72 protein-coding genes are annotated in these 84,152 nt (G+C 39.2%); 37 read left to right on the top strand and 35 right to left on the bottom strand.

The window, feature by feature from the left end:
* Positions 1 to 352: 352 nt before the first annotated feature.
* Positions 353 to 2,455, bottom strand: coding sequence for a PAS domain-containing hybrid sensor histidine kinase/response regulator (locus C9J41_RS17275; RefSeq protein WP_107294841.1), 2,103 nt, complete (start codon positions 2,453 to 2,455; stop codon positions 353 to 355).
* A 12-nt stretch (positions 2,456 to 2,467) separates the two neighbouring features.
* Complete coding sequence (locus C9J41_RS17280; RefSeq protein ID WP_107208161.1) at positions 2,468 to 3,631, bottom strand: FIST signal transduction protein; 1,164 nt, start codon at positions 3,629 to 3,631, stop codon at positions 2,468 to 2,470.
* Positions 3,632 to 3,776: 145 nt separating this feature from the next.
* Here C9J41_RS17280 and C9J41_RS17285 point away from each other — a divergent pair, with 145 nt between their 5' ends.
* Entirely contained in the window at positions 3,777 to 4,508 is a 732-nt protein-coding gene (locus C9J41_RS17285) for an SDR family oxidoreductase (RefSeq protein WP_107208162.1), read from the top strand.
* A gap of 46 nt (positions 4,509 to 4,554) precedes the next feature.
* On the opposite strand, the gene C9J41_RS17290 is transcribed toward C9J41_RS17285, so the two are convergent.
* A complete protein-coding gene (locus tag C9J41_RS17290) occupies positions 4,555 to 5,010 on the bottom strand; it encodes a hypothetical protein (protein WP_107294842.1) in 456 nt (151 codons plus the stop codon).
* Positions 5,011 to 5,479: 469 nt separating this feature from the next.
* Between C9J41_RS17290 and C9J41_RS17300 the strand changes: the two genes are divergently transcribed.
* The 5 genes from C9J41_RS17300 to uspE all read left to right on the top strand — a co-directional run bounded on the left by C9J41_RS17300 (position 5,480) and on the right by uspE (position 10,826).
* Positions 5,480 to 7,876 (top strand): heavy metal translocating P-type ATPase, encoded by a 2,397-nt coding sequence (locus C9J41_RS17300; RefSeq protein WP_107294843.1) that lies wholly within the window; start codon positions 5,480 to 5,482, stop codon positions 7,874 to 7,876.
* Positions 7,877 to 8,098 (top strand): cbb3-type cytochrome oxidase assembly protein CcoS, encoded by a 222-nt coding sequence (gene ccoS, locus C9J41_RS17305; RefSeq protein ID WP_107294844.1) that lies wholly within the window; start codon positions 7,877 to 7,879, stop codon positions 8,096 to 8,098.
* A complete protein-coding gene (locus C9J41_RS17310) occupies positions 8,091 to 8,774 on the top strand; it encodes a sulfite exporter TauE/SafE family protein (protein ID WP_107294845.1) in 684 nt (227 codons plus the stop codon). Before ccoS ends, C9J41_RS17310 begins: the two co-directional genes overlap by 8 nt.
* 74 nt (positions 8,775 to 8,848) lie before the next feature.
* Positions 8,849 to 9,613 (top strand): FNR family transcription factor, encoded by a 765-nt coding sequence (locus tag C9J41_RS17315; protein ID WP_105060229.1) that lies wholly within the window; start codon positions 8,849 to 8,851, stop codon positions 9,611 to 9,613.
* 271 nt (positions 9,614 to 9,884) lie between these two features.
* Entirely contained in the window at positions 9,885 to 10,826 is a 942-nt protein-coding gene (uspE, locus tag C9J41_RS17320; protein WP_107246646.1) for a universal stress protein UspE, read from the top strand.
* Between the two features lie 44 nt (positions 10,827 to 10,870).
* Here uspE and C9J41_RS17325 read toward each other — a convergent pair whose 3' ends face one another.
* Complete coding sequence (locus tag C9J41_RS17325) at positions 10,871 to 11,170, bottom strand: hypothetical protein (protein ID WP_107208220.1); 300 nt, start codon at positions 11,168 to 11,170, stop codon at positions 10,871 to 10,873.
* A gap of 166 nt (positions 11,171 to 11,336) precedes the next feature.
* On the opposite strand from C9J41_RS17325, the gene C9J41_RS17330 reads away from it, so the two are divergent.
* Positions 11,337 to 13,067 carry a trypsin-like serine protease gene (locus C9J41_RS17330; protein WP_107208219.1) on the top strand — a complete coding sequence of 577 codons (1,731 nt, stop codon included), beginning with the start codon at positions 11,337 to 11,339 and terminating at the stop codon, positions 13,065 to 13,067.
* 3 nt (positions 13,068 to 13,070) lie between these two features.
* A complete protein-coding gene (locus C9J41_RS17335; RefSeq protein ID WP_107292322.1) occupies positions 13,071 to 13,829 on the top strand; it encodes a hypothetical protein in 759 nt (252 codons plus the stop codon).
* Positions 13,830 to 13,892: 63 nt separating this feature from the next.
* Here the strand turns inward: C9J41_RS17335 and ttcA are convergent, their stop codons facing one another.
* Positions 13,893 to 14,786, bottom strand: coding sequence for a tRNA 2-thiocytidine(32) synthetase TtcA (ttcA, locus tag C9J41_RS17340; RefSeq protein ID WP_107208217.1), 894 nt, complete (start codon positions 14,784 to 14,786; stop codon positions 13,893 to 13,895).
* A gap of 198 nt (positions 14,787 to 14,984) precedes the next feature.
* Positions 14,985 to 16,160, bottom strand: coding sequence for a D-alanyl-D-alanine carboxypeptidase family protein (locus tag C9J41_RS17345; RefSeq protein ID WP_107294846.1), 1,176 nt, complete (start codon positions 16,158 to 16,160; stop codon positions 14,985 to 14,987).
* A 357-nt stretch (positions 16,161 to 16,517) separates the two neighbouring features.
* Here C9J41_RS17345 and C9J41_RS17350 point away from each other — a divergent pair, with 357 nt between their 5' ends.
* Together C9J41_RS17350 and C9J41_RS17355 are read left to right on the top strand one after the other, a co-directional pair.
* Entirely contained in the window at positions 16,518 to 18,002 is a 1,485-nt protein-coding gene (locus tag C9J41_RS17350; RefSeq protein WP_107294847.1) for a carboxypeptidase M32, read from the top strand.
* Positions 18,003 to 18,166: 164 nt separating this feature from the next.
* Complete coding sequence (locus tag C9J41_RS17355; protein WP_107208214.1) at positions 18,167 to 18,838, top strand: flavin reductase family protein; 672 nt, start codon at positions 18,167 to 18,169, stop codon at positions 18,836 to 18,838.
* A 65-nt stretch (positions 18,839 to 18,903) separates the two neighbouring features.
* Here the strand turns inward: C9J41_RS17355 and C9J41_RS17360 are convergent, their stop codons facing one another.
* Together C9J41_RS17360 and C9J41_RS17365 are read right to left on the bottom strand one after the other, a co-directional pair.
* Complete coding sequence (locus C9J41_RS17360; protein ID WP_107208213.1) at positions 18,904 to 19,698, bottom strand: Cof-type HAD-IIB family hydrolase; 795 nt, start codon at positions 19,696 to 19,698, stop codon at positions 18,904 to 18,906.
* Between the two features lie 75 nt (positions 19,699 to 19,773).
* Entirely contained in the window at positions 19,774 to 20,373 is a 600-nt protein-coding gene (locus C9J41_RS17365) for a sugar O-acetyltransferase (RefSeq protein ID WP_107208212.1), read from the bottom strand.
* Between the two features lie 251 nt (positions 20,374 to 20,624).
* Between C9J41_RS17365 and C9J41_RS17370 the strand changes: the two genes are divergently transcribed.
* On the top strand, positions 20,625 to 20,870 hold the full coding sequence (locus C9J41_RS17370; RefSeq protein WP_107208211.1) for a hypothetical protein: 246 nt from the start codon (positions 20,625 to 20,627) through the stop codon (positions 20,868 to 20,870).
* 65 nt (positions 20,871 to 20,935) lie between these two features.
* On the opposite strand, the gene pepT is transcribed toward C9J41_RS17370, so the two are convergent.
* Together pepT and C9J41_RS17380 are read right to left on the bottom strand one after the other, a co-directional pair.
* A complete protein-coding gene (gene pepT / locus C9J41_RS17375) occupies positions 20,936 to 22,165 on the bottom strand; it encodes a peptidase T (RefSeq protein WP_107208210.1) in 1,230 nt (409 codons plus the stop codon).
* Positions 22,166 to 22,430: 265 nt separating this feature from the next.
* Entirely contained in the window at positions 22,431 to 23,261 is an 831-nt protein-coding gene (locus tag C9J41_RS17380) for a hypothetical protein (RefSeq protein ID WP_107208209.1), read from the bottom strand.
* 444 nt (positions 23,262 to 23,705) lie between these two features.
* On the opposite strand from C9J41_RS17380, the gene potA reads away from it, so the two are divergent.
* From potA to C9J41_RS17410, 6 genes are all read left to right on the top strand, one after another.
* On the top strand, positions 23,706 to 24,824 hold the full coding sequence (potA, locus tag C9J41_RS17385; RefSeq protein ID WP_045129697.1) for a spermidine/putrescine ABC transporter ATP-binding protein PotA: 1,119 nt from the start codon (positions 23,706 to 23,708) through the stop codon (positions 24,822 to 24,824).
* Positions 24,808 to 25,665: a spermidine/putrescine ABC transporter permease PotB gene (gene potB / locus C9J41_RS17390; RefSeq protein WP_045128969.1), complete on the top strand. Its 858-nt coding sequence runs from the start codon at positions 24,808 to 24,810 to the stop codon at positions 25,663 to 25,665. Before potA ends, potB begins: the two co-directional genes overlap by 17 nt.
* On the top strand, positions 25,665 to 26,435 hold the full coding sequence (gene potC / locus C9J41_RS17395) for a spermidine/putrescine ABC transporter permease PotC (protein WP_107294848.1): 771 nt from the start codon (positions 25,665 to 25,667) through the stop codon (positions 26,433 to 26,435). The genes potB and potC overlap by 1 nt, the downstream gene beginning before the upstream one ends.
* Positions 26,436 to 26,619: 184 nt before the next feature.
* On the top strand, positions 26,620 to 27,657 hold the full coding sequence (locus tag C9J41_RS17400; RefSeq protein ID WP_107208208.1) for an extracellular solute-binding protein: 1,038 nt from the start codon (positions 26,620 to 26,622) through the stop codon (positions 27,655 to 27,657).
* A 304-nt stretch (positions 27,658 to 27,961) separates the two neighbouring features.
* Positions 27,962 to 29,017 carry a spermidine/putrescine ABC transporter substrate-binding protein PotD gene (potD, locus tag C9J41_RS17405; RefSeq protein ID WP_107208207.1) on the top strand — a complete coding sequence of 352 codons (1,056 nt, stop codon included), beginning with the start codon at positions 27,962 to 27,964 and terminating at the stop codon, positions 29,015 to 29,017.
* A gap of 191 nt (positions 29,018 to 29,208) precedes the next feature.
* Positions 29,209 to 29,655: a glycine zipper family protein gene (locus C9J41_RS17410; RefSeq protein WP_107208206.1), complete on the top strand. Its 447-nt coding sequence runs from the start codon at positions 29,209 to 29,211 to the stop codon at positions 29,653 to 29,655.
* A gap of 66 nt (positions 29,656 to 29,721) precedes the next feature.
* Here C9J41_RS17410 and cobB read toward each other — a convergent pair whose 3' ends face one another.
* The 10 genes from cobB to C9J41_RS17460 form a co-directional block, all read right to left on the bottom strand.
* The gene (gene cobB, locus C9J41_RS17415) at positions 29,722 to 30,435 is read right to left on the bottom strand and encodes a Sir2 family NAD+-dependent deacetylase (RefSeq protein WP_107208205.1); all 714 of its coding nucleotides are present in this window, start codon (positions 30,433 to 30,435) and stop codon (positions 29,722 to 29,724) included.
* 143 nt (positions 30,436 to 30,578) lie between these two features.
* Positions 30,579 to 31,085 (bottom strand): prepilin-type N-terminal cleavage/methylation domain-containing protein, encoded by a 507-nt coding sequence (locus C9J41_RS17420; protein ID WP_107208204.1) that lies wholly within the window; start codon positions 31,083 to 31,085, stop codon positions 30,579 to 30,581.
* Between the two features lie 177 nt (positions 31,086 to 31,262).
* Positions 31,263 to 32,333: a formate dehydrogenase subunit gamma gene (locus tag C9J41_RS17425; protein WP_107294849.1), complete on the bottom strand. Its 1,071-nt coding sequence runs from the start codon at positions 32,331 to 32,333 to the stop codon at positions 31,263 to 31,265.
* A gap of 93 nt (positions 32,334 to 32,426) precedes the next feature.
* Positions 32,427 to 33,044 carry a formate dehydrogenase FDH3 subunit beta gene (fdh3B, locus tag C9J41_RS17430; RefSeq protein ID WP_005367779.1) on the bottom strand — a complete coding sequence of 206 codons (618 nt, stop codon included), beginning with the start codon at positions 33,042 to 33,044 and terminating at the stop codon, positions 32,427 to 32,429.
* Positions 33,045 to 33,055: 11 nt separating this feature from the next.
* Positions 33,056 to 35,914 carry a formate dehydrogenase subunit alpha gene (locus C9J41_RS17435; RefSeq protein WP_107294850.1) on the bottom strand — a complete coding sequence of 953 codons (2,859 nt, stop codon included), beginning with the start codon at positions 35,912 to 35,914 and terminating at the stop codon, positions 33,056 to 33,058.
* Between the two features lie 13 nt (positions 35,915 to 35,927).
* The gene (locus C9J41_RS17440; RefSeq protein ID WP_107208201.1) at positions 35,928 to 36,122 is read right to left on the bottom strand and encodes a twin-arginine translocation signal domain-containing protein; all 195 of its coding nucleotides are present in this window, start codon (positions 36,120 to 36,122) and stop codon (positions 35,928 to 35,930) included.
* A 97-nt stretch (positions 36,123 to 36,219) separates the two neighbouring features.
* A complete protein-coding gene (locus tag C9J41_RS17445) occupies positions 36,220 to 36,837 on the bottom strand; it encodes a molecular chaperone (protein ID WP_005367775.1) in 618 nt (205 codons plus the stop codon).
* Between the two features lie 9 nt (positions 36,838 to 36,846).
* Positions 36,847 to 38,502, bottom strand: a complete 1,656-nt coding sequence (locus tag C9J41_RS17450) for a 4Fe-4S binding protein (protein ID WP_107294851.1) — start codon at positions 38,500 to 38,502, stop codon at positions 36,847 to 36,849.
* 300 nt (positions 38,503 to 38,802) lie between these two features.
* Complete coding sequence (locus C9J41_RS17455; protein WP_107208199.1) at positions 38,803 to 39,498, bottom strand: DUF3306 domain-containing protein; 696 nt, start codon at positions 39,496 to 39,498, stop codon at positions 38,803 to 38,805.
* Positions 39,488 to 39,982 carry a DUF3305 domain-containing protein gene (locus C9J41_RS17460; RefSeq protein WP_107208198.1) on the bottom strand — a complete coding sequence of 165 codons (495 nt, stop codon included), beginning with the start codon at positions 39,980 to 39,982 and terminating at the stop codon, positions 39,488 to 39,490. Before C9J41_RS17460 ends, C9J41_RS17455 begins: the two co-directional genes overlap by 11 nt.
* 311 nt (positions 39,983 to 40,293) lie before the next feature.
* Here C9J41_RS17460 and fdhD point away from each other — a divergent pair, with 311 nt between their 5' ends.
* Together fdhD and C9J41_RS17470 are read left to right on the top strand one after the other, a co-directional pair.
* A complete protein-coding gene (gene fdhD, locus C9J41_RS17465) occupies positions 40,294 to 41,175 on the top strand; it encodes a formate dehydrogenase accessory sulfurtransferase FdhD (protein ID WP_107294852.1) in 882 nt (293 codons plus the stop codon).
* Positions 41,175 to 42,086, top strand: a complete 912-nt coding sequence (locus C9J41_RS17470; RefSeq protein WP_107290804.1) for a helix-turn-helix transcriptional regulator — start codon at positions 41,175 to 41,177, stop codon at positions 42,084 to 42,086. Before fdhD ends, C9J41_RS17470 begins: the two co-directional genes overlap by 1 nt.
* 124 nt (positions 42,087 to 42,210) lie before the next feature.
* Here the strand turns inward: C9J41_RS17470 and C9J41_RS17475 are convergent, their stop codons facing one another.
* Complete coding sequence (locus tag C9J41_RS17475; RefSeq protein WP_107290805.1) at positions 42,211 to 42,669, bottom strand: hypothetical protein; 459 nt, start codon at positions 42,667 to 42,669, stop codon at positions 42,211 to 42,213.
* Between the two features lie 608 nt (positions 42,670 to 43,277).
* Between C9J41_RS17475 and pbpG the strand changes: the two genes are divergently transcribed.
* Positions 43,278 to 44,174, top strand: coding sequence for a D-alanyl-D-alanine endopeptidase (gene pbpG, locus C9J41_RS17480; protein WP_107246631.1), 897 nt, complete (start codon positions 43,278 to 43,280; stop codon positions 44,172 to 44,174).
* Between the two features lie 418 nt (positions 44,175 to 44,592).
* Here pbpG and C9J41_RS17485 read toward each other — a convergent pair whose 3' ends face one another.
* Both C9J41_RS17485 and C9J41_RS17490 read right to left on the bottom strand, forming a co-directional pair.
* Positions 44,593 to 46,587 (bottom strand): cache domain-containing protein, encoded by a 1,995-nt coding sequence (locus C9J41_RS17485; RefSeq protein WP_107294853.1) that lies wholly within the window; start codon positions 46,585 to 46,587, stop codon positions 44,593 to 44,595.
* Positions 46,588 to 46,646: 59 nt separating this feature from the next.
* The gene (locus C9J41_RS17490; RefSeq protein ID WP_107208192.1) at positions 46,647 to 48,098 is read right to left on the bottom strand and encodes a sigma-54 dependent transcriptional regulator; all 1,452 of its coding nucleotides are present in this window, start codon (positions 48,096 to 48,098) and stop codon (positions 46,647 to 46,649) included.
* Positions 48,099 to 48,371: 273 nt separating this feature from the next.
* Between C9J41_RS17490 and C9J41_RS17495 the strand changes: the two genes are divergently transcribed.
* The 6 genes from C9J41_RS17495 to C9J41_RS17520 all read left to right on the top strand — a co-directional run bounded on the left by C9J41_RS17495 (position 48,372) and on the right by C9J41_RS17520 (position 54,320).
* On the top strand, positions 48,372 to 49,196 hold the full coding sequence (locus C9J41_RS17495; protein WP_107208191.1) for a substrate-binding domain-containing protein: 825 nt from the start codon (positions 48,372 to 48,374) through the stop codon (positions 49,194 to 49,196).
* A gap of 128 nt (positions 49,197 to 49,324) precedes the next feature.
* Positions 49,325 to 50,026, top strand: a complete 702-nt coding sequence (locus tag C9J41_RS17500) for an ABC transporter permease (RefSeq protein WP_107208190.1) — start codon at positions 49,325 to 49,327, stop codon at positions 50,024 to 50,026.
* 15 nt (positions 50,027 to 50,041) lie between these two features.
* Positions 50,042 to 50,743: an energy-coupling factor ABC transporter ATP-binding protein gene (locus C9J41_RS17505; RefSeq protein WP_107246625.1), complete on the top strand. Its 702-nt coding sequence runs from the start codon at positions 50,042 to 50,044 to the stop codon at positions 50,741 to 50,743.
* The gene (mobA, locus tag C9J41_RS17510; RefSeq protein WP_107246623.1) at positions 50,730 to 51,323 is read left to right on the top strand and encodes a molybdenum cofactor guanylyltransferase MobA; all 594 of its coding nucleotides are present in this window, start codon (positions 50,730 to 50,732) and stop codon (positions 51,321 to 51,323) included. Before C9J41_RS17505 ends, mobA begins: the two co-directional genes overlap by 14 nt.
* The gene (locus tag C9J41_RS17515; RefSeq protein WP_107294854.1) at positions 51,310 to 53,088 is read left to right on the top strand and encodes a bifunctional molybdopterin-guanine dinucleotide biosynthesis adaptor protein MobB/molybdopterin molybdotransferase MoeA; all 1,779 of its coding nucleotides are present in this window, start codon (positions 51,310 to 51,312) and stop codon (positions 53,086 to 53,088) included. The genes mobA and C9J41_RS17515 overlap by 14 nt, the downstream gene beginning before the upstream one ends.
* Positions 53,089 to 53,594: 506 nt before the next feature.
* Positions 53,595 to 54,320 carry a DUF3581 domain-containing protein gene (locus C9J41_RS17520; RefSeq protein WP_107208186.1) on the top strand — a complete coding sequence of 242 codons (726 nt, stop codon included), beginning with the start codon at positions 53,595 to 53,597 and terminating at the stop codon, positions 54,318 to 54,320.
* 54 nt (positions 54,321 to 54,374) lie between these two features.
* On the opposite strand, the gene C9J41_RS17525 is transcribed toward C9J41_RS17520, so the two are convergent.
* The 3 genes from C9J41_RS17525 to nagE all read right to left on the bottom strand — a co-directional run bounded on the left by C9J41_RS17525 (position 54,375) and on the right by nagE (position 57,930).
* Complete coding sequence (locus C9J41_RS17525; RefSeq protein WP_107294855.1) at positions 54,375 to 55,703, bottom strand: HAMP domain-containing sensor histidine kinase; 1,329 nt, start codon at positions 55,701 to 55,703, stop codon at positions 54,375 to 54,377.
* Positions 55,684 to 56,361 carry a response regulator transcription factor gene (locus C9J41_RS17530; RefSeq protein WP_107208184.1) on the bottom strand — a complete coding sequence of 226 codons (678 nt, stop codon included), beginning with the start codon at positions 56,359 to 56,361 and terminating at the stop codon, positions 55,684 to 55,686. Before C9J41_RS17530 ends, C9J41_RS17525 begins: the two co-directional genes overlap by 20 nt.
* A gap of 183 nt (positions 56,362 to 56,544) precedes the next feature.
* Positions 56,545 to 57,930, bottom strand: coding sequence for an N-acetylglucosamine-specific PTS transporter subunit IIBC (nagE, locus tag C9J41_RS17535; protein ID WP_107294856.1), 1,386 nt, complete (start codon positions 57,928 to 57,930; stop codon positions 56,545 to 56,547).
* Positions 57,931 to 58,293: 363 nt separating this feature from the next.
* Between nagE and C9J41_RS17540 the strand changes: the two genes are divergently transcribed.
* Positions 58,294 to 59,007, top strand: coding sequence for a phosphatase PAP2 family protein (locus C9J41_RS17540; RefSeq protein ID WP_107260295.1), 714 nt, complete (start codon positions 58,294 to 58,296; stop codon positions 59,005 to 59,007).
* A 47-nt stretch (positions 59,008 to 59,054) separates the two neighbouring features.
* Here the strand turns inward: C9J41_RS17540 and C9J41_RS17545 are convergent, their stop codons facing one another.
* Complete coding sequence (locus tag C9J41_RS17545) at positions 59,055 to 59,414, bottom strand: helix-turn-helix transcriptional regulator (protein ID WP_105060270.1); 360 nt, start codon at positions 59,412 to 59,414, stop codon at positions 59,055 to 59,057.
* 221 nt (positions 59,415 to 59,635) lie between these two features.
* On the opposite strand from C9J41_RS17545, the gene C9J41_RS17550 reads away from it, so the two are divergent.
* The gene (locus tag C9J41_RS17550; protein ID WP_107294857.1) at positions 59,636 to 60,073 is read left to right on the top strand and encodes a hypothetical protein; all 438 of its coding nucleotides are present in this window, start codon (positions 59,636 to 59,638) and stop codon (positions 60,071 to 60,073) included.
* A gap of 81 nt (positions 60,074 to 60,154) precedes the next feature.
* Entirely contained in the window at positions 60,155 to 60,601 is a 447-nt protein-coding gene (locus tag C9J41_RS17555; RefSeq protein ID WP_107208180.1) for a DUF411 domain-containing protein, read from the top strand.
* A gap of 120 nt (positions 60,602 to 60,721) precedes the next feature.
* Here C9J41_RS17555 and C9J41_RS17560 read toward each other — a convergent pair whose 3' ends face one another.
* On the bottom strand, positions 60,722 to 61,036 hold the full coding sequence (locus tag C9J41_RS17560) for a heavy metal-binding domain-containing protein (RefSeq protein WP_107290808.1): 315 nt from the start codon (positions 61,034 to 61,036) through the stop codon (positions 60,722 to 60,724).
* Positions 61,037 to 61,214: 178 nt separating this feature from the next.
* Here C9J41_RS17560 and C9J41_RS17565 point away from each other — a divergent pair, with 178 nt between their 5' ends.
* The 3 genes from C9J41_RS17565 to C9J41_RS17575 all read left to right on the top strand — a co-directional run bounded on the left by C9J41_RS17565 (position 61,215) and on the right by C9J41_RS17575 (position 63,428).
* Entirely contained in the window at positions 61,215 to 61,487 is a 273-nt protein-coding gene (locus C9J41_RS17565) for a DUF3081 domain-containing protein (protein WP_107208178.1), read from the top strand.
* Positions 61,488 to 61,567: 80 nt separating this feature from the next.
* The gene (locus C9J41_RS17570; RefSeq protein WP_107294862.1) at positions 61,568 to 62,056 is read left to right on the top strand and encodes a CIA30 family protein; all 489 of its coding nucleotides are present in this window, start codon (positions 61,568 to 61,570) and stop codon (positions 62,054 to 62,056) included.
* A gap of 286 nt (positions 62,057 to 62,342) precedes the next feature.
* Positions 62,343 to 63,428 (top strand): methyl-accepting chemotaxis protein, encoded by a 1,086-nt coding sequence (locus tag C9J41_RS17575; RefSeq protein ID WP_107294858.1) that lies wholly within the window; start codon positions 62,343 to 62,345, stop codon positions 63,426 to 63,428.
* A gap of 173 nt (positions 63,429 to 63,601) precedes the next feature.
* Here the strand turns inward: C9J41_RS17575 and C9J41_RS17580 are convergent, their stop codons facing one another.
* Positions 63,602 to 64,567, bottom strand: coding sequence for a hypothetical protein (locus C9J41_RS17580; RefSeq protein WP_107294859.1), 966 nt, complete (start codon positions 64,565 to 64,567; stop codon positions 63,602 to 63,604).
* Positions 64,568 to 64,774: 207 nt separating this feature from the next.
* Between C9J41_RS17580 and C9J41_RS17585 the strand changes: the two genes are divergently transcribed.
* The 4 genes from C9J41_RS17585 to C9J41_RS17600 all read left to right on the top strand — a co-directional run bounded on the left by C9J41_RS17585 (position 64,775) and on the right by C9J41_RS17600 (position 70,002).
* On the top strand, positions 64,775 to 66,019 hold the full coding sequence (locus C9J41_RS17585; RefSeq protein ID WP_107260286.1) for an NADH:ubiquinone reductase (Na(+)-transporting) subunit B: 1,245 nt from the start codon (positions 64,775 to 64,777) through the stop codon (positions 66,017 to 66,019).
* A 228-nt stretch (positions 66,020 to 66,247) separates the two neighbouring features.
* Complete coding sequence (locus tag C9J41_RS17590; RefSeq protein ID WP_107208174.1) at positions 66,248 to 66,946, top strand: DUF2786 domain-containing protein; 699 nt, start codon at positions 66,248 to 66,250, stop codon at positions 66,944 to 66,946.
* A 297-nt stretch (positions 66,947 to 67,243) separates the two neighbouring features.
* The gene (locus C9J41_RS17595) at positions 67,244 to 68,548 is read left to right on the top strand and encodes an inosine/guanosine kinase (RefSeq protein WP_107208173.1); all 1,305 of its coding nucleotides are present in this window, start codon (positions 67,244 to 67,246) and stop codon (positions 68,546 to 68,548) included.
* A gap of 182 nt (positions 68,549 to 68,730) precedes the next feature.
* Positions 68,731 to 70,002 (top strand): GlyGly-CTERM sorting domain-containing protein, encoded by a 1,272-nt coding sequence (locus tag C9J41_RS17600; RefSeq protein ID WP_233220418.1) that lies wholly within the window; start codon positions 68,731 to 68,733, stop codon positions 70,000 to 70,002.
* Positions 70,003 to 70,033: 31 nt separating this feature from the next.
* Here the strand turns inward: C9J41_RS17600 and C9J41_RS17605 are convergent, their stop codons facing one another.
* Positions 70,034 to 70,207, bottom strand: a complete 174-nt coding sequence (locus tag C9J41_RS17605; RefSeq protein WP_233218521.1) for a hypothetical protein — start codon at positions 70,205 to 70,207, stop codon at positions 70,034 to 70,036.
* A 1,275-nt stretch (positions 70,208 to 71,482) separates the two neighbouring features.
* On the opposite strand from C9J41_RS17605, the gene C9J41_RS17610 reads away from it, so the two are divergent.
* Complete coding sequence (locus C9J41_RS17610) at positions 71,483 to 73,672, top strand: LruC domain-containing protein (RefSeq protein ID WP_107208172.1); 2,190 nt, start codon at positions 71,483 to 71,485, stop codon at positions 73,670 to 73,672.
* A gap of 91 nt (positions 73,673 to 73,763) precedes the next feature.
* Here C9J41_RS17610 and C9J41_RS17615 read toward each other — a convergent pair whose 3' ends face one another.
* The 5 genes from C9J41_RS17615 to C9J41_RS17635 form a co-directional block, all read right to left on the bottom strand.
* Positions 73,764 to 74,372, bottom strand: a complete 609-nt coding sequence (locus tag C9J41_RS17615; RefSeq protein ID WP_107208171.1) for an OmpA family protein — start codon at positions 74,370 to 74,372, stop codon at positions 73,764 to 73,766.
* Positions 74,372 to 75,742, bottom strand: coding sequence for a TolC family outer membrane protein (locus tag C9J41_RS17620; protein WP_107208170.1), 1,371 nt, complete (start codon positions 75,740 to 75,742; stop codon positions 74,372 to 74,374). Before C9J41_RS17620 ends, C9J41_RS17615 begins: the two co-directional genes overlap by 1 nt.
* 30 nt (positions 75,743 to 75,772) lie before the next feature.
* Positions 75,773 to 77,155 carry an HlyD family type I secretion periplasmic adaptor subunit gene (locus C9J41_RS17625; protein WP_107294860.1) on the bottom strand — a complete coding sequence of 461 codons (1,383 nt, stop codon included), beginning with the start codon at positions 77,153 to 77,155 and terminating at the stop codon, positions 75,773 to 75,775.
* Entirely contained in the window at positions 77,148 to 79,322 is a 2,175-nt protein-coding gene (locus C9J41_RS17630) for a type I secretion system permease/ATPase (protein ID WP_107294861.1), read from the bottom strand. The genes C9J41_RS17625 and C9J41_RS17630 overlap by 8 nt, the downstream gene beginning before the upstream one ends.
* 64 nt (positions 79,323 to 79,386) lie before the next feature.
* Positions 79,387 to 84,152, bottom strand: a 4,766-nt coding sequence (locus tag C9J41_RS17635) for a tandem-95 repeat protein (protein ID WP_146151679.1), incomplete at its 5' end; no start/stop codon positions are given.

The following is an 84,152-nucleotide window of genomic DNA, read 5'->3' on the forward strand; positions in this document are numbered from 1 at the left end:
CGAGGTGCGCCTGAATTTGATGATGGTATGGACGAGCTACTTGAAGCACTTAAAACTCAGTAACCAACAAAGCTACCAAGCTAAATCTCCATCATTTCAACATCATACTTAAGTGCGCATTATGTATATTATGTTAAATAAGGTATCGAGGTAACTATATATGATCTTGTTTTTCCTACTTTGTATCTAACATCTCTACTCTGCTTGTGGGTTGATTATTGTATTTAACAGTATTGGCTATTTACCATAAAATAGGTAATTAACATCAATTTTAAATACTGCTGCAAATGTTCAGTTTGCCTTGTACTTAAAGCTTGCTGTTAATTACTAGAGATTCGATTAATACGAATCTCTAAATCGTACTTTCTGATTGCTGGTTTTCTTTAAGTTCTTGGTATTTTTCCAGCAACGCATCTAGCTCGTTTGAACAGATTGGTTTTGCTAAAAAGCCATCCATACCAATATCATGATAAATTTTCTGGTCACTTTGCATCGCGTTCGCGGTTAATGCGACGATTGGAATACTAATTTTTCTCTGTCTAAGTTGTTTTGTTGCTTCTAAGCCATCTAAGATAGGCATAGAAATATCCATTAGCACTAAATCAAACTTATTGTGACCCTGTAACAGTACATTTATCGCTTCCTTTCCGTTGTTAGTTATCGCAACTTTATGTCCTCGCCGCTCTAACATCAACTTAGCAACCAACTGATTGGTGTTACTATCTTCTGCTAATAAAATATTTAAAGAGCAATCCGATTTATTTTTAAATTTAGTGTCAGCTTCACAACTCTTCAATGATGGATAAATAATAGGAATAGAAATTTTAAAACAACTTCCCGTTCCTAATTCACTTTCAAGTGATATTGTTCCGTTCATCTTTTCGATCAAATGCTGGCTAATCGCCAAGCCCAAACCTGTGCCGCCATAACGACGTGTGATACTTCCATCCGCTTGATGAAATGGATTAAAGATATTTGCTTGTGCATCTTTAGCAATACCAATGCCGGTATCGATGACTGCTATTTCAATGTTATCGTCAACTTTACGAGCAACAACGCGAACCGAACCAATACTCGTAAATTTAACGGCATTGCCGATTAAATTAAATAACACTTGAGCAATTCGATTTTTGTCACCGTAGATTTGTTTAGGGATCGCATCGTCAATTTCACATTGAAATTGAACATTATTTTTAGTTGCTTGTGGTGCCAATTGATCAGAGACAAGCCTTATACTTTCCACAACATTAATATCACTATTGAAAAGCCTAAAACTCCCCGATTCTATTCTTGATAAGTCTAAGATGTCATTGATAATCGTCAGCAATAAATGTGCTGATTGGTCCATCTGTGATAACCAAAGATTTTGCTTATTATTCAAGCCAGATAAAGATAGCGATTCCATTAAACCTAATACTGCATTAAGTGGTGTTCGTATCTCATGACTCATCATTGCGATAAATTGAGATTTAGCTTTGTTGGCTGTTTCTGCTTGCTTTTGCGCTTCCTGTAAGTCAAATAAACGTTTTTTTCTGCTCGTTATGTTTTTAGCTGTTCCGCGAAATCCTTGTAGTTTTCCATACTTATCAAAATAAGGGGTGCCACTAAAGCTGTACCACTGCTCAGTATTATCAACGCTAAGATTCCATTCTACGTCTTCAAAGACAACTTGCTGCGAGAGCTTATTCGTCATTTTTTGTTGGAACAGTGGGTAGTTATTAAAGAATTCTATAAAGTTATCACAGGCAATTTGTGTATTAGCGACTTGAGGTTCTGAAATATAGGTAAAGTTATAATCAACATCAATTTCCCAAAACCAATCACCTGCTGTTTTGGCAAAATCTTTAAATCGTTGCTGACTAAATGTCAGTTGTTGAGTTCGGGCTGCCACTAAAGATTGCAGCCGTTCTCGATAATCTATATCGATGATCGCACGTGCAAGTAATGGTCTAAATCTATTAAGCACTCGCCTGCATCTTGGTGTGAACTGACTTTTATCGTGGCTCATTAAAATCATAACAGCATCACTTGAGCTTACTTTAACCCCCGTTAATAATGCCGAACTGTAGTCATTTAATGCTTCAATCGATTGCGTACTAAATTCAACAATATCTTTAGGAGAATATAGTGCAATACATTCACCATTGATCGCTCGTCTAAATGTACTTTCCATAAGCCAAGAGTTTGTACTAAAACGATTATCAGTACTGACCAGTACATCGAGCATTTCTTGTTCGTCTTCTCGAGTAAGAACTAGCGCTTGATCAAAACCAATAAACTTGCGTAGGACTTCTAATAAGCTATTGAATACTTGACGTTTATCATTCGCACCCGCCATTGCCGAGATGCCTTCTAAGATGGCTTCATTCTCATCTTGTAATTGGCTTTCTCGTTCTTGACTGCGTAATAAATCAATGACTGTTTCTTGTAGCTTTTCAGATTCAGAACTTATCATAGTATTAACAACCTACCCTTTATGAAAAATAGCTGCTGAAATCATTAAGTTACCGTGCGCATTTTCACCACTGATGAATTGCCCCTGCTCACCAAAGGTAAATGGAGAAACATAAGGCTTATTTAACATTGCAATATTTACACCGCTAGCAACATCATCCATACGATTTTTTATTTTTAACATGCATCCGGCACAAAAAATCGTAATGCCACCTATTGGATTAAGCTTATTACCATTTGATGCTTTAACTACCCGACTTGCTCTAGAAATCAGTCGTTCATCAGTGCCGTTCATAAAGTACAAGCGATCCCCTTGCTTTACTTCAGCAAACATTTCGATGCCCTTGCGTTGTGTAATATGTGCAGGATGAGCTAATTTAAAATAAGGTAAATCAAAATATTCTCCAGCAAAACGCCCTAAAGGATTTAAACTGCTTTCACTTATTATGTTGCTGTTGGTATCAAATGGAATCTTCATCCATTGTTGATAGACATCCGCTGCGGGTTTATTATCGAGCTCTATAACTTCTCTATGTTCAACTTTAGTTGCTATTGCTGATAAGCCTGTACTAGCATAACCTGAATGAAATGAAAGGCTTACTTCGCAGGTCGGATAAAAAACAGCGATACCAATCCCCTGACCTGTTTGTTGTTCAACATTAAATATTTGCCATTTCTCTGCAATGAAATCGTCAGCAGCTGAGCCGCCAATAATAGGAACGGTACAGCCCAACTCTTTTTCTATTCCTTGAATAATTTGTTCTTCGTAACCCGGTGTTGCATGTAATAAAATGAGTGATGGCAACTCGCCAACTCGACCGCTATTATGAATCGCTTTTAATGTTGCTTGCCTTGCCATTTCATAAGGCGTCTCAAAATTCGAAATAATGGCCGTGCCATATGCTCCGTGATAATCATTAATTGCCCATAATGCTAAACCTGTTCCACTAAAATAGCCTTCATTTGTCATAAAGCCCTGACATGACGTACAACCTAAAATAGCGGTATGGGGAAATGACTTTTTGAGTTCGGCTTGGAAAATATTGATGTCATAATTTTCAGAATAATAGATAAGCAGCAAAGAAGGCGTTGCAATTTTTAGATTTAGCTTATCAATAGCCTCATTAATAGCTTCGAAAGATGAAGATTGTATTGAGTAACTTGTTGTTATATCCATATCAATAGACTCATCCTTGAATTAACTCATGATTAATATTATCAGTTATTTGCACATTTTAAGTCAGAATTTTACCTACCTCTTATTAGATTAGCTTATCTTATCGTATCATGATGCAAATATTTGTAAGCTAAGGATTATTAAAGTGGATTTAAGCTTAAATAAAATCGTTATTGTCACCGGTGGTGCTAATGGTATCGGCAAAGGGATTTGTAAATATTTGGCACAAAAAAACGTTATCGTTATCGCATTAGATATCAATGAGCAAGCCGGATATGATTTAGTCAATGAAGAACCACGTATTCGGTTTCGTTTAACGGACGTTACTCAAATATCGGATATTAAAAACACGTTAGATTGGGTGAAATGTCAATTTGGAAGACTAGATGGTCTCATCAATAATGCTGCTATTTCCAACCCTTACAATACTCCCTTACACCAATTACCGTTAGATGAATGGCACCATATTTTAAATGTTAACTTAACATCCCCTTTAGCCATGAGTCAGCAGTGCCTACCTTTACTTACTGAAAGTAAAGGACATATTATTAATATGAGCTCAACAAGATATCTACAGTCTGAACCAAACACTGAAGCTTACGCTGCAAGTAAAGGTGGATTGGTATCATTAACTCATGCACTCGCTGTGAGTTTATCTCCCAATATAAAAGTAAACTGTATTTCACCGGGTTGGATTCATACAGATACGAGTCAATTACGAGGTATCGATCATCAGCAGCACTTGTCTGGACGAGTTGGAAATGTCAATGATATTGCTGAAATGGTTGATTTTTTACTTTGTAGCCAAGGTTTCATAACGGGGCAAAATTTTGTTGTGGATGGCGGGATGACAAAGAAAATGATTTATTGCGAGTAAATAGCACTTCAGTAAATGTTCATATTAAGAAGTGCTATTTCTAATATTATTTAGTAACGGTAAATTGGGAAATCATTGTCGTGTTTTTAGCCGTTATATCTATTTCCCAAACCATTGAGTTATGTGTACATGCTGGAACGGTAAACTCTCCCACCCAAGTGTTCTTATTATGCTGCGTAAACATAATGGGTACCGTTCCCATATTCATTGAAACACCTGAAGCAGTAGCTGACGGTTTAACATCCATGTTGGTTATTTGTAATAGAATTGGTACTTGTGCAGATATTTTTTTTGTTAAAAGCTGTACATCAACGTTCTTATCATCTAACAAATACTGACAATTTGTTGTGTCTAATTGACATATTTTCACTCCATCTTTAAGACTATCTTCACCTTTGGGAGATGTATATGTCACTGTTCTCCAAAAAAAAGCTGAAATCAATATAGTCATTAACACTATTATTTGGATTAAACGACCACGGGTTAGTTTTTCTGCTGCCATATTTTACAAATATTCCTGTGTTACAGAGCTCAAAATTCTCACATACTGTTACTTAAGCGTAAATGTAATGTGGTCACCCCACTCTGAAAAATGTGTTAGCTCAAGTATTATGAGAAATGAAAATGCCACTTCTACAAAAAAATAGCAATTTGAATCTTGTTTTGATGAGTAATCAGAGGAGCAAGGTCGAATGTCACCATTTTTGGGGATATGGATTACTATTATTAATGTAGTTCGTTCTCGTTTTCGGGAGGTTGATACTTTAAATATTAATGCGAATATACGAATTATTCCGGATAAAGATATTAGCCAAATGATCATGACCTACGTAAAAGGTACTTATCACACCGGAATCTTTAATTGGCCCATGGTTAGTTGATATTGAACCTTTTAAAAGTGATTGGAGTTTACAAGGACGTGTAGACGTACCATCACCTTCTCCGACTTCGTTGTACGGGCAGAGTAAGGAATGACAATAGAAAAACATGTTCATGATGAGTGCTACCACTGCGGTGATCCTGTTCCTAGTGGTTGCCAATTTGAAGTCGAAATATTAGGCCAACTTCGATCTATGTGTTGTCCTGGCTGTGAAGCCGTTGCAACAACGATTGTTAAAAGTGGCCTTACTTCGTATTACGAGTACCGAACTGAGCCTGCCGAAAAAGCCGATTTAGTCCCCGAACAGTTTAAGTCTCTCTCCCTTTATGATCATGCAGATATTCAGCAAGATTTCGTACGAACGACAGATCAAAATTTCAGTGAGGTGTCCCTTTCTGTTGAAGGTGTCTCTTGTGCTGCTTGCGCATGGTTAATTGAAAAGCAATTAGTACGCGAAGATGGTGTTATTTCCATTCGTGTAAATACTACGACCAATCGTGCATTGCTCGTTTGGGATACTGAAAAAGTACAACTCAGCCATTTATTAACGGTTATCCATAATATTGGCTATCAAGCATCACCCTTTGAAGCTGATGCTCAAGAGCTACAATACCACAACATAATGAAGCAATATTTGTATAAGCTAGGTATTGCGGGCATTGCTACCATGCAGGTGATGATGCTTGCATTTGCGCTCTATTTTGAAGTCTTTGGCGATCTAGATACTGAATTTAAAAACTACCTCCGTTGGGTAAGCCTAATTTTTGCCACCCCCGTTTTACTCTACTCAGCACTCCCTTTTTATATTAATGCATGGAGAAGCCTAAAAGCCTTCACATTAGGGATGGATGTGCCTGTTTCAATCGCTTTATTGTTTGCTTACGGTGCAAGTTTATACGCAACTGTTATGGAAAAAGGCGAAGTATTCTTTGAATCCATTTCAATGTTTACGTTCTTTTTACTATTGGGTCGATTCTTAGAAATGCGTGCCCGTCGACAAGCAGCGGCCGCCAGTGCAAATTTGTTAAAACTCATACCAAATATGGCTACGCTTGCTAATGGTGAACAAGTTGCAGCAAAAACGCTTAAAATAGGTGACGTTGTCACTATATTACCAGGGGAGCATTTCCCTGCAGATGGTGAAATAAATAAAGGATTAACAACCGTTAATGAATCCATGTTAACGGGAGAGTCAGTGCCTGTCACTCGCGCGATTGGAGATAAGGTGTATGCAGGGACGATTAACGGTGATGCCAATGTCACAATGACAGTTACAGTCAATAGAAATGACTCACTTATTTCTAATATCGTACGCTTGCAAGATGAAGCTCAACTCTCAAAACCTAAAGTGGCAGAGTTAGCCGATAATGTAGCTCGCTATTTTGTTGCTGCAATACTGATTATCGCAGCTAGCACTTGGTATTATTGGCATCAAAATCAACCTGATGATGCATTATGGATCACATTAGCTGTCTTAGTTGCCACCTGTCCGTGTGCCCTATCATTAGCCACACCAACGGCTATTACCTGTTCAACGTCTACACTTAGTAAATTAGGGATATTGCTTCGTCAAGGGCATGTATTAGAAACGCTATGTAACGTTAATCGACTGGTATTAGACAAAACAGGCACCTTAACTGAAGGTAATATTCGTTTAGTTGAAACGCGTACATTCGGAAACATAGAGCAAGACAAAACGTTGATGATTGCTGCTGAATTAGAGCGTTTCGCCAATCACCCTATTGCTCAAGCTTTTAGCCAATATCGCCTACAAAGCGTACTTTTTGATAAGGTCGAGAATGTGATTGGTTGTGGTTTGAAAGCAACGCTGAATGGTGATGAGTGGCGCATTGGTAAATATAGTTTTGCTCTTGATATTGAAAATAATCAATCGTTTAAAAATAGTAATGAATTCTCGGTATGGTTAACTTGCAATCAGCAACCTATTGCAGCATTTAAATTAGACGACCCAATCCGTCAAGAAAGCGCTCTTTTAGTTAAACAATGTCAGCAACATGGTATTAACGTAACAATGTTAACGGGTGATAATACTGTTCATGCCAATAACGTTGCTAAACAACTGAATATTGATGAGGTTATAGCTAACCAAACACCACAAGGAAAGTTGGCGTATTTGAACGAATTATTAGCAGATGACGTAGTATTAATGATAGGTGATGGTGTCAATGACGCCCCTGTTCTCGCAGGCGCTCACCTTTCTGTTGCTATGGGTGGTGGAACAGATATAGCTAAATCTTCAGCAGATATGGTACTAGTTGGCGATAAATTAGAACGTATCTTAGAAGCCCGTACTTTAGCATTGAAAACTCGAAAAATTATTCGAGAAAATTTATCTTGGGCGCTTGGCTATAACTTGATAATCCTACCTCTGGCTATTTCAGGACTGGTGGCGCCCTATTTTGCCGTTGTCGGTATGTCAGCAAGCTCGATCATTGTTGTATCAAATTCTTTAAGGTTATTAAAATAAATGGAAAGTCTTTACATGTTAATACCTATCGCTATTGTTTTTGTCTGTATTGCTATCGGTATATTTTTATGGGCAGTGAAAAGTGAGCAATTTGATGATTTAGAGCGTCGTGGATATGATATTTTGTTCGACGAAGATGATACTAAACATAAAAACACAGTTTCCAATTCTGAATTAATAGAAAAAAAGCCAAGTAACGATCAAGATAGCAATAATGGTTAATTTAGATTTTTATGCTGCCTTTTTAATCGGCTTAATGGGCGCTGGCCATTGCATTGGTATGTGTGGTGGTGTTGCTGCTGCGATCACAATCGGTATGCCAGAAAGCACAAAAAACAGTAAACGTTGGATTTATCTATTAAATTATAATTTTGGAAGATTAGTCGCTTATACAGTTGCGGGGGCAATTATAGGCGCAATGCTTGCGAGTATTGCTACCATTAATGGATCTAATAGCCCATTGATATTCATGCGCTTTTTAGCAGCAATTATGATGATTATTTTAGCGTTATATATTGGCCAATGGTGGTTTGGGTTAAACAAAATTGAACGTGTTGGGCAAGTGGTATGGCGATATATCTCACCACTAGCCTCATCATTTCTTCCCCTTAAATCACCGATAAAAGCTTTGCCATTTGGTTTTCTCTGGGGCTGGCTACCTTGCGGTTTAGTTTATTCAACTTTAACATGGGCAGCTGTTTCTGGAAGTGCTCTAAATGGTGCAATAGTAATGCTTGCTTTCGGGTTAGGTACATTACCTGCAATGTTAGCGGTTGGCGGTTTTGCGACACAGTTAAAAATATGTCTAAAGAACCTCTATTTTAGGCGTGTTAGTGCATTATTATTAATGGTTTATGGCATTCAAACTGGTTATATAGCAATCAAACAAATATTGTGACCTTTTTATTACTCGTAATAATGCTTCATAATATGTTAAAATATTGACCTACATCAAATTGGTTAGACAGGCATATGATTTCAGACAAGCTTACAACAAAACGTATCCAATCAGGTGGGTGTGCAATTCACTGCCAAGATTGCAGTATTAGTCAGTTATGCATTCCTTTCACGCTGAATGAGTCTGAGCTAGACCAACTGGATCAAATCATAGAACGAAAAAAACCGATCCAAAAAGGTCAGGAGCTATTTAAAGCAGGTGACGAACTAAAATCGTTATATGCTATTCGTTCTGGCACCATTAAGAGCTACACCATTACCGAACAAGGTGACGAGCAAATTACTGCCTTCCATCTTGCAGGTGATTTAGTAGGTTTTGATGCGATCAATGAAATGCAGCATCCAAGTTTTGCTCAATCACTTGAAACATCAATGGTGTGTGAAATCCCATTTGAAATCCTTGATGATCTTTCTGGTAAAATGCCAAAGCTTCGTCAACAAATCATGCGCTTAATGAGCAATGAGATTAAAGGCGATCAGGAAATGATCTTGCTGCTTTCTAAAAAGAATGCTGAAGAACGTCTTGCCGCTTTCTTATATAACTTATCACTACGTTTTTCTCAGCGCGGTTTTTCTCCACGTGAATTCCGTTTAACAATGACACGCGGTGATATTGGTAACTACTTAGGCTTAACGGTTGAGACTATCAGTCGTTTATTAGGGCGTTTCCAGAAATCTGAGATGTTAAGTGTAAAAGGTAAATACATTACAATTATTGATCACGATGAGTTAGCTCGTCTTGCTGGTGTGGCTAAAAGTAACACATTACCTCCACAATAATCGTTTTAGCCCTATCCTTTTTAAATTTTAAAGCATCGTTTATACGGTGCTTTTTTATTTCGCTAATCCGCTATTTCTTATATTTATTTGTCCAGCGTATCAAAGTTTACATAATTTTCTCTATTATCGTTCCCATATCTTTCTATTCTAGGTTACAGTATTTATAAGGATTTATTTAATCTTTTGATATCTAAGTACATAGCCGTTGTTATACCTGTTTTAAATTCAACTTATCAAGAGATTGCCTACACAGTTGTGTAAAGGAGGCATTATGCAAAAGTATAAAAATATATTAGTCGTCGCAGATCCTGAAAAAGAACAACAACCAGCGATCTCGCGCGCTGTTCATCTTGCTAAAATGAGCAAAGATGTAAAAATTATTATTTTCTTAGCTATTTATGATTTCTCTTATGAAATGACGTCAATGTTATCATCAGACGAACGTGATGCTATGCGTCGCGGTGTGGTAATGCAGCGAGAAGAGTGGTTAAAGGAAATCATTCAGCCTTACTTAGAAAAAGACGTTGATATAGAAATTAAAGTGGTTTGGCATAATCGTCCTTATGAGGCCATCATAGCTGATGTATATAGCCAAGACATTGATTTACTTATCAAAGCCACTCATGAACATGATCGTTTAGGCTCTGTGATTTTCACACCAACAGATTGGCATCTGCTTCGTAAATGCCCTATTCCTGTACTTTTAGTTAAAGGTAATAACTGGCCTGAGCACGGCAAAGTATTAGGTTGCGTCAATATCTCTACCGATGATGAAACTCACGAGGAGCTTAACGAAAAAATCGTCAAAGAATCATTTGCGTTTGCTTCTATCGCTAATGCCGAAGTTAATTTAGTTAATGCTTACCCTGCAACACCGGTAAATATTACGATTGAATTACCTGAATTTGATCCTGCTAGTTATACCGATGCTGTACGTGGGTATCACCTAACGACGATGAAAGCACTCCGTCAAAAATATGGAATTAGTGAAGAGCAAACTCATGTGCTTGAAGGTTTACCTGAAGATATTATTCCTCAAGTTGCTGAAGATATAAAAGCAGAACTTGTTATATTAGGAACAACAGGTCGGACTGGATTATCGGCTGTCTTTATAGGAAATACCGCTGAAAATACGATTGATAGTTTAAATTGTGATTTATTAGCTTTAAAACCTGATGGGTACGTTAGTCCATTAGCACCTAATATCGATTAAGTAAGAAAGGCCTCTATTGAGGCCTTTCTCTTATAGAATGCGATTTATTTCTTCTCAGATTCTTGTAGCGTTAGCCATTTGGCAAATTTGGTAAGATACCACTCATTGGCTTTTTCTTTACAATATGCTCGACTTAACTTGCGACGACTCCATTCAGAAGCAATAGCTGATCGAGTCTGATTTGACGTCCGTTCTTTTAAATAAATGCTGCACAATTGAGCATTTGTCATATTTTGCGCATAGCCATTAACTTGCCCACCACCTAGCCCCAATTCTTGTGCTTGATGAGAGCTACAACCCACCATGAATACAAGGCTCGTTGTGATTAAAATACTGCGTAACATGCATGTCTCTATCGTCGAAATATTTCCAATCATGTTATCAGCTTAAAAACACAAAGAATATTGTTAGGTATGTGTTGTGCCACTGACAATGTCTTATTTTTGATAAAAATGACTTCTTATTGATAATCTACTCTTAAAAACACACCGTTTTAGGCTGGTTAACGTCATGAATAGTTATCATTTTTTAAGTCGTTATATATGCTGTCTCACCCTGTTGTTTTCAGCTTCTGCTTTTTCATTAGGCATTAACGATAGTAAATACATTGAATTAGGAGGAAGTTTAGATCCAAGTGTCGTCAATAATGTTAGTAGCGTATTAGAACAAAATGCGAATGTTGAACAATTTCGCTCCGTCGGTTTAGTGATTGGTAGCGGATATTGTTCAGGTACATGGCTTGGGAGTGATGAATCTCATAGCTATGTACTAACGGCTGCACACTGTTTATCAGGCTCTGATTCTTCAGAATATTCAGGTCAATATGTCTCGTTTAAACAACAAGATGGGACGATTATTGCTGCAGGTATTTCTACTAACTATTTTCGTACCTTTACTGGCTGCAGTGATGACATAGCGGTCGCAAAAATCCCGAAAGTCTCCGATCCCCTAGATGCAAATGGTGATGTCATTAAGCAACCGTTTGTCGACAATAATTTAAATACTGATTTGCTACTTAACCCTACTACCTTCACAGGATTTGGTATCTTCGGTTCACGTTCATTAGGTCAACTTGGCTATATTGGTAAGCGACATGGTGAAGGACATATTCGTTATTATTACCAAGACTGTTTAATAAATCAGGCCATTGAGAATACAGACGCATGGGCATTTGCAAGCCCAGGTGATAGTGGCTCTGCGATTTGGCAACAACGGAATGAACACCCTGTTGCTGTCGGTATTTCGTCATGGTGGTATGGCTGGCAATATGGGTATTCAGGTCACGTCCCTATTGCTTTACATATTGATTGGTTAAAAGGTGTCGTTCCTGTATTAAAAACCGTAGATGATATTGAAGATGAGCCGCCAGTTGAGGAACCTGCATGGTTATTAACCCATGAAGCACCGATAGAAACCGATCCTTTAGAGCAAAGTGTACGAGGCTCTGTTTATTATGTTAAGGGCGACAATGTTGTTTCTGGACCTGAACGATTTGTTTGGCGTTATCCACGAAAAATGACCAAATTTTCCGTTGCATTAACCCAAAAAGAAAACAATACAGAACATGAAGTCTGGTTGCGAGGTCAACGTAAAACACATTGTGGCTGGGGACGTATTAATAACAGTGCATGGTGTTACCCTGCGCCAAACTTAGGTCAACTTAAACTAGAATTTATTCAAGCAGATAATCCGACATTGCCTATCGGTACTTACAGTGGTGATTTTAGTTTAATGGTAAAAAGTCTCTATAACCGCTCTTACTCAGATGAAGTAACCGTTGCAACAAATATCGAGATTACTTCTGCACTTCCAAGTGACGGAGTCATTACTGATTCAACACCTTACGTTTCTCCTCGTTATGAAAAAGATGTTTATGGCAGCGTATATTATCTATCTGATAATAAAATGAACCGTAATCGTGTGGTTTGGCGTCGCTATAACCGAGGTTATAGTCGTTTGAAAGTAAATGTAACGAATACAGAAACCGGAGAACAACAAACTATTATGTTGCGCGGAGAACGCTATATGGGTTGTGGGTGGACAATAATGAACAATGCCGCCTATTGTCGTTATATGCGCCCTGTTTATGGTGAGTTACGTGTGAGCTTTATCGCTGATGACAATAAAGATTTACCTATTGGTGAATATTCTGGATCTTTATCCGTTAACGTGAAGGGCTTACATAAGCGTGGGTTCACTAAAGACTTACACCTTGATATTAAATTAAATATTACCGAGTAATGTATGAAAAGAGTGATCCAATATACTGGTTTAGCGCTGATTGTTGGGTTGCTCTGTGTCTTTATTTTTAAACCCGACAAAACAGCTAACGAAATAAAAACACCTGAAATTGTAAGTGATACATCACGTACAATAAATAAGAATCAATTAACAAAAAACCTTTATGAGGTTGCTGAAGCGCCCAAAGATTTTAAAATATTAAGTATGGAAGAAGAAATAATCATTGATGATCCTTCTTATGTCGCTGAAGAAGATCTAGAAGGTAACCCACAACTTCATAGTTATGATCATCAAGTAGCGACAACAATTGATACACCGATTAATCTATTAACAGGCGAAGATCTCTGGCTTTACCGCCCCAATTTACTAGACAAAGTGAAACAAGAACAAGGAATATCAATACTACCGATTGAAAGTATTGTGGAAATAAATGATGAGTTACTCAGTATTTTAACTATTGGTGATAGCTTAGTTTTCACCATGCCAAATGGTGCTGAACAACAAATAATAGTCTCAAAGATAAATACAATAAGTGACAAGGTAACATCATGGGATCTTCAAAACACACAACGCCAAGATATAGGGAAGATTACACAAATAAGTAACTTAACAGAAGGTTCGTTTATTACTGACAATAATGACGAATACCACTTAAGAACCGTGAATAATAAAGGATGGATAACCAGTAAAAGTCAGTTGATGAGTAACAACGATAATGCAGTAAAAAGAAACAGTGAGGCGTTTTCTGAGCTTCTTAAATAAAGGGCTAAATTCTTTGTCGCATTTGGCAAAGTTTATTAGCCCATTATTTTAACAACGTAGTGACTAAACGTTAGTCACATCAATAAACATCGACTCATCAATGTTTGTTGAAGAAACCGTCGCTTCAGTAAAGGCATACTCAGCCTTCTCACCTTCACGATCTAATGGCAAGTTAACAAAATCAAATAGATTTTTATCAGCTAACTGGCTTGGACTGATGTTTTGGATAGATTTAAAGATAGCGTCTACGCGACCTGGTGTTTTCTTGTCCCAATCAATTAACATCGCTTTAATACTTTGACGTTGTAGATTTTCTTGAGAGCCACACAGGTTACAAGGAATAATTGGGAAGGCTTTATGCTCTGCGTACTTAATTAGATCTTTTTCACGACAGTAACTTAATGGACGAATAACAACATTACGACCATCATCAGAACGTAACTTAGGCGGCATTGCCTTTAAACGAGAGCCGTGGAACATGTTTAAGAATAATGTTTCAACGATATCATCTAAGTGGTGTCCTAGTGCGATCTTAGTTGCACCAATTTTCTCAGCAAAAGAGTACAGCGTACCACGGCGCAAACGAGAGCAAAGACCACACGTTGTTTTACCTTCTTCCACTTTCTCTTTCACTACAGAGTAAGTGTCTTTATCTACGATATAGTATGGGATATTTAAGCTAGAAAAGTACTCTGGCAGAATATGCTCAGGGAAACCTGGTTGCTTTTGATCTAAGTTAACCGCAACAACTTCAAAATTGATCGGTGCTGCTTTTTGCAGGTTCAATAAGATATCCAGCATCGCAAATGAGTCCTTGCCGCCACTGATACATGCCATCACAACATCATTTTCTTCAATCATGTTGTAGTCAATAATGGCGTTACCGACATTACGACGTAGACGCTTTTGCAGCTTATTAAATTCAAGTACTTCTTTACGATTATCTGTCTGATTCATTACTACTTCTCTCACCGTCGGTAATCCCGACAGTAGAATTGCTGGATAAGAATTTATAGGGCGTGAATTATACGGATTTTAGACTCAACAGGAAATAGTAAACTACGGAAAACCATCATTGGATAAATCGATACAAAAAAGCTCGGCTAAAACCGAGCTTCTTTGTATACGAATCTTTAACCTTAAAAAGCGATTAAATTAACTAAATAATCCAGCAAAGAACTTTTTAACATGATCAATAAGGCGGCTGAAAATACTGCCTTGTTCAACTGAATCTAATGCAACAAGTGGTTGAGACGCAACTTCTTTACCATCAACAGAGTAAAGTACCTTACCGACGACTTCACCTTTCTCGATCGGTGCATCAAGTTCACCATTAAGCTCAACGCTTGCTGTCAATTTTTTGGTGTCGTTACGTGACAATGTCACATAGCTTGAACTATCAACACCTAACTCAACGTTCTCTTTATTACCAAACCATACGCGTTCAGATAAGATTTTATCGCCAGCTTTATGTGGCACGACTGTTTCAAAAAATCGGAAACCGTAATTTAGTAAGGCTTTACTTTCTCTTTCACGGGTTTTGGTACTTTTTGTTCCCATCACAACCGCAATTAAACGCATGTCACCTTCAGTTGCAGAACTTGTTAAGCTATATCCAGCACCGCTTGTGTAGCCGGTTTTCATACCATCAACATTCATGCTTTTATCATACAGCAGACCATTTCGGTTACGTTGGGTAATGTTGTTATATGTAAATGATTTCTCACTGTATAGCGGATAAATTGATGGTAAGTCGCGAATTAACGCTTGGCCTAATAATGCAATATCATACGGTGTAGTATAAAGATCACTGTGATCTAAACCATGAGGATTCGCAAAATGTGTAGCATTCATTCCTAGCTTTTTAGCCCATGAGTTCATTAAACCCACAAATGCTTGCTCAGAGCCAGCTACGTGTTCAGCAAGTGCAACACTTGCATCGTTACCTGATTGAATAATCAAACCACGGAACAAGTCCATTAGTGGTACTTCACTCCCTACTTCGATAAACATTTTCGAAGAATCAGGGAAATTACGTGCCCATGCGTTACGGCTAATAACAACAATATCATCTTTACTGATATTGCCTTGTTGCATTTCCTGACCAGCAACATAACTAGTCATTAATTTCGTCAAGCTTGCAGGGTTTAATTTTTCGTTAGCATTCTTCTCGACTAATACTTGGCCTGTATTGTAGTCCATCAATACATAACCCTTTGCACTTAATGTCGGTGCATCTGGAATAACAGAAGGTGCTGCTAATGATGAAAACGACACAGTACAAAGCGCAGTTACACCAACGAGAGAAAAAAGCGGTGATGTCTTTTTCATTTGAGGCAAAATCCCTTAAAAATACGATAAACAATCTAATATAACTATTTACAACATCATAAGTTCGTAAAATAGTTCAAATAGGTATATTAGTTGAGGCCCATTATAGCGTTTGCAATATGAAAAACTTCCTTTTGTAACACTGTTTTACGATTTGCACGCCATCTTTACATTTATAGCGTTAATAAAAAAAAATATAAACGTTTAATACTGCCTCTATCGTGTTTTTTTATTATTGCTCACGTTGTTATAAATTTTTCCCTATTTTAATGAACCTTTCGTACTTTTTTACTGACTATTCAATAAGTAATACATAATATAGTGATGTTTTTAACAGCTAAACATTAGGGATGTGAAATGAGCTATTATCTAAAATTAGAACAGCATGCTCGTAAGTTATCGCGTTTAGGTCATCTAAGCGCAATATGTGGTTGGGATCAAGCTGCAATGATGCCAAGTGGTGGTGCTGAAGCTCGCTCGGAAGCAATGGCTGAACTTGCGGTTATTACACATGAATTATCAACCGCTGGTTATCTTGCTGATTGGTTTGAACAAGCAGAAAAAGAGCAATTATCTAATGCTGAACGTATCAGCCTTGCTGCGTTAAAACGTCAATGGATGATGCATAACATTTTACCAGCCGAGCTAGTGGAGCAAAAATCCTTATTAGGCTCACAATGTGAGCATGCTTGGCGTACCCAACGTAAAGAAAATGACTGGGAAGGATTTAAACAAAACCTCGCTCCTGTTGTGAAACTTGCACGTCAAGAAGCGGCTATTCGCTCTAAAGCAACAGGATTAAGTCTATACGATGCCCTGCTCGATCTTTACGAACCAGGAATGACTTCTGAAATTCTTGACGGTATTTTTGCTGATGTAAAATCGTGGTTGCCGCAGCTTATTCAAGATGTGCAAAACAAGCAGAAGAATGACGCCGTATTGCCTTTAACCGGAACATTCCCGATTGCCGAGCAAAACGCACTTAGTCTAGACGTCATGAAACTATTAAACTTCGATTTTAATCATGGGCGGTTAGATATCAGTACTCACCCATTCTGTGGTGGTGTATCAACCGATGTACGTATTACAACGCGTTATGACGAAACTGACTTTACCTCAGCCTTAATGGGCGTTATTCATGAAACTGGTCATGCACGTTATGAGCAAGGTTTACCACATCAATGGAGAGATCTGCCTGTAGGCCAAGCTCGTTCAATGGGGATTCATGAAAGTCAGTCGCTGTTTTTTGAAATGCAGCTTTCACGTAATATTGATTTTGCAAGAAAACTGGCGCCATTAGCACAGAAAACATTTAACCGTGAAACCGATAGTGCGCTGACGGCTGAAAACCTCAACACTATTAATACTCGCGTTAAACCGGGTTTTATCCGTGTTGATGCTGACGAAGTAACTTACCCAGCCCACGTAATTCTGCGTTATGAAATTGAACGTGATCTTATTGAAGGTATAATCGAAGTTGACGATATTCCTGAAATTTGGGATCAAAAAATGCAAGCTTATCTTGGTATTGATACGAAAGGTAACTTCAAAGATGGCTGTATGCAGGATATTCACTGGACAGATGGTAGCTTTGGTTATTTTCCATCTTATACGCTGGGTGCTATGTACGCCGCACAATTCATGGCTGCAATGAAGAAAGTAGTAGATGTTGAAGCTGCAATTACATCAGGTGATTTATCCCCTATTTTTACATGGCTTGAAACGAATATCTGGTCAAAAGGATGTATACTTTCAACGGATGAATTAGTAAAACAAGCGACAGGCGAAACATTAAATCCTCGTTTCTTTAAACAGCATTTAATGGCTCGTTATAACCAGTGATGCATTAAATCAGGTTAAATATTAGCCATAGTGTTTTAAGTAGTTAACCATAACTCACTATGGCTTTATAACTCTTTCATTTCTTTATTATTCATATTATCAAGGTGATCCACACTCAGTCATTAGGCGTAAAAAACTTAACGTTTAGAAACCTGAGGTAATATATGGATAATATTCGATTATCAACACGTGATATTCACACAATGGAAAAACGTCAAAGAGTTCAATTAATAAACTCTTTACCTGGTTTTAAAAGCGCCAACCTTATAGGAACGACAGATAAAGATGGAAATGAAAATGTATCCATTGTCAGTTCTGTTATCCATCTTGGATCATCACCTGCATTATTAGGCTTTATATTACGTCCTAACACCGTCGAACGACACACTTATACAAACATCCAGCAAACCGAACAATACACAATTAACGCTGTATCTGAGGAATTCTACCAACGAGCCCATCAAACATCTGCTCGCTATCCTAAAGATGTGTCAGAATTTAATGAAACGCGTCTCACCCCTTTCTATGACAATCATTTTGATGCGCCATTTGTATTAGAGAGTCCAATAAAAATAGGCTTAAGGTTAGTCGAAATCATACCTATTCCATCTAATGGTACATATATGATTATTGGAGAAATTGAGCGAGTGATTTTACCTAAATACGCACTACGAAAAGATGGCTATATCAATATTGAAAGCCTAGACTTAATGACGCTTTCTGGACTCGATAACTACCACGTAACGCAAAGTGTTGGACGTTTAAGTTACGCAAAACCCGATAAACCTATCGTACCACTCGATATTGATGGTAATGCTTTTTTTATTAAAGAGTAAAAGTAGAGCCTCAATGATTGTTAAAACAATATATTGAGGCTTATAACTTTAGATTAAGATGCTGATTATAATATTGTCTTCTTAATAACCGTCATTACACCCTGTTCGTTATTACTCGGCGCTTCAAATCGAGCTAATTTTTTTATCTCAGGATGGGCATTGTCCATTGCATAGCTATGGTAAGTTTCTTTAAGCATTTCTACATCATTGAAGAAATCACCAAAGCTCATACTCTCCTCGAACGTAAAACCGAATTCTTTTTGTAAGTACTTTATTGCGGCGCCTTTTGACGCTGTTTTATGCATTAAATCAAGCCAAATCTTCGCACTTACGACCACTTGATGTGTGCCACCAAATTGCGGTGATAGCACTGGATAAACATGCTCTTCTGTACCATTGAAATTTAAAACCGCGACTTTAATAAACTCATCATCAACAGCCAGTAAATCATCAACTAACTCAAGATTATGGTAATACTTACGAATTTCATCTAAAGCTTGTTCGCTGGTGGCTTCGGTATAGGCTGCATTCTTACCACATAACACAATGTCACAGTCCTGTACTTGCTTAACAGTTTTAAGAATATCGTGAATTTCATTGGTTGGGATAGTTGAGCTATACAACTCTTTTCCTTGATACATTACTAATGTACCGTTCTCAGCAATAAAGATCATATCATCTTTAATTGGAGCAAATGTATTCACTAGGCTTTGATATTGACGCCCTGATGCCGCAGCAAATAGCACATTCTTTTGCTGTAGTTGGTTGAATACATCATAAAAATCCGATGGTAATTGCTTTTTTTCACAAAGCAGCGTGCCATCCATGTCTGTTGCAATAAATTTAATTGAAGCTGTCATATAACCTTTACCACTGAGTGTTTATCACACTATTTTACCTGTTAGAGAGCAATCATTGTAAATGAATAGAAATAATTACTCATGAATCCGGCGGTTCTTATAGTAATACTCTTTATCGTGCTCAGTAATCGGTCTTAATATTCGGCAAGGGTTACCGACTGCAACCACATTGGCAGGAATATCTTTGGTAACAATACTACCTGCACCAATCACCGTATTCTCACCTATTGTCACACCTGGTAAAACCACCACATGTGCACCTAACCAGACATTATTTCCAATCGTCACTGGAATATTAAATTGGGCCACATCGCGACGAAGATCAGGGTCGATAGGATGACCTGCTGTTGCAATAGTGACATTAGGTCCGATCATGACACTGTCACCAATATAGATATGGGTATCATCAACCAAGGTAAGATTAAAATTAGCGTAAACGTTATTGCCTATATGTGTATTGATTCCCCAATTAGCACGTAGCGGTGGCTCGATGTAGCAATTATCACCCACAGCAGCAAACAAATCTTTCATGATAGCTTGGCGCTTATCATATTCAGAAGGTCGAGTTTGATTAAAGTCATACAGCACTTCCAAACATTGTACTTGTGCATTTGCTAACGCTTCATCGGTACAAAAATAGACTTTTTGACTATGAACTTGTTCGAGGGTGTCCATCGTTGCCCTTATTAAGACATTAATAATAACGCTAGAATAATACTGACAATTTGGGTTGGGAAGACTGCTGTAATGAGATTCAAAAGCTCATCACAAATACAGTTAGTCAGAACGAAACGTGAGAATCTAATCCCATTATTTATATTAATAATTGGTTACATTCACTATAAATATTATACTTAGATCACGGTTTAGTATTCTGATTTTCTATATTGTTCTGACATAACTGACTATAAAAAAAAGGATAAAGTATGGCTTACCAAGCTAAAGATCTTAACTACCGTGGTGAAAATTGTGGTGTACATAATTGGATCACAGATGGCGGTCAATCTTTTTACTGGCATCCAGACTGGCTTCATATCGCTGAAGAAGAAACCGGCTTATACGGTAAAAAGAAAATTGAAGTTGAGCAAGGTGGTGAAGTCACAAAAGGACACGCCGTTCATACTATTTTGAAAAAGCTAAACGAAATACTTAAAGGCACAGATCACGAATAACAAAACCCCCTAACACGTTTATTATGATTTAAAACATGTTAGGGGCTTTAATTAGCTACAACGCATTAGCTATATTTTTCTGTTGTTTTTTCAACCAGTTTTATAATCACATTTACTGCCTTTTCCATCCCTTCGACAGTAATAAACTCATGAATACCATGAAAATTATATCCGCCAGTAAAGATATTCGGGCATGGTAATCCTTTAAATGATAAACGCGCGCCGTCTGTACCACCTCTAATCGGTTTGATCTCTGGCTGTACGTCGCATTCAATCATTGCTGATTTCGCTAATTCAATGATATGTGGATATGGCTCTACCATTTCACGCATATTGAAATATGAATCGGTTAACACTAACTCTACACGCCCTTTTTCAAGTTGTAGATTTAGTTCATCAACTTTCTGCTGCATAAAGGCTTTACGTTGTTCTTGCCCTTCACGGCTAAAATCACGAATGATATAACCTAACTCTGTTTTAGCGACAGATGGTTTCATTGATTTTAAATGGTAGAAACCTTCATACCCTTCTGTCGCTTCTGGCGTTTCATTGCTGGGCATCATTAACTGAAACTGCGCGGCAATGTTCATTGAGTTCACCATCTTACCTTTCGCAGTTCCAGGGTGAACATTGGTTCCATGACAAATCACATCAGCAGAGGTTGCATTAAAGTTTTCAAACTCTAATTCACCTATAGGTCCACCATCTATGGTGTAAGCCCATTGTGCATTGAACTTCTCAACATCAAAGAGATCAGCCCCACGTCCGATTTCCTCATCAGGTGTAAAACCAATACAAATATCACCATGTTTAATTTCAGGGTGTGCCACAAGATACGCAATGGCAGTCATGATTTCAGCAACCCCGGCCTTATTATCCGCACCTAGCAGTGTTGTACCATCGGTAGTGATAATATTGTGACCGTGTAACTTATTTAAGTCGGGATATTGAATGGGAGATAGCACTTCATCACCAATGCCTAATGCAATATCACCACCTTGATAGTTTTCTACAATTTGTGGTTTAACATTTAGACCTGAAGCATCAGGTGCTGTATCCATGTGAGCAATAAAACCAATAGCTGGAATATCAGCAGAAACATTTGAAGGAAGACGTGCCATTAAATAGCAATGTTCATCTAATGAAATATCAGATAAACCCAACTCTTCCATTTCAGATTTTAGTTGTTGTGCAAGGTTAAATTGCCCTGCAGTACTCGGACATGATGCAACATCACCATCAGATTGTGTTTCGATGCGAACATATCGTAAAAAACGTTCAAGTAACTTATCCATCATTAACCTTACATAGCTTATTTATTTGCGTAATAAATTATGACGGATAAGTTAATTACTATTTTTGCGATGTATCAGTTTTAATATGAATAGACGGGTATTTAGGCCAATATGCCCTATTAAAGCTTTTAAAATGATTGAATCATGATTTTTATTAGTTACTGTTCGTTATTTTATCAATCAAATATAAAGTTATAGTGCGTTAGGGTGTTATTCAAATAATAAAAAAGCCCCTAACCTAGGAGCTTTTTTTTAAACTTATGCTTTACGCATTAAAGACATCTTTATCTATCTTATCAACTGGTGGCTCACCGCCATCTTGTGGAGGTTGCTCATCATCACTTTTTGCCACAGAAGTAACTTGTAATGTTACGCCAAACATATTGCGATAAATAATCCCTTTCACGTTAAAGAAGAAAGGTAATGTCCAAATCAATCCGATACCTGCAGTAGCAATCGAGATAAAGAACATTAGCATGATCACAATATAGATAGCCGTCATTGGCAATACTTTACGGATCGTTGCCATGAAAGAGTATTGAATCGCTTTTATTGGTGATACTTTCTTTTCGCACACTAATAAAATAGCCATGCTTAATGCCATTGTTAGGAATAAGCCAATTAATGGGAAAACACTGCTACCTAGTCCTTGAATAGAAGAAAGCAGTAACATGGTAATTAATGAAACAAGGGTAAAAGAAAACCCTTTAACGATCTGGCTTGGCTTGGTTGGTAAACCAACCGCATGGTTTAATGCCATTAGGCTAACCCCTGCATAGAGTGGCGCAATAAGCACATCAGACCAAAAATTAGCCATAAAGCCCGCTTTTAGTATTTCAGCGGTAAATCCCTGCCCTGTAATGAAAGCATCAAAAAATACCGTTGGGCTACCTAATTGAACTTCAAGCCCTAAAAGTAATAATGCAACTTGCGCAAGAAACAAGCAAATTACGGCAGGCAAAAAGCTAAAAATGTTCTTCCCTGTGATTTTCCATGCTTCAACTAAAACAGTGACGGGTTGTAGCTCCACTTCCCCCTTCAATGCTTTTTCAATAGACCCACCAATGTGGAAGCTTCGATTAATTGGCTCTTTCATACTCATGTCAGTTATTGGTGTAATGGCGGCATTGTACTTCAGAGAGGGTAAGACAAAAACATTTCTAAGATAAAAAAACAGTCAAGCTGACTAATTTGTGTGTTTTTCATGCAAAAAAGTCAAAAAAGCTGATAATAAAATCGTCTTTCATTTAAAGATCGATTATTAAGACTAAGCTGTAATAAGGTTTTTTATTATAACGATAGTTTTTTGAATAATCATATTACCGACATGTTAGTAAAAGATTGTTTATAAAATCGATAAAGTGACTGACACCATATAAGGGATTTCACTACTTAACGATGAAAAATATTACATCTTTGCATTAAAATTAGTGAAAAAACGCTTTAATTTGAAAGACTACAGGTCTATCATGCGCCCTTTATTTTAAAGCCAAAATGTTGGGATTTAACCAAATAATCCCAGGGTGGAGATAACGTAGAATTGAACGCTGAAAAAACATCTCAGAAACCTGTCATTCAGCTGAAGGGTCTTAGCAAAAGCTTTGACGGTAAGCAGATCATTTCAGGTTTGGACCTAAACGTAAACAATGGTGAGTTTCTAACCATTCTAGGTCCATCAGGCTGTGGTAAAACCACAGTACTTCGTCTAATTGCTGGATTTGAAACTGCCGATGATGGGCAGATCACCATTGATGGCAAAGATGTTACAGACATTCCTGCTGAACAACGTCTAGTAAACACGGTGTTTCAGAGTTACGCACTGTTCCCACATATGACAGTGTTTGAGAACGTCGCGTTTGGTTTACGCATGCAAAAAGTACCCGCGAGCGATATTGAGCCGCGTGTAATGGAAGCATTGCGTATGGTGCAACTTGAAAAGTTTGCCCCTCGTAAACCTCATCAACTGTCCGGTGGTCAGCAACAACGTGTTGCGATTGCTCGTGCGGTTGTAAACAAACCAAAAGTTCTTTTACTTGATGAATCACTGTCTGCACTTGATTACAAATTACGTAAACAGATGCAGCTTGAGTTGAAACAACTACAGCGTAAGTTAGGCATTACCTTTATTTTCGTAACACACGATCAAGAAGAAGCCTTATCTATGTCTGATCGCATCATTGTTATGCGCGATGGTCACGTTGAGCAAGATGGTTCACCTCGTGAAATTTATGAAGAACCAACGAATTTATTTGTTGCCCACTTTATCGGTGAAATCAACGTATTTGATGCAACAGTTAAAGAGCGTTTAGACGAAAAACGTATCATGGCTGATGTTGAAGGTCGCCACTCATTGATCCACTGTGATTTAGATGTGAATGTTGGTGATAAGGTTAAAGTATTACTTCGACCTGAAGACATTCTTATCGAAGAGATCCATAACGGTGACGAAACTAACGGCATCGTGGGTTATGTTCGTGAACGTACCTATAAAGGTATGACATTGGATTCTGTGGTGCAGTTAGAGTCTGGCAAGTCTGTGATGGTTAGCGAATTCTTCAACGAAGATGACCCTGACGTAGACCACTCTCTTGACCAAAAAGTTGCCATTACTTGGATTGAAAGTTGGGAAGTGGTACTCGCTGATGAGCAAGAAGTTTAATTTACAGAATTTCATTATCGCGTTAGTTGTTAGTTGGTTAGTACTGTTTGTATTTGTACCTAACTTAATGATTATAGGAACGAGTTTCCTAACGCGTGATGATGCAAATCTAATCAAAATGGTCTTCACGTTTGATAACTATGAAAGACTGTTTGATCCACTGTACGCAAAAGTACTTTGGCACTCTTTTTACATGGCAATCACAGCAACCATTCTGTGTTTAGTAATTGGTTACCCTTTTGCTTATGCCATTGCAAAAATGCCAGAGAAATGGCGTCCATTTATGCTGTTTTTGGTTATCGTACCATTTTGGACTAACTCTCTAATTCGTACATATGGCCTTAAACTGATGTTGGGTACGCGTGGTATTTTAAATAACACATTAATGTACCTCGATATTATCGATAAGCCACTGCGTATTATGTACACCGAGTACGCAGTAATGATCGGTTTAGTGTATATCTTGCTACCATTTATGGTGCTACCACTCTACTCCGCTATCGAAAAGCTTGATAATAACTACATTGAAGCAGCTCGCGACTTGGGCGCAAATAAGGTTCAAACCTTTATTAAAGTGATCTTCCCACTAACCATGCCTGGTGTTATTGCAGGTTGTTTATTGGTATTACTGCCTGCTTTGGGTATGTTCTACGTTTCCGACCTTTTAGGCGGCGCGAAGAACTTACTGATTGGTAATGTTATTAAGAGTCAGGTTTTAAACGCGCGAGATTGGCCATTTGGTTCTGCAACAAGTATTGCCCTTACGTTAGCAATGGCAATTATGCTGTATGCCTACTACCGTGCAGGTAAGTTGCTGAACAAAAAAGTGGAGCTTGAATAATGGGACGCTTGTTTAAATTTAGCTTTATGTCGGTGGTATATGCATTTTTATATACCCCTATCATTATCCTGATTGTTAACTCATTCAACGAAAGCAAATTCGGTATGAAATGGGGTGGCTTTACCACTAAATGGTATGAGCAACTGGTTAACAATGACAGTTTAATGCAAGCGGCAGGACACTCGATCACTATCGCTGTGTTCTCTGCAACAGCAGCATCCCTAATTGGTAGTTTAACGGCTGTTGCTTTATTTCGTTATAACTTTAAAGGTAAGAAGTTTGTATCAGGTATGCTATTTCTCGTTATGATGTCTCCAGACATCGTAATGGCAATCTCGCTACTTGCACTGTTCTTACTATTGGGTACGAACTTAGGCTTCTTAACGCTATTGCTTTCTCATATCACATTCTGTTTACCTTTTGTTGTTGTAACAGTTTACAGCCGATTAAAAGGCTTTGATGTGAAAATGCTTGAAGCAGCACGTGACTTGGGCGCTAGTGAGTGGGTTATCTTAAAACAGATTATCCTACCATTGGCAAAACCCGCAGTTGCTGCAGGTTGGTTATTAAGCTTCACCCTATCGCTAGATGATGTAATTGTAAGCTCGTTCGTAACGGGTCCAACTTACGAAATCTTACCATTGAAGATTTACTCAATGGTTAAAGTCGGTATTTCACCTGAGGTGAACGCCCTAGCGACAGTGATGTTGATAGTTTCTCTTGTTCTGGTTATTTGCTCACAATTACTGGCTCGAGACAAAATAAAGTAAGCATCAACAACAGCTAATGCTAAATGGCTAACTGTATTCAGTTAGCCATTTTTTTTACATATTATTCAATGACCTTTAAATATATTCTCCTGTAACATTTTCAAACACTTTTTTGCTATCTAAAAACGGAAACTTGCTCTAAATTTCGGCCACTTTTTATCGCATTCACTACGAAGACACTCGAATGAAAAAATGGTCATCTCTTGTTATTAGTACAGCCCTACTTTCAGCAAGTTTTAATGCTTTTGCTTCAGAAGAAGAGAAAGACAAACAGTTAGTATTTATGAACTGGGGGCCGTATATCTCTACTGAGCTTCGTGAACAATTCACGAAAGAGACAGGTATTAAAGTGATCTACTCGACTTACGAGTCGAATGAAACCATGTATGCAAAACTTCGTGCCCACCCTACAGGTTACGATCTGGTTGTGCCATCAACTTACTTTGTTGCGAAAATGCGCGACGAAGGTATGTTGCAAAAAATTGATAAATCAAAGCTATCGAACTTTACTGAGCTTGATAAGAACTACTTAGATAAACCTTTTGATCCAAATAACGATTACTCAATTCCACACGTAATCGCAATGACAGGTCTTGCGGTTAATACTGATATGTACGACCCAGAAGATTTCGACAGCTGGGCAGACTTATGGAATCCTGACCTTAAAGGTCAATTAATGCTAATGGACGACACCCGTGAAGTCTTCCATATTGCATTACGTAAGCTAGGTTACTCTGGCAACACTACCAACCCAAAAGAAATTGACGAAGCGAAAGCAGAGCTTGAGAAACTCATGCCAAACGTACTGGTATTTAACTCAGATAACCCTGCAGCGCCCTACCTAGCGGGTGATGTGGGTCTAGGTATGTTGTGGAATGGCTCAGCAGCAGCAGCACAAAAAGAAGGTTTACCAATTAAACTTGTTTGGCCAAAAGAAGGCGGTATTTTCTGGGTTGATAGTTTAGCAATAGCTAGAAACGCGAAGAATGTAGAAGCAGCACATAAGATGATCGACTTCCTACTACGCCCAGATATTGCCGCTCAAATTTCAGAGCAAACCGGCTACCTCACGGCAGTAGAAAAATCTAACGCTAAATATAAAGATGACCCAACTCTATTCCCACCACAAGAAGATCTTGATCGTGGTGAGTGGCAAGATTCAGTTGGTGACATGAATATCCGCTACGAAAATTATTTCCTTGAATTAAAAGCGGATCAATAAGTAAAACAAAAGCTGCCAATGGCAGCTTTTTTTATATTTGTTATTTATTAATAAACATGGTTAGTTGTGTTATTTTCTAAGGTTTTACTTATCATGTTTGTTATTTATCAATATGATAGCGGAATTTAACAGACAAATTACTCTTGTTTTGTGATGCGCTCGACGAATAATCTCTGCTATAATAACTCTGTTTTATAATCAACATCTGTTTCTGCATGTATCATGCGTCGACAACCAATTAGGAGAAGCGGTCAATACCGCTAGAGAACACTCTCGATATCCTGTTTAGTTAGGAGCTAACACAATGAAAAAATGGTCTTTATTAATGGCCGGTGCTGCATGTGCAATGTCAATGTTTTCGAACGTTGCGACTGCCGATGATAGCAATAAATCTAATGAGCTGTACTTTTACAACTGGTCTGAATACATCCCATCAGATGTTTTAGAAGAGTTCACAAAAGAAACAGGCATTAAAGTTATTTATTCGACTTACGAGTCGAATGAGACGATGTACGCCAAGCTAAAGACCTACGATAAAGGTTACGACCTTGTTGTTCCTTCTACTTATTATGTAGCTAAAATGCGTAATGAAGGTATGCTTCAAAAAATCGACCATTCTAAAATTCCAAACTTCGCAGGTCTAGATCCTAACTTTTTAAATAAACCTTTTGATCCTAACAACGACTACTCTATTCCGTACATTTGGGGAGCAACGGGTATCGGTGTTAACACAGACATGATCGACAAGTCTAAAATCACTAGCTGGGCAGACCTATGGGATCCTAAATGGCAAGGTCAGCTAATGATGATGGATGATGCACGTGAAGTATTCCACGTAGCGCTACGTAAACTTGGTTACTCTGGTAACACTGAAGATCCTAAGCAAATCAAAGCAGCATATGAAGAGTTGAAGAAACTAATGCCAAACGTATTAGTATTTAACTCAGACTACCCTGCTAACCCATACATGGCTGGTGAAACATCACTCGGTATGCTTTGGAATGGTTCTGCTTACATGGCACGTAAAGATGGCGCTCCAATCGACATCGTATGGCCAAAAGAAGGCGCAATCTTCTGGATGGATAACATCTCTATTCCTAAGAATGCGAAGAACATCGACAATGCATACAAGATGATCAACTTCCTACTTCGTCCAGACATCGCTGCGAAGATCGCACTACAAATTGGTTACCCAACACCAGTTGCTGCCGCTAAGAAACTGCTTCCAGCAGATTTTGTTAACGATCCAAGCATCTACCCACCACAATCTGTAATGGATGCAGGTGAATGGCAGAACAGCGTTGGTCCTATGACTGAAGTTTACGAAGAATACTTCCAAAAACTAAAAGCTGGTGAATAATAGCCACTCATCGTTAAATGCAAAAAAACCGAGCTAAATGCTCGGTTTTTTTATTTGAGTCAGACGGTTATCTATAACCTAATAAAATCATATAACCATTCAATAATTATGACAATTTACTCATACAGTTTTGATTCAGAATTTCTATATAAGCTATAACAACCATTTTAGATGTAAGTTATAAGGTTATAATGTCTACAAAATTTAAAGCGCTAATCCCCGTTTTATTCGTTTCAACCCTTTCGGCTTGTAGCGCCCCGATGACACCAGTCGATAAAGAACTCGTCGTTGACATGAATGGTGTTGATACTGCTCAATATCAAAAAGATTATGATTACTGCAACCATTTTGCTGATAGTGTTTCAACACCTGAAATGACGTCAGCAACAAAAAAGAGAGATGTAGTAATTGGCACTCTAGCAGGTGCTACAGCTTTTGGTGCAGGCGCTTACGATTCGGATAATTACGATACGATAAAACATCCAGGAGTTGTAACTGCATTAGGTGCTGTTGTTGGTGCAGCTGGCGGATACGTAGCAGGCTCTAATGAAGCATCTAAAGATGAAAAACATAAAAAGTCATCCGTTCTTCGCCAATGCTTATTACAAAAAGGTTATCACGTTTACGATATATCTTAATTAATCGAAAAACATGCTCACCTTTTGTTCTTATAATAAAAAAGCCTCAAACTTGAGGCTTTTTTATTAAGCAGATAATATTTCGTCTACATAAGCAGGTACTAATTCAGAAGCTTTACCATAACGTTTTTCTTCAAATTCATTTTCTACGTTACTTGGTTCAAGATTTAATTCAATCGTATGAGCGCCCTGTAAAGCAGCTTCATGTACAAATCCAGCTGCTGGATATACATTGCCAGAAGTACCAATAGAAATGAATAAATCCGCCTTCACAATGGCATCATGAATTCTATCCATTCCAATTGGCATCTCACCGAACCATACAATATCAGGACGCATCGGTGCAGGAATTTGACAACAATGACAATGATCACAGGTCGTTAAGTCACCATGCCATTCAATTGTTTGTCCTGATTCACAGCATCGTGCTTTTAATAACTCTCCATGCATATGAATGACATTTTTACTTCCTGCTCTCTCATGCAAATTATCAATGTTTTGCGTAACAATAGTCACGTTACCATCTAATTCTTGTTCAAGTTTAGCAAGTGCAATATGTGCAGCATTAGGCGCTACAGAGCCATTCTCGATTTGGGCTCGACGCGCATTATAAAAGCGTTGCACAAGCTCAGGGTCACGTAAATAGCCTTCTGGTGTTGCAACATCTTCAACACGATGTTCTTCCCATAAACCATCAGCGGCACGGAAAGTTCGGATGCCCGATTCAGCCGAGATACCTGCACCCGTAAGTACAACGATATTTTTATAGGGAAAAAGCATATGAACATCCTTTATTTCAGTATTTATACTGCCTTTATAGCACTGAAATACAAAGAATTTAACCCTAACAATCTAGGTTCTTAATTATGCGTGATTTCACCCTACAAAACCGTGTAAATAAACTTTTCAGTATCACAGTTAGATCAGCAACCTGAATCAATAATTGTAATAATAGGTTCGCCCCCAGTGTTATTTTCTTTGTAACTTAAATAACAATTGGTCGCTTTGATTTTATTAACATCATCTTTGTCTTTTCTATCCAGTTTTTTGAGAAAAGTCGCAACAAAAACACGCTCACCACCATTATGTGAATTAGAACCCGTCTTATCTTGGTTAAATGCCCAGTTTTTATTAAAATCCACAATCGTTAAACCAATACCGACATATATTGCTTTCGGGTAACCATTCCAGATAGCGATCCCCTCTACCTTTTTACGGCCGGTAATATCATTTTCATCGCCTTGTATTACAGCTTTTCCGTAGATAATCCGAGATATTTCAGTCATAGATCCTTTAAGCTCATGTAGCTTGGCGCGATACGTATCTGAAGAAATATTGAGGAATTTAGGAGCCGCAGTAACAGCAAGGATACCGAGAATGACGATAACAATAACAACTTCAATCAGGGTAAATCCTGCTTTATTCCTCATCAATTAATCCTTTTTAATGTTTTATTATTGATATTATTGGCAGTAGTATTTTACTTTATTGTACAAAAACTTAACAGGATGAATGAATAGCTATAAGTAACAAAAAAAACATTAAGCTCGAATTTTAGGTATAAAAAAACCGACACGAATGTCGGTTTTAAAAATCACTAACTATGATTATGCATTAGACGAAGGTTTACTCTTCGCTTCATGCTGCTGTGATTCACTGTATCCTGGTTGGTTTTCAGGCAGATCTTTTACTTCTTCAAACCATTCGCTGTGGTGTTCACGCGCCCACGTTTCATCCACTTCACCAGTTACCATGCCGTCAAGACCCGCTTCCATACCGAACAAACCAATATAGATGTGGAAAATAAAGCCACAGATCAGAATAAGTGCTGAAATCATGTGTATGAGATTTGATAATTCCATGTGTCGACGCGTTTGGTCGAAAATTGGAAAGTCTAAAACAAAACCACTCACGACAATGAATACACCAAAGAAGGCAAGTAGCCAGAACAGTGCTTTTTCACCACCATTTGAGAAACCAGCTTTAGGGTGTGAGCCTTTATGTTTGCCCACCATACCACCCATTTTTTTAAACCAATCAATATCAACTTTATTGAAGATACTCTTACGCCACCATTTAACGACCACTAAAAGAAGAATGATTGCGAATAATGGCCCCATATAGTTATGGTATTGTTTCGCGGCATAAATGATCCAGCCCCACACTTCTGTTGGGACGATAGGTTTAATAAAATGTTTACCGTAAACAAGAGCTAAACCGCTAAAACCTAACGTTAAAAATGTGAATGCCAAACTCCAGTGTAAAGCACGATCCATCCGGCTCCAACGCTGAATTTTACGACCAGTTTTAGGCTTACTTAATTTAAGAGGGCCTACCACAAAGTAGGCTAGCGTTACCATCACAAGGCTGCCAAAAATAGCCATCGCGCCAAGTGGTGACATCCACTTTTCTTTTAAGATATACCATGTTTGACCAGGCACACTGATCAACACATCATGCTCAGGCCAACCCGATGTGGTATACCCTTTTTCGCCATCCTTGACCGCTCGCCAATAATCAGCACCTGCAAAACCTATGACTTCTTTTTTTACCACAGATTCGCCAAGTTGCTCGCTACTGGTTGATGTAGTGGCTTCGTTTGCCATCACTTGGACAGAAAACGCAACCATTAATGCGGTAACGAATACCGTTAACCAGCGTTGAATTCGCTTAGTCATTAAAGCTCCTGCCTGCTCAATTTGAACAGAAATTTGTTACATCCGAGATCTAATATTTGGGCTCACACCTATGTTAAGCCCAAATAAAGACAATTACGCTTTACGTACTTTTGCTGCGTCGTACGCTAGATCTTCAGTACTTGCCCAACCGGCATCTTTTGCACCACGAGCAACAACACGCTTGCTGAAGATTTCAGAAATCTTCTCAGCATCACCTGCAAGTAGTGATTTAGTCGAACACATAGATGCACACATTGGTAACTTACCTTCTGCAATACGGTTTGCGCCGTAAAGTACACGCTCTTTTTCTGAACCAGGTTCAGTATTTGGACCGCCAGAACAATAAGTACATTTATCCATTTTGCCACGCTCTGCGAACGCTTCCTGTTTAGGGAACTGAGGCGCTCCAAATGGACAAGCAAATAGACAGTAACCACAACCAATACAAAGATCTTTATCGTGCTGAACGATGCCATCTTCTGTTTGACTAAAACAATCTGCCGGACAAACCGCCATACAAGGCGCATCACTACAGTGCATACAAGCAACAGAAATAGAGGTTTCACCTGGTAGACCATCGTTTAGTGTCACAACGCGACGACGTTGAATACCCCAGCCTACTGCTTCTGAGTTAGCATTTTTACAAGCTGTCACACAACCGTTGCATTCAATACAACGCTTAGAGTCACAAAGAAATTTCATACGTGCCATTTGATGACTCCTTACGCTTTAGTGATGTTACAAAGGGTGACTTTTGTTTCTTGCATCTGAGTTACTGGATCGTAACCGTATGTCGTTGCTGTGTTAGCAGCTTCGCCAGAAACATAAGGCGCACATCCTTCTGGATAATGACTACGTAGGCTTTCACCTTCGAATTCGCCACCGAAGTGGAATGGTAAGAATGCTAAGCCTTCACGAACACGTGGGGTTACCATCGCTTTCACTTTAATACGGCCTTTTTCTGCACCTTCAACCCAAACCATCTCGCCATCTTTAATGCCACGATCGTTTGCATCTTTTAGGTTAAGCTCAACGAACATTTCTTTTTGTAGCTCTGCAAGCCATGGGTTTGAACGCGTTTCTTCACCACCACCTTCGTACTCAACCAAACGACCAGATGTGAGAATAATTGGGTATTCTTTTGATACATCTTTGTCTTGAATTGACTTGTACAGTGTTGGTAGACGGAACAAGTGTGCTTTATCATCCCAAGTTTGGTACTCAGGAAGAAGATCACGACGAGGTGTGTACAGTGGCTCACGGTGAATAGGTACTGCATCTGGGAATGTCCAAACCACAGTACGTGCTTTGGCGTTACCGTATGGAATACAACCGTGTTTAATCGCTACACGCTGAATACCACCAGAAAGATCAGTTTTCCAGTTTTTGCCTTCAGCAGCCACTTTCTCTTCTGCTGTTAGATCGTCCCACCAACCAAGTTGCTTTAACATCTTAGCGGTAAACTCTGGGTAACCATCTTCTAGCTCACAACCTAATGAGTAGCTATCGTCAGCCAATAGGCTTACACCATTGTGCTCAACACCAAAACGTGCACGGAAGTTACCGCCACCCTGTGCAACCGTCTTAGATGTATCATAAAGAATGTGTGTACCTGGGTGTTTCATCTCAGGCGTACCCCAACAAGGCCAAGGTAGACCGTAAGTTTCACCGTTCACTGGGCCACCAATCGCTTCAAGAGAAGTACGATTGAATGTATGCCAGTTTTGTTGGTGCTCTTTTAGACGCTCAGGGCTTTGACCTGTGTAACCAATCGTCCACATACCTTTGTTGAATTCACGTGTAATGTCTTCAATGTGTGGGCGGTTATTTTCAACTTTAATGTTTTTAAATAATTGATCTGCAAAACCAAGACGCTTAGAAAGCAAGTACATGATTTCGTGATCAGGTTTCGATTCAAATAGCGGTTCGATAACTTGATCACGCCACTGAATAGAACGGTTAGTTGCTGTTACTGAGCCGTATGTTTCAAACTGCGTAGTCGCTGGGAATAGGTATACATTGTCTGTACGACCATTCATTACAGCGGCAACACCTGGGTATGGGTCAACGATAACCATCATATCCAGTTTTTCCATCGCAGTTTTCATTTCAGGACCACGAGTCTGTGAGTTTACAGCATGGCCCCAGTAGAACATGGCGCGGATGTTATCGCGCTGTTCAATCTTATCTTTGTTTTCTAACACACCGTCGATCCAACGAGAGACAGGAATACCCGCACTGTTCATTGGTTTTTTTCCGTTGTAAGTGTTTTGGTCGAAACGACCTTGTAGCCATGAGTAGTCTACATCCCACACTTGTGCCCAGTGTTTCCAAGCTCCTTCAGATAGGCCGTAGTAACCAGGCAGGTTGTCAGAAAGCACGCCAAAGTCTGTTGCGCCCTGTACGTTATCGTGACCACGGAAGATGTTTGCACCGCCGCCTGATTTACCCATATTGCCAAGTGCAAGTTCAAGGATACAGTAAGCACGTGTGTTGTTGTTACCTGTTGTATGCTGAGTACCACCCATACACCAAACAACACAGCCAGGACGGTTTTCAGACAGCATTTTCGCTGTTTGATAAACTTGATCTTCTGGCACGCCAGATACGCGCTCAACTTCTTTTGGATTCCATTTCGCCACTTCTGCACGAACTTCGTCCATACCGTATACACGTTGACGGATGAATTCTTTATCTTCCCAGCCATTGTTGAAGATGTGGTATAGCACCCCCCATACAAAAGCAACGTCAGTACCTGGACGAAGTGAAACGTAGTGATCTGCTTTTGCCGCAGTTCGTGTACGGCGTGGATCGACAACCACAATCTTACAGCTGTTCGTTTCTTTCGCGATAAGGATGTGCTGCATTGCTACTGGGTGAGCTTCAGCTGGGTTTGAACCAATGAATAACATCGACTTACAGTTATGCATGTCGTTTAACGAGTTAGTCATTGCACCGTAACCCCAAGTGTTCGCTACACCTGCCACTGTTGTTGAGTGACAAATACGCGCTTGGTGGTCAACGTTGTTCGAGCCCCACATAGAAACCATTTTGCGGAACATGTAAGCTTGTTCGTTGTTATGTTTTGCAGAACCTAGGAAGTAAACAGAATCTGGGCCTGATTCTTCACGGATCTTAAGCACTTGTTGGCTAACTTCATCTAACGCCTGTTCCCAGCTCAGTTTCTTCCACTTGCCATTAACAAGTTTCATTGGGTATTTTACGCGACGTGCACCGTGACCATGTTCACGAAGTGCTGCGCCTTTCGCACAGTGTCCACCAGCATTAAAAGGGTGATCAAAAGCGGGTTCCTGGTGAGTCCAGACACCATCTTGCGTCTCTGCGTAAATACCACAACCCACTGAACAGTGTGAGCAAATAGTACGTTTAACCACTTTAGGCGCGTCGTACACATCTTCTGATGCAGCTTCTGCTTTTTTCATCATACCTGGTGCAAACATGCTTGCACCTGCAACGCCACCAGCCGCAGCTAGAGATGTATTACGAATAAAAGAACGACGAGAAATACCCAGTTGGTTTTCTGCTTTGCTCACTTTATCGGAACGTTTAGTAAGTTTCATTTAGAGCTCCGCCTTACAAAGTGTTGTAGTAATCACGAATGTGTTGGGTCTCGTGATAACCTTTAGTTGTTTTTGTTTTTTTCTCTTCTGACTTTTCAACAGCTTGAACTGCTGTTGTCGTTCCAGCAGCAACAGCACCAGCAGCCACTGTTAAGCCAATGTTTTTCAACAATTGACGACGGCTTTCATTGGTTTTTTGCTCACTCATAAAGTTTGCTCCTTTATCGTCACTAAAATAAGTTACGATGGGTTTTTGCCTTAGTTTTATTGCTTTGAATCAAACCGTTGCAAGCAACGTATAGGGATTATTTTGATTCTAAAAAGCGTGTTTTCTCTACAGTTAAAAACTGCAAAGCGAGCTCACCAACAGCAGTATAAAAAACAGCACTGTTAGCAGCTTTAACATCGGTACAGAACTTTTCACACCACTCAGCTAAGTGACGATTAAAGAACGTTTTTTGAAGGTGCTCATCGCCGCCTTCAACTAGCATTGCCATCACTTCAAGCAAAGCCGCAATATGATCTTCCGGTTCTTTCACTGACTCATCACGTTCAAATCCTAATTGCTTAAGATCTCGTCGAAGATAAGCCAGAGGCATTTCCATTAATGAACCTGTTAAATACCATGATCCAAAAGGCACAACTTCACCGCGACCAATACCAATAAAGACATCTTGATATTCTTCTTCAACTGCAAGTGGCATGCTCTTTTGTGCTGCAAGTTTCAGTAAAGGCCAAGCAGCAGACATCGTAGATTGTTGAGGTTTATTAGCCGTATCAACATCTATATCAGCCAAAAAATTCAATACATTTTGATCAGGCGCTTGACGAAATAAATGTGCAAGCATGTTATAAATTTCAATACGAAGTACTGCGTCTTCATTCAATGACGTTTGAGCTGGGCTCATAGCAATTGTTTCCATCTTCGTTCCTTAAACTCGAGCCTGACTTTCTGGATCTTTTTCCATTTGTTCGAAAATATCGCGAACACGACAATCTTCACACATGGATAAACGACGAATAGCATCACCTTGGAAGTGAGAATGTCCTTGAAGTTTTTCAGTTAACATTTTCACCATAGATGCTGGCGCAAATGCATTTCCACAACTGATACAACAAGCCGCAGGCTCTTCATGAACAAGACGCGCTTCTTTACGAGCATGCCAATCCCAATTAAAACGAGGTTCTAATGAAATGACTTTTTCAGGACATGCTTTTTCACACATACCACATTGAACACAGTCCTCTTCAATAAATAGAAGTCCTGGACGATCACCAATGGCATGTAAAGCGCGAGTTGGACAAACTGCCACACAACTCATACATAAAGTACAATCCGTTGTGTCACATGAAACAGAACCATAAGGCGCTTTTTCTACAACGGAAGATTGTTCTGGTTTTGTACTCGCTTCGGTGTAAAGCATTTCAAGTGAAGTAAATAGTTTTTCACGTTTAGAGCCAGTTAAAGCCTCTGTAACAGGAGAAACTAGTGCATCGTCATAAGAAACAAAGTTTTCAACATCACTAAAATCAAACAGACAAATACGATCAGCGTCATAACCCATTTCGGTTAAGAAACGTTGAGCCATTGCAAGCTCATTCGATAAAACACGATCAATCGTGGCAGGAATATATTTTGTGTTAGTCGCAAGAAGAACTTGATGCGCACCATAAACCAATGCACTAAACCATGTATCAACACCAACAGTTGCAAGCTCTTCTAATGCAATCGCAATAACTGAACTTGGAAACGTTGCTAATGCATCAGTCACCGCTTTTTCATCACGATTACCGTACAAAAGTAATGTTGGTTTCTCACCGCCCTCTTGCTTATAACGAGTAAGAACACGATGAACAAAGTTTTGCGTATTTTGAGGATCAGGTAATGCGTATGTGATTGCCTCTGTTGGACAAGCTGTAGCACACGTGCCAACACCCTGACAAAGGTAAGGATCAATCGCAATTTCTACCCCATCACTGCTTAGCGCACCAGCAGGACATGCATCTAAACAACGATCACAACCTGAAACACCACGCGATGAATGCGCACAAAGATCAGGATTTAGGCGAAAGTATTTAGGTTTATCAAAAGTCCCCATCATAGCCGGTAAATCTTCCACCAGCTGAGCCAGTTTATCTTTACGACTACCTACCGCGTAATAACCCGGCGCAGGAATTTCTAACGACATAATGCCGTTTTCTGTCATATCTAAGATCAAATCAAAGCAATCACGACCGATAGCCACTTTTGCTAGATTCGCTTTGGTCAATTGACCTGCAACCTGACAAGTTACTTCAAACGCGCCAAGATAACCTTGTGCTGATACGTCATGGCTAAAGTAAAGATTAGACAAGCTTGATTTTTCGCCTGTTGCATCCGTTGACAGCAAGGTGACGCTATTAAGTTCTGAAAACTGTTCAGCAAGTGCAATGATGTTTTCCTGAGTACCCACGATCAACAAATCCCCACGGCTCTCATAGGTAACCGTAGGTGGAATTAAATTTGTTAGCTCTACTGTGCCATTAATGGCAGCAGCACGCGCTTTACCGTTTGTATCAGAAAATGCTTCTAGTGTACTTTTTAACATTCTTATTCCTGTTTGCCCGTCACCGCTAGTCAGTGCCGATTGAAGAAGTAACGAAGTTATGTCTTAAAGTTTTTCTACAATAAAATCTGACTTTCGTTTTTGGCTTCTTCCACTCTATATAGAGCAATAACCGATCCAACTTTTCACGGAATAAAATGACTTAAAAGGAACTAAAGTCGGAGCTGGATAATTATACCCACCCATGCTGAGACATTTTGTCCTAGCGCAAAAGACCCATCGCGCCAAAATGTCCCAACATTTAATAAGGTTTTAGTTCCCTTTTTGTCTCACTCTATAAATTTAAATCTCTTGTGCTGAATTTTTCTCTGGAGAAACCGTTGTAGGGTTAGTTTCATCCTCAGCACCATTATCCGTAGATGAAGATATTGTTGACTGGAGAGTATCTTGAGAAGTTAAGGATGTTTGCTCTGTTGCTGTTAGCGCTAATTCAGACTGTTCAGCCTTATTGTCTAACTCAGAGTTGTACATCGTTTCACTGCTTAAATCTTCAACCATATCAGTTACTTTCTCTACCGCTTGATTTACCCAACCACGCATTTGAGAAGCGATGGCAGGATCTAACGTTGGGATGTTGCTAAAGTCTTCAGTGCAATCATCCATGTCACTGATATAATTAAATTCTTCTGAATGAAATAACTTACGTAATGCTGCTTTCTTAACTGATTTCTCAACCGACTCTTTCATAAATGATGCAACGCCAGAATCGTAAGTCACGGTTGATACATCATCATGCGTCAGTGCAATATCAGGGGTATCATCAGCGACTAAATCAGTTTTATCTAATTGATTATCTAATGTTTTGTCCGTTTCAATGGATTCAGAAATATCTGTATGAATAGCCGTATTTTCGGTAACAACCACATCTTGTTCAGGGGCCGTTTCAGTACTTTCGAGAGTTAATGTCTCACCTACAGATTTATCTTCTGTTTTGGTTAATTTTCTTTGAGACCAACGTTGAAAAAAATCAGTTGCCACTTGAACGCCCTTTTTGCTTTTTACCTTTACCGCCGCCTCGACGTTTACACTCTTCTAATTCACCGTGTCGTCCAAGATACGCTTCCATCCAGACTTGAATAGGCAATGGGATTTGAATGTGAAGAACAACATAATCTCCATCCATATAACGCGCTGCAACCCCTTGAGCTGCCGTCATTAATACAGGTTTAAGTTGTTCATCTTCTTCAGCACAAACAAAAAATAAATGCGGATCTTGTGCGTTTAAGTTAAAGCGATACTCCATACGTTCATCACGAAATAATTCTAACGGCAGCATGTAATTACCAGCACCGATTTCTACAAGTGCTACGTTTGAGTCTTGTTCACCATTCAAACAAAGATCTTCAATCGTCCATGCGTATGTCGTCCAACGCCCAACTTGTTTCTCTTCTGCTTGAAGTCGAAAATAAATAGGCCAAATACTTTCATCTTTCTTTATTTCTAGCTTTACTTGTTCTGGCACAATGACTCCTTACATCTTGCTTTTTACACATTCGCTTATCGCGGTATGTTGAGAATATTCGTCCGTAATAAGCAAAATTTAGACCAAGTGCGAAATATAAATCAAAATATCGCCAATAATGGCAACCAGTAGCCTCTTTCAATCCGTAAAAGGAATTTATGGAACAATATTTGCTTTAATGCGTTAGAGATAAACTTATTTGCCTTAATACATGCCATTTAATGCTACTTATTGAGCTTAGTATCATTGTGTGTATTTTGACGGACTTATTTGAAATCTCGATACGTTTCTTGTAACCACTGGATATCCTAATGAGCCAACTCCCTAAAATTATAAAAACTAAATCCGCCGTTAAGCAGACAATGTCTGTGGAAATCATGGATGAGTACGGTGATCTTCAAACCAAAGAAATTGCGTGTGAGCATCCCCTAACGGTTTATTTGAATTGGATTGAGATCGTTACCCTGATGACCCTAGGTGAACGACCTTCTGCACTTGTGCTCGGTTATCTAAAGAACCAAGGCTTTATCGAAGATATTGATGCCATTGAATCTGTGATTATTGATTGGGATACCAATTCAGCGGCGGTGATCACCCGTGAAAATACCAATGGCTTAGAAAAGAAATTAGAGAAAAAAACCGTTACCTCTGGCTGTGGTCAAGGCACTATGTTTGGTAACGTCATGAAAAAGCTAGAAAACGTGACACTACCGCAAGTACAAATAAAACAATCTATGTTGTATGGGCTGCTTGAAGCGCTAACTCACCACAATGAAACGTACAAGGCTGCAGGTGCCGTTCATGGTTGTGCCGTTTGCCGTAATACAGAAATCTTATCGTTTGTCGAAGATGTAGGTCGCCATAACGCTGTTGATACCCTAGCCGGTGAAATGTGGCTACAAGGCGAAACGGGCGAAGATAAGATTTTCTACACCACAGGCCGCTTAACCTCCGAGATGGTAATTAAAGTCGCACAGATGGGTATTCCCGTACTTCTATCCCGCTCTGGTGCAACACAAATGGGCTATGAGTTAGCGCAGAAGCTCGGTATTACTATGATAGCCCGCGCGAAAGGTCATCGCTTCCAAGTTTATAATGGCGGTCAGAATCTTATTCTTGATGTGAAAGGTGCTGATACCTCTCAGCAATCGAAGAAAACAGAGCAACCTTCTTCTAATAAAGAGCAAAATTAATGGCTGACTTTCCTGAATTCATGAACGCGAAACTTGTCGCAGAATATTTAGATCTTAATGAGAAGAAAGTCTATGCCCTTGCTAACGATGGCTTACTTCCAGCAACAAAAGTGACAGGGAAATGGTTATTTCCTAAAGCAATGTTGGATAAATGGCTATTAGAGTCTTGCCATAACGGTGTGTTAACCGATCGCTTATTAATTGCCGGCTCAGACGATCCACTATTACAAATGGTGGTAGGTAAGATGGCGAACCAATTAGGCAGTACCGCATTAGTTGGTTATACCTCAACGGGTACACGACAAGGTTTAGCCATGTTAAGTAAAGGCCACGTTGATATGTGCGCCATTCACTGGGGAAATGCAGAAGAAGCTAGCCTGCGTCACCCTGCACTATTACAACAATACCAAGGGCATAAAAACTGGGTATTAGTCCATGCCTTTGAACGTGAACAAGGCTTAGTGGTCAGTAAAGAGTTAGCAGAAGCGGTAAATTCAAAATCTATCCAACTGCCTGAATTACTATCTTCTCGCTGGAGCTGGGCACTACGTCAAGAAGGTGCAGGTAGCATGCGTGCGTTAGATGAATGGTTACACGGTCACGCTTATAATCTTTCTATGCTTAATCAATCAGATGTGTGTAACAGTGAACGTGAACTTGCCTCGTCTGTTGCTCGTGGTAAGGCTGATGTGGGCTGCGCTAGCCAAAGTACGGCGGGTGAATTTGGCTTAGGCTTTATTCCACTATGTACCGAAGCGTTTGAATTGGTGATCCCAAAGAACATTTACTTTAGAACACTACAGCAACAATTGCTGCAAGCGATTTCAGAGGAAGATGTTCAAGCTCACGGTAAAGCACTCGGTGGTTATAACTTTGCACGTACAGGTAAACAGGTATGGAGTGCTAACTAAGTCAGCTAATAGCTAACAACATACCCTGAAAGTCGCTGGATAATAAAAAGCCCTGATAATGCATGATGATTATCAGGGCTTTTTCCATTCAGTTTAAAACCGCATCACTATTAGTTAAAAAGAATTAATAAGAACGAGTAAGCAAACCAATAATAGAAGCGTCTGTTTCACCAAAATACAAGGTCACTGACTTTGTTTCACCTTGTGCAAATTTTCCCTTTTGCTCAATTCGTGTCGGTTCAACATAGGTATTATTGCTGAAATACGCTTTGACCTGCTTAGGTTTAAGTGCAATACCGCCGCCGGAATGGTTTGTGATTACCGCTTGGATCATACGCTTTCCACCTTGACTACTATAAATGTCATAAGAGACGATTTCATAGTAACTATAAGCTGGTTTATCTTCATTATGTTTAGGCATAGGTACAGGGATCGAGCCCGATACAGTCCGAACGTAATGCATTGTATCTTGTGACTTTTCAATACTGTTTTTAATATCATTTAAATCTGAATCGTCAATTGATGCGTTAGATGATAACGACATCAGTGATACAGAAACGATAAGTAAACAACGAGCAAGCATAGTAAGTCCAATGAATAGAATTTAATTGAAAGACCCTAACTAATTGACCGCTATTTCTCACCTTTCGTTTGTTAATTTTATGTCAATAGATATTTATATTCGTAATAGATCACATTATATCGACTCTTTATCTAGTCTAGAAATATCTGTGTTTCTTTAAGTCCTTCACACGATTGTTCAAACTTACACTTCAGACAATCTACTTAATGACTTAATCATAATTATCCTATGTTTCATTCGTATCTACTTTTTAAATAGTCACAAAAATGCAATCAAAACACCATAACCCACGAAATGCGCCCTCGAAAATAAACCATCAAAATGATAAAATTTAATGAGCAGCAACAATAGCATGCAATCATAAATTAAGATTTGCTTACTCAAAACTGATAGCCATTGCCTTGTTTACAACGATCCCCTGTATTACTCAGTCACTTTTTATTTTATTGAATAATGTTTCATTACAAATATTCACTCATTGATAATTTTTGGTGCGAATAAATGGCCTATTTACATAAACATGACTTGCCTAACAGTACAGGTTAAGTCGACAATAGCGACATTAACAATACTGTTATTATTTCCCTTTGCATTTTCAAGGAGCCGTTGTGCGTAACGCTTTTATTCTGTTTTTTACTCTTGCTAGTATAAGCTTCTCTTCCGTGGCTAGCATCAACACCAGTAAGCTGGATCCTAATAAGTTACAAACGGCATCAGTCAGTAATTATGTGATAGACCTCAGTACAGGAAAGACACTGTACAAAAAAAATTCAAATGTAAAAATGCCAATTGCTTCATTAACTAAGTTAATGACAGCGATGGTAACACTGGATGCAAAACTCCCACTTAACGAAAAACTAACGTTTACTCCTACTGATAAAGAACACATGTACAATACATATACACGTATTCGTATGGGCTCTACCCTAAGCCGTGGTGAGACAATTCATATTGCTTTAATGTCATCTGAGAACCTAGCAGCAGCAACACTTGCAGGAAACTACCCTGGCGGCTACAAGGCATTCATTAAAGCGATGAACCGAAAAGCTAAATCTTTGGGGATGACCAATACGCATTTTGTTGATAGCTCAGGCCTTGACCCTCATAACCACTCGACAGCATCAGATGTCGCTAAGATGGTACGAGCTGCTTACAAATACCCTGAAATTCGTAAGTACAGTACAACACCTGTGCATACCGCTTACTTTGGTAAACCTAATTACAAACTTGGCTACACCAATACAAACGCCTTAGCGCGTGGTAAGAAGTGGACGGTTAACTTAACCAAAACAGGTTACCTAGATGAAGCTGGTCGTTGCTTAGGTATGGTAACAACAATTGATGGTAAGAAAATCCTAATGGTTATGTTAGATTCTCAAGGCAAATTAACACCTATTGGTGATGCAGGCCGTATTAAGCAATGGCTACAAACGGGTAAAAGCAAACCAATTAGTGCTGATGCAAAATACTACCAACAACAGAAACTAAAAGAATTAACGAAATAATCATTACTGTTAATTGATATAAGTAAAAGCCAGCATATATTGCTGGCTTTTTGCATTTAAAACTATCATGAACATAGCATTAAAAACCTTCGATGTTTGTGGTGATGCTGCTTAGCCCGTAATAAGAATTTTCCTTACCAATTACCTAGCCTTTTATTTTTTAACAAAAAACGCACGCCTATAACACTCTTCAACTATGCTTAAGTTAGAGTAAATAAAAGGAGTGTCTATGCAGCATCAAGAAATGATTAATCCCACCCATCTTAGTTTAATAACTCGTATCTCTCTTACCTCTCTAGCCATTCTAGTTATTGGCTTATCGTTAATGTAATTTCTAAATAGACATATAACAAAAAGCCCCTTGGTATTTTCTCTCACTTAAATGAAAAAATACCAAGGGGCTTTTGTTGTAATGAAACTAAGACATCATCAATAAATCTAGATCATTATTTGTTGACGCTTTTTGTCTTAAATAGACAGAGAACGTTGTCCCTTTACCCACCTCAGATTCAACCGTTATCTCTCCACCAATATCTTCAATTAAACTTTGGCTAACAGAGAGACCAAGCCCAGTACCTGAACGACGAGTAGTAAAGAATGGATCAAATATTCGCTCTAAATTTTCTTTCGCAATACCACAGCCATGATCAGTTATACGAACAATTGCACCAATAGACTTCCCCTGCTCATCAATCCAATCTTCAGTTCTAATGATTAATCGCCCCTTATCGTCCATGGCATGAATACCATTCATTTGAAGGTTCACTAGCACTTGCAATAATTGGTGGCGATTAACTTCCACGCTGCATTTCGCATTTAGTTCAACAACAAAAGTAACGGATAGTTTTTTTGTGCCTGAACGTACTAAGGTTAAACTCTCTTCAACAATCTGGTTCAGGTGATGCCATGTCACTTCATTTTGTACGCCACCTTGACGACTGTATTGCAACAAACTTCGAGTAATATTACGTATACGGTCAATTTGTGCATGGATTGCATCTAACTCTTCTTGAACTTGAAGCGTATTATCCCCTAACTCAAATTGGATCAATTCCACATTACCCAAGATAACCCCTAATGGATTATTAATTTCATGGGCGATACCAGCAGTCAGTTCACCCAAGGCGGCTAGTTTTTCACTCACCACCAGCTTAGATCTTGCTTGATTCAGCAATTTAATATGTTGCTCTAGTTCTTCAGTTTTATGATGTAAACTATGCGTACGTTGCTCGACCTTTTCTTCTAATTCCACTGCAGCCTGCTTTATCACTTGATTACGCTGTTCAAGCTGATCCAGCATGGTATCAAACTGATTCCCCAAAATTTGCAGTTCGTGATCAGGGTAAACATCTAATTTACCTACTCGACGCTCAAATCCCATCTGTACTAATTTGGCTACCTGATAAATTTTTTCAATCGGTAAAAACAGATCACGAGAGCCCTGATAAACGACAAAACCAGAGATAATCAGCACCAAAATAATACCAATGCCAAGCTCAATAATATTCGTTAAAAAGGTTCTGATCAGTGGCCATTGTAAATAGCCCGCATAAAGCATACCAATCACTTTACCGTTTATATCGCGTAACGGTTCATAAGCAGAAACATACCAACTGTCATAGACATAAGCTCTATCAACCCAGGTTTTTCCAAACGTAATCACTTCACGGCTCACTTCATCTGATACCCGAGTACCAACCGCTCGCCCAACCAGATTTTTACTATCTAATGGTACATTCGTACTAATACGAACATCATTCATAAAAATAGTAACAGTGCCAATACTGCCCGTCGGTAACGTATCAGACGCAAAAACTAAATCACGAATTCGATCAACCAGTTCCGTACTATTATTGAGTAATATACCGCCATCAAGAATCCATTGAAGATGCCCTTTATCATTAAAAATAGGGATCAAACTTCGACTCACTAACCCCTTCTGCTCTATCTTATGTTCTTTGAGCAGTGGCACTTGCGCACGAGCAGGTAAATCACTATTCAATGCTGCTAGTGCTCTACGATCTAGTACCTGAAAAAATGTTTGCACTTTTCCTTCGAGTAAAAAACGGCGCTCTTGCTTAGAGAACTCGCCTAATGCTGATGCAGGATGAAGCACTATAAAATCCAGATTATATTGCTGGTTTTCAGTGCGTACCCAGTGACTTAAAGAGAATTCATCAAAACGTAAACGATATTGGAAATCGTAAGAGTCAGCCATTGACTGCAATTTCATACGCTGCTCTTTTTGTAATAATTCCATACTATGATGAGCAACAGCTAAATCCGCTCTTACGTTCATTAACGCATTTTGCCAAGTGTAAGTGACTGTCCAATAAAAAGTTAAGGCAATTAACGCAATTAATGTGATGATAATAGGTACAGACGTTAGGACTAATAGACGATAACGAACCATGGTTCGAAACCGCCTTAGCCATAACAATATAAAAGCTTTAGGATGCATTAATGCTTTGGTTATTCGCATGATGCCGACTCTTCAGCCCATTCTTTATATTTACGCTCTAACGTTTTACGCGCTACACCAAGCTGACGAGCTGCCGCAGACTTATTACCCTCGTTTGAATCTACTACCTGCATAATATGTGCTTTTTCGACATCTTTTAACGTCCAATCTACTGGGTAACAATATTGCTCTTGTTCACCATCGTGACACTGACATGGTCGCTTCTCATCACTCTTCAATACGATCGACGTTTTCTCGGGCGATGGTATTACAGGTACATCCCCATTTAATTCCTGCCAATATTCAAAAGGTGATTTACCCAATAAAATACAACGTTCCATCATATTACGTAATTCACGAATATTACCCGGCCATTGATAAGCTTGCATTGCTAGAATATCTTCATGTGCCCAATTAATTGGCTTCATTCCTAAATCTTTCGAAAGCTGCTGTGTAAAGTGGTGAGCTAACGCTGGAATATCTTCTATACGTTCACGTAATGCGGGTAATTCAATGGTGAGCACATTTAAGCGATAGTACAAATCTTGACGAAAGCGCCCTTCTTCTACTTCTTTTTTCAAATTCCTATTCGTTGCTGCCACAATACGCACATCAACATTCACTTCTCGCTCAGCACCTACAGGTCGTATTGCTTTTTGCTCAAGCGCGCGTAATAACGAAGATTGCATGGATAACGGCATTTCACCAATTTCATCTAAAAACAGTGTGCCGTTATTTGCTACCCGAAATAGACCATCACGCCCTTTTTTAGCACCTGTGAATGCACCAGAAACATGACCAAACAGTTCACTTTCCAATAAATCAGGTGCAATCGCACCACAGTTAAGAGGTACAAATGGTCCGGTACGTTTACTTAACTGATGAAGGGCACGCGCCACCAGCTCTTTACCGGTTCCAGATTCCCCTTCAACCAATACCGCGGCAATTGATGGTGCTAATTGGGTGATCAGTTTTTTCATTTTTTGCGTGCTTGCTGCATCCCCGATAATATCAACGGGATAACTGCGCTCTACATCGCGTTGGAGTGCAAAGTTTTGACGTTCGACTAATCGACGTTCAATACAACGGCTTACTGACTGCATCATTTGTTCTAAATTGAACGGCTTTAAGATGAAATCTGACGCCCCCGCGCGTAGTGCTTGAATCGCCATGTCTAAATCTGCATAGCCTGTCATAAAGATAACATCGCTACGGCGTGTATTTGGATCAAACGCTTCATGCCATTCAATGCCTGAACGCCCTGGTAGATTTATATCTACTATTAATAAATCAAAGTGGCAGCGTTTTCTTATCTCTTCCGCTTCTTCAATACTGCCTGCAGTATCAACCTGAGCAAACTTTTTACTTAATGCTTTTTTTAAGATGGCACGCATTCCCGGCTCATCATCGACAACCAATACAGAAACAGCAGTCCAAGGTGTATTTAATTCAAGATCAGACATAAAGGGACATTATTACCCATAAAAAAGATGCGACATTTTGTCTCACCATGAAGATAAAAGTCAAAATAGATTTGAAGCAGAATAATGACGCAGCGCAAAAAACAAAAAATAGCAGTTTATAATCAAAGTATTATGAAATAAATATTCACATATTTTAAATCCTATCGCTTCTGGCATTTTATTTGCTTATAGGCGCATAAGCTATTTATTGGGACGAAAGGTCTCAAATTGTCTCTTTTTATTTGACGTTGAATCTGTAAATCAAGGAACCTTATGAATTTTTTTAAAACGAGTTTAGTTGTTTTAAGCTTAGCCGCAGCAAGCCTTAGCCATGCTGCAACCGATAACAAGGAAAACAAAACAATTCGTTTAGCAACGACAACCAGTACTTACCACTCAGGGCTTCTTGACTACCTTTTACCAGCGTTTAAAAAAGACACGGGCTACACTGTTGAAGTTCTAGCTGCGGGTACAGGAAAAGCATTGCGCATGGGCGAAAATGGTGATGTTGATTTAGTCATGACTCACGCCCCTAAAGCAGAGGCCAAATTTGTTGATGGTGGTTTCGGTATCCTTCCTCGCAAGCTAATGCACAACGACTTCGTACTTGTTGGTCCAAAGGCAGATCCTGCAAAGATCAAAGGTGATAAAGACGTTGCTAATGCACTGGTTAACATTGCCGAAACAGAGGCTGTGTTTGTTTCTCGTGGTGATGATTCTGGTACCAATAAAAAAGAACTTAACCTTTGGGCACAGACAAAAATGGAACCAAACTTCGGTGGTTACAAAGCGGTTGGTCAAGGTATGGGGCCTACATTAAACATGGCGTCTGAATTACAAGCGTATACTTTAACTGACCGTGGTACATGGCTTGCTTACCAAAATAAACTGCACCTAGAAATCATGGTTCAGGGTGACAAACGTCTATTTAACCCATATCAAGTGATCTTAGTGAACCCTAGCCGTTACCCTGACATTAACTACCAAGGTGCAAAAACATTCAGCGATTGGTTAGTTAACGCTAAAGCACAAAAAATGATTAACGATTACCAACGTCATGGTGAACAACTATTTGTTGCAGATGCGATTACGCAATAAACAATCAACTTTATTTGATTTTATAGCATTTTGCGCCGAACACTTGCTCTTATCTAATTAACACTTCTGTTATAATGAAATAAGGCCATGTTTGGCGTAACCAATTAAATATTAGAAATAAAATAACAATGAATATTTGGCAAACAACGCAACAAGCAATCCAACTTTTGTTCAGTGGAGATAGTTCGCTATGGGGCATTGTTGGTGTTTCTTTTTCAGTTTCTCTGTTAGCCATTGCTATTGTATTAATTCCCTCTTTATTGGTTGCTTTCGCCCTTGCTTATGGCAAATTTCCAGGTCGATGGCTAATCCTTTCTTTTGTTAATACACTGCAATCCGTTCCTACTGTTGTTATTGGCTTATTGTTGTATATGTTGCTATCGCGTTCAGGGCCTTTAGGTGACTGGCAAATGCTGTTTACACAGCGAGCGATGATTCTTGGGCAAATATTAATTTGTTTTCCAATCTTGATATCTATGATGCATGCCGCCTTCCAAAATAGTGACCGTCGCGCATGGGAAACCGCTATTTCATTAGGTGCAAGCTACCCTCGTGCACTAATGAGCCTTATGTGGGAAAGCCGTTTTCCACTATTAGCTGCCATTGTTGCGTCTTTTAGTCGCATCATCACTGAGGTGGGTTGCTCAATGATGGTGGGTGGCAACATCTTAAATTCAACCAGAAATATTCCGACAGCCATTGCATTGGAAAGCTCTAAAGGTGCGTTTGCACAAGGTGTCGCCTTGGGAATGGTCTTATTACTTCTCGCTCTCGGACTAAACTTTATTTTATCGTTCTCTCGTGGCAAAGCCCACTTGCGTACGAACTAAGCTGAGGGTATTGATATGATGCATATTTCAATTGAGGCAACAGATCTTTCTGTTCGCTTTAAACATCGTCTACTTTTCCATATTCCTCAGTTAAAGTTAGAGCCGCAAGATGCGATTTATCTTACTGGTGATAACGGTGTTGGAAAAACAACGCTATTAAAAGTACTCGCGGGATTACAAAAGCCGACCACTGGAAAAATTAATACTCAACACCATTGGTTAAGTCGTTTGTTTGGAGGCTGTTATCAAAATGGCATTATCTACATGCATCAAACCCCTTATATGTTTGATGGAACGGTGTTTGATAATGTTTGTTATGGCTTAAAATATATTGTTAGAGATCGCCAACAACGCCGTAATGAAGCCATTAATGCCTTAAGAATGGTTGGCTTAGAAACCCTTGCCGATGAACATGTCTCGGTATTATCGGGCGGCGAACGACAACGTGTAGCAATGGCACGTGCATGGGTATTAAAACCAAGTGTATTATTGATGGACGAATCCAGTGCAAGTATGGATAAAGAATCCATCAGCCGACAAGTTGTATTGGCAAAAGATTTATTAGAGCGAGGCTCTAGCCTTGTCATCACTAGCCACCAACATAATGAGCTAACCGACTTATGTCGTCGCCAGTGGACAATCAATGACACAAAATTAATTGAGCGTGCAGATTTGCAGCTTGTTAAAAAAGATAAGGATAACTATGCCTACGCCTGAGCAAACTCAGTGGGTTATTTTGGCTGGTGGACAAGCTAGTCGCATGGGAGGCAATGATAAAGGTTTAATTAAATTGGCTGATAAGCCATTAATTCAACATGTTATCGATACGCTGCGCCCACAAACATCACATGTCACCATCAATGCAAACCGCAACCATGAACGTTATGCTGAATTTGGTGAAGTCTTTGGGGATACCATTAAAGACTACCCCGGCCCTTTGGGGGGGATGCATGCCGCACTTTCTCATATCGATAACGACTGGATCGGTTTTGTGCCTTGTGATTGCCCACAGCTTCCACATGATTTAGTCGCAAGAATGGCAAACGCTTGTACAGAAGAAACCGATATTGCTGTTGCTCATAATGGTGAGCATATTCAACCGGTAGTCACACTTGTTCACCGCCGCATTTTACCTAAGCTTGAAGCCTTTCTCGCTAATGGTGATAGAAAAATCATTCTGCTTTACCGTCAATGTAATATGATCACGGTTGATTTTAGTGATCAAGCCGATGCTTTTGTAAACCTTAATACCCCTGAAGAACTCTCTCAATTTGGAGTGCTACATGAGTCAAATTAACGCTTCTTTACCGCTACTTGGTTTCGCTGCATTTAGCGGTACAGGTAAAACCACTTTACTTGAAGCAATGTTGCCTAAACTTGTAGAGCGAGGACTTCGTGTAGCCGTGGTAAAACACGCTCACCATAATTTTGATATCGACCAAGAAGGCAAAGACAGCTACCGCCTTCGTAAAGCAGGCGCAAGCCAAATGTTGATCTCTTCTCGCTACCGTCGCGCACTGGTGACAGAAACACCAGAAGAAGAAGCACAACTTCCCTATTTACTCAGCCAACTAGATCAAACCCAATTAGATCTCATTTTGGTGGAAGGTTTTAAAAAGCTCGATTTCCCTAAGATTGAATTACACCGCAAAGAAGTCGGCAAACCTTGGCTACACCCAGAAGACAGCAACATCATTGCCATCGCAGCGAATATCCCAGCTGAAAGCACATTGCCACAAATGGATATCAATAATCTTGATCAACTTACTGACTTTGTTATTGATTACGTGAACAGCAGTGCAACCACTGAAGCGCAAACATTAAGCTGTAGCGATATCAATCCTGCAGGTATGTTATCGGTTACTCAAGGTCGAGAAAAAATTCTTGAACAGATTAAGCCATTACATATCAGCGAATCTGTGAGTCTACATCAAGCACTAGGGCAAATTGTCGCACAAGATATTTTATCGCCAGTCAATGTCCCCCAACATACTAATTCTGCAATGGATGGTTATGCCATTGCTGGTGATGATATAGGGCGTGACAGCTATCAGGTTGTTGGCCAAGTACTTGCTGGTCATAGTTACGATGAGCCACTACATCATGGTGAAGCTGTTCGTATCATGACAGGCGCACCTATTCCGCAAGGTGCGGATACCGTCATTATGCGTGAACAAGCAACCCAACAAGGTGACACGGTCACGTTTGATAAAACAATGGGTAACATTAAAGCTGGTCAAAACGTACGTCAAGCAGGTGAAGATCTCGCATTAGGTCAAATTGCCGTTGCTGCAGGAACAACCATCACAGCGCCAGAGCTTGGTATGGTAGCGTCACTGGGTATTGATAAAATCATAATCAACAAACCTATCCGGGTTGCAATTTTTTCTACCGGTGATGAAGTTCAGCAACCGGGTGACGCACAGAAACAAAACTGCATCTATGACTCAAACCGCTATACATTGTATGCCCTACTCACTCACTTAGGCTGTGAAGTCGTTGATCTCGGTATTATTGATGATAACGAAGTATCGCTTGAAAAAACGTTAATACAAGCGAGCACGAAAGCTGATTTGATCTTATCTTCTGGTGGTGTATCTGTCGGCGATGCGGACTATATAAAAAGCGTGTTAGAGAAGTTAGGTCGAATTAACTTTTGGCGTATTAATATGCGTCCAGGTCGTCCGCTTGCTTTTGGAACCATTGGTAACGTGCCATTCTTTGGCCTACCGGGTAATCCTGTCGCGGTAATAGTTGCATTCTTACAATTTGTTGAACCAGCAATTAGAAAACAGCAAGGCATCATCAACTGGCAGCCGAAAACGCATCAAGCTATCGCGATTGAAAAACTTCGCTCTCGTCTAGGACGTACTGAGTATACTCGCGGTATTTCGAGTTTTGATGCTAATGGCCGTTTAGTGGTGAAAAGTACAGGCTCGCAAGGTTCTGGCATACTTCGTTCGATGAGCGAAGCAAATTGCTTAATTGAAATAGCACCAGAGCAAGTAAATGCAGAAATCGGTGATAAGGTTACCATCATTCCATTAGATATACGCATGTAACGTTTCAGCTCTCCATGATAAAAAAGCCAAGCTACTTAAAGTATCTTGGCTTTTTTATTTTTATATGTAGCTTCCATGCTACCTTTTTATTTCCCATCTTCTACACGTTAGAAGTCGACACAAACCTTTCGTTATATGTTAAGTTGTAACAAAAGGTTTCTTTATTCTCTAGATAAATGATAATACCGAATAATTTATCGATATACACGACAATCATAGATTTACTGGGTAAAACATTAAAAAAATAGCGGTTAAGCATATTATGCAATCAAGATTATATGTTTTATTGAAATTTTCATAAAATACTGTAAACATTTCTATATAATTAAACTAGAACAAATATGGCATTGTATACTATTCACAATCATTGAATATCAATGGTGAATAGAAGCACTTGCATTTACACATAAGTTAAGAACAACTCGTTTTTCATCTGGCTAGACCATTACACAACATTTTATGTTGTAGAATAGGCGCAGTCTCTATTTTAGGTATTCATACGTAACATGTTTTTAGATACATACTATTCAGATAAAAGTGGTCAGTTTTCTTTTACTCGTGAACAAGCAAGTGATTTTGCAAAACGAATTGCGGGTGACTTCAACCCTATTCACGATCCAGATAATAAGCGCTTTTGTGTTCCTGGTGATCTACTTTTTTCTGTCTTACTTGCCAATGTTGGTATCAGCCAAAAAATGCGTGTGACGTTTGCAGGTATGATAAATGAGAGTACAGAACTGAGTATTTTAGCCGAATCCGATACCGATTTATCATTAATCGATAGCAAAGGTAAGGAATTTCTTCATCTTGCACGTTCTGGTGAAATTACCCATAACCAAGATTTAATTGCTCAAATAACTAAAAGTTACGTTCAATTTTCAGGAATGAATTTTCCTCATATCATGGTGCCTTTGATGAAATCTAAAGACATGATGATCAACCCTGCTCGACCATTAGTTATTTACGAAAGCATGGAACTTGAGTTCTGCCGACTAGATTTAACAGCACCCCATGTAGAGCTAACAAGTTCAAATATTGATGTTGATGGCAAACGTGGCAGCGTAACGCTGAATTTCTGTTTTAAAGAAAATGGAGAGATTGTGGGTACTGGCCGTAAGCGTATGCTGATGAGTGGCTTAAAGCCTTATTGCCAAGATGGTATCGATGATTTGGTTTCTCGTTTCAACGCAAAAAAAGAACACTACAATAATCTTCAAACAGAAAAAGTTTAAACAGAAGAAATCATATTTTGTATTTCAAAAAGCCCGCCATTAGCGGGCTTTTTCTTAATGATCATTTATTCTATGATCATGTTTTAAAGGAAAATATAATCGTGCTCGTAAACCAGGATTATTATCACTAAACACCAAATCGCCACCATGACGTTTCATCACCGCTTCAACAAGCGATAATCCTAAACCAAAACCTTGATGCGTCCTGCTTTTATCAGCACGGTACATCGGCTCTTTAATGCGTCCTTTATCTTCATCCGATACGCCAATTCCATTATCAATCACTACCACACCAAAATGATCGACGACAACATCAATACTTCCTTCATCAGGTGTATATTTAATCGCGTTTTCAACCACATTATAAATGGCACGAAAGAGTAAACTAGGTTCACCTTTTACATGGTATGGCTCGTCCTCACGAAATGATAAAACTTGTTTCTTTTCATCCGAAATAGGCAATAGAAAATCAACAACATCTTGGCAAACTTGAGATAGACTTACCCATTGCTTATCAATTTTATGTTTCCCCGTGTTGATATGAGAAATTTCCAACATCCCATTGAACATGCTAAGGAGTACTTCCAAATCATCATGGCAAGCTTCTAAGTCTTTGGTAAACGGTGACGTATCTTTTTCGAGTAAGCTTTCAAGCCGAAGTTTCATTCTTGCAATTGGTGTACGCAAATCGTGCGCCATACCAACCGTGAGTTCCTTTAATGATTCTTCTTTTTTCTCGACTTGTTCAATAAGAAAATTAAGGTGGATAGTCAGTACATCAAATTCATCATCATTTTTACTGACTGGGAGTTTCACCCCTTTTTCGCCAAGGCTAACTCGGTTCATACCATGGTTAACACGCTCTAATTTCCTTAAAATAGAAATTGCAAATAATAGAGCGCCCGCAAGCATCAAAATCACGGGAACCACAATGCCTGAAACTAACATTGGTGTCATGTTTTCTCGGTATGAGCGCATTATTTCAGGATTAATACTAATAATAAGCATCTTATTATTAGGTAAATTTAATGTCTTTTGAAGGTGATTAACACTAAGCTCGGTATCTGATAATACTGCTGGATACGATAGCGTAGTATTCATCTCTGGTCTGTTGATAATCCTATATTCAAGCTCATTTTGGATTTGCTGATGCTCTTTAACAAGATCAGGAATCGCATTAATATGACCTTTTTGAACCATACGCTCAAACAATGTCATTTCAATATTTAACTCTTTTGTTAACTGTTTATTGTAAATAGTTTCTGAATTAACATAAACTTGGTTAATAAACAGTATAAATATAATAGCAACACAACAAATAAAATAGAGTAGAACTTTAAGAATACTCGAACGCGATAACCGATCAGAGCCTGCGTAAGACATAACCTGCACCTCGTACGGTATGGATCAAACTGGGCTCACCACCTTCTTCTAATTTTTTTCGTAAGTTTGCGATATGTACATCGATAACATTGGTTTTAGGATCGAAGTGGTAGCTCCATACCGACTCAAATAAGCTCATACGCGAAACCACACTTTCAGCATGCTCCATTAAATATTGCAGAAGTAAGAACTCTTTTTGCTGCAAATTTAATACGCGAGATCCGCGCCATACCCGATGAGATTTAATATCAAGTCGTAAATCGTCATAGCTATATTCAGATGAAATATTCACACTAGACTGATGGCGCTTCACTAATATATTGGCACGAGCAATGAGCTCAGCTAAAGCAAAAGGTTTCGTTAAGTAATCATCACTGCCTGCCGTTAAACCAGCTACACGGTCTTCTACACTATCCATGGCACTTAAGATTAAGATGGGGGTTTCATTTTCTGTTGCTCGTAATGCTGCAAGTACTTTTAAACCATCAAGTATCGGTAACATTCGATCTAAAATAATCAGTTGATACTCACAACTTGTTGCCATCATTAATCCTTGATGACCATCCTCTGCTTCATCAACCACAAAGCCATGCTCTCGCAATCCTTGCGCAATAAATTCACGCGTAGTGACATCATCTTCAATAACGAGAACTTTCATTTAATACCTAATCATTTCTTCTCACCGCTTATTTTCGCATTATATACATAAGAGATATAATTTTCAGGTAACAGGATCATGGCTTTACTTTTTAAAGACAAAAAAACGGCCTACCAAAAGGTAGGCCGCTTAACGTGATCATAGGGGGAATTATGAAATCACGAATTTCTTAATGCTAACGTCTTAAAGTGACTTCATCTGGTTAGCAATAATTTCAGCTTGAGGGCCAAGGATGACTTGAAGGTTATTAGAACCTACATTTACTACACCTTTAGCACCAAGTTGTTTAAGTTTTGTGTCATCGATAACTGAACGATCAACAATACCTAAGCGTAAGCGTGTGATACAAGCTGAAATATCAGTTAAGTTATCTTTACCACCTAATGCTGCTAGGTAAGCTTTTGCTAAATCTGCTTTGCTTGCAGCATCGTCTTCTGGGTTAGAGTTTTCAGCCGGCGTATCTTCACGACCTGGTGTTTTAAGATTAAACATCTTAATTACAGTAACGAAGATTACGAAGTAGATTGCGCCTACCACAAGACCCATTGGGATAATTTCCCATGAGTTGTGCGCAGCAGGTGCGTTGTAGTTCAAGATGTAATCAATTAAGCCTGAAGAGAAGCTAAATGCCATGTGGATATTCAGGTAAGACGCCACAACAATACTCACACCCATTAAAATAGCGTGTACTAGGTATAATGCTGGAGCTAGGAACATGAACATGAATTCGATTGGCTCTGTGATACCAGTTAAGAATGCAGTTAGTGCAACACTTAACAACATACCACCAACCACTTTCTTGTTTTCTTTCTTCGCTGTTACATAGAATGCAAGCGCAGCACTTGGCAAACCAAACATAACAACTGGGAAGAAACCACTTAAGATTTGTCCAGCAGTAGGGTCACCAGCAAAGAAACGAGAGATTTCACCAGTTACAACATGACCATCAGCGGCAGTGTAGCTACCGAATACAAACCAAACCATGCTGTTTAAGATATGGTGTAAACCAAGTGGAATTAATAGACGGTTAGCAACACCGTAAACGAACTCACCAGGTACGCCACTTGTTAGGATCCATTGACCAAGATGGTTAATACCATCTTGAATTGGAGGCCAAATAATGCTGAATGCGTAAGCAAGTACTAAAGCAACTAAACCCGTTACTATAGGTACAAAACGCTTTCCGCCAAAGAAGCCTAAGAACTCAGGTAATTTGATTGCATGGAAGCGGTTATATAGAAGACCTGCGCAAACACCAATAATGATACCGCCAGCAACACCTGGATCAACATCTGGGTTTAACGTTTTAAGTGCCGCCATCAGGATGAAATAACCTACGGCAGATGCAATCGCTGCTGCTGCTGAATTATCTTTCGAAAATCCGGCCCCCACACCCATTGCGAAAAGTAATGCAAGATTGGTAAATACAGCCTGACCACCCGCTGCAATAAAAGGAATATTTAATAGATCAGGTTGTCCAATACGCAGCAAAATACCGGCAATCGGTAAAACTGCAATAGGAAACATAATTGCGTTTCCTAGCTTTTGGAAATGTCCGAGAATGCTCATCCTCTTCTCCACGTTAAAAGTTAAAAGTTAAAAGTTAAAAGTTAAAATTAAAGTAAATTGTTTTAATAACTTAATGATACGCATTGATTCTTAATTGGAATTAAGCAAAAGATTAAGGATTCTTAATGTTTGCTTCTAAAAGCACAATTATGAGTGATAGACATCACAGTTTTATAAATTCTCCAGTTTTTCACGTTTATCATGAAAAGAATCAATAGCAAATAATCATAGCTATATAGCATTACACATTCTCTTTGACGCAAAATTTGGCCGTCTTTGTGAAAATAAAATATCATTTCTATGGCACTTTCTTTAGAATTTGATGTCAACCTACTCATACCCTATTACTGATTGACTTTAACCATGATGTCTTTTATCTCTCAAAAACTTGTTAACTATCTAGCATTAGCTTTTTTTGCATTAGCACTTTTCATTGCTATCTCTATATTCCCAGTACCTCTGTTAAGCGATCCCATTAATAATGCGGCTGGCTTATCATTTTCTTTATTAACGGATACGGCAGGTAAACCCTTCTTCCTTATCACAACCGTATTGCTGTGTTTATTACCGGTATTTTTCCGTTTACCTAAAAAACAAATCATTAAGTTGTGGATTCAATTTGCTATTTTGTTGGTACTAAGTTTTGGCGCGAAAACAATCTTAAAGCATGAAACCGCGATCCCTCGTCCTTATACCTATGAACTACAGCGTTTAAACTTAGTCACATCACCTGAAAACTTTTATCAGCTGAATAAAAGCGAAAGAAAAAACGTTGTTAAAAAAGCATCTACCTATATTAGTAAATGGCGCATTCGTAGTTGGGAAGCTGAAACAAACTATTCATTTCCATCAGGACACACAATCTTTGCTGCAATTTGCGTTCTGTTTTGGGGCGGCTTTTTACTACGTACTCGCCACTATTTATTAGCTGGTGGACTTGTAACATGGGCCGTGGGTGTGGGTATTAGCCGTTTATGGCTAGGTATGCATTTCCCATCAGACGTAATGGGCTCCATCTTATCTGCAGCAGTGTTATATTTATTTATACCCGAATGGCGAGTAGATTCTGAGAAATAATAAAAAGGGCTCGCAAGAGCCCTCTTTTACATCCACACAATATTAATTTACTGTACAGGTGTCGCTTTGTGTTCGTATTCAACAATCAATTGATTGCCCGAATACGTTACGTTAGTAATTTCACCATCAAAAATAAACGTATTTTTAATAGATGAATTAGCGCTTTGTCCTGAAGCCATTTGCTCTCGCAGTGACGGTAAAATCAAGATAGGGTCAACATTTAATAGACGACAAAACTCATTGACGAACTGTTGCTCAATCGGTTTAGATCCCCGTAAAATATCTGAAAACTCCAACTGGGTTAAGCCTAGCTTTTTAGCCATTTCAATCTGAGTTATACGCATTTTTGCTTTGTAACTCATCCATGTGTCATGCAAAATTTGACGATCTTTTTCTGTATACAACATAATTAGCCCTAACAGCGCATTTTTATTTAAAAATAGAGTCATTTCCTCTAGTTAGAATAGTTTACGCCTAATTACTAGGTATTAATGTCAAAACCGCGTTAAGCTCTGCTTCGATAACACAGCTCGTTACAACCTCGTTATTGTACTTACATGATGTTCATATATACTTGTTAATAATTAATATTTATAAGCTAATGTTATGTAAGGAATGCTGCTTTTATATGATCACGTTGTGTCGTCGTTCAATCCTCACACTCTTTATCATTTTCAGTGTTTTTACTAACGCTGTGACTGCACGCACCATTAGCTTTGATCAAATACCTCAAACACACTGCCTTCAAATGACAACACCATTAAAAGAAGCAGTCCATCCAGATCAATGCTGCGATGAAAATATGCCTATGTTGTCAACGAACATCACGACGCTTTCCTCTTGTGGAATGAGCGATATCGATGATATATCACTGGCTCACAACGATACTGTTAAAGAAAAATCATCATGCTGTAATGACGATGATTGCAAGAGCAAACAAACACAAGCAGCACTGTTAACTTTGTTTGCGTTTTCTGCAATTGTTAATGACGTGCAATTATATGCAAGTCAAACACACGCACCTATTTATTTTAGTGAAGCACAACTAAGGCCTCCTCTCGTTTAACGAAATAACTAATCGGCATTTGCCACCACTTTATTTTGTTATTTAGCGCGACAATATTCGCGCAACTTGAAGGACTTACAGATGAAAATTTCACATATCTTTGCTGCTACATGCTTATTTGTTACCTCATTGGCTCAAGCAAGTACACCTATTACTGGCACTAACTACCAGTCACCTTACTGTGGTTGTTGTAAAGAATGGGTTAAGCACATGGAAGACAATGGCTTTAAATTAGATATGGTGTACGAAGAAAACTTAACGCCTATTAAAATTAAATTAGGTTTACGTCCTGAATATGCGTCATGCCACACTGCACAAATTGAAGGTTACACTTTTGAAGGACATATTCCAGCAACTGAAATTAAGCGTTTCTTAGAAAGTAAGCCTGAACGTATGATTGGCCTTGCTGTAGGTGGTATGCCAATGGGTTCACCTGGTATGGAATATGGCGATCAAAAAGACGCCTATGACGTGTTAGCATTTGATAAGGATGGCAACACCATGGTTTGGTCACGCCACAACCAGTAATCGATTTAAGCGATGCATGAAAAGCCCGTACTTGTGACGGGCTTTTTAATGTATCGCATACAGAAACTATACATTCTTACCGTAAGATTCAAATGAATTACTGCATCACAACAGATAACACTATTTTAATTTAACGGCGGTACCAAAAGCCATAATTTCAGATGCGGCATCAGTGACAGAGCTAGTGGTATATCTCACGCCAACAATAGCATCAGCACCAAGTTTATCAGCTTCTGCAATTAGACGCTCTGTCGCAACCGCGCGTGCTTCCATTAGCATTTCTGTATACCCTTTCAATTCGCCACCCACAATACTCTTTAAGCTTGCCATAATATCTCTGCCGACATGTTTTGACTGAACAACACTTCCAGTGACCACGCCCAGCAAGGACTCTATTTCACGTCCAGATATTGTTTCCGTTGTTGTGTAAATCATATGGCCTCTGCCGTTGCGTTAGAAACAGTGATAAATGAGAACCTATCACAATAACACCCTCACTCATTTGTTATTAAAATGGTAATGATGCATTAGGTGATCAATGCATATGATTAAATCGTAACTCTTTTAATAAGATAACTACACTCAGTTAATATCTACATTGTTGGAGTGATAAATGGAAAGTCAACTTACTATTAAAGAATTTCTTAGAGTATTTGATCATATTCGCTCAATCGGTACCCCCCTAGATAGCAAATACTTGTTGGAAGATATATACGCATGGCATGACTATGACGGTTACACCTGCTGGCTAAATTATCGAGATGTAACGGTCACATTGATGTTTCATGGTTCGCTAAAAGTTGAATACGAGAAACATGCAAACTATGTAGACTTCACTAAGCGTTGTTTATCACTGATTGCCAATAACACGCAAACGGTCAAATAGGTGTTAGTATGAATTTATTATCTATTATCATCACTATCGCCACGATTATTTCTTTTAAAGCATGGAGTTCAGAATTAAAAATGATGGATTTTACCAGTCCGAAAGAATACGAACATTGGTCTGCCGTAAACGACAACGTGATGGGTGGTATTTCTACTGGGCAATTCACCTATGATGGCAGCGTAAGTCAATTTACTGGTGAGCTATCATTAGCTAACAATGGCGGATTTAGCTCGGTAAATAGAACAGTAGCACCATTAACTAATAACATTAACGCTGTGAATCTGACTTATATTGGTGATGGTAGAACATATCAATTACGGTTTACAACGAGGAAAGATGGTTACCCTATTAACTACAAACATGAATTCGAAACGATTAAAGGGCAACAACAAAGCAAAACTTTTAACTTTAATGACTTTAAAGCTGTGTTTAGAGGAAGGTTACTGAGTGGCGCGCCCGAACTTGTCGCACAAGATATCAAACAAATTGGCTTTTTAATTGCTGATAAAACACCACTCCCTTTCGTCTTGAAAGTTCAGAGTATTGAATTTCTTAATTTAAAATAAAACTCACTAACACATAATAATATAGGGATTTTATTAGCCAGTCTTCGCTAAATGGTTTATGAAGATGTTTCACTTGTTCTACTTATAAAGCCTTTACAACCACTTATTTGATTATTAACGGGTTAACAATTTATCATTTCGTTTTTTATTCACAATCTTTAAATATTTGTAACAAGTCACGGTATAAGAGCCGTATTTCTCAGATAATATTATTAATACTCAGTATTACTTTCACTATGGAAGATCGATTGTATTTCACGGCTGTATAAATAAAGGTTTGATAACAATGTTTGGACGAAAACGAATAGAAACAGAAAATAAAGCGCTAAAGCAAGAGTTAGCAGACCTTAAAGAAAAGTATCAAGCTGATATCACCGCCTTAGAAGAAAAACTTCAACAAACTCAACAATTAGTTCAATCGGCTAAGCAGGATAACCATAAAAGTGATGAGTTATTGTCGTGCAGTTTAAAAGGTGGCGACATGCTTACAACGATCCGTAATGAGATGGTTGAAAGTGCTCAATCTATGGAACACGAAAACCATCAGCTACAACAACTAGACGAAATGTTTGCACAAACCCATCAGGCACTTTCACGCCTTGATACTCGTGCGGTTAACATCAGCTCTCAGGCCACTCAAAGTACAGACTCTGTAAAAATACTCGATACCACCGCCACTTCTATTTCTCACCTTGTATCAACAATTAAAGAAATTTCTGACCAAACGAATTTGTTAGCGCTCAATGCCGCTATTGAAGCTGCTCGTGCGGGTGAAGCTGGGCGTGGTTTTGCGGTTGTAGCCGATGAAGTTAGAAATTTAGCAGGCAAAGCAAGCGAAGCCAGCGAGCAGATTGACACTCTTGTTAGCCAAGTACTTACGCAAGTGAATGAGATAAAATCATCGATTGATGAAAACCAGTCCTGTGCTGAAGAAGTATCAGCTTCTTCTGCTCAAATCGGTACTATTGTTAATGAAGTGGTTGGCCAATCTGAACATATGCAGCGTGTTATTCATATTGCATCAACGCGTGCTTTTTTAGATACGGTAAAACTTGATCATGCCATCTGGAAAAATAATATTTACAGATTCCTGCAGCGTGGTGCATTTAATGAAGTTATTAATAGCCACTCGGAGTGTCGTTTAGGTCAATGGTATTACCATGGTGAAGGTAAAGCATTTAGCCATTTAAGAAGCTATGCATTAATGGAAGAGCCTCATAAAGCGGTTCATGAAATGGGGCGTGAAGCGATGAGCCAAGCGAAATCGGGCAATATGTCAGAAGTAGTAACGGCAATAAACGCTATGGAAGAAGCAAGTAAAAAAGTAGTTCTCCAAATCGACAATTTAATGCACGAAATAACACAAAGCTAGTTGATTAGGTTATTTTAATTGCACTCTTGTGTTTATATCGAGTGCTAAAGATTACCTCAAATATAAACGGTGTATAGTTTTTTTACATGCTATACACCGTTGTTCAGATAGGTTTAAGAGCGCAACAATACCCTCTCACCATTAAGCACTTTGATGGGAAATCATTTACTCAGTTAAGATTCAAATAGCTGCTTATTTGGATCAGAATTAACGACCCACTCAGGATCAATCTCTCGCTGCTCAAGGTAAATCTGTAAGCCATTAAAATACGTAAAGGCTGTTAATTCAGATTCTTTATTAAAATGCTCAAAAAACGCCTCTTCTTGTTCTGCTAATAATTGCAAGGTGGTTGCACCATGCTCTAGCGCCCATTGAATGGCATAAGGTGAAATCATCGTTCGATGTAAGATCAGCTCTTTGATCTCCGAAATAGCGACTTTTTTGTTTTTACAACGAGTACTGCTAGATTCAATCTGCTTGTTGGCTTTTTCTTCCGCTAACAATGCTCCTAAACTCGCTAAACTTGCCGCAATTTCAGCACTTGAATAACCGTAGCTTGTTTTACAAAAACGTAAGGCATACGCCATTTTATCGCGTCCGACTAACTCAATGACCTGTTCCAAATAGGGTTGTGGGATCGCATATGCCGTCGCCAGCTGGATCACGGCATGATTTAAACTGGTATATACAATGCCATCAAATTCAAACTGGAACGCTGTTGTTAGCCCTTCAACAGGAATACCATCAATACTTACCGCCCATCCACGGTAATTGACTCGCTCTTTGGCAATTTCAAACATTGCCCATGCGCTTTCACGAAAACCTTCAAGTGCTTTGCCTTCAAATTCACACTCTTCAAGCTCTTGCTTAGTCCAATTAACACCAATCTGTAAATGCTTTTGATACTTCTTATGCAATTTCTCTTTTACTTTATCGCGTAAAATATCAAGGCCACTTGCTTTAATTTCTTTCGTAAAACCAAAGCACTCTTGGCAACAAGGCACCATGATAGGTGCAGATTGGCCATAATAATTAGGCTTTGCCATAAACGCATGGCTTTCATAATAAGGTTCGCCACAAAACCAACAGGTATGACGAAACTCAAAAGGCACATCAATCGACACATAATCGGTCGTCATATGGGAGTACTCATTGTTGTGGTAATCGTTGAAGTTGACATGATCTCAACCTTGTATGGCTATTTATACTTAAAGTCGCTGTTTATGGCTAATCTGATTTTATCTTTCATTAGATATAGAGGTGTTAGATATAAAGAAAGGCGTTTACTTGCTCAAAAAGCGATCTATTTTAGCGATCGCTCGTAATACATCATAGGAGGGTGTGTTATGAGTCTTAAACGTTATTTAGATAAGCTATCACCAAAGTTCAAACCTGGTGGACAATACCAAACCTTTTATCCCTTGTTTGAGGCGGTTGAAACTATTTTCTATACCCCTGGACAGGTCAACAAAGGTATTACTCATGTTAGAGATAGCATTGATTTAAAACGCATTATGATCATGGTTTGGTTAGCTGTTTTTCCCGCCATGATTTGGGGTATGTACAACATAGGGCAACAATCTAGTCATGCGTTGTTATACGGACTTGATGCGACGGCAGCGCAACAAGCATTGGATTCCTCATGGCGACTTAGTTGGGTGTGGGGGTCTCTTGACGCCGTTCAGCAATCAAGTTGGATCAGCGATCTCTTAGTTGGTGCTAGCTACTTTTTCCCTGTTTATCTTACTGTCTTTATAGTTGGTGGTTTTTGGGAAGTGTTATTTGCCATTATTCGGCGGCATGAAGTGAATGAAGGCTTCTTCGTCACCTCAATTTTATTTGCGCTTATTCTTCCTCCGACTATTCCACTTTGGCAAGCTGCGCTAGGTATTACCTTTGGTATTGTTGTCGCAAAAGAGATCTTTGGTGGTACGGGTCGAAATTTCTTAAATCCAGCACTCGCCGGTCGTGCTTTTTTATACTTCGCCTACCCTGCAAATATGTCTGGAGGCGCTGTTTGGGTTGCAGCGGATGGTTATTCAGGGGCGACACCACTCAGTCAGTGGTATGAAGGTGGACAAAATGCACTGACGAATAATATGACGGGGCAACCTATCTCATGGTTTGATGCTTTCATTGGTAATATTCCCGGTTCAATGGGGGAAGTCTCAACCCTATTTATCGCGCTAACAGGCGTCATCTTAATCTTTATGCGAATCGCATCGTGGCGAATTGTACTAGGTGTTTTCATCGGCCTCGCAGGGAGTTCCTTACTACTTAACACCATTGGTTCAAATACTAATTACATGTTCTCAATGCCCTTCTATTGGCACTTTGTTATTGGTGGTGTCGCTTTTGGTACTTTCTTTATGGCAACCGATCCAGTTTCTGCCGCATTTACCAATAAAGGGAAATGGGCATACGGCATTTTAATTGGTGTGATGACCATATTCATTCGCGTACTTAATCCTGCTTATCCAGAAGGTATTATGCTCGCTATTTTATTTGCCAACTTGTTTGCGCCACTGTTCGATTTTATGACCAAAACAGGAAATATTAAACGCCGTGCTAAACGGGCGGCATTAAAATAGACCCCTTCACTGATACCCTTATCAACTATCTGATTACACGATAATCTTTCGTTTCGTGTAATCAGATAATAAGAAAAATATATCAACAGAAATTATCGTTACAGTATGTTGTTATGATAAAGATTAGGTTCTTAGTATTAATTGTCGTTATTAATAGCCGTTACGCTTGATGTAATAGCAACTAAAGCGGTAAAATACGTGCCCTGTTTTAAATCGTGAGTATGTTGAATGTCTGAACAAAAGCGAAAGGCGCTAAAGAAAATAGCAAAATGCCTTGAGTTAGGTAACTCGGCTAACGTTAATGAAGCCGCGCAAGCTATTCGTATGGCCCATCGCCTCATGCTCAAATATGGTCTTGAGAAAGACGATATTGAATTCATCAAAATGGGCAAAACAAAATCTCAAACCTTACTTCCAACTGATATAAGCGCACAGATATTAAAAATTATCCGTGGTATTAACCGTCGATTTGGCGTGGAATGTGTACTAACTAATTATAAAGGTTTAAAAAAAGCGGAATTCATCGGCATGGCTGAGCGCGCAATTTTCGCTGCTTTTGCTTTTGATGTTGTATATCGTGAAATGAACCAACAAACGGGACAATTTAGAAACAGTTTTGCCGGTTCTGGCACTAGCACACAGGAAGTCACACGACGTGTAAACTCTTTCCTAGCAGGTTGGCTTGAAGGTGCATTGGAAAAACTGCCGGAGTTAACGACAGACGATGACCATGATCAACGTATGGCGAACTACATTGATAAACAATTTGAAAACCTTGATCGTGAAACGTTTAAAAAACAGCTACAGGAAGCAATGAAAGCACTCACCGATGATTATGAAAAAGGGATGAAAAAAGGCCGTTCCATTTCGGTTAGTCGCCCTGTCGGTGGTAAATCAGCACAAGAAGAATTAAAAAGACTTAACTGATTCTATCCTTTTCTCGTAAAAAAGCTGCTAATGTGGCTTTTTTTATAACTTTTTAATTTATAAATTACCATAATCGCTAATATAGCTACCATTTCACGCCTATCACAAATCGATGTACATCGCTGATAAATAGCTTAAAAGTATAGTTATTAGCCTCTTTTTATCTAACTTTATTTGACTCGTTTAAAAAAACAGCAAAAGAACAACTATAAACACGATATTTCAAAGAAATGAGATTCCAGTCGCGTTTTTATGTTAGAATAAATCAAAATCCCTTAATTCCATAGCCATCAAGACATGAAATTTCCTGGTCAACGCAAGTCAAAACATTACTTTCCTGTCAATGCCCGCGATCCATTAATTGTTCAAATTCAACAAGACAATCCATTAGCAAAATCACATCTAATTGGTGTTGGTCAAACCATAGTTGATATTGAAGCTCGCGTTGACGATGACTTCTTAGCCAGACATGCTCTTACTAAGGGACAATCTGTCGTTCTTGATGAAGATAAAGCTGAACTGCTTTATAAAGAATTAAAAGATCGTAAGCTTATCAGCCACGAATACCCTGGCGATACCATTGGTAATACATTGCACAACTACTCTGTATTAGCTGATGATAAGTCAATTCTGCTTGGTGTAATGAGCCAAGATCTAAAAATCGGTTCATACGCCTACCGCTATTTATGTAACACCTCTAGCCGTATGGATTTAGATTACCTGCAGCCTGTCAATGGCCCTATCGGTCGTTGTTACACGCTTATCAGTGAAGATGGTGAACGTACTTTCGCGATTAACGAAGGTCAAATGAACCAGCTTCGTCCAGAAAGTATTCCTGAATCTGCATTCAAAAAAGCCTCTGCATTGGTGCTATCAACTTACCTTGTTCGTGGTAAGCCAACAGATCCAATGAAAGATGCGGCACTGAAAGCTATCGAATACGCGAAAAAGTATAATGTGCCAGTCGTACTGACGATGGGGACTAAATACGTTATCGAAGATAAGCGCGAATGGTGGATTGAGTTTCTAAAAGAGCACGTCACCTGTGTTGCGATGAACGAAGAAGAAGCTGAAGCACTAACCGGTGAAACAGATCCACTGACGGCTGCCGATAAAGCACTTGATTGGGTTGATATGGTTTTGTGTACTGCCGGTCCTGCGGGTTTATACATGGCGGGTTACACCGAAGATTCATTAAAGCGTGAATCATCACTGCCGCTTCTGCCGGGTAAGATCCCAGAATTCAATAAATACGAATTCAGCCGCCCAATGGCAAAAAGTGCATGTGAAAACCCAATTCGTGTTTACTCTCACATTGCCCCTTACCTTGGTGGCCCTGTTGAGATCAAAAACACAAATGGTGCGGGTGATGCTGCGCTTTCTGCACTTCTACACGATATGTCTGCTAACCGTTTCCATAAGGTTAATGTACCTAATTCTGCGAAACACACTGCGAATTTCTTGTCGTATTCGTCTTTCTCTCAGATTTGCCAGTACTCTAACCGTGTTAGTTATGAAGTATTGATCCAACACGCACCTCGCCTATCTCATGGCCTACCAGAGCGTGAAGACTGTTTAGAAGAAGCATACTGGGAACGTTAATTCCAATTTGTAATAGTTTAAAAAAGGGGCTAATTAGCTCCTTTTTTGTTATTTGTATTTAACTCAATGTGATAAGTGCATCGCAAAATTTTGCCACTTTATTGAAAGTTAATATTTTGTTAATTAGGCTTGAATTTATCGATTACTTTATAAAATTGCAGTCTATATTGTTAAGGAAAACAATGAATAAAATATTAATCGTGTCGTTATCGGCTTTATTAAGTGCCCCCACATTCGCAGGAATGCAACCATTCTCAGCAAACAATCTTCCTGAAAATTGGCCGAATTATGAAATCCAAAATTACAACGCCCAAGTTGAAAATGGTTACGACGGCCCACTGAGTAACATTCTTGTTATTTACGATCCAAGCATCAAACCTGAGCAATTAAATCGATATTTGATGCAGCAAACCGCCATTGCGAATAAAGCTCACGACATCAACAACATCGAATACCGCCGTAACATTGTTGCCGCCATTCCTATGAAATTGGAAGGCGATAATGTGGCAGAAGTTGCTGATAGTTTTTCATTTGGTGATTTTGATGAGATACGCCGCAAATACGGTGCTTCAGTCGTCTCACTTGTAATCAACAGTAACCTTGCTGACCGTCAGTGTGGTGTGCAAACCAGTTACCACACCGTCAGCGTATTTAACGAAGCCTGCTCACTACCAACGTTGCTAGCGCACGAATGGGGACACGTTGACCGTCTAGGTCATGAGTACGAGCACACACAATCACATTTTGAAGACGACAACTACGCATGGCGCTGTGGCGGAAAACCGACCATCATGAGTGCCGACCTCAATTACAATCAGTTTGATTTGAATGAGTTCTATTCGGATCCAAACGTAACAAGAGGTGGCGAAGCGTGTGGTACAGTAACCGCAAACAATGCGAAAGTACTGAAAGAATCAATCGCCCATCCAAATTCATACTGGCAAAATGTTACTCCACTAGAAAAGATTGGTAACGTCACCATCGCTCTGGATGAAAACCAATCGTCAGAATTTGAGAAAGTTATCACGGTGACACGTGATGGTGACGTGTCTCAAGCTGCTTCGATTGAGGTTTATTCAGATGCGGTCACCGCTGTGCCAGCAACCGATTATCAAGAGCTGGCAAAGCGTGTTGAGTTTGCACCGAACGAAACCACAAAAACGGTATCTCTACAACTTGTCAATCCAGCACCTACTGATGCGATTTGTGATGATGGTGAAAGAACGTTAAAACTTGGTACACGATGGGGAGAGAAACTTGGCTCATCTAACCAACTCGATTTTACCGTTAAAACGCCTGAAGACACGCTAGCTAGTTGTGCGAAAGACAAAGAGCCAGAACCAACACCGACACCAGCACCAGATAATGGAAATGACGGCGGCGGCGGCGGCGGTAGCACAGGTCTATTGAGTCTATTTGGCCTTGCACTATTGCTCTTCAGACGTCGTAATTAATTTTTTAATTACAACAAGCCGTTCCTAACCATTAGGAACGGCTTGCCACGTATAGACCATAACCATTGACATCAACAAGTTGCTGTTTACTATGCACAAAGACGCCACTACCTCGCCCTATTTCTCTATTTTCGGCATCATAAACCGCCGCTTCAACAATCAACTGAGATTTATTTTGGTTTACCAGCTTCCCCACTGACCGCATTGTCCCTTCTGAAATCAATCGAGTTAAATAAGTCGTAAACGATGTTGTTAATACAAACACTTCGGTTTCTAGTAAGCTTGCGGCAAAGAAAGCATTTTAATAGTGCTTCAATACTATTTGCTTTCATCTATTTTTAATAAATGCTAATAAACCCTTATAAATCGCATTACATATACGCTTATCAGACACTGGATATGGCGTTCCGACAGTAGAAAAATTAATAGAACTTCACGTTATTTTATTTAAAATTAAGAAAACGTCTTTAACTAGATAAACACAGGTGATTTTTCTTTCCTGTATTTAATCACTTTAAGTAGTAATATATTAACCAGTGCTTTCATATGAAAAATTTTCTAATTTTTTAACATTTTATATAACTTTTTTACTACTGGTAATCAAAGTTATATTTTAATGTTTTATTTAATAAAAAACTTAGCCTTTATAACCGAGATAACAAAATATTAGGGGTAATAATTTAAATTAATTACGAATACTATTTTAAAAACTTTGCCAATTCCAATATTGATGATGCGTAGATATGCCTAAACTTTAGCTCGCCATAGCTTGTTTGTTATTTACATTGCGCTCGTTCAACATAAATAAGAGAGGAAAAATAAAAAACACCAATCAATCGACCAATCAACCAATCAACCAATCAACCAATTGAAACCATTTAATAAATGATGAAAGCCTATGAATGATCGCGCAACAGAAAAATAATATTTAGTTTCTTTTTATGATGTTACAACAACGTTTTTTCTTCAGAACAGTCTGAATGCTTTCAATTAGTTGAAAGTCACATACGATGATGATGTTATTGTTTAGAAAAAGAAGCTGTTATACGACAATTTTCTACGTTCTTTTTATCTTACTTTCTTGATACTTCTATTAACCAATTCTAAACTTTATATTAGAGTGCAATTTAAATCATATAATTATTAAATGTGCATTCCTGTATTTTTACTAGACAAACAAAGCAATCGTTTATGATAGAGAACATGATTTAAATATGAAACAATTCTTATATTTCATTTGTACTTAGAAGTATATATATGAATACATTAATGTCTAATTTATATTTTCAATATTAGAATCATTATGATTTCTTTACCCTATTAGATCATAACTAGATTATTCGAAAATTTAATTAACAGATAAATCATATAATTACCCGACTGCTTTTTTAAATATTTATTGGCTTGATACTTGTAAATTTTTCAATGATGAAAGGCTCAATTACTTCCATTAATATTTTTAACTGAGTGAGGCAAAGATATGAAGTGTTTAAAACACTCTTTACTAGCATGCTCGTTAGCCTTAGTTTCAACCTCGGCCTACAGCATCATACCGCATGCATTCACTGACAATGGTGGCTGCCCTAGTAATGCTTTTTTGTTTCAAGGTAATCCAACTGTAGTGTACCAAATGGATTTATCTTCTGGTTTTTATCGCCCATCGAAAACGATGGCATCTCAAGTCAATGCTGTTGGATTTAACGCCACAGACAGTTATATTTATGGATACGACGTAAATAATGAAGAAATTGTCCGTATAAATCAGCTTTTTGACTTCGAAACTATTCCTGTCACAGGTATTGATACCACCATGCCCTATCCAACTGGTGACGTTTATAACAATAAATATTACATCTACAGACAGGGTGTAGGTATGTACGAGATAGATCTAACGACTTTGTCTGTTACTCTCGTCATGACACCCAGTAGTGCCACATTAAACCTTCATGATATGGCTTTTCATCCCGATTCTTCTGGACGACTATTTACTGTTGATAGCGACAATAAAAAGCTTTATGAAATAACTAACTTTACTACACCCAATAGTGCATCGTTTGTTGAAATTGGTGGGATCAATGTTCCAGAAAACGGTGGTTTTGGTGCGCAGTATTTCGATTCAAATGGTTTCCTCTACCTAAGCCGTAACGATGATGGCGCCATTTATAGAATTGATTTAAGTGATTTATCGAGTTTTACATCAAATGCCGTTTTTTATTCTGATGGTCCGACTTCAACGTTGAACGATGGCGCTAGGTGTTCAACGTCTGCCATAGTGGCTGAAAATACAGATTTTGGTGATGCTCCTGATACATACAAAACATCCCTTTCTACTAACGGCGCTCGTCACTACAATATTTCAGGCGTCAATTATTATTTTGGTTCCAACATTGATACAGAAGGCGATGCTTTTGTTTCACCGAATTCAGATGATGCCAATAGTGTTGCTGATGAAGACGGTATTTCGTTTCCGGCAAACTTTAGACAAGGTTCTGACGGTTTAGTTAACGTGACTGTTGGTGGCTCAGCAAATGGTTTTATCAATGCATGGTTTGATTGGAATAATAATGGTGTATTTGATGAGGCAACAGAACATGCGATTGATGATGAGTTATTAACCGCTGGAGATGGAACAACACCAGCAAGTCATGTTCTGAAAATTAGAGTGCCTGACGATGCAGCCACTGGACAAATATGGGCTCGTTTTCGTATTTCCAAAAATGCAGGTTTATTATCTTATGGGGGGACCTCTTACGGTGAAGTAGAAGATCACCAAGTAACGATTGATTCCCAACCCGTTACCCATAACTGGTACCCATCCTCAGGCTCTTGGGTAACATTGGCATATGAGGATGACTGGCCGCAAGAAGGCGATTTCGACTTTAATGATGTCGTTATATATTACCGCGTTGATAAAGTAACGAACTCTGCGGGTGATGTTCTCCGCTATGATATATATGGAAATTTAAGAGCATACGGTGCAGACTTTGCGAATGGTTTCGCTGTGAAATTTGATGGTATTCCCGTTTCTGCCGTAGATGCGGACAGAACTAAGTTAGTGATTAATGGATCAACCTTACACCCTAAACAGATATTAGAATCGGGCACAACTGATGCGGTTGCGATTATTTCAAATAATCTCCTTACAGAAATACCGACCCCAACCTGTTCAGGATTCTTAGGAACTTTTTACAGAGTATGGACGGGGTGTAATTCCGATGCCGCTGATTTATTCCAATTTGAAGCAAGCATTCCTTTCATCACGCCATTAGCATCATCGACTGTTCCCAGCATGCCTTTGAACCCATTTCTATTTGGTACGCCAGGTATTGATCATGGCGAAGGTACGCGTGCAACTGATGGCCGTGCAATTGAGATTCATCTGAAAAATACAGACGTTTCAAGTAAGGCAAATACTGCTTATTTTGCAACTGAACATGATGATTCTGCCTATGTTGATAGCGACTGCCCTGGTATTAACTGTGATACCTATCATACTTCAAACGGTATTCCATGGGCTATCGTAGTTGATGGAACATGGGATCACCCTAGCGAAGGGATAAACATACTTGAAGCCTACCCTGATCTTCAAAGTTTCTCTGTATCTGGCGGTAGTACTAATACGGACTGGTATCTTCGTGCGAACTCAGATATTACTAAGCTCTTCGAGTAAATCTATTCGTAAGTGATGAATATAAAAAAGCCGACAGTGCTTTCACACTGTCGGCTTTTACTGTAGCTCGTTAATTGTTTATCTGTGGCACTTATTCATCATCTACCGAATAAATATTCCACTTCATATCAATTGTTTTATCTGTGCCTGATACCGCTGCGATAACACGTCTATTTCGCTCTGCAGCAATCTCTGTTTCACTATCATCAATAGGCTTGGTGTAACCATAACCTATTGCTTGTAGACGATTAGGGTCAATAAAGAATGTATCTTTCAACATATCAACCACAGCTTCAGCACGAGCCTGAGACAGTGCCATATTCAACTCATAGCTACCGCTCTTGCTACAATGCCCTTCAATCGTCACAGACGAGTCAGGGTACTGATGCATAAAATTAGCAATGGCCTCTATTTCACGCTGATACACGGGTTTAATAACGGCTGAATTATTAGCAAAATTTAATTTAAGCTCTACACGCTCAGAAATTTCTTTCTCTTTTCCACAGCCAACATTATTAACAAATGAGCCTGGCACACTGTTTGGGCATTGATCGCGTGCTTCAATCACGCCATCACCATCTAAGTCACGTAGATCGTATTGCTGTGTCGTTGTTTGTGATTCAGAACCGTCGGATGAAGCACAACCGCTAATCATTGTAGACATAATGACTAACGAACTTAATAGTATGTTTTTTTTCATTATTCACTCTCTCCTTGACGAGTTGCTTCACTGTTCCAGTTCTCAGGCGTTGTTACACGTAGTGATGAGATTAGCTGCCCTGTTGCATGTAATATGCGGTATTGTGAAACAAGCTCATCAAACTCAGCACGTAAATAACTTTTTCGCGCTTCAAACAATTCGTTTTCAGAATCTAACAAGTCTAATAATGAACGTTGGCCTAATTTAAATTGCTGCTCATACGCTGATTGGGTTTCTTTCGAAGCCTCAACATGTGTACGGATAAAGTCTCGTTGCTTAGCCAAAAAGGTATTAGCATTCCAAGCGAGTGTTGTTCCATCTCTTACATCGCGTGATGTATTTTGATGAACACTTTTTGCTTCATCAATTCTATATGCGGCTTCACGAACTCGATACGTGTCTTTGCCACCATTAAAGAGGTTATAACGTAACTGAATCCCTGCCTGTAACTCTTTATCTTCCCCTTCAAGCGCATTTTCATAATCAAACTTTTCATCTGACCATTTACCACCAAGCTCCAAAGTGACTTCAGGATAATAGTTAGATTTTAAAGCCTCTCTCTCTGAACGCGCGGCATTAATATCACTGTTAGATGATTTCAATATAGGATTATTTTTTTGTGCTATTTCAATCGCTTGTTCTAATGATGACGGAAGTTTGTCTTGATCGGCCATTGGCACAATTACATTCTCTGGCGATTCATTAACCACTCGAATAAATTCACTTCGTGCATCAGCGAGATTATTTTGTGCTGACATTAAATTAGAATTAGCACGTGCTAAACGCCCTTTACTTTGAGATAAATCAGCGCTTGAACCTAAGCCAGATTCTGTTTTCTCTTTTATTTGGTCAAACAAAAGCTGATGCTTTTCAACATTGTTTTCTGCTAACTTAACAATCTGCTCTTCTACTAAGTAATTGATGTAGACTTTTACCACCGAAAGCGCGATATCTTCCGCTGTAGCAAAAAGTTTTAGTTGATCCGCTTTAGCTTCAAAATCTAAACGTGATAATTCATGTCCTGTTAAAAAGCCATTAAATAATACTTGTCGGATACTAATTCCAACTTCTGGTGATTCTGAATCAACCATATCTTCTGTTTGTAATCGACTCTGAGGAGTTGAGCTTTGCTTAAAACCATAACTCGCCGTCAAATCAACAGTCGGTAAATAGTCACCAAACACTTGATTACCTTGCTCCTCTCGTGCTTTAAATTGACTTAAAGCCTGCTGTAACTGAGGGTTAGTATCTAAAGTAACCGCAACAGCTTGCTCTAATGTTTGGCTCATGGCTGACACTGGATATAACGATGAAACAATGGCTGTTGTAATCAAACTCTTCTTAATACAATCGCGTATTCCATAACGCATAAATGAATATCCTTCTCTTATTTTTATGGTTTAGCGCTCTCTAAGCGCCATTTCCTTAGCTCTTAAAATCGGGTTAAGTATGTATTCTAAAACTGTTCTTTTTCCTGTAATTACATCAACAGATGTCAACATACCGGGAATAATTGGCAAAGGTGTCTGATCTGATTTCATTAAATGTGAGTGTGTTGTGCGAACCTTTACTAAGTAATAACTATTGCCCTCTTCATCTTGCGAGGTATCTGCACTAATATTCACAACAGAGCCTTCAAGCCCGCCATAACGAGTAAAGTCATACGCTGTTACTTTTACAACAGCCGGTAACCCAGGATGTAAAAATGCAATATCTTTAGGCTGGATCTTTGCTTCAATTAATAAGTTATCTTCCGTTGGTACGATATCTAATATGGCTTCACCAGGTTTAACCACGCCACCAATGGTTGTTATATTGATACTTTTAATTGTGCCATTTACGGGTGAATGTAATATCGCTTTATCTACTTTATCCTGCGAGCCAACCTGCGCTTCGGTTAAACGTGAAAGTTTGGCTGTCATTTCATTAAGTTGAGCTCGTACATCTTTTTGATAATTCAACACGGCTTCACGTCGCTTTAAAATAGATTCATCTAAAGCGGCTTTTACCTTCGGTTGTTCAGCATAAAGTGCCGAAAGTTCACCTTTGGTTTCATTGACTTTGCGCTCTAACTGTAACAGTTCAACTTCCGAGACAATGCCCTTTTTCGCTAAAGGCTTTGTCATTACTAATTCTTTATTAATCAGTTTTAAGCTACTTTTCAGGGTACGAATTCGAGATGATAATGCGTAACTTTCCTGTTGCTGTTGAACAATTTGACGAGCAAGGATCGCTAATTGATTTTGAAGTTCTTCTAACCGCCCTTGATATTCATCCTGCTGGCGAGCGATGAGTTCAGGCTCTTTTTGTGCTAGTTCTTGAGAGAAAACAAGCGGCTCGATATTGATCTTAATCCGTTCTTTCCAGTCTTTAATATCGTCATCAATTACAATGCTTTTCAGTTCTTTCCGAAAACGGGCAATATTCGTGTTTAAGCTATCTTCTTCGTCTTCTTGCTGAGCTAAATCAGAACGAAAACGAGTATCATCAATACGTACAAGGGGTTGACCTTTTTTAACTGTCATTCCTTCTTCCACGTATAGCGCTTGCAACAGACCGCCATCGTAGCTTTGAATTACTTGTACTTGTGATGATGGAATAACCTTACCAGAGCCTCTAGTGACAAGTTCCAATTGAGCAAAAAAAGCCCAAATAAAGAAACATATCAACATAAAAAACAGTGCCCATACCATATAACGATGCTTTCTTGGCGAATCAATCATCATCGCGTTGTAGACATCATCCATCATCTCTTGATCTTGGTCGGAAAAAGGCTTATTCATTCCGGCCTCCCGATACACCTTGCTGTAACTGTTTCAATACTTTTTCACGTTGATCATCTAAAACGATCTTACCGTTATCAACAACGATAATGCGATCCACAAGCGGTAGTAATGACATTTTATGAGTGATAATTAGCAAGGTTCGATTTATGGCAACATGCTTCATTGAATGCATAAAACGCTTCTCTGCATGTGCATCCATACTTGCTGTTGGCTCATCCATTAATAAAATTGGAGGATCATTTAATATCGCCTGAGCTAGTGCGACTGCTTGACGCTGCCCTCTCGATAATGCGTTTCCTAACTCTCCAACTTGTTTATCTAAACCTTCTGAATCGCTATCCGTAAAGCTGCTAACACCTGAGAGTTGAATTGCACGCAACAACTGATGTTCAGTGACTTGTCTCGTTCCAAACATAATATTGTCACGAATAGTGCCATGAATAAGCGTGATATCTTGTGGCATGTAACCAATATTTCTTCGCAAATCTGCGGGGTGAATTTGTTCACGATCAATGCCATCAAAGCGTAAACTTCCTTCTGTTGGGCAATATAGCCCCGCTAATAACTTCGCTAATGACGTTTTACCTGAACCATTTTTACCAAGAATCGCGATTTTCTCACCCGGTTTAATTGAAAAGTTCGCAGAGTCAATCGTGCATTTTTTCTGATTCGGATACGAAAATTGGACATTTTCTGCCTTAATAGCTCCTTTCATTCTATGGCGACTGATCAAATGTGCTTTGTCTTCAAATTCACTTTCTTCTTGCATCAGTTGATCTAATTGACGCAGAGAACTTGACGTTTGATTGGCTCTTGTTAATAAATTTGCTAACTGAGCCATAGGAGAAACAACACGGCTTGATAGCATGACAGCAGCGATAATCCCACCCATGGATATATCGACCGTTGATACACGATAAACGCCTAAAACCACAACACCAATAGCCGTTAACTGAGTAATAAAGGTGGCAAAATACGAAACAGAGTTAGAGATTTTTTTAACTTTTAACTGCCAATTAGCAGTATGTGCGATCATCTGTTGCCAGTGCCGTTGTATCATCCCTTCTGCACTATTTGATTTAATCGCCTCTATCGCCGTTAAACTTTCAATTAAATGTCCATATTTTAACGCTGAAAACTTATTAGACTCCTCAACGGCTATTTTTAATTTAGGTTGAACCAGTAATGTATAACCAATAATTAATAAGCCTGCAATTAATGGAATAACAGCAAGGTCGCCAGCAACAAAATAAATAACTAATAAAAATAATAAAGCAAAAGGTAAATCAATTAATGTCGTTATCGTTGCTGACGTCAACATGTCACGAATATTATCAAATTCACCTAATTGTTTTGCCATTCCACCAACTGAAGATGGACGTTTTGATAATGGAATTCCAATCACTTTTTCAAATAAACGAGATGAAACAACAATATCAATTTTCTTCCCAGCTAAATCGATTAAATACCCTCTAATATGACGCATTAAAAAATCAAATATAAAAGCAACGACAGCACCGCTGGCTAAAACCCATAATGATTCAAATGCTAAATTAGGTACAATTTTATCGTACACATTCATCATAAATAAGGGAGAGATTAAAGCAAAAACATTCACTAATATCGAAGCAATTAATACGTCTCGATAAATAGGGCTAGCTTCTTTAATCATATTCCATAACCAGTGACCGTAACTAACATGTTGATGAACATCAACACTTTGGTCACCACGATATTGCTTCTTGATAAAGAAGCAATATCCCGTATAGCAACTTTCTAGCTCTTCTAATGAAATTTCAGATTCGCCACCATTATCAGAAAATTGAATCACAGCAAGGTTATTTACTTGATCTAATTCCCTTAAAATACATGCTTGCTTATCTTTTAAAAGTAAAACACAAGGCAAAACAAGTGGCGTTATATCTGATAACAATTTACGTAATAATTTTGCGGTTAAACCTGCTCTTGCTGCTGCCTGAGGAAATATATCAGGCGTGACTAAAGCACTTTCAAGAGGAAGCCCTGCAATTAACGCATCTCCAGAACAAGGGTTTCCATAATATTCAGACAAAATAACAAGACTATCCAATAATGGATCATCCGTTGTTTTTAATGAAGCAGGAATACTCCAATATTCCTGCTTATTTTCAGCTGTGGATATCATGAATTATACGTCCTTGTTACTTTTTATTACTACGAACAGGAATATCCATTTTCTCTATTCATATTTAATTATCATCTTGCTGTGGTGGTAATGTCATTGGCTTATCAATCGAAATACTATCAAGCATCTGAGTATTTAAAATGATTTCACCATTATCATTACTTAATAAGTTATTGGTGATAACACCAAGCTTATCTTTCAAGCTGTTTGAATCGATATCTTCTAGAATAATGTTTACTGACTGATCATTTCCCGTTTTGATTGAAATAACGCTATCATCATTATTTTGACTAATCGATAAGAAGTCATCTAACGTTTCTGCGGTTGCATCTTTTAATAAATCGCTGAGGTTTAATTTATCTTCCGCTAAATCAAAATCTCGAATGGTATCTATATCGCTAATAGACTCACTTTTACTCCAAGTAAATGTATCAGCACCGATCCCGCCATTAAGAAGATCATTGCCTTGACCACCAATTAGAAGATCATCGCCCTCACCGCCATTTAATGTATCGTTACCCTCACCACTCGAAAGTTTATCATTACCTAGCAAGCCATTAAGAATATCGATACCGGTACTACCGACAAGGTCATTATCAACATCCGAGCCATTGACAATGTTATCATCAAATAACACGCTATCAGAGCCAGAATTTTCACTGCTACTACTATTTTCTTTACCAGTCGCCGTTACCGTTAACTCAATTGAATCTGCTGATTCTGCTGGTACGGTAATTTGTAAACCAGGAAGTGAAACTTGCGTATCCGTGTTTTGCCATAATCCCGTTAGTTCAATCTCACCAGCAGCATTGGCAATACCGAGAACGGTTGTACCATCCGCGCTAATTACTTTGGTATCTTTAGGTAATCCTGACAATAATATTTGGCTAATTGACTCGCTACCATCTGTATCCGTTAGCATAACGTTAATATCTAACGTATACGTATAAGTTGGTTGCTCTTTGATCCAACTACCACCATCCCAATAGTATGTGCCATCAGCAAATTGAAGGCGTTCAATGTCGTAGAGATCATCTGAGCCTTCTCGTGCATATACATTTTCGCCACTTGTTACTCGTTTATCTGTTACTTCAAAAAATATCGATGAACCTGAGGTTTCGACAGGTTTAGTAATATCGTAATCAGAGAAATTTCCAGCATATACTGCTGTATCAACTCCTGCGGCACCATATAGTGAATCATCCCCTTGCTCACCCATTAAAATATCATTACCGGCACCAGCAGTTAATGTGTCGTTAACTAGACCTGTTATTGGGCTACCATCAATCGTTGAATTACCTATAATCCCATCTTCACCGACCAAAATGTTATCGCCAGTTGATTGAATAACAATATGATCGCTGAGCTCCATTCCTCTATAAGCTAAACTTTCAGTCGATAATGTATTTTCATATGGAGTATCAACCTTCTGTGTTAACGTTCTTGCTTTATCACCGTACTCTTTAACAACTGTTTCCCAATCGACATAGTTCTTTCCACCTTCATATTTACCGCCAGTATTGTAAACAGGAGTACCTAATAAATTCACGGTGACAAGAATTGGATCTGCAATAGCAACAACGTCTAGTTTAACAGTGATGGTATCAGTGCCACCTTTGCCGTCACTGACTTCAACCTTAAAGTTATCTTCACCATGGAAATTAGTCTTAGGTGTGTATTCCCATGAACCATCCGTATTGACGGTAACTGTGCCGTTCGTTGGATTTGTCAGTGATGTGAACGTTAAACTATCACCATCAGCATCTGTCGCAGACAGTTGACCGCTCACTGCCACTTCTTCATCGGTAGTGACGGTAATGTCACTGCCTAATGGATCATTGTTATCATCAACCAATACTGGCGCATCGTTGATTGGATTAACTTTGATAATCACGGTTATGGTATCGGTGCCACCTTGGCCGTCACTGACTTCAACGTTAAAGCTATCATCACCGTTAAAATCATTGTTTGGTGTGTAAGTCCACGTACCATCCGTATTGACGGTAACTGTACCGTTCGTTGGATTCGTCGATGAAGTGAACGTTAAGCTATCACCATCAACATCTGTCGCAGACAGTTTGCCGCTCACTGCGACTTCTTCATCTGTCGTAACGGTAATGTCACTGCCCAGTGGATCATTGTTATCATCAACCAATACTGGTGCATCATTGATTGGATTAACTTTGATATTCACGGTGATGGTGTCAGTGCCGCCGTTGCCGTCACTGACTTCCACCTTAAAGCTATCATCACCATGGAAATTAGTCTTAGGGGTGTATTCCCATGTACCGTCAGTATTCACGACGACGGTGCCATTGGTTGGATTGGTCGATGAAGTGAAGGTTAAGTTATCACCATCAACATCTGTCGCGGACAGTTGACCGCTCACTGCGACTTCTTCATCGGTCGTGACGGTAATGTCACTGCCCAGTGGATCATTGTTATCATCAACCAATACTGGCGCATCATTGATTGGATTCACGGTCACATTAACAGTAATAGTATCAGTACCGCCGTTGCTGTCACTGACCTCAACCTTAAAGCTATCATCACCGTGGAAATTAGTCTTAGGTGTGTAAGTCCAAGTACCGTCAGTGTTAACCGTCACTGTGCCATTGGTTGGATTCGTCGATGAAGCGAAGGTTAAGCTATCACCATCAACATCGGTCGCGGACAGTTGACCGCTCACGGCGACTTCTTCATCAGTAGTGACGGTTATGTCACTGCCTAATGGATCATTGTTATCATCAACCAATACTGGTGCATCATTGATTGGATTCACGGTTACATTAACAGTGATGGTGTCAGTACCACCCTTGCCGTCACTGACTTCAACCTTAAAGCTATCTTCACCGTTAAAATCATTGTTTGGTGTGTAAGTCCATGTGCCGTCAGTATTAACCGTCACTTGACCATTTGTCGGGTTAGAACTTTGCGTGAAGGTTAAGCTATCACCATCAACATCTGTCGCAGACAGTTGACCGCTCACGGTGACTTCTTCATCGGTTGTGACGGTAATATCACTGCCTAATGGATCATTGTTGTCATCAACCAGTACTGGCGCATCATTGATTGGCTTCACGGTCACATTAACGGTGATGGTGTCAGTGCCACCGTTGCCGTCACTGACTTCAACCTTAAAGCTATCATCACCGTGGAAATTAGTCTTAGGTGTGTAAGTCCATGTGCCGTCAGTGTTAACCGTCACTTGACCATTTGTCGGGTTAGAACTTTGCGTGAAGGTTAAGTTATCACCATCAACATCGGTCGCGGACAGTTTGCCGCTCACTGCCACTTCTTCATCGGTCGTGACGGTAATGTCACTGCCTAATGGATCATTGTTGTCATCAACCAATACTGGTGCATCATTGATTGGATTCACGGTCACATTAACAGTAATAGTATCTGTACCGCCGTTGCCGTCACTGACTTCAACGTTAAAGCTATCTTCACCGTGGAAATTAGTTTTAGGAGTGTAAGTCCACGATCCATCAGTGTTAACCGTCACTTGACCATTGGTCGGATTAGAACTTTGCGTGAAGGTTAAGCTATCGCCATCAACATCTGTCGCGGACAGTTGACCGCTCACTGCCACTTCTTCATCGGTCGTAACGGTAATGTCACTACCCAGAGGATCATTGTTATCGTCAACCAATACTGGCGCATCATTGATTGGATTAACTTTTATATTCACGGTGATGGTGTCGGTGCCGCCTTTGCCGTCACTGACGATAACATCAAATTTGTCGCTACCATTAAAGTCGCTGTTTGGTGTGTAAGTCCACGTGCCATCAGTGTTGACAGTAACTGTACCGTTCGTTGGATTCGTCGATGAAGTGAAGGTTAAGCTATCACCATCAACATCGGTCGCTGACAGTTGACCACTCACTGCCACTTCTTCATCGGTCGTAACGGTAATGTCACTGCCCAGTGGATCATTGTTATCATCAACCAGTACTGGCGCATCATTGATTGGCTTCACGGTCACATTAACAGTGATGGTATCGGTGCCGCCGTTGCCGTCACTGACTTCCACCTTAAAGCTATCATCACCATGGAAATTAGTCTTAGGGGTGTATTCCCATGTACCGTCAGTATTCACGACGACGGTGCCATTGGTTGGATTGGTCGATGAAGTGAAGGTTAAGTTATCACCATCAACATCTGTCGCGGACAGTTGACCGCTCACTGCGACTTCTTCATCGGTCGTGACGGTAATGTCACTGCCCAGTGGATCATTGTTATCATCAACCAATACTGGCGCATCATTGATTGGATTAACTTTGATATTCACGGTGATGGTGTCAGTGCCGCCGTTGCCGTCACTGACTTCAACGTTAAAGCTATCTTCACCGTGGAAATTAGTTTTAGGCGTGTAAGTCCACGAGCCATCAGTGTTGACGGTAACTGTACCGTTCGTTGGATTCGTCGATGAAGTGAAGGTTAAGCTATCGCCATCAACATCGGTCGCGGACAGTTGACCGCTCACAGCGACTTCTTCATCTGTCGTAACGGTAATGTCACTGCCTAATGGATCATTGTTATCATCAACCAATACTGGCGCATCATTGATTGGCTTCACGGTCACATTAACAGTAATAGTATCTGTACCGCCGTTGCCGTCACTGACTTCCACCTTAAAGCTATCTTCACCGTGGAAATTAGTCTTAGGTGTGTAAGTCCACGTGCCATCAGTGTTAACTGTCACTTGACCATTGGTCGGGTTAGAACTTTGCGTGAAGGCTAAGCTATCACCATCAACATCTGTCGCAGACAGTTGACCGCTCACTGCGACTTCTTCATCTGTCGTAACGGTAATGTCACTGCCCA

This window comes from Photobacterium sp. GB-50 (genome assembly GCF_003026755.1).
In the GTDB taxonomy this organism is placed as follows: Bacteria; Pseudomonadota; Gammaproteobacteria; order Enterobacterales; family Vibrionaceae; genus Photobacterium.

What these genes read in the sequence shown, in the direction of transcription:
- C9J41_RS17300 (WP_107294843.1), top strand. Translation starts at nt 5,480, where the DNA reads ATGACAATAGAAAAACATGTTCATGATGAGTGCTACCACTGCGGTGAT.
- C9J41_RS17605 (WP_233218521.1), bottom strand. Translation starts at nt 70,207, where the DNA reads ATGCGGTCAGTGGGGAAGCTGGTAAACCAAAATAAATCTCAGTTGATT.
- ccoS (WP_107294844.1), top strand. Translation starts at nt 7,877, where the DNA reads ATGGAAAGTCTTTACATGTTAATACCTATCGCTATTGTTTTTGTCTGT.
- C9J41_RS17275 (WP_107294841.1), bottom strand. Translation starts at nt 2,455, where the DNA reads ATGATAAGTTCTGAATCTGAAAAGCTACAAGAAACAGTCATTGATTTA.
- C9J41_RS17570 (WP_107294862.1), top strand. Translation starts at nt 61,568, where the DNA reads ATGATGGATTTTACCAGTCCGAAAGAATACGAACATTGGTCTGCCGTA.
- C9J41_RS17485 (WP_107294853.1), bottom strand. Translation starts at nt 46,587, where the DNA reads ATGGTTCGTTATCGTCTATTAGTCCTAACGTCTGTACCTATTATCATC.
- C9J41_RS17615 (WP_107208171.1), bottom strand. Translation starts at nt 74,372, where the DNA reads ATGAAAAAAAACATACTATTAAGTTCGTTAGTCATTATGTCTACAATG.
- C9J41_RS17330 (WP_107208219.1), top strand. Translation starts at nt 11,337, where the DNA reads ATGAATAGTTATCATTTTTTAAGTCGTTATATATGCTGTCTCACCCTG.
- fdhD (WP_107294852.1), top strand. Translation starts at nt 40,294, where the DNA reads ATGAGCCAACTCCCTAAAATTATAAAAACTAAATCCGCCGTTAAGCAG.
- C9J41_RS17315 (WP_105060229.1), top strand. Translation starts at nt 8,849, where the DNA reads ATGATTTCAGACAAGCTTACAACAAAACGTATCCAATCAGGTGGGTGT.
- C9J41_RS17400 (WP_107208208.1), top strand. Translation starts at nt 26,620, where the DNA reads ATGAAAAAATGGTCATCTCTTGTTATTAGTACAGCCCTACTTTCAGCA.
- C9J41_RS17550 (WP_107294857.1), top strand. Translation starts at nt 59,636, where the DNA reads ATGATCACGTTGTGTCGTCGTTCAATCCTCACACTCTTTATCATTTTC.
- C9J41_RS17355 (WP_107208214.1), top strand. Translation starts at nt 18,167, where the DNA reads ATGGATAATATTCGATTATCAACACGTGATATTCACACAATGGAAAAA.
- C9J41_RS17335 (WP_107292322.1), top strand. Translation starts at nt 13,071, where the DNA reads ATGAAAAGAGTGATCCAATATACTGGTTTAGCGCTGATTGTTGGGTTG.
- uspE (WP_107246646.1), top strand. Translation starts at nt 9,885, where the DNA reads ATGCAAAAGTATAAAAATATATTAGTCGTCGCAGATCCTGAAAAAGAA.
- C9J41_RS17345 (WP_107294846.1), bottom strand. Translation starts at nt 16,160, where the DNA reads ATGAAAAAGACATCACCGCTTTTTTCTCTCGTTGGTGTAACTGCGCTT.
- potD (WP_107208207.1), top strand. Translation starts at nt 27,962, where the DNA reads ATGAAAAAATGGTCTTTATTAATGGCCGGTGCTGCATGTGCAATGTCA.
- C9J41_RS17440 (WP_107208201.1), bottom strand. Translation starts at nt 36,122, where the DNA reads ATGAGTGAGCAAAAAACCAATGAAAGCCGTCGTCAATTGTTGAAAAAC.
- potC (WP_107294848.1), top strand. Translation starts at nt 25,665, where the DNA reads ATGGGACGCTTGTTTAAATTTAGCTTTATGTCGGTGGTATATGCATTT.
- nagE (WP_107294856.1), bottom strand. Translation starts at nt 57,930, where the DNA reads ATGAGCATTCTCGGACATTTCCAAAAGCTAGGAAACGCAATTATGTTT.
- C9J41_RS17595 (WP_107208173.1), top strand. Translation starts at nt 67,244, where the DNA reads ATGAAATTTCCTGGTCAACGCAAGTCAAAACATTACTTTCCTGTCAAT.
- C9J41_RS17495 (WP_107208191.1), top strand. Translation starts at nt 48,372, where the DNA reads ATGAATTTTTTTAAAACGAGTTTAGTTGTTTTAAGCTTAGCCGCAGCA.
- C9J41_RS17620 (WP_107208170.1), bottom strand. Translation starts at nt 75,742, where the DNA reads ATGCGTTATGGAATACGCGATTGTATTAAGAAGAGTTTGATTACAACA.
- C9J41_RS17475 (WP_107290805.1), bottom strand. Translation starts at nt 42,669, where the DNA reads ATGCTTGCTCGTTGTTTACTTATCGTTTCTGTATCACTGATGTCGTTA.
- fdh3B (WP_005367779.1), bottom strand. Translation starts at nt 33,044, where the DNA reads ATGGCACGTATGAAATTTCTTTGTGACTCTAAGCGTTGTATTGAATGC.
- C9J41_RS17525 (WP_107294855.1), bottom strand. Translation starts at nt 55,703, where the DNA reads ATGTCTTACGCAGGCTCTGATCGGTTATCGCGTTCGAGTATTCTTAAA.
- C9J41_RS17445 (WP_005367775.1), bottom strand. Translation starts at nt 36,837, where the DNA reads ATGGAAACAATTGCTATGAGCCCAGCTCAAACGTCATTGAATGAAGAC.
- C9J41_RS17435 (WP_107294850.1), bottom strand. Translation starts at nt 35,914, where the DNA reads ATGAAACTTACTAAACGTTCCGATAAAGTGAGCAAAGCAGAAAACCAA.
- C9J41_RS17380 (WP_107208209.1), bottom strand. Translation starts at nt 23,261, where the DNA reads ATGAAAGAGCCAATTAATCGAAGCTTCCACATTGGTGGGTCTATTGAA.
- mobA (WP_107246623.1), top strand. Translation starts at nt 50,730, where the DNA reads ATGCCTACGCCTGAGCAAACTCAGTGGGTTATTTTGGCTGGTGGACAA.
- C9J41_RS17515 (WP_107294854.1), top strand. Translation starts at nt 51,310, where the DNA reads ATGAGTCAAATTAACGCTTCTTTACCGCTACTTGGTTTCGCTGCATTT.
- C9J41_RS17585 (WP_107260286.1), top strand. Translation starts at nt 64,775, where the DNA reads ATGAGTCTTAAACGTTATTTAGATAAGCTATCACCAAAGTTCAAACCT.
- C9J41_RS17450 (WP_107294851.1), bottom strand. Translation starts at nt 38,502, where the DNA reads ATGTTAAAAAGTACACTAGAAGCATTTTCTGATACAAACGGTAAAGCG.
- C9J41_RS17310 (WP_107294845.1), top strand. Translation starts at nt 8,091, where the DNA reads ATGGTTAATTTAGATTTTTATGCTGCCTTTTTAATCGGCTTAATGGGC.
- C9J41_RS17555 (WP_107208180.1), top strand. Translation starts at nt 60,155, where the DNA reads ATGAAAATTTCACATATCTTTGCTGCTACATGCTTATTTGTTACCTCA.
- C9J41_RS17590 (WP_107208174.1), top strand. Translation starts at nt 66,248, where the DNA reads ATGTCTGAACAAAAGCGAAAGGCGCTAAAGAAAATAGCAAAATGCCTT.
- C9J41_RS17420 (WP_107208204.1), bottom strand. Translation starts at nt 31,085, where the DNA reads ATGAGGAATAAAGCAGGATTTACCCTGATTGAAGTTGTTATTGTTATC.
- C9J41_RS17565 (WP_107208178.1), top strand. Translation starts at nt 61,215, where the DNA reads ATGGAAAGTCAACTTACTATTAAAGAATTTCTTAGAGTATTTGATCAT.
- C9J41_RS17425 (WP_107294849.1), bottom strand. Translation starts at nt 32,333, where the DNA reads ATGACTAAGCGAATTCAACGCTGGTTAACGGTATTCGTTACCGCATTA.
- C9J41_RS17610 (WP_107208172.1), top strand. Translation starts at nt 71,483, where the DNA reads ATGAAGTGTTTAAAACACTCTTTACTAGCATGCTCGTTAGCCTTAGTT.
- C9J41_RS17490 (WP_107208192.1), bottom strand. Translation starts at nt 48,098, where the DNA reads ATGTCTGATCTTGAATTAAATACACCTTGGACTGCTGTTTCTGTATTG.
- C9J41_RS17520 (WP_107208186.1), top strand. Translation starts at nt 53,595, where the DNA reads ATGTTTTTAGATACATACTATTCAGATAAAAGTGGTCAGTTTTCTTTT.
- ttcA (WP_107208217.1), bottom strand. Translation starts at nt 14,786, where the DNA reads ATGAATCAGACAGATAATCGTAAAGAAGTACTTGAATTTAATAAGCTG.
- C9J41_RS17365 (WP_107208212.1), bottom strand. Translation starts at nt 20,373, where the DNA reads ATGGACACCCTCGAACAAGTTCATAGTCAAAAAGTCTATTTTTGTACC.
- C9J41_RS17370 (WP_107208211.1), top strand. Translation starts at nt 20,625, where the DNA reads ATGGCTTACCAAGCTAAAGATCTTAACTACCGTGGTGAAAATTGTGGT.
- C9J41_RS17280 (WP_107208161.1), bottom strand. Translation starts at nt 3,631, where the DNA reads ATGGATATAACAACAAGTTACTCAATACAATCTTCATCTTTCGAAGCT.
- cobB (WP_107208205.1), bottom strand. Translation starts at nt 30,435, where the DNA reads ATGCTTTTTCCCTATAAAAATATCGTTGTACTTACGGGTGCAGGTATC.
- C9J41_RS17500 (WP_107208190.1), top strand. Translation starts at nt 49,325, where the DNA reads ATGAATATTTGGCAAACAACGCAACAAGCAATCCAACTTTTGTTCAGT.
- C9J41_RS17575 (WP_107294858.1), top strand. Translation starts at nt 62,343, where the DNA reads ATGTTTGGACGAAAACGAATAGAAACAGAAAATAAAGCGCTAAAGCAA.
- C9J41_RS17545 (WP_105060270.1), bottom strand. Translation starts at nt 59,414, where the DNA reads ATGTTGTATACAGAAAAAGATCGTCAAATTTTGCATGACACATGGATG.
- C9J41_RS17290 (WP_107294842.1), bottom strand. Translation starts at nt 5,010, where the DNA reads ATGGCAGCAGAAAAACTAACCCGTGGTCGTTTAATCCAAATAATAGTG.
- C9J41_RS17360 (WP_107208213.1), bottom strand. Translation starts at nt 19,698, where the DNA reads ATGACAGCTTCAATTAAATTTATTGCAACAGACATGGATGGCACGCTG.
- C9J41_RS17580 (WP_107294859.1), bottom strand. Translation starts at nt 64,567, where the DNA reads ATGACGACCGATTATGTGTCGATTGATGTGCCTTTTGAGTTTCGTCAT.
- C9J41_RS17350 (WP_107294847.1), top strand. Translation starts at nt 16,518, where the DNA reads ATGAGCTATTATCTAAAATTAGAACAGCATGCTCGTAAGTTATCGCGT.
- pepT (WP_107208210.1), bottom strand. Translation starts at nt 22,165, where the DNA reads ATGGATAAGTTACTTGAACGTTTTTTACGATATGTTCGCATCGAAACA.
- potB (WP_045128969.1), top strand. Translation starts at nt 24,808, where the DNA reads ATGAGCAAGAAGTTTAATTTACAGAATTTCATTATCGCGTTAGTTGTT.
- C9J41_RS17560 (WP_107290808.1), bottom strand. Translation starts at nt 61,036, where the DNA reads ATGATTTACACAACAACGGAAACAATATCTGGACGTGAAATAGAGTCC.
- C9J41_RS17325 (WP_107208220.1), bottom strand. Translation starts at nt 11,170, where the DNA reads ATGTTACGCAGTATTTTAATCACAACGAGCCTTGTATTCATGGTGGGT.
- C9J41_RS17600 (WP_233220418.1), top strand. Translation starts at nt 68,731, where the DNA reads ATGAATAAAATATTAATCGTGTCGTTATCGGCTTTATTAAGTGCCCCC.
- C9J41_RS17630 (WP_107294861.1), bottom strand. Translation starts at nt 79,322, where the DNA reads ATGATATCCACAGCTGAAAATAAGCAGGAATATTGGAGTATTCCTGCT.
- C9J41_RS17470 (WP_107290804.1), top strand. Translation starts at nt 41,175, where the DNA reads ATGGCTGACTTTCCTGAATTCATGAACGCGAAACTTGTCGCAGAATAT.
- C9J41_RS17530 (WP_107208184.1), bottom strand. Translation starts at nt 56,361, where the DNA reads ATGAAAGTTCTCGTTATTGAAGATGATGTCACTACGCGTGAATTTATT.
- C9J41_RS17540 (WP_107260295.1), top strand. Translation starts at nt 58,294, where the DNA reads ATGATGTCTTTTATCTCTCAAAAACTTGTTAACTATCTAGCATTAGCT.
- C9J41_RS17505 (WP_107246625.1), top strand. Translation starts at nt 50,042, where the DNA reads ATGATGCATATTTCAATTGAGGCAACAGATCTTTCTGTTCGCTTTAAA.
- C9J41_RS17625 (WP_107294860.1), bottom strand. Translation starts at nt 77,155, where the DNA reads ATGAATAAGCCTTTTTCCGACCAAGATCAAGAGATGATGGATGATGTC.
- C9J41_RS17410 (WP_107208206.1), top strand. Translation starts at nt 29,209, where the DNA reads ATGTCTACAAAATTTAAAGCGCTAATCCCCGTTTTATTCGTTTCAACC.